Annotated in this window: 116 protein-coding genes and 1 pseudogene (2 of these 117 only partly in view); 61 read left to right on the top strand and 56 right to left on the bottom strand. The window is 61.5% G+C overall.

Annotated features, from left to right (window positions below; all coding sequences use genetic code 11):
- From CH290_RS27705 to CH290_RS27690, 4 genes are all read left to right on the top strand, one after another.
- Positions 1-90, top strand: partial view of an amidohydrolase family protein gene (locus CH290_RS27705; RefSeq protein WP_052082978.1) — the final stretch only. The gene continues 1,026 nt to the left of window position 1, outside the view; 90 of the gene's 1,116 nt are visible here — the last part of the coding sequence; its start codon lies off the left edge, out of view; its stop codon occupies positions 88-90.
- Positions 77-1,459 (top strand): MFS transporter, encoded by a 1,383-nt coding sequence (locus tag CH290_RS27700; RefSeq protein WP_033188136.1) that lies wholly within the window; start codon positions 77-79, stop codon positions 1,457-1,459. The genes CH290_RS27705 and CH290_RS27700 overlap by 14 nt, the downstream gene beginning before the upstream one ends.
- 57 nt (positions 1,460-1,516) lie before the next feature.
- Positions 1,517-2,980, top strand: a complete 1,464-nt coding sequence (locus CH290_RS27695) for a benzaldehyde dehydrogenase (protein ID WP_033188137.1) — start codon at positions 1,517-1,519, stop codon at positions 2,978-2,980.
- 141 nt (positions 2,981-3,121) lie between these two features.
- A complete protein-coding gene (locus CH290_RS27690; protein ID WP_033188138.1) occupies positions 3,122-4,669 on the top strand; it encodes an acyl-CoA synthetase in 1,548 nt (515 codons plus the stop codon).
- 568 nt (positions 4,670-5,237) lie between these two features.
- Here CH290_RS27690 and CH290_RS27685 read toward each other — a convergent pair.
- Together CH290_RS27685 and CH290_RS27680 are read right to left on the bottom strand one after the other, a co-directional pair.
- Positions 5,238-6,413: an acyl-CoA dehydrogenase family protein gene (locus tag CH290_RS27685; protein WP_033188139.1), complete on the bottom strand. Its 1,176-nt coding sequence runs from the start codon at positions 6,411-6,413 to the stop codon at positions 5,238-5,240.
- A 106-nt stretch (positions 6,414-6,519) separates the two neighbouring features.
- Complete coding sequence (locus CH290_RS27680; protein ID WP_052082979.1) at positions 6,520-7,383, bottom strand: PaaX family transcriptional regulator; 864 nt, start codon at positions 7,381-7,383, stop codon at positions 6,520-6,522.
- Between the two features lie 305 nt (positions 7,384-7,688).
- Between CH290_RS27680 and couN the strand changes: the two genes are divergently transcribed.
- The 11 genes from couN to CH290_RS27630 all read left to right on the top strand — a co-directional run bounded on the left by couN (position 7,689) and on the right by CH290_RS27630 (position 18,778).
- The gene (gene couN / locus CH290_RS27675; protein WP_033188140.1) at positions 7,689-8,600 is read left to right on the top strand and encodes a 4-hydroxyphenyl-beta-hydroxyacyl-CoA dehydrogenase; all 912 of its coding nucleotides are present in this window, start codon (positions 7,689-7,691) and stop codon (positions 8,598-8,600) included.
- Positions 8,597-9,487: an amidohydrolase family protein gene (locus CH290_RS27670; RefSeq protein WP_033188141.1), complete on the top strand. Its 891-nt coding sequence runs from the start codon at positions 8,597-8,599 to the stop codon at positions 9,485-9,487. The genes couN and CH290_RS27670 overlap by 4 nt, the downstream gene beginning before the upstream one ends.
- Before the next feature lie 28 nt (positions 9,488-9,515).
- Complete coding sequence (locus CH290_RS27665) at positions 9,516-9,986, top strand: MaoC family dehydratase (RefSeq protein WP_033188142.1); 471 nt, start codon at positions 9,516-9,518, stop codon at positions 9,984-9,986.
- A 167-nt stretch (positions 9,987-10,153) separates the two neighbouring features.
- Complete coding sequence (fdhA, locus tag CH290_RS27660) at positions 10,154-11,374, top strand: formaldehyde dehydrogenase, glutathione-independent (protein WP_033188143.1); 1,221 nt, start codon at positions 10,154-10,156, stop codon at positions 11,372-11,374.
- A gap of 266 nt (positions 11,375-11,640) precedes the next feature.
- Positions 11,641-12,726, top strand: a complete 1,086-nt coding sequence (locus CH290_RS27655) for an S-(hydroxymethyl)mycothiol dehydrogenase (protein ID WP_033188144.1) — start codon at positions 11,641-11,643, stop codon at positions 12,724-12,726.
- The gene (locus tag CH290_RS27650) at positions 12,723-13,376 is read left to right on the top strand and encodes an MBL fold metallo-hydrolase (RefSeq protein ID WP_230620850.1); all 654 of its coding nucleotides are present in this window, start codon (positions 12,723-12,725) and stop codon (positions 13,374-13,376) included. The genes CH290_RS27655 and CH290_RS27650 overlap by 4 nt, the downstream gene beginning before the upstream one ends.
- Positions 13,377-13,424: 48 nt before the next feature.
- Positions 13,425-13,757 (top strand): DUF3263 domain-containing protein, encoded by a 333-nt coding sequence (locus tag CH290_RS31230; protein WP_141216162.1) that lies wholly within the window; start codon positions 13,425-13,427, stop codon positions 13,755-13,757.
- Between the two features lie 397 nt (positions 13,758-14,154).
- A complete protein-coding gene (locus CH290_RS27645) occupies positions 14,155-15,069 on the top strand; it encodes a LysR family transcriptional regulator (protein ID WP_033188145.1) in 915 nt (304 codons plus the stop codon).
- A 75-nt stretch (positions 15,070-15,144) separates the two neighbouring features.
- Positions 15,145-17,448 (top strand): FdhF/YdeP family oxidoreductase, encoded by a 2,304-nt coding sequence (locus CH290_RS27640; protein WP_033188146.1) that lies wholly within the window; start codon positions 15,145-15,147, stop codon positions 17,446-17,448.
- Positions 17,448-18,320, top strand: a complete 873-nt coding sequence (fdhD, locus tag CH290_RS27635; protein ID WP_052082980.1) for a formate dehydrogenase accessory sulfurtransferase FdhD — start codon at positions 17,448-17,450, stop codon at positions 18,318-18,320. The genes CH290_RS27640 and fdhD overlap by 1 nt, the downstream gene beginning before the upstream one ends.
- Positions 18,317-18,778 carry a CBS domain-containing protein gene (locus CH290_RS27630; RefSeq protein WP_033188147.1) on the top strand — a complete coding sequence of 154 codons (462 nt, stop codon included), beginning with the start codon at positions 18,317-18,319 and terminating at the stop codon, positions 18,776-18,778. Before fdhD ends, CH290_RS27630 begins: the two co-directional genes overlap by 4 nt.
- Positions 18,779-19,284: 506 nt before the next feature.
- Here the strand turns inward: CH290_RS27630 and gnd are convergent.
- Positions 19,285-20,184, bottom strand: coding sequence for a phosphogluconate dehydrogenase (NAD(+)-dependent, decarboxylating) (gnd, locus tag CH290_RS27625; RefSeq protein WP_033188148.1), 900 nt, complete (start codon positions 20,182-20,184; stop codon positions 19,285-19,287).
- Positions 20,185-20,390: 206 nt separating this feature from the next.
- Here gnd and zwf point away from each other — a divergent pair, with 206 nt between their 5' ends.
- The gene (gene zwf, locus CH290_RS27620; RefSeq protein WP_230620851.1) at positions 20,391-21,959 is read left to right on the top strand and encodes a glucose-6-phosphate dehydrogenase; all 1,569 of its coding nucleotides are present in this window, start codon (positions 20,391-20,393) and stop codon (positions 21,957-21,959) included.
- A gap of 146 nt (positions 21,960-22,105) precedes the next feature.
- Here the strand turns inward: zwf and hxlA are convergent, their stop codons facing one another.
- Together hxlA and hxlB are read right to left on the bottom strand one after the other, a co-directional pair.
- Positions 22,106-22,735 (bottom strand): 3-hexulose-6-phosphate synthase, encoded by a 630-nt coding sequence (gene hxlA / locus CH290_RS27615; protein WP_033188150.1) that lies wholly within the window; start codon positions 22,733-22,735, stop codon positions 22,106-22,108.
- Positions 22,736-22,787: 52 nt separating this feature from the next.
- Positions 22,788-23,369, bottom strand: a complete 582-nt coding sequence (gene hxlB / locus CH290_RS27610) for a 6-phospho-3-hexuloisomerase (protein ID WP_033188151.1) — start codon at positions 23,367-23,369, stop codon at positions 22,788-22,790.
- Positions 23,370-23,503: 134 nt separating this feature from the next.
- Here hxlB and CH290_RS27605 point away from each other — a divergent pair, with 134 nt between their 5' ends.
- Positions 23,504-24,910, top strand: a complete 1,407-nt coding sequence (locus tag CH290_RS27605) for a helix-turn-helix transcriptional regulator (RefSeq protein WP_230620852.1) — start codon at positions 23,504-23,506, stop codon at positions 24,908-24,910.
- 231 nt (positions 24,911-25,141) lie between these two features.
- On the opposite strand, the gene CH290_RS31000 is transcribed toward CH290_RS27605, so the two are convergent.
- Positions 25,142-25,708 (bottom strand): TetR/AcrR family transcriptional regulator, encoded by a 567-nt coding sequence (locus CH290_RS31000; RefSeq protein WP_033188152.1) that lies wholly within the window; start codon positions 25,706-25,708, stop codon positions 25,142-25,144.
- A 115-nt stretch (positions 25,709-25,823) separates the two neighbouring features.
- On the opposite strand from CH290_RS31000, the gene CH290_RS27595 reads away from it, so the two are divergent.
- A complete protein-coding gene (locus CH290_RS27595; protein WP_033188153.1) occupies positions 25,824-27,014 on the top strand; it encodes an MFS transporter in 1,191 nt (396 codons plus the stop codon).
- 129 nt (positions 27,015-27,143) lie between these two features.
- On the opposite strand, the gene CH290_RS27590 is transcribed toward CH290_RS27595, so the two are convergent.
- The gene (locus tag CH290_RS27590) at positions 27,144-27,602 is read right to left on the bottom strand and encodes a CGNR zinc finger domain-containing protein (RefSeq protein WP_170947500.1); all 459 of its coding nucleotides are present in this window, start codon (positions 27,600-27,602) and stop codon (positions 27,144-27,146) included.
- Between the two features lie 269 nt (positions 27,603-27,871).
- On the opposite strand from CH290_RS27590, the gene CH290_RS30450 reads away from it, so the two are divergent.
- Together CH290_RS30450 and CH290_RS30995 are read left to right on the top strand one after the other, a co-directional pair.
- Positions 27,872-28,045: a hypothetical protein gene (locus CH290_RS30450; RefSeq protein WP_155295506.1), complete on the top strand. Its 174-nt coding sequence runs from the start codon at positions 27,872-27,874 to the stop codon at positions 28,043-28,045.
- A gap of 77 nt (positions 28,046-28,122) precedes the next feature.
- Positions 28,123-28,254, top strand: a complete 132-nt coding sequence (locus tag CH290_RS30995; RefSeq protein WP_254924965.1) for a hypothetical protein — start codon at positions 28,123-28,125, stop codon at positions 28,252-28,254.
- A gap of 376 nt (positions 28,255-28,630) precedes the next feature.
- Here the strand turns inward: CH290_RS30995 and CH290_RS27585 are convergent, their stop codons facing one another.
- Together CH290_RS27585 and CH290_RS27580 are read right to left on the bottom strand one after the other, a co-directional pair.
- Positions 28,631-29,620, bottom strand: coding sequence for a hypothetical protein (locus tag CH290_RS27585; protein WP_230620854.1), 990 nt, complete (start codon positions 29,618-29,620; stop codon positions 28,631-28,633).
- 201 nt (positions 29,621-29,821) lie between these two features.
- Positions 29,822-30,028: a hypothetical protein gene (locus tag CH290_RS27580; protein ID WP_027494117.1), complete on the bottom strand. Its 207-nt coding sequence runs from the start codon at positions 30,026-30,028 to the stop codon at positions 29,822-29,824.
- A gap of 126 nt (positions 30,029-30,154) precedes the next feature.
- Between CH290_RS27580 and CH290_RS27575 the strand changes: the two genes are divergently transcribed.
- The gene (locus CH290_RS27575) at positions 30,155-30,970 is read left to right on the top strand and encodes a DNA/RNA non-specific endonuclease (protein ID WP_230620855.1); all 816 of its coding nucleotides are present in this window, start codon (positions 30,155-30,157) and stop codon (positions 30,968-30,970) included.
- A gap of 56 nt (positions 30,971-31,026) precedes the next feature.
- On the opposite strand, the gene CH290_RS27570 is transcribed toward CH290_RS27575, so the two are convergent.
- The 5 genes from CH290_RS27570 to CH290_RS27550 all read right to left on the bottom strand — a co-directional run bounded on the left by CH290_RS27570 (position 31,027) and on the right by CH290_RS27550 (position 39,561).
- Positions 31,027-31,815, bottom strand: a complete 789-nt coding sequence (locus CH290_RS27570) for a zeta toxin family protein (protein WP_230620856.1) — start codon at positions 31,813-31,815, stop codon at positions 31,027-31,029.
- Between the two features lie 100 nt (positions 31,816-31,915).
- Complete coding sequence (locus CH290_RS27565; protein ID WP_033188156.1) at positions 31,916-32,365, bottom strand: hypothetical protein; 450 nt, start codon at positions 32,363-32,365, stop codon at positions 31,916-31,918.
- A 513-nt stretch (positions 32,366-32,878) separates the two neighbouring features.
- On the bottom strand, positions 32,879-34,303 hold the full coding sequence (locus CH290_RS27560) for a phenylacetate--CoA ligase family protein (RefSeq protein ID WP_033188157.1): 1,425 nt from the start codon (positions 34,301-34,303) through the stop codon (positions 32,879-32,881).
- Between the two features lie 169 nt (positions 34,304-34,472).
- Entirely contained in the window at positions 34,473-38,330 is a 3,858-nt protein-coding gene (locus CH290_RS27555) for an NACHT domain-containing protein (protein WP_033188158.1), read from the bottom strand.
- A gap of 40 nt (positions 38,331-38,370) precedes the next feature.
- Complete coding sequence (locus CH290_RS27550; RefSeq protein ID WP_033188159.1) at positions 38,371-39,561, bottom strand: TetR/AcrR family transcriptional regulator; 1,191 nt, start codon at positions 39,559-39,561, stop codon at positions 38,371-38,373.
- A 667-nt stretch (positions 39,562-40,228) separates the two neighbouring features.
- Here CH290_RS27550 and CH290_RS30855 point away from each other — a divergent pair.
- Positions 40,229-40,462: a LuxR C-terminal-related transcriptional regulator gene (locus CH290_RS30855; protein ID WP_371828564.1), complete on the top strand. Its 234-nt coding sequence runs from the start codon at positions 40,229-40,231 to the stop codon at positions 40,460-40,462.
- 149 nt (positions 40,463-40,611) lie between these two features.
- Here the strand turns inward: CH290_RS30855 and CH290_RS27540 are convergent, their stop codons facing one another.
- Positions 40,612-42,663 (bottom strand): GDSL-type esterase/lipase family protein, encoded by a 2,052-nt coding sequence (locus CH290_RS27540; RefSeq protein ID WP_033188160.1) that lies wholly within the window; start codon positions 42,661-42,663, stop codon positions 40,612-40,614.
- Positions 42,664-43,254: 591 nt separating this feature from the next.
- On the opposite strand from CH290_RS27540, the gene CH290_RS27535 reads away from it, so the two are divergent.
- A complete protein-coding gene (locus CH290_RS27535; RefSeq protein WP_141216161.1) occupies positions 43,255-43,449 on the top strand; it encodes a hypothetical protein in 195 nt (64 codons plus the stop codon).
- 390 nt (positions 43,450-43,839) lie between these two features.
- Here CH290_RS27535 and CH290_RS30445 read toward each other — a convergent pair whose 3' ends face one another.
- The 17 genes and pseudogenes from CH290_RS30445 to CH290_RS31225 all read right to left on the bottom strand — a co-directional run.
- Positions 43,840-44,163 carry a hypothetical protein gene (locus tag CH290_RS30445; protein ID WP_155295507.1) on the bottom strand — a complete coding sequence of 108 codons (324 nt, stop codon included), beginning with the start codon at positions 44,161-44,163 and terminating at the stop codon, positions 43,840-43,842.
- Positions 44,164-44,288: 125 nt separating this feature from the next.
- Positions 44,289-49,760 carry an ATP-binding protein gene (locus CH290_RS27525; protein ID WP_033188163.1) on the bottom strand — a complete coding sequence of 1,824 codons (5,472 nt, stop codon included), beginning with the start codon at positions 49,758-49,760 and terminating at the stop codon, positions 44,289-44,291.
- Positions 49,761-49,866: 106 nt separating this feature from the next.
- Positions 49,867-50,268, bottom strand: coding sequence for a PPOX class F420-dependent oxidoreductase (locus CH290_RS27520; RefSeq protein ID WP_033188164.1), 402 nt, complete (start codon positions 50,266-50,268; stop codon positions 49,867-49,869).
- Entirely contained in the window at positions 50,265-51,269 is a 1,005-nt protein-coding gene (locus CH290_RS27515; RefSeq protein ID WP_052082981.1) for an ACP S-malonyltransferase, read from the bottom strand. The genes CH290_RS27520 and CH290_RS27515 overlap by 4 nt, the downstream gene beginning before the upstream one ends.
- Positions 51,270-51,377: 108 nt before the next feature.
- Positions 51,378-51,869: an ApeP family dehydratase gene (locus CH290_RS27510; RefSeq protein ID WP_033188165.1), complete on the bottom strand. Its 492-nt coding sequence runs from the start codon at positions 51,867-51,869 to the stop codon at positions 51,378-51,380.
- A 1-nt stretch (position 51,870) separates the two neighbouring features.
- Positions 51,871-52,206, bottom strand: a complete 336-nt coding sequence (locus CH290_RS27505; RefSeq protein WP_033188166.1) for an ApeI family dehydratase — start codon at positions 52,204-52,206, stop codon at positions 51,871-51,873.
- Positions 52,203-53,735, bottom strand: coding sequence for an MFS transporter (locus CH290_RS27500; RefSeq protein ID WP_052082982.1), 1,533 nt, complete (start codon positions 53,733-53,735; stop codon positions 52,203-52,205). Before CH290_RS27500 ends, CH290_RS27505 begins: the two co-directional genes overlap by 4 nt.
- Positions 53,732-55,003 (bottom strand): hypothetical protein, encoded by a 1,272-nt coding sequence (locus CH290_RS27495; protein ID WP_033188167.1) that lies wholly within the window; start codon positions 55,001-55,003, stop codon positions 53,732-53,734. Before CH290_RS27495 ends, CH290_RS27500 begins: the two co-directional genes overlap by 4 nt.
- Before the next feature lie 68 nt (positions 55,004-55,071).
- Positions 55,072-55,785, bottom strand: coding sequence for an SDR family oxidoreductase (locus CH290_RS27490; protein ID WP_033188168.1), 714 nt, complete (start codon positions 55,783-55,785; stop codon positions 55,072-55,074).
- Positions 55,782-56,507, bottom strand: a complete 726-nt coding sequence (locus CH290_RS30570; protein ID WP_052082984.1) for an HAD family hydrolase — start codon at positions 56,505-56,507, stop codon at positions 55,782-55,784. The genes CH290_RS27490 and CH290_RS30570 overlap by 4 nt, the downstream gene beginning before the upstream one ends.
- Entirely contained in the window at positions 56,504-57,463 is a 960-nt protein-coding gene (locus CH290_RS27485; protein WP_080748600.1) for an AfsA-related hotdog domain-containing protein, read from the bottom strand. The genes CH290_RS30570 and CH290_RS27485 overlap by 4 nt, the downstream gene beginning before the upstream one ends.
- Entirely contained in the window at positions 57,460-58,953 is a 1,494-nt protein-coding gene (locus CH290_RS27480; protein WP_170947498.1) for an FAD-dependent monooxygenase, read from the bottom strand. The genes CH290_RS27485 and CH290_RS27480 overlap by 4 nt, the downstream gene beginning before the upstream one ends.
- Positions 58,950-60,038 (bottom strand): beta-ketoacyl synthase N-terminal-like domain-containing protein, encoded by a 1,089-nt coding sequence (locus CH290_RS27475; RefSeq protein WP_033188171.1) that lies wholly within the window; start codon positions 60,036-60,038, stop codon positions 58,950-58,952. The genes CH290_RS27480 and CH290_RS27475 overlap by 4 nt, the downstream gene beginning before the upstream one ends.
- Entirely contained in the window at positions 60,035-61,243 is a 1,209-nt protein-coding gene (locus tag CH290_RS27470) for a beta-ketoacyl-[acyl-carrier-protein] synthase family protein (protein WP_033188172.1), read from the bottom strand. Before CH290_RS27470 ends, CH290_RS27475 begins: the two co-directional genes overlap by 4 nt.
- 6 nt (positions 61,244-61,249) lie before the next feature.
- Entirely contained in the window at positions 61,250-61,504 is a 255-nt protein-coding gene (locus tag CH290_RS27465) for an acyl carrier protein (protein ID WP_033188173.1), read from the bottom strand.
- Positions 61,505-61,541: 37 nt separating this feature from the next.
- The gene (locus tag CH290_RS27460; RefSeq protein WP_141216158.1) at positions 61,542-62,132 is read right to left on the bottom strand and encodes a zinc-binding dehydrogenase; all 591 of its coding nucleotides are present in this window, start codon (positions 62,130-62,132) and stop codon (positions 61,542-61,544) included.
- Positions 62,133-62,165: 33 nt separating this feature from the next.
- A pseudogene (locus CH290_RS31225) lies at positions 62,166-62,378 on the bottom strand (alcohol dehydrogenase catalytic domain-containing protein); the annotation flags it as partial.
- Between the two features lie 268 nt (positions 62,379-62,646).
- Between CH290_RS31225 and CH290_RS27455 the strand changes: the two are divergent.
- Both CH290_RS27455 and CH290_RS27450 read left to right on the top strand, forming a co-directional pair.
- On the top strand, positions 62,647-63,258 hold the full coding sequence (locus CH290_RS27455; RefSeq protein ID WP_080748602.1) for a TetR/AcrR family transcriptional regulator: 612 nt from the start codon (positions 62,647-62,649) through the stop codon (positions 63,256-63,258).
- 394 nt (positions 63,259-63,652) lie between these two features.
- On the top strand, positions 63,653-64,564 hold the full coding sequence (locus tag CH290_RS27450; RefSeq protein WP_141216157.1) for a hypothetical protein: 912 nt from the start codon (positions 63,653-63,655) through the stop codon (positions 64,562-64,564).
- Between the two features lie 135 nt (positions 64,565-64,699).
- On the opposite strand, the gene CH290_RS27445 is transcribed toward CH290_RS27450, so the two are convergent.
- A complete protein-coding gene (locus tag CH290_RS27445) occupies positions 64,700-65,986 on the bottom strand; it encodes a sigma-70 RNA polymerase sigma factor region 4 domain-containing protein (RefSeq protein ID WP_249277821.1) in 1,287 nt (428 codons plus the stop codon).
- Positions 65,987-66,142: 156 nt separating this feature from the next.
- Between CH290_RS27445 and CH290_RS30850 the strand changes: the two genes are divergently transcribed.
- From CH290_RS30850 to CH290_RS27430, 3 genes are all read left to right on the top strand, one after another.
- Positions 66,143-67,432 carry a hypothetical protein gene (locus CH290_RS30850; protein ID WP_230620858.1) on the top strand — a complete coding sequence of 430 codons (1,290 nt, stop codon included), beginning with the start codon at positions 66,143-66,145 and terminating at the stop codon, positions 67,430-67,432.
- Positions 67,433-67,820: 388 nt separating this feature from the next.
- Positions 67,821-68,888: a hypothetical protein gene (locus CH290_RS30050; protein WP_141216156.1), complete on the top strand. Its 1,068-nt coding sequence runs from the start codon at positions 67,821-67,823 to the stop codon at positions 68,886-68,888.
- 31 nt (positions 68,889-68,919) lie between these two features.
- Complete coding sequence (locus CH290_RS27430) at positions 68,920-69,405, top strand: GvpU-like protein (RefSeq protein WP_033188178.1); 486 nt, start codon at positions 68,920-68,922, stop codon at positions 69,403-69,405.
- Between the two features lie 73 nt (positions 69,406-69,478).
- Here CH290_RS27430 and CH290_RS27425 read toward each other — a convergent pair whose 3' ends face one another.
- Positions 69,479-70,651, bottom strand: coding sequence for a site-specific integrase (locus tag CH290_RS27425; RefSeq protein ID WP_033188179.1), 1,173 nt, complete (start codon positions 70,649-70,651; stop codon positions 69,479-69,481).
- 2,329 nt (positions 70,652-72,980) lie between these two features.
- Between CH290_RS27425 and CH290_RS27420 the strand changes: the two genes are divergently transcribed.
- Both CH290_RS27420 and CH290_RS27410 read left to right on the top strand, forming a co-directional pair.
- Entirely contained in the window at positions 72,981-73,892 is a 912-nt protein-coding gene (locus CH290_RS27420; RefSeq protein ID WP_033188180.1) for a ParA family protein, read from the top strand.
- A 965-nt stretch (positions 73,893-74,857) separates the two neighbouring features.
- Positions 74,858-75,667, top strand: a complete 810-nt coding sequence (locus tag CH290_RS27410) for a DUF2637 domain-containing protein (protein ID WP_080748604.1) — start codon at positions 74,858-74,860, stop codon at positions 75,665-75,667.
- A gap of 806 nt (positions 75,668-76,473) precedes the next feature.
- Here the strand turns inward: CH290_RS27410 and CH290_RS27400 are convergent.
- Positions 76,474-77,622 carry a hypothetical protein gene (locus CH290_RS27400; protein ID WP_033188182.1) on the bottom strand — a complete coding sequence of 383 codons (1,149 nt, stop codon included), beginning with the start codon at positions 77,620-77,622 and terminating at the stop codon, positions 76,474-76,476.
- Positions 77,623-77,694: 72 nt separating this feature from the next.
- On the opposite strand from CH290_RS27400, the gene CH290_RS27395 reads away from it, so the two are divergent.
- The 8 genes from CH290_RS27395 (at position 77,695) to CH290_RS27365 (ending at position 84,422) form a co-directional block, all read left to right on the top strand.
- The gene (locus tag CH290_RS27395; RefSeq protein WP_033188307.1) at positions 77,695-78,042 is read left to right on the top strand and encodes an antitoxin Xre/MbcA/ParS toxin-binding domain-containing protein; all 348 of its coding nucleotides are present in this window, start codon (positions 77,695-77,697) and stop codon (positions 78,040-78,042) included.
- Positions 78,039-78,605: an RES family NAD+ phosphorylase gene (locus CH290_RS27390; RefSeq protein ID WP_033188183.1), complete on the top strand. Its 567-nt coding sequence runs from the start codon at positions 78,039-78,041 to the stop codon at positions 78,603-78,605. Before CH290_RS27395 ends, CH290_RS27390 begins: the two co-directional genes overlap by 4 nt.
- Positions 78,606-79,135: 530 nt before the next feature.
- Positions 79,136-80,863 carry a pentapeptide repeat-containing protein gene (locus CH290_RS27385; RefSeq protein WP_033188184.1) on the top strand — a complete coding sequence of 576 codons (1,728 nt, stop codon included), beginning with the start codon at positions 79,136-79,138 and terminating at the stop codon, positions 80,861-80,863.
- A gap of 453 nt (positions 80,864-81,316) precedes the next feature.
- Positions 81,317-81,832 (top strand): hypothetical protein, encoded by a 516-nt coding sequence (locus CH290_RS27380; RefSeq protein WP_033188185.1) that lies wholly within the window; start codon positions 81,317-81,319, stop codon positions 81,830-81,832.
- 92 nt (positions 81,833-81,924) lie between these two features.
- Positions 81,925-82,260, top strand: coding sequence for a hypothetical protein (locus CH290_RS27375; protein ID WP_033188186.1), 336 nt, complete (start codon positions 81,925-81,927; stop codon positions 82,258-82,260).
- The gene (locus tag CH290_RS30440; protein WP_155295508.1) at positions 82,257-82,424 is read left to right on the top strand and encodes a hypothetical protein; all 168 of its coding nucleotides are present in this window, start codon (positions 82,257-82,259) and stop codon (positions 82,422-82,424) included. The genes CH290_RS27375 and CH290_RS30440 overlap by 4 nt, the downstream gene beginning before the upstream one ends.
- A 406-nt stretch (positions 82,425-82,830) precedes the next feature.
- A complete protein-coding gene (locus CH290_RS27370; protein ID WP_033188187.1) occupies positions 82,831-83,757 on the top strand; it encodes an ArdC-like ssDNA-binding domain-containing protein in 927 nt (308 codons plus the stop codon).
- A gap of 380 nt (positions 83,758-84,137) precedes the next feature.
- Positions 84,138-84,422: a hypothetical protein gene (locus CH290_RS27365; RefSeq protein ID WP_033188188.1), complete on the top strand. Its 285-nt coding sequence runs from the start codon at positions 84,138-84,140 to the stop codon at positions 84,420-84,422.
- On the opposite strand, the gene CH290_RS31220 is transcribed toward CH290_RS27365, so the two are convergent.
- Positions 84,383-84,493: a YadA-like family protein gene (locus CH290_RS31220; protein WP_368665471.1), complete on the bottom strand. Its 111-nt coding sequence runs from the start codon at positions 84,491-84,493 to the stop codon at positions 84,383-84,385. The two genes, CH290_RS27365 and CH290_RS31220, sit on opposite strands and share 40 nt — an antisense overlap.
- Positions 84,494-84,525: 32 nt before the next feature.
- Between CH290_RS31220 and CH290_RS27360 the strand changes: the two genes are divergently transcribed.
- On the top strand, positions 84,526-86,292 hold the full coding sequence (locus CH290_RS27360; protein WP_094620615.1) for a ParB/RepB/Spo0J family partition protein: 1,767 nt from the start codon (positions 84,526-84,528) through the stop codon (positions 86,290-86,292).
- A gap of 165 nt (positions 86,293-86,457) precedes the next feature.
- Here CH290_RS27360 and CH290_RS27355 read toward each other — a convergent pair whose 3' ends face one another.
- From CH290_RS27355 to CH290_RS27345, 5 genes are all read right to left on the bottom strand, one after another.
- Entirely contained in the window at positions 86,458-86,832 is a 375-nt protein-coding gene (locus CH290_RS27355) for a histone-like nucleoid-structuring protein Lsr2 (RefSeq protein WP_033188189.1), read from the bottom strand.
- 90 nt (positions 86,833-86,922) lie between these two features.
- A complete protein-coding gene (locus CH290_RS31215) occupies positions 86,923-87,183 on the bottom strand; it encodes an ATP dependent DNA ligase (RefSeq protein WP_368665470.1) in 261 nt (86 codons plus the stop codon).
- Positions 87,114-87,392 carry an ATP-dependent DNA ligase gene (locus tag CH290_RS31210; RefSeq protein ID WP_368665469.1) on the bottom strand — a complete coding sequence of 93 codons (279 nt, stop codon included), beginning with the start codon at positions 87,390-87,392 and terminating at the stop codon, positions 87,114-87,116. The genes CH290_RS31215 and CH290_RS31210 overlap by 70 nt, the downstream gene beginning before the upstream one ends.
- 258 nt (positions 87,393-87,650) lie before the next feature.
- Positions 87,651-87,881 (bottom strand): hypothetical protein, encoded by a 231-nt coding sequence (locus tag CH290_RS30045; protein WP_141216187.1) that lies wholly within the window; start codon positions 87,879-87,881, stop codon positions 87,651-87,653.
- Positions 87,871-88,755, bottom strand: a complete 885-nt coding sequence (locus tag CH290_RS27345; RefSeq protein WP_141216186.1) for a hypothetical protein — start codon at positions 88,753-88,755, stop codon at positions 87,871-87,873. Before CH290_RS27345 ends, CH290_RS30045 begins: the two co-directional genes overlap by 11 nt.
- Before the next feature lie 179 nt (positions 88,756-88,934).
- On the opposite strand from CH290_RS27345, the gene CH290_RS27340 reads away from it, so the two are divergent.
- The 4 genes from CH290_RS27340 to CH290_RS27325 are packed head-to-tail and all read left to right on the top strand — an operon-like array spanning position 88,935 to position 91,534.
- Positions 88,935-89,405 (top strand): winged helix-turn-helix domain-containing protein, encoded by a 471-nt coding sequence (locus CH290_RS27340; RefSeq protein ID WP_441347089.1) that lies wholly within the window; start codon positions 88,935-88,937, stop codon positions 89,403-89,405.
- Positions 89,405-90,292: a zeta toxin family protein gene (locus tag CH290_RS27335; RefSeq protein ID WP_033188192.1), complete on the top strand. Its 888-nt coding sequence runs from the start codon at positions 89,405-89,407 to the stop codon at positions 90,290-90,292. The genes CH290_RS27340 and CH290_RS27335 overlap by 1 nt, the downstream gene beginning before the upstream one ends.
- Positions 90,292-90,501, top strand: a complete 210-nt coding sequence (locus CH290_RS27330; RefSeq protein WP_033188193.1) for a hypothetical protein — start codon at positions 90,292-90,294, stop codon at positions 90,499-90,501. The genes CH290_RS27335 and CH290_RS27330 overlap by 1 nt, the downstream gene beginning before the upstream one ends.
- 4 nt (positions 90,502-90,505) lie before the next feature.
- A complete protein-coding gene (locus CH290_RS27325; protein WP_094620614.1) occupies positions 90,506-91,534 on the top strand; it encodes a hypothetical protein in 1,029 nt (342 codons plus the stop codon).
- A 558-nt stretch (positions 91,535-92,092) separates the two neighbouring features.
- Here CH290_RS27325 and CH290_RS27320 read toward each other — a convergent pair.
- A complete protein-coding gene (locus CH290_RS27320; protein WP_033188310.1) occupies positions 92,093-92,653 on the bottom strand; it encodes a GIY-YIG nuclease family protein in 561 nt (186 codons plus the stop codon).
- A gap of 178 nt (positions 92,654-92,831) precedes the next feature.
- Here CH290_RS27320 and CH290_RS27315 point away from each other — a divergent pair, with 178 nt between their 5' ends.
- Together CH290_RS27315 and CH290_RS27310 are read left to right on the top strand one after the other, a co-directional pair.
- The gene (locus tag CH290_RS27315; protein WP_033188194.1) at positions 92,832-93,785 is read left to right on the top strand and encodes a DUF2971 domain-containing protein; all 954 of its coding nucleotides are present in this window, start codon (positions 92,832-92,834) and stop codon (positions 93,783-93,785) included.
- 124 nt (positions 93,786-93,909) lie between these two features.
- The gene (locus CH290_RS27310) at positions 93,910-94,365 is read left to right on the top strand and encodes a hypothetical protein (RefSeq protein WP_141216184.1); all 456 of its coding nucleotides are present in this window, start codon (positions 93,910-93,912) and stop codon (positions 94,363-94,365) included.
- A 62-nt stretch (positions 94,366-94,427) separates the two neighbouring features.
- On the opposite strand, the gene CH290_RS27305 is transcribed toward CH290_RS27310, so the two are convergent.
- Together CH290_RS27305 and CH290_RS27300 are read right to left on the bottom strand one after the other, a co-directional pair.
- Complete coding sequence (locus CH290_RS27305) at positions 94,428-95,174, bottom strand: DUF4839 domain-containing protein (protein WP_052082992.1); 747 nt, start codon at positions 95,172-95,174, stop codon at positions 94,428-94,430.
- 161 nt (positions 95,175-95,335) lie between these two features.
- Positions 95,336-96,391: a hypothetical protein gene (locus tag CH290_RS27300; RefSeq protein WP_033188196.1), complete on the bottom strand. Its 1,056-nt coding sequence runs from the start codon at positions 96,389-96,391 to the stop codon at positions 95,336-95,338.
- A 65-nt stretch (positions 96,392-96,456) separates the two neighbouring features.
- Between CH290_RS27300 and CH290_RS27295 the strand changes: the two genes are divergently transcribed.
- Complete coding sequence (locus CH290_RS27295) at positions 96,457-97,185, top strand: hypothetical protein (protein WP_033188197.1); 729 nt, start codon at positions 96,457-96,459, stop codon at positions 97,183-97,185.
- A 73-nt stretch (positions 97,186-97,258) separates the two neighbouring features.
- Here CH290_RS27295 and CH290_RS27290 read toward each other — a convergent pair whose 3' ends face one another.
- The 4 genes from CH290_RS27290 to CH290_RS27275 all read right to left on the bottom strand — a co-directional run bounded on the left by CH290_RS27290 (position 97,259) and on the right by CH290_RS27275 (position 99,388).
- Entirely contained in the window at positions 97,259-97,981 is a 723-nt protein-coding gene (locus tag CH290_RS27290; protein ID WP_141216183.1) for a hypothetical protein, read from the bottom strand.
- 310 nt (positions 97,982-98,291) lie between these two features.
- The gene (locus tag CH290_RS27285) at positions 98,292-98,600 is read right to left on the bottom strand and encodes a hypothetical protein (protein WP_141216182.1); all 309 of its coding nucleotides are present in this window, start codon (positions 98,598-98,600) and stop codon (positions 98,292-98,294) included.
- Between the two features lie 90 nt (positions 98,601-98,690).
- Complete coding sequence (locus CH290_RS27280; protein WP_033188200.1) at positions 98,691-98,945, bottom strand: hypothetical protein; 255 nt, start codon at positions 98,943-98,945, stop codon at positions 98,691-98,693.
- A 134-nt stretch (positions 98,946-99,079) separates the two neighbouring features.
- On the bottom strand, positions 99,080-99,388 hold the full coding sequence (locus CH290_RS27275) for a hypothetical protein (RefSeq protein ID WP_033188201.1): 309 nt from the start codon (positions 99,386-99,388) through the stop codon (positions 99,080-99,082).
- A 726-nt stretch (positions 99,389-100,114) separates the two neighbouring features.
- On the opposite strand from CH290_RS27275, the gene CH290_RS30845 reads away from it, so the two are divergent.
- Complete coding sequence (locus CH290_RS30845; protein WP_249277820.1) at positions 100,115-100,408, top strand: hypothetical protein; 294 nt, start codon at positions 100,115-100,117, stop codon at positions 100,406-100,408.
- A 180-nt stretch (positions 100,409-100,588) separates the two neighbouring features.
- Positions 100,589-100,984 (top strand): VOC family protein, encoded by a 396-nt coding sequence (locus CH290_RS30565; protein WP_052082993.1) that lies wholly within the window; start codon positions 100,589-100,591, stop codon positions 100,982-100,984.
- Between the two features lie 662 nt (positions 100,985-101,646).
- On the opposite strand, the gene CH290_RS31205 is transcribed toward CH290_RS30565, so the two are convergent.
- Complete coding sequence (locus CH290_RS31205) at positions 101,647-101,847, bottom strand: plasmid mobilization protein (RefSeq protein ID WP_371828565.1); 201 nt, start codon at positions 101,845-101,847, stop codon at positions 101,647-101,649.
- Between the two features lie 114 nt (positions 101,848-101,961).
- Here CH290_RS31205 and CH290_RS27255 point away from each other — a divergent pair, with 114 nt between their 5' ends.
- The 6 genes from CH290_RS27255 to CH290_RS27235 all read left to right on the top strand — a co-directional run bounded on the left by CH290_RS27255 (position 101,962) and on the right by CH290_RS27235 (position 105,692).
- Positions 101,962-102,927 (top strand): hypothetical protein, encoded by a 966-nt coding sequence (locus CH290_RS27255; RefSeq protein ID WP_033188203.1) that lies wholly within the window; start codon positions 101,962-101,964, stop codon positions 102,925-102,927.
- Between the two features lie 94 nt (positions 102,928-103,021).
- Positions 103,022-103,270 carry a hypothetical protein gene (locus tag CH290_RS27250; RefSeq protein WP_141216181.1) on the top strand — a complete coding sequence of 83 codons (249 nt, stop codon included), beginning with the start codon at positions 103,022-103,024 and terminating at the stop codon, positions 103,268-103,270.
- 74 nt (positions 103,271-103,344) lie between these two features.
- A complete protein-coding gene (locus CH290_RS27245) occupies positions 103,345-103,701 on the top strand; it encodes a hypothetical protein (protein ID WP_033188205.1) in 357 nt (118 codons plus the stop codon).
- Between the two features lie 5 nt (positions 103,702-103,706).
- Positions 103,707-103,985, top strand: a complete 279-nt coding sequence (locus CH290_RS27240; protein WP_033188206.1) for a hypothetical protein — start codon at positions 103,707-103,709, stop codon at positions 103,983-103,985.
- A 490-nt stretch (positions 103,986-104,475) separates the two neighbouring features.
- Positions 104,476-104,616, top strand: coding sequence for a hypothetical protein (locus tag CH290_RS30430; protein WP_155295509.1), 141 nt, complete (start codon positions 104,476-104,478; stop codon positions 104,614-104,616).
- 56 nt (positions 104,617-104,672) lie between these two features.
- On the top strand, positions 104,673-105,692 hold the full coding sequence (locus tag CH290_RS27235; protein ID WP_052082994.1) for a DUF4192 domain-containing protein: 1,020 nt from the start codon (positions 104,673-104,675) through the stop codon (positions 105,690-105,692).
- Between the two features lie 173 nt (positions 105,693-105,865).
- Here CH290_RS27235 and CH290_RS30425 read toward each other — a convergent pair whose 3' ends face one another.
- Positions 105,866-106,039: a hypothetical protein gene (locus CH290_RS30425; protein ID WP_155295510.1), complete on the bottom strand. Its 174-nt coding sequence runs from the start codon at positions 106,037-106,039 to the stop codon at positions 105,866-105,868.
- 496 nt (positions 106,040-106,535) lie between these two features.
- On the opposite strand from CH290_RS30425, the gene CH290_RS27230 reads away from it, so the two are divergent.
- The 4 genes from CH290_RS27230 to CH290_RS27220 are packed head-to-tail and all read left to right on the top strand — an operon-like array spanning position 106,536 to position 108,419.
- A complete protein-coding gene (locus CH290_RS27230; protein WP_033188207.1) occupies positions 106,536-106,766 on the top strand; it encodes a glutaredoxin domain-containing protein in 231 nt (76 codons plus the stop codon).
- Between the two features lie 37 nt (positions 106,767-106,803).
- Positions 106,804-106,953 carry a hypothetical protein gene (locus tag CH290_RS30420; protein ID WP_155295511.1) on the top strand — a complete coding sequence of 50 codons (150 nt, stop codon included), beginning with the start codon at positions 106,804-106,806 and terminating at the stop codon, positions 106,951-106,953.
- Between the two features lie 36 nt (positions 106,954-106,989).
- Positions 106,990-107,610 carry a DnaB-like helicase N-terminal domain-containing protein gene (locus tag CH290_RS27225; protein ID WP_052082995.1) on the top strand — a complete coding sequence of 207 codons (621 nt, stop codon included), beginning with the start codon at positions 106,990-106,992 and terminating at the stop codon, positions 107,608-107,610.
- The gene (locus CH290_RS27220; protein WP_141216180.1) at positions 107,607-108,419 is read left to right on the top strand and encodes a hypothetical protein; all 813 of its coding nucleotides are present in this window, start codon (positions 107,607-107,609) and stop codon (positions 108,417-108,419) included. Before CH290_RS27225 ends, CH290_RS27220 begins: the two co-directional genes overlap by 4 nt.
- Positions 108,420-108,806: 387 nt before the next feature.
- Here CH290_RS27220 and CH290_RS27215 read toward each other — a convergent pair whose 3' ends face one another.
- From CH290_RS27215 to CH290_RS27200, 4 genes are read right to left on the bottom strand one after another with little or no spacing between them, the layout of a single operon-like run.
- On the bottom strand, positions 108,807-109,148 hold the full coding sequence (locus CH290_RS27215; protein WP_080748626.1) for a hypothetical protein: 342 nt from the start codon (positions 109,146-109,148) through the stop codon (positions 108,807-108,809).
- Positions 109,145-109,972: a hypothetical protein gene (locus tag CH290_RS27210; RefSeq protein WP_033188210.1), complete on the bottom strand. Its 828-nt coding sequence runs from the start codon at positions 109,970-109,972 to the stop codon at positions 109,145-109,147. The genes CH290_RS27215 and CH290_RS27210 overlap by 4 nt, the downstream gene beginning before the upstream one ends.
- A gap of 58 nt (positions 109,973-110,030) precedes the next feature.
- A complete protein-coding gene (locus CH290_RS27205; RefSeq protein WP_033188211.1) occupies positions 110,031-110,234 on the bottom strand; it encodes a hypothetical protein in 204 nt (67 codons plus the stop codon).
- Between the two features lie 5 nt (positions 110,235-110,239).
- Complete coding sequence (locus tag CH290_RS27200; protein WP_033188212.1) at positions 110,240-110,692, bottom strand: hypothetical protein; 453 nt, start codon at positions 110,690-110,692, stop codon at positions 110,240-110,242.
- A gap of 192 nt (positions 110,693-110,884) precedes the next feature.
- Between CH290_RS27200 and CH290_RS27195 the strand changes: the two genes are divergently transcribed.
- A complete protein-coding gene (locus CH290_RS27195; protein WP_033188315.1) occupies positions 110,885-111,283 on the top strand; it encodes a hypothetical protein in 399 nt (132 codons plus the stop codon).
- The gene (locus CH290_RS27190) at positions 111,283-111,627 is read left to right on the top strand and encodes a helix-turn-helix domain-containing protein (protein ID WP_033188316.1); all 345 of its coding nucleotides are present in this window, start codon (positions 111,283-111,285) and stop codon (positions 111,625-111,627) included. Before CH290_RS27195 ends, CH290_RS27190 begins: the two co-directional genes overlap by 1 nt.
- A gap of 74 nt (positions 111,628-111,701) precedes the next feature.
- Here CH290_RS27190 and CH290_RS27185 read toward each other — a convergent pair whose 3' ends face one another.
- A complete protein-coding gene (locus tag CH290_RS27185; RefSeq protein ID WP_052082996.1) occupies positions 111,702-112,955 on the bottom strand; it encodes a pentapeptide repeat-containing protein in 1,254 nt (417 codons plus the stop codon).
- 652 nt (positions 112,956-113,607) lie between these two features.
- On the bottom strand, positions 113,608-114,891 hold the full coding sequence (locus CH290_RS27175) for a PIN-like domain-containing protein (protein WP_052082997.1): 1,284 nt from the start codon (positions 114,889-114,891) through the stop codon (positions 113,608-113,610).
- 425 nt (positions 114,892-115,316) lie between these two features.
- On the opposite strand from CH290_RS27175, the gene CH290_RS27170 reads away from it, so the two are divergent.
- Positions 115,317-115,343, top strand: partial view of a plasmid mobilization protein gene (locus CH290_RS27170; RefSeq protein WP_033188213.1) — the beginning only. Its footprint extends 354 nt past the window's final position; only the first 27 of its 381 coding nucleotides appear in the window; the start codon lies at positions 115,317-115,319; its stop codon lies beyond the right edge, outside the window.

Raw genomic sequence — 115,343 nt, 5'->3', positions numbered from 1 at the left:
ATCGCCGTGGATGTGTTCGGACTGAACATCCCCGCTGCAGTCAACGCACCATCCGCGTCACACCAAGGAGTCGACCATGTCCATCATTGATGACGTTCAGAAGTCTGCAATGACCCGGTTTCAGATCGTCACGATTGCGACATGCCTCGCGGTGATGGTCGTCGACGGGTTCGATGTGATCGCCATGTCGTTCTCAGCGTATTACGTGGCCGACGACTGGGGCATCTCGTCGAGCACGCTGGGGTACGTGCTCAGTGCGTCCACGGCCGGAATGGCGCTCGGATCTCTCGCGCTCTCACCGTTGGCCGACCGCTTCGGACGACGAACCGTCGCAGTGGGCGGACTCGCTGTGGCCGCCCTCGGCATGCTGTACTCGGGAGTGTCACCCAACATCGAACACCTGGTCGCATCGCGCCTGATAACGGGCATCGGTGTCGGCGGCATCATGGCCGCCACAGGCATCATCATCGCTGAGTACTCGTCGCGCCGCCGACTGGGTCTTACGATGGCGCTCTACGCCGCAGCGAATGGAGTCGGTGGCATACTCGGCGGACTCCTCGCCAAGGAAATCATCCCGGCGTTCGGCTGGCACTCGGTATTCCTGTTCGGCGCAGCAGCAACCACTGTGTTCCTTGTCGTCGCGTACTTCGTCCTTCCTGAATCCCTTGACTACCTCGCTACCCGCAACGATCCGAGATCTGTAAAGCGGCTGAACCATATTGCAGCGAAGATGGGGCGCACTGTGGAGCCCGAGGTCAACAACGCGGGCGCAAGCGCAGAGTCATCGGTAGTGGCTAAAAGTCGTTACTCGCAGTTGTTCTCAGGCGGCACCGGTTTCCATACTGTCTTCCTGACGCTGGGCTTCGGGACTTTGATGGCCGCGTTCTACTTCATGCTGGGATGGACTGCACAGCTTGTTTCTCAAGCCACCGGGTCCGGCGAGGTGGGGATCCAAGTCGCCACGCTCCTGCCGTTGGGTGGACTCGTTGGGAGTATCGCATTCGGCCTACTCACCGGAATAATTCGAAGTCGCCCGCTCGCTGTGGCGGCTCTGAGCTTGGCCTCGATCTCTACTTTCATGATGGCGTATACGATCGCCACCGGTTCAGCCCCAATTGTGACCGCACTTGTTCTTGGCATTCTGCTCCAGGCTGGTATCACCAGTTACTACGGAATAATCCCCCAGGCGTTCCCGGCCCAACTGCGGACCACTGGTTTCGGTTTCGTCTTGGGTATGGGCCGCGTCATCGGGATTGTCGCCCCGATCGGGGCGGGCTACTTGCTGGGCGTTTGGTCTTCGGCCACTGTTTTTGCGCTCTCCGGGGTTCTGGTCGGAGTGTCTGCGATCGTCATGGCGGCATACTTCCTCTTCACGCGCAGTACTTCGCCCGTGGGCGAACCACCCACCGCCCCGACCTCCGGCGCCACGGCTGAAGACGATCGAGTGGTCGGCGCATGACACTCCCGACCTCACCCACCTGCACAAATGAACGAACGAACAGGATGTGACAGCACGATGACCGAATTACTTTCCGAACCGATCTGGGAGTCCTCTGTGTTCGCCGGCTCCTGGATCCCCGGTGGCGGCGGAGACTTGCCCGTGATCGAACCCGCAACCGGCAAGCAACTCACTACGGTCGGCACTGCGACTCCAGAGGACGTCGACTTCGCGGTCAAGAAGGCGAAAGATGCCCAAACACTCTGGGCTGCTCGTCCGTTCACCGATCGCGCCGCAGTTCTTCGTAAAGCGGGACAGCTATTCGAGGCCCATGCCGCAGAGATCGGTGATTGGATCATCCGCGAGAGTGGAGGGATCACCGCCAAGGCCGGGCTCGAAACTCATGTCGCGGCCGAGGAATGCTACAACGCATCCGCGCTTTCCGCTCATCCCCACGGTGAGTTGCTGCGCTCGGAGAAGCCGAGACTGAGTTTTTCTCGGCGCATCCCGGTCGGGGTGGTGGGCGTGATTGCTCCGTTCAACTTTCCGCTAATCCTCTCGATCAGAGCGGTAGCGCCTGCGTTGGCGCTCGGAAACGCCGTCGTTCTCAAGCCTGACCCGCGCACCGCGGTGTGCGGTGGTGTCGTTCTCGCCCGGATCTTCGAGGAGGCCGGTCTGCCGGAGGGGCTGTTGAGTGTCTTACCTGGTGGCGCTGACACCGGAGAAGCCGTGGTGGTGCATCCCGATGTGCGGGTCATCGCTTTCACAGGTTCCACCGCCGCCGGCCGGGCAATCGGAGAGCTCGCCGGGCGGCACCTCAAGCGGGCGCATCTCGAGTTGGGCGGCAACAATGCCCTGATCGTGCTCGGCGATGTCGATGTCGAAAAAGCCTCATCCGTAGGGGCTTTCGGTTCGTTCATGCACCAGGGGCAGATTTGCATGACGTCTGGACGGCATCTAGTGCACGAATCGATCGCCGCGGACTATGTTGCCGCGCTGACCGAGCGCGCGAACAAGCTTCACGTCGGCGATCCGTACACCGATCAGGTCGCCCTTGGCCCACTGATCGATGAGAAGCAGCGAAATCATGTTCACTCGCTTGTCACCAATAGTGTCGCGGCAGGCGCACGGCTTGCAGCCGGGGGAACCTATGACGAACTCTTCTATCGGCCGACTGTGTTGGCTGATGTTCCCATCCATGCAGCTGCTTTCGCCGAGGAGGTCTTCGGGCCGGTGGCACCGGTGACGACCTTCTCGAATCTCGACCAGGCTGTGGCGATCGCGAACGACTGCCAGTACGGGTTGTCGCTCGGAATTCTGTCCAACGATGCTATGCGCGCACTCGAACTTGCCGAACGTATCCCGACGGGACTGGTCCACATCAACGACCAGACGGTCGCAGACGAAGCGGTGGTCCCGTTTGGTGGCACCGGAGCCTCCGGCAATGGCGGCCGTATCGGCGGAATTGCCGCGAATCTGGACGCATTCACTGAAACACAGTGGGTAACAGCGCAGTCCACCCTGGCCGTATACCCGTTCTGAGTATGGCGTCAGGTGGTGACCGGTTCGCGGTCCCATCCCCGAACCGGTCAACCGCCAGCGCCATCGTGCGGTCGGCCGCGCGCGAAAGACATCAAAAGACGCCTCTCTTCGGACGAATCGAGGCACAACAGAGGAGAAACCGTGCTCAACGAAGGTGCTGGCGCATGGGTGCATCGGCGATCCCGGCAAACGCCGAACGCTGTCGCGATCAAGTTCCGCGGTGAATCCAGGACCTATCATGACCTCGACGTGCGGGTCACCCGGCTGGCGAACGCCTTGCGTGAGCTAGGTATCAACAAGGGTGACCGCATAGCCGTGCTGAGCGACAACCATCCGGCATACCTGGAAACCCTGTACGCGGCCGGCCTACTCGGTGCAATCTTTGTGCCACTCAACTCCCGACTCACCGCCGTCGAGATTGCATATGCATTGGCCGACTCCGGTGCGCAGGTTTTCGTTCATTCAGCGGCGCTTACTGTGACGTCATCAGACGCTGCTCACGCCGTGCCAACAGTCGAGCATCGGATCACCGTCGATGGCGCTGCCGATGCCAGCAGCCACCACTACGACACTCTCATCGCAGAGGCAAGTGCCGACTTCTTCGACGTGCAGGTCGATCACAGCGATGCCGCCTTGATCATGTATACATCCGGAACCACCGGGCGTCCGAAGGGTGTTGTTCTTTCCCATGAAAACCTGCTTTTCGCGGTGATGAACGCGATCCTCGACCTGGACCTGCTGTCGGACGAAGTTTCTCTCGTGACTGCGCCCTTGTTCCACACGGGCGCGTTGAACATGATCGCTCTTCCCACGCTGCTTAAAGGTGGCACCGTGGTCATCGACGAGGGATTCGAGCCGGGCCGGACATTGCGAATGATCGAGGAAGAGCGCATTACCTTTTCATTCGGTGTTCCCACCATGCTCGATGCGATGAGCAGCCACCCTGCCTGGATAAGCACCGACCTGTCCTCGTTACGGCGCATGATCGCTGCCGCCGCACCCGTGCCGCCACGTACGCTGCGCACTTACACTGAACGGAATATCAGATTGTGCCAGGGTTACGGCCTCACTGAAACGGGTCCTGGCGCTCTGATTCTCATCCCAAGCGATGTTGAGCGCAAGCTCGGCACCGCTGGAGTTCCACATTTCTTCACCGATGTGCGCGTGGTCGATGAGGTAGGCCGTGGAGTAGAACCCGGGCAGCGTGGCGAGATCCAGATCAGCGGGCCGAATGTGATGACGAGGTACTGGAACAAGCCTGAGGAGACCGAGGCCACCTTCACCGCTGACGGGTGGTTGCGCTCTGGTGATGTTGGCATCCCCGACAGTGACGGGTTCGTCACGATCGTGGACCGGCTCAAGGACATGATCATCTCGGGGGGAGAGAACATTTATCCAGCGGAGATCGAATCCGTGATCTTCGATATTCCTGGTGTGACCGGCGCGGCGGTTTTCGGCGTGTCCGATGCTCGATGGGGCGAAGTAGGTTGTGCTGCAGTAACACTGACCGACGGTGCAGAGCTGACGCATGAGCGACTCGTAGAATCTTTGACTCCGCGGCTAGCGAAATACAAAATTCCGAAGTCGCTCGTGGTCGTGGACGAGATTCCTCGAAATGCGACCGGCAAGATCCGCAAGGACATACTCCGGACCAGGTTCGGCTCGGCGATATCGATGCAAGACGGGTAGCTACGTAGCTCATTCCCGTGCAGACGCCGTTCCAAGACGTCCGTAGGGCTCTGGGAGCGTCGGTTCTCGATGTAGCGATCCGAACGCGTGGCGCGGACATTCCGAGCGCGGTGAGGTTTGAGGTTACGGGTATATCCGGGTCGCTGCTCAGCGGTGTGTCGAGGCCGTGCTCGTCGCTGCCGAACATGTGCTGTGAGCAGAACTCCTAGTACGCTGACGGAATCGTCCTGGACCACGCTCCGGTGTTGAACTGGTGCCACAACCTGCGTATTGCCTGATCTGCAGGCAGTGCTCGATAGCACGTGTATTCGGCACTGCCGCGAGTAGCTGACGTTACTTATTAAGGGGTGCAATGGGTTCGTCGCGCCGACCGATCCGGTGCATCGATGGTGAGCTACGGAGCTTGTGACCAGGAGGAGGCGTCCTGGTTGTCGCAGAGCGCGGACTGTGGGTGGTCGCGCTTGCGGCTGTGTGTTCTCTCCAACATAGTCGGAGATGAGATGGGAACGAGGGGCATTGGCCAACCATCGATCGCCACCCCCTGGGTGACCCGACGAGCTCTCCCCGCCTAATCCAATGCAGGAGCGGTGATATGTCCGCGGACCAGGGCTTTACCGATGATGTCTTTCATGATTTCCGTCGTACCTCCGTACAGCGTGCTGGCGCGGGCGTCCACGAATTCGCGACCGATCCGGTATTCCGTCATGAATCCGCTGCCGCCATGCAGTTGCAGGCTCCGGGTTACGACTCGCTGCTGAAGCTCGGTGATCCACCATTTCGCCATGGCGGCTTCTGTTGGGTCCAAGGTGTCCTCGACATGTTCGGCGATGCAACGGTCGAGGAACACCCTCGCTACCTGAACTTCTGTGGCCAGTTCAGCCAGTGTGAAGCGGATCGTCTGAAACTCAGCGATCGATCGACCGAATGCCTCTCGCCCACGGGTGAACGACAGCGCTTCGTCCAGCGCCACTTCCATACTGGCAGCGGACGTCACAGCGATGCTCAGGCGTTCCCGCACGAGGTTGTGCATCAGATAAGAGAATCCCCGATTTTCCTCGCCCAACAAGTTTTCTGCCGGAACAGCCACGTTCTCGAAGAACAACTCAGCTGTGTCCTGTGCCAAGAGTCCGATCTTGCGGAGCTTGCTGCCACGGGTGAATCCGGGCATCCCCGACTCGACGAGGAATAGGCTGATTCCGTTGCGGCCTTCGCTCGGAGCGGTCTTTGCTGCGACTATCAAGACATCTGCGAGAATGCCGTTACTGATGAATGTTTTCGCACCGTTGAGCCTGTAGCAGTCACCCTCGCGGACTGCTGTGGTGTTGATGCCCGCGAGATCGCTGCCGGATCCGGGCTCGGTCATAGCTATTGCCGAGATCAGGGTTCCTGCGCACAGGCCAGGCAGCCACCTCTGCTTCTGGCTTTCGGAGAGTAGCTGATTGAGATACGGAGCGATGAGATCGTTGAAGCCACATAGATTCATCACCACCGCGCTGGCTCCAACCCGCGTGAGCTCTTCGTTCAGGACGACGTTGAAACGGAAGTCGTCCATTCCGCCACCGCCGTACTTGTCATCGACGTCCATCCCGAGAAGTCCGAGGCCACCCGCCTTGGCAAACAAGTCGCGATCGGTGACACCCGTTGCAGCCCAACGTTCGAGATGCGGAGCTACATGGGTGTGTGCGAAGTCCCGAGCCAGTTCACGTACTGCTGTGTGCTCTTCGGTGAACAGCTGTCGTTTCATTGCTAACTCTTCCTTTTCGTCTGGGTCGATCACGTCGACTGTCCACCCATTCCTGCACGGTAGCGATGAACATGGCCGACCGAGGGAGACTGATGCGGTCGGGCAGCTACTTGCGCCCCGCCCGCGAGCTGATCATGTGTTCGAGTGTCTCGTCAGCGGCTGCAGCGAGGACAGCGACCGCGTTCTCGTGTACTGCCACGGACCGTTCAGCCGGCCAGTCTGTTGGCAGGCAGTGCGCAGGTAGCCCAGGATCCACACGAAGCAGACGAAGCCAATCTGCCCCCAGCGCAGTGAATGACGCGACGGGGTTCTCGATTGCCGAGAGGTCGGTCCAGTTGGCTATGAAGCGACGATGTTCGGATTCGATGAGTTCCAGATCCCAAGCGCTTCGTACGAAATCGTGGGGCGATGTCCCTCCAATAGGACGACCTGCAAAAGCGACGGTGACCACGTTCGCCACCTCGCTCTGACCTAGAACTTCTCTGATGTCCTTCGTTCCGGGCGCTATCCACAGGCCATCGCGGAGCCGACCGAAACCAGCCCATTGCAACCGTGATCGCAGCTGATGGCGAAGGTCGCGCTGAGCTTCCGGAATCGAATAGCTCAGCAGCGTCCACTCGTCATCCACAGGAGTGAACGGGCCAGTCGAGGCGACACGTTCACGACCTTGACGCAACAACGCTTGCCCATCCTCCGTTATCCCGAACGAGGCGATACGCCCCGTTTGCGCACGGTGGAGTAAGCCGGTGCGAACCATTCGATTGAGAGTCGCTCGAGTCACCGCCTCGCTGACCTTGAGGCACACGAAGATATCGATGAACACCCCAGCTGTCAGATACCTGCGGCGATCATCGTCCAGAACGAACGCGCCGAGAAACGCGAGCATCAACTGCTGTGGAGCGATGCGCTCCTCGGTCGAGCTACCTTCGGCTGCCTGCGCCGCCAAGGGAGCCGCGGACAGTCGCTGCATCGCAGCCCCCTTCGTCGCATCACATGCCCTATTTGCTAACTCGCCACGGCAAGACTGTCACACGAAAAAGCAAAGTTCAATATTGACGGCCGTCACGATTGGATGTAGCTTTTGACGTGTTACGCCAGCTGGGCGATCGGTTGTCGGCACGGTCGGCGCCGCCCTCGTCGGACTGTGCACATTCGCGAAGCTGATTCGTGGACATACTCATTCGATGCTGGAACGCAGGCGCCGGGTGAAAATCGAATCCGACTCGTACCCCTCGTACTCATCGACTTAGCCCGATCTCAGAAACGGAGCACTTCATGGACCTTTCCAACAAAGTTGCCGTCGTCACCGGCAGTGGCCAGGGACTTGGCCTCGCCTATGCAGTTGATCTGGCCAGCAAGGGTGCTGCGGTGGTCATCAACGACGTCAACCAGGCCACCGCCGACGATGCGGTTGCAGAAATCATTGATGCTGGCGGCCGTGCGGTTTCCGTCGTAGCACCCGTAGGAAGCACGGAGACAGCCAAAGCGCTCGTTCAAGCAGCAGTGGAAAGCTTCGGGCGTCTCGATATTCTTGTCACCAACGCGGGGATTCTCCGCGATACCGTCCTGTGGAAAATGAGCGACGATGATTTCGACGCAGTCGTCAACGTCCACCTGCGTGGCACGTTCACCTGCGTCCGAGAATCCGCCATCCGCTTCCGTGAACAAGGTGAGGGTGGACGCATCATCTGCATTGGATCCCCTGCAGGCCAACGTGGAAATTTCGGGCAGACCAACTACTCCGCGGCAAAAGCAGGCGTCGTCGGTATGGTTCGCACTTGGGCACTGGAATTGCATCGCGCCGGCGTGACGGTGAACGCAGTCTGCCCGGTCGCTGCAACCGCGATGACCGAGACCATTCCGTTTCTAGCGCCATACATCGAAGCACAGAAGAACGGTGAACCTCTGCCTCCGATCATTCGACGTGAGGTGGGGCTGGGCACTCCGGCAGATGCCGCAGGGATCGTCTCGTTCCTAGCGTCCGATTCCGCTGCCCAGATCACAGGGCAAGCCTTTTCGGTCGGCGGCGATCGCCTCGCATTGTGGTCGCACCCCACCCTTACCACCACTGAGTTCAAAGACGAGGGCTGGTCTGCTGACGACATCGCTTCCGCGTGGGTCTCCACGTTCGCTGACAACGTCGAGACAGTCGGTGAGAAATTCCCAGACGAACTGGTAGCACGGTGAGTCGGTACGAGTACGGGATCGACTTCGGCGCCGTCAGCGCAATCGATTTTCACACCCACGTACAACTCGACGGTTGCGGCCAGCATGCGTTGGACGATGTTCTGCTTGCGGCGACCGAGAAATACTTCAAGTCACCTGAAAACCAGAACCCGACTATCGACGACGTTGCCGCACACTACCGAGCGCGGAATATGGCCGCCGTGGTGTTCACCGTCGACGCCGAATCGGCCACCGGGCACCGGGCGAATTCTGTGGAGGAGATCATCGAAGGTGCCGCGCGGCACAACGATGTGCTCATTCCTTTCGGCTCCGTGGACCCACTGAAAGGGAAAGCTGCCGTCAAACGACTACGCAGGCTTATCGATGACCTTGGCATTCGAGGCGTTAAATTCCACCCCAGCATGCAGGGTTTCGAACCCAATGATCACCGTTATTACCCGTTGTACGAAGTCATCACCGAGGCCTCGATTCCAGCACTGTTCCACACCGGACAGACCGGAATCGGTGCGGGACTACCCGGTGGACACGGAATCAAGCTGCGCTACTCCGACCCGATGCTGCTCGATGACGTTGCCGCCGATTTCCCAGACCTGACCGTAGTGATGGCCCACCCGGCCGTTCCATGGGTGGACGCACAGATCTCCATCGCCACACATAAATCAAATGTATTCATCGACCTGTCTGGATGGTCGCCAAAGTACTTCCCACCCCAGCTTGTTCGTGCCGTGAACACAATGCTGAAAGACAAGGTTCTCTTCGGTTCCGACTTCCCGATCATTCAGGTCGACCGCTGGATGAACGACTTTGACAAGCTGGACATCAAAGCGGACATCGTTCCGAAGATCTTCAAGCTGAACGCCCTTCGGGCACTAGGTATCCGAGCTTGACCCCTCGATCACATCCCAGGAGCACATCATGACGACCACCACGTCCGGTACCACTGTCGCCAAGCCCCATGACCTCCTCGGTCTCGTCGGCCAAACACTCGGCACAAGCGTTTGGCGAGAAATCACACAGTCCGACGTGGACCAGTTCGCGAAAGCCACTGGTGACGAACAGTGGATCCACGTCGACGTCGAGCGCGCCAAATCCGGTCCCTTCGGCGGCACCATCGCACATGGCTATCTAACACTCTCACTCATCGCCCCGCTGTTCGACGACCTTCTCACCGTCGAAAACCTAGGGATGGGTGTCAACTACGGGCTCAACAAAACTCGCTTCCCAGCACCGGTTCCGGTTGGATCGCGAGTTCGTTTGACTGCGGCAGTGAACGCCGCCGATGAGATCAAAGGCGGCGTGCAGATTGTTGTGTCGATCACGATCGAACGCGACGGTGGGGACAAGCCGGTGTGCATCGCCGAGGCAGTCCTGCGCTACTACGACTAGTAGCCACGCACGGTGAGTTTGTTCTCATCCGCCGAACGAACTGTGGATGTGGGCGCTAGCGTCCTGCTGGACGATAGAACTCGACTTGGAGGAGCTGCTACCCAAACGCGTTCATGGGCGTCCACATGGGGCACCCAGATCTCGATTTTGATCGGAGTCAATAGCAAATGTCGGAGAACAGAGCTGTGGTTTACGCGGGAGCAGGCCAGGTCGAAGTCGTTGACATCGGCTACCCGACCTTCACACTGCAGGACGGGCCGGGCGTCAATCCTGCAAGTGTGGGACGAGAATGCCCACACGGCGTGATCCTCAAAGTAGTTACCACCAACATCTGCGGAAGCGATCAGCACATGGTCCGCGGTCGGACCACCGCACCGAAAGGACTCGTACTCGGACACGAGATCACGGGTGAGGTCATCGAAGCAGGACGTGACGTCGAGGTCGTCAAGGTCGGCGATCTGTGCTCGGTTCCGTTCAACATCGCATGCGGACGGTGCCGCAACTGCAAGGAACGCAAGACCGGGATCTGTCTGAACGTCAACCCAGACCGCCCCGGTGCGGCCTACGGATACGTCGACATGGGTGGATGGGTCGGCGGACAGGCGCAGTACGTGATGGTGCCTTATGCGGACTGGAATCTGCTTCGATTCCCCGACCACAGCCAGGCTATGGAGAAAATTCTGGATCTGACAATGTTGTCCGACATCTTTCCCACCGGATTTCACGGGTGCGTGACGGCGAACGTCAGTGTCGGTTCGACCGTCTACATTGCCGGGGCCGGTCCCGTCGGTCTCGCGGCGGCCGCAAGCGCGCAACTCCTGGGTGCCGCTGCGGTCATCGTCGGTGACTTGAACACAGAGAGACTTGCACAAGCTCGAAGTTTCGGTTGCGAGACGATCGACGTCGCCCTCGGAGACCCAAAAGACCAGATCGAACAAATTCTCGGCGTACCCGAAGTCGACTGCGGCGTCGACGCCGTCGGATTCGAAGCCAGAGGGCATGGATCTGAAGCGTCCACCGAAGCTCCCGCCACAGTGTTGAACTCACTGATGGATCTCACCGCGGCAGGCGGGGCGATCGGGATTCCGGGCCTCTATGTCACGGGCGACCCCGGCGCAGTCGATGAGGCATCGAAGGTCGGTGCGCTTTCACTCAGCTTAGGGACAGGCTGGGCGAAGTCTTTGTCATTCGCCACCGGACAGTGCCCGACCATGAAATACCATCGCGGGCTGATGATGGCAATTCTCCATGATCGCGTTCAGATTGCACGAGCGGTGAACGCGCAGCCCATAAGTATCAACGACGCTCCTCGTGGCTACGCGGAATTCGATGCGGGCAAAGCCACCAAGTTCGTTCTGGACCCGCACGATCTGATCCCCGCAAGCTGATCGGGTAAGTGCACCGCACAGTCTAACGTCGCCAGCGCTCCTGCGATCATGGGCTGGGTCGGTCCACATCGACGGTGGTGTCGCCGGTTTGCCGTGCCACGTTCTGCCAGCTGGGCAGGTATCTCGGTCGAACTGATTTGCCTCTGCGCCTGACTCCCAATGCCGGCGCATCGACAAATACCTACGCGTAGTGATCACGGTCGCTTCGACGATCCGCGCAGTTCACACAAGAGTTCACCCCACCATCCAAGGAGAATCCGTCCAACATGGCCGAAACCATCCGCGGGGTTATTGCCCGCAGTAAGAACGCCCTTGTCGAACTTGTCGACATCGTCATCCCCGATCCCGGACCGAACGATGTCGTCGTCAAAGTTCAGGCCTGCGGTGTCTGTCACACAGACCTGACCTATCGCGACGGCGGAATCAACGACGAATTCCCCTTCCTGCTCGGTCACGAATCGGCTGGCATTGTAGAAGCTGTCGGCGACGAAGTCAGCCACGTAGAGGTAGGCGATTTTGTCGTGCTGAATTGGCGCGCCGTATGCGGGGAATGTCGCGCTTGTAAACGCGGTCGTCCGCAGTACTGTTTCGACACTCACAACGCTTCGAAGAAGATGACTCTGACCGACGGCACCGAATTGACCCCGGCCCTGGGTATCGGATCGTTCTCCGACAAAACCTTGGTCCACGAAGGTCAGTGCACCAGAGTCGATTCCACGGCCGACCCTGCCGTTGTCGGGCTTCTCGGCTGCGGCGTGATGGCAGGCCTCGGAGCTGCGATGAACACCGGAAGCGTCGGTCGCGGTGATTCGGTGGCTGTCATCGGATGCGGCGGTGTGGGCGATGCCGCCATCGCCGGCGCCGCGCTGGCCGGTGCCACCACCATCATCGCGGTCGACCGCGACGACACCAAACTTGCCTGGGCGAAGGAACTCGGCGCCACTCACACCGTCAACGCCTCCCACACCGCCCCCATCGACGCTGTCAAGGACCTCACCGGAGGCCATGGAGCCGACGTCGTCATCGACGCCGTCGGCCGCCCCGAAACCTGGAAACAAGCCTTCTACAGCCGCGACCTCGCCGGCACCGTCGTTCTGGTCGGTGTCCCCACCCCCGACATGCGCGTCGAGATGCCCATGATCGATTTCTTCTCCCATGGCGGATCGCTGAAGTCCTCCTGGTACGGCGACTGTCTACCCGAACGAGACTTCCCCACCCTCGTCGACCTCTACACCCAAGGCAAGCTACCGCTCGAGAAGTTCGTCACCGAACGCATCGGCCTCGACGATGTGGAGAAAGCGTTCCACCGGATGCACTCCGGTGAAGTTCTGCGCTCGGTGGTGGTCCTGTGACCGCCGAACTCGTGGCCGAAGCGCACGGGCTGCGGATCGAACGAGTCGTCACCTCGGGGGTGTTCGAACTCGACGGTGGATCGTGGGAGGTGGAGAACAACATCTACCTCGTCGGTGACGACACCGACGTCGTGGTCATCGATGCCGCCCACACCGCAGCCCCGATCATCGATGCGGTCGCCGGACGTCACGTCAACGCCGTCATCTGCACCCACGGGCACAACGACCACGTCACCGTCGCCCCCGAGCTCGGGCACGAGCTGCACGCACCAATCCTGCTGCACCCCGCAGACGACGTCCTGTGGAAGCACACTCACCCCGACACCACCCACTGGACCCTGGACCATGGGCAACGAATCGCAATCGCGGGCACCGACATTGAGGTCATTCACACCGCCGGGCACTCCCCGGGCTCGGTGTGTCTGTATCTGCCCGAGATCGGCGTCCTGTTCTCCGGTGACACCTTGTTCTCCGGCGGTCCCGGCGCAACGGGGCGTTCGTATTCGGATTTTCCCACCATCATCGGTTCCATCCGCGATCGCCTGTTCGCCTTGCCGGAGGACACTATCGTGCACACCGGCCACGGTGAACACACCGCCATCGCCACCGAGTCTCCCCATCTTGCCGAATGGATTGCACGCGGCAACTGACTATTCCGGGGACCATCACACGCACACCAGACGCAAGAGGACAACTTGATGGCCGCATCGATGAGAGTCGCTGAACGCGCAACGTACGCGCTCGTGTCGATGGCGCCCATAGACACGAGCGCAGAGGACGTGCCTTCGGGCCCGCTACGTATGTTGTCGTCAGAGGAACGCCATATGCTCGAACACGCGCGCCGGTGGGCGCCATACGGCGGTGTCCGGTCCAGCGACGTTCTGGTCGACTACGGAATGAGCAAAGACGAGTTCTATACCGCGGTGCGGATCATCTCGAACGAATTCGGTCTCACACCTGACCACACTGCAAGTCGAAGGCTCAGGCCAACCCGCACCAGTCGGGGGCGCACTCGAAGTGCGCCCCCCTGATTCACACTTACACTCACGGCAAGCGGAACGAGTCCCCACCGCCTGAAATCGACGCCGCCCCTAAGGCAGACGATGGCCCGTCTCGATTCCGAGGAACCCTATTCTCGCGTATATTTCTCAGCCCAACCGACTGGCCTGTAGATTCCGGGTAGCTCATTAGCCCAATGACCACGATTGCCGCCCAAAACACGGCGCCGTCTGGGAATCGCCGACAGCGGCTGCATCCCAGTGTGGGATCACAGAGCACGGAACAATACGGCCACCCTTGGAATGCAGGGTTCCTCATAGACGTTTTCACGTTGCTGCGTTCGTAATGTGTACAAGAAATTAACGTTATCTAGTTCGAACTGGCTCATGGCAGGCAGGACCGCGATCGTCTGAGTGAAACTATGGACAGATGCACTTTCGGCAACTTGAGTACCTCGTCGTACTGGCACGCGAAAAACACTTCACCCGTGCTGCCGATGCGTGCGCAGTGTCGCAGCCGGCGCTGTCCGAGGCCATCCGCAAGCTGGAGATCGAACTCGACCTGCCGCTCATCGTACGTGGCCACAAGTTCGAGGGCCTCACTCCTGAAGGCCTGCAGATCGTACGGTGGGCCAGAGAAATCCTCGATGCCCAACAGTCCCTCCACCAGGCTGCAAAGAGCCTACGGTCGGGCGTCACCGGCGTCGTACGGATCGGGGTGATTCCGACAGCCTCGGCCGCGGCCGCCGACATTGCCAGTCCGCTGGCCGTGCGACACCCTCTCGTTTCGGTCCACTTCACGGGCGATCTGTCGGCGTCGGACATCGCAGCGCGACTCGACCGATTCGAACTCGACGGCGGTATCACCTATCTTGACGACCCTATACAGCAAAACTATCGTTGCTTCCCCATCTACCGCGAGCAGTACATGCTGTTGACCGCAGACGATCCGACCTCCCCTAGACGATCCGAAATCTCATGGTCGGAAGCATCCAGGTTCGCAATGTGCACGCTACCGTCGATTATGCGAGGCCGGCGCATCCTCGACGAACACTTCGCATACGAGGGCGTGACACAATCTGCACGCATCGAAACCGACTCCGTAGCAACGCTGTACGCGCACGTCAAAACCGGCCAATGGGCCGCCGTCGTTCCCCAGATGTGGTCCCGAGTGTTCGGCGAACCGCCCGGCCTCAGATACACACCCTTGACCCCGAACCTCCCAGCGCCAGTGGTCGGATTGATCACCCGAGTCGACGGACCGTCGTCGATTCTCGTCGAAGCCCTCGAAGTCACCGCGTCTACCCTCGACCGCACGTCATCGGTGTCTCCTATCGATCGGTAGGAGTCGCATCTTGGACACAGTGGCCGCATCTGGTGCACGCTCGAAGGCAACCACTTCCGAGAGGGTGCACCGCCGATGACTCGTCGAGACACATACGAATACGACGAAGACAGTGTCGTGGTCACCAAGAACAAGCAGTACGCCGCCGGCATCCCCGCAGTCTTGGTCTCACTGCAGCGCGGCGTCGAGCAGATGGGTGCCACGCGCACTGCCATGTCACTGGCAAAGCTCAACCAGCGCACAGGGTTCGACTGTCCCGGATGCGCATGGCCTGAGACCCCCGGACACCGCAAGCACGCAGAGTTCTGCGAAAACGGCGCCAAGGCCGTCGCGGAGGAAGCGACCAAACGCACTGTCGGCCCGGAATTCTTCGCACAGCACTCCGTTCAGGACCTACTTGGACGCACCGAGTACTGGCTCGGTCAGCAGGGCCGCCTCACCCACCCGATGGTGCTACGCCCCGGTGCCACCCATTACGAACCGATCGACTGGGACAGCGCGCACCGACTCATCGCCGCTGAACTGAACGCACTCGCCAGCCCACACGACGCCATTTTCTACACCTCCGGACGCACCTCCAACGAAGCAGCGTTCCTGTACCAATTGATGATCCGCTCGTTCGGTACCAACAACATGCCCGACTGCTCCAACATGTGTCATGAATCCTCCGGCAGCGCCCTGACCTCATCGATCGGTATCGGCAAAGGCTCGGTCTCGGTACCCGACATCGAGAACGCCGACCTCATCCTCATAGCAGGCCAGAACCCCGGCACCAATCACCCCCGCATGCTCTCCACCCTCGAAAAAGCCAAAGCCAACGGCGCCCGCGTGATCGCCATCAATCCACTCCCCGAAGCCGGACTGCTGCGATTCAAGGATCCGCAGAAGTTCAACGGCGTCATCGGTGATGGGACAAAGATCTCCGACGACTTCCTGCAGATCCGCATCGGCGGTGACATGGCACTGTTCCAAGGCCTCGGCAAGCTCCTCGTCGACGCCGAAGACGCGGCACCGGGGACCGTTCTCGACCGAGAGTTCATCGACAACCACACCGCCGGATTCGACCTTTGGCTTGATCACATTCGCCGGGTCGACCTCGATGTAGTACTGGAAGCAACCGGTCTCACCCACGCTCAGCTCCGAGACGCCGCCGACGCGCTGATCCGATCCAACGCGACCATCATCTGCTGGGCGATGGGACTGACCCAACAAACCCACGGCGTCGCCACAATCGAAGAAGCCGTCAATCTACTGCTGATGCGGGGCATGATCGGCAAACCGGGCGCAGGTGTCTGCCCAGTCCGCGGACACTCCAACGTCCAAGGCGACCGCACCATGGGTATCTGGGAGAAGATGCCAGAAGCGTTCCTTGCCGCGCTCGACAGCGAATTCGGCATCACCTCTCCCCGAGAACACGGCCTCGACGCCGTCGACTCGATACGAGTGATGAGCGAGCGCCCCGGATCGGTGTTCGTTGCTATGGGCGGGAACTTCGCCTCTGCGACCCCGGACACCGCAGTGACCGAATCCGCGCTCCGGAATTGCGCACTCACCGTGCAGGTCTCGACCAAACTCAACCGCAGCCATCTCGTCCACGGCCGCAGCGCGCTGATTCTTCCGTCCCTCGGCCGCACCGACAAAGACATTCAATCCACAGGCAAACAGTTCGTCACCGTCGAGGACTCCATGTCCATGGTTCATCGCTCCCGCGGCGGCCTGACACCATCGAGTCGGCACATGCGCTCCGAGGTCGCTATCGTGTGCGGCATCGCTGAATCACTCTTCGGCCCTGAGCACTCGGTGCCATGGACAGCGTTCGCCGGAGACTACGATCTCATCAGGGACTCGATCTCTCGCGTCGTACCAGGGTTCGAAGACTTCAACACCAAGGTTCGCCGGAAAGAAGGCTTCGGGCTCCCTCACCCACCTCGGGACTCACGCACTTTCCACACCCACACCCGCAAAGCGAACTTCGCTGTCAACGATCTCGTGTGGCTCCCGGTGCCGACCGGTCACCTCATGCTGCAGACCATGCGTAGCCACGATCAATACAACACCACCATCTACGGACTTGACGACCGCTACCGCGGCGTCAAGGGCGGCCGGCGAGTTCTGTTCATAAACACCCGCGACATAGACACGTTGGGATTCCGGGACGGGGACCACATCGACCTGATCTCCGAATGGGCGCGACACGACGGTGTCGTCGAGGAACGACGCGCCGACAATTTCCGACTCGTCGCCTACCCCACCCCTGTCGGGAACGTCGCGGCGTATTACCCGGAAACCAACCCCCTCATTCCCCTCGATCACGTCGCCGACAAATCCAACACGCCGGTGAGCAAGGCGATCCTGATCCGGCTGGAGCGTCGACCCTGATGGGGCGAATCACTACCCGCCGTCCCATCGTGCGTATACGCGGACCGCACGCCACTGCGAGGCCGGACACAGTCGCTGTCGAAGAACCCTTCGAGATTCGCGTCAACGGCTCCGCCCTTGCCGTCACGATGCGCACACCTGGCCATGACGTCGAACTCGCGCACGGCTTTCTGCTGACCGAGGGCGTCATCAGGAGCGCCGACGACGTGGTCTCGGCCCGTTACTGCGACGGCCTCGGAGACGACGGCCTCAACACTTACAACGTTCTCGATGTGATCCTGGCCGACGGAGTGCCCCCGCCCAAAGCGAACGTCGAACGTAACTTCTACACGACATCGTCGTGCGGGGTGTGCGGTAAGGCCTCGCTCGACGCCGTGCGGCTGAAGACTTCACACTCACCGGCACGTGACACAACCAGCGTGGACGTGGTTACGCTTGCGACGCTCCCAGATCGACTCCGGGACGCGCAGAAAGCTTTCGACTCCACAGGTGGTCTTCATGCCGCCGCCCTCTTCGACCAGAACGGGCACCTGCTCGTCATCAGAGAAGATGTCGGTCGCCACAACGCAGTCGACAAAGTGGTCGGTTGGTCGCTGGTAGAGAACCAAAATTCGCTGGGCGACAGCATCCTCATGGTCAGTGGGCGCGCATCCTTCGAGCTCGTGCAGAAGGCGGTGATGGCCGGTATTCCCGTCCTTGCTGCTGTGTCAGCTCCGTCCTCCCTGGCAATCGATCTCGCCGAGGAAGCCGGGCTGACACTAATCGGATTTCTTCGCGGACAGAGCATGAACCTCTACACTCACGACCGTAGGGTACGACGAGATCTCGCCTCGACGGCACCCGCTTCCAATCGAGCATTGTGGCCAGAATGAGTGCCGAACTGAACCGAATCGACGCAGACATTGCGAACGCAGTTCAGGTTCGGGATGTGATGATCACCCGCCCGAAAATCGTTGACTCGACGATATCGGTCGGTCGGGCTCAGGAGCTCTTCGCCGACGACCACGTGCACATGCTTCTCGTGGTCGAACAGCGACGCTTGATAGCAACATTGACCCGGACTGACCTGCCAATTGGGTACACACAACACTGCTGCTCAGCCTTAGTGTTCGCGGTCATGAAAGGCCGCTGCATTCGTGAGGACGAGCCTGCACTTGAAATCCTATCGCGGATGTCCTTGCAGAAGATTCGTCGACTGGCGGTTGTCGATGAGCACCTCCATGTGGTGGGTTTGCTATGCCTGAAGCGAAGCGGCAACGGATTCTGTAGCGACGACGATGTCCGGGCACGAGGATCGTCCCTGCATTTGAGACCCAGCACCAGCCGGTAGCCCGGTTTACATGTGCGCCTTCAGTACGACGAGGTCGAATGGCAGAGCTACGGCCAAAGAACGGCTATACACCTCGACCGAGCCATCCGGATGCAGGGAGTCACATTCGATGAAATCCGCTACCTGCGTACGCCACCCAAGCAGATTTACTTTGGAGCTGAACCAGTGCTCGTCGGTTGTTGTCGTTGGCGCAGTTTCATCGGTCTGAAAGTCGCTGCTGTCGCCGGAAGAAGGCCCTCCGCGGCACCGTTCTCCAAGCTATGAACCGTCTCATCGCTGGATGCCGCCGTCCGCAGTGTCGACCTGTCTCGCCGCGCTGCACAGCGACCATCGTCTCGATCTGCGTCTCTCGACCGGGACCCGGGAGATCATCGAAGGTAGCGGTCGAGGGGAGATCGTGGTGACCGCCTCCTGACCTCGGCACACCCACCTGTTCGGAATCATCCGCACCAAGGCAACAGAGAAGGGGGACGCCCCAGAAGGGTTGTCCCCCTCCTCCGATCGGCCTACCTCGACGCTGGTAGGGCGAGTTGGACAGTGTGCCCACCGAATTGCTGACGGAGGGCGGCGACAGCCTTCATTGCCGGTGAATCGTCCTGCCGGGAGCTAAAGCGCGCGAACAACGCCGCTGAAATCACCGGTACCGGTACTGCGTGAGCGATCGCCTCCTCGACCGTCCACCTCCCCTCACCGGAGTCCTCGGTGTAACCCGAGACTTCAGCCAGATCGGGACTCGCAGCAAGAGCTGAGACCAACAAGTCCAGAAGCCACGATCGAACCACCGTTCCACAAGTCCACGCCTTCATTACCGCAGCAGGATCGGCGATCGAGTGCTCCGCCGCGAGGAGCTCGAAGCCTTCCGCGTAGGCGTGCATCAAGCCGTACTCGATCCCGTTGTGCACCATCTTCGCGTAGTGACCGGACCCGACCGGACCGGCGTGCACGAACGAATTCTCGCGAACCCCTGGTGGCCGCAACGAATCGAAGATGGGCATCAGTCGCTCGACGTACACAGACTCACCCCCCACCATCAACGCATATCCCTCGTGTTGACCACGGATCCCGCCCGATACCCCACAGTCGAGATACCCGATGCCGCGCTCAGCCAGCAGGGAGGCGTGTGTTCGATCATCGGTGAACCGCGAATTGCCGCCGTCGACGACGAGGTCGCCAGGACCCAGAAGCGCTACGAGTTCGACGATTACGGCATGAGTAGCGCGGCCTGCCGGCACCATGACCCACACCGCTTTCGGGCCGGCCCCGAGCATGTCCACAGCCTCTGCCAAGGTCCCGGCATCACTGGAATCGCCGGAGTTGTCGAAGCCGACCACCTCGTGGCCGCCCACACGAAGGCGCTCGCGCATGCCGGAACCCATTTTTCCCAAACCCACTATCGCCATACGCATATCAGGGCAAACTCCATTTCCATCGCACTGATGTCCCCGTCGATGTTTCACTGTGCCCGCAGCGACTGTCACCCCACCTTTGTGACAGCGGCATCCCTCAACTCGGCGGAGTGCTTTCGGACCGCTCCGCCGAGAGACTGGGTCCAGACGAGGGATTCCGTCGGGCGATCGACCTCCGCCGCATCTGTTTCATCGGGAGAGCTGCATTGAGTACTGATTATGCGATCGAGAGTGCGCCGACACTGCCGGGTGTTTCGAACTGGAACACCTTCGCCGCGCCGAATTCGCACCGATCGACCGCACCGGTAGACCCGTCGACCCTGGTGATCTTCGGCATCACCGGAGATCTGTCCCGACGTAAACTTCTACCCGCCATCTACGACCTCGCCCATCGAGGGATGTTGCCTGACGGATTCACACTGGTCGGGTTTGCCCGCCACGACAACGACGACCTCGCATCCGTCACCGACGTCCTGCGCCGTGCGGTCGTCGACGGTGCTCGACGTGGTTTCGACGAGGACGTATGGGGCTGGGTCACCGAACGATTGCACCTGATCGACGGGTCTTTCGACAGCACCGACGACTTTCGCCTACTCAAGTCCACACTCGACACGATCACCGAGCACGCAAGCGGCGATCACTGCAGCTTCTACATGTCCATCGCACCGGCATATTTCGAGATCGTGTGCCGCCAGCTACACGCGGTCGGACTACACCGATCTCCCCGAGGATGGAGGAGGCTGGTGGTGGAAAAGCCGTTCGGTCGAGATCTGACCACCTCCACTGCGCTTGAGCGGACCATCGCGGCGACGTTCGACACCGGTTCGGTCTATCGCGTCGACCACTACCTCGGCAAAGAGACGGTCCAGAACATTCTGGCGCTACGTTTCGCGAACGGCATGTTCGAGCCGCTGTGGAACAACCGCCACATCGACCACGTCCAGATCACCATGGCCGAGGACATCGGCGTCGCCGGGCGAGGCGGTTACTACGACGGAGTCGGCGCCGCGAGAGATGTCATCCAGAACCATCTACTGCAACTGCTCGCCCTCATCGCCATGGAGGAGCCTCTAAACCTCACCGCCGATTCCATCGCAGCCGAGAAAGCGAAGGCTCTCGGTGCAGCGACAGCTCTCGGTCCATTCGAGAAGACCACGGCACGAGGCCAATACACCCGCGGACTCGACATGAACGGAGATCAAGCGATCGCCCTCATCGACGAAGACGGCTTCGATCCGCGCTCGACGACTGAAACCTACGCTGCCATCACAGTCGGCATCGCCAATCGGCGCTGGGCCGGCGTCCCCTTCTACCTCAGAGCGGGAAAGCGACTGCCCAAACGCTTCACGGAAATAGCGGTGACGTTCGCGGCCCCGACCCACCGACTACACGGGTTCGCACCGGGCGACCCCGCCGGGAATGTATTGGTGTTCAGGGTGCAACCCAACGATGGCATCACGTTGCAGCTCAATGCGAAACAGCCGGGCGACGGTATGGCACTGGCATCGGTAGATCTGGATTTGACCTACCCTCGCAGCTACGACGAGGCCAACCGAGACGCCTACGAGCGACTCATTCTCGATGTCCTACGCGGCGATGCCACCCTGTTCCCGACACGGCGGGAGATCGAATTGTCCTGGGCGATAGTCGATCCAGTGATCGACTCCTGGTCTACCAGCGAGCGACCGGAATCGTACCCGGCCGGATCGCCAGGGCCTGCCGCAGCCGAGAAGATGCTGTCCGGATCTGGGCGGAGCTGGCGCCCGGTCAGCTGACCGAGCTTTCGCATCTGCACCCGTGCATCCCGGCATATGGATGGCATCTCGTCAGGCTCCGACCGGCCATCGGTGGCCGTGGTGAATACACAATGATGGCCCCGTATCCGTGAGTGGATGCGGGGCCATCATGAGGCGTGGATACGTTAGTTGGTCAAAGCGTCCTTGAGTGCCTTTGCTGCCGCGGCGGGATCCTTGGCGCTGTAGATCGCACCGCCCGCGACCGCTACATCGGCGCCGGCATCACGCACTGCCGCGATGGTGTCGATCTTCACTCCGCCCGCGATGGAGAACGCCACTCCTGCGATCTTGCCGTCGTCGAGCAGGGTCTGGATCGAGTAGCCCGGCTGGGCCTGTTCGTCGAGACCGGCGTGGAGCTCGACGAACGCCACGCCGAGCTTGGAGAGTTCGCGTGCGCGTTCGACACGGTCAGCGACACCGATCAGGTCCGCGACAACCTTCTTGCCGTGCTTTTGTCCTGCCTCGACGGCACCCTTGACCGTTGCGTCCCCCGCCGAGCCGAGGACAGTGACGATGTCAGCACCGGCAGAGAACGCGATATCGGCTTCGAGGAAGCCTGCGTCGGCGGTCTTGAGGTCGGCGAAGACCTCTTTGTCTGGATGCGCCGCTTTGATCGCGCTGATCGCACGCAGACCCTCACTCTTGATCAACGGCGTTCCGAGTTCGATGATGTCGACGTACGGGGCCACCTTGTGGGTGAGGGCGAGAGCATCTGCTGTAGTGAGAAGATCGACGGCAACCTGAAGCTTGGTCATATGTATTCCTCTGTCGAAGGGTGAACTGAAAGATGGATGTCCGAGTAAGGCTTCAACCGATGTTCGCGTGACGCGACCACAGGTTCTCCGCGCTCTGCGCACGACTGCTCCACAACGACTGGAACAATGAGTCGAAGGCGAGCAGGACCGATTGTTCGAACAGGCTGCCGGCGTACTGCTCGGTGATGGAGTTGCCGTGGTCCTGCTTGTCCGCAGCCGGCACCACAAGGACACGATCAGCGCGCTCGGCCAATGGCGAACCAGGTGCCGTGGTGACCGCGACGACCGATGCACCGACCTTGCTCGCAGTGTCCGCGGCCGCGACCACGGTGCCAGTCGTGCCCGAACCGGAGACCCCGATCACCACATCGCCGACGCCAACAGCAGGTGCGGTGACTTCGCCGGCGACATGCACCTGCAGCCCCAGGTGCATCAAGCGCATCGCTGCCATCTGCGCTGCCAGACCGCTCCGTCCGTTGCCGATGACAAAGACGGCACGCGCGTCGGAGATCAACCGTGCCGCCGCGTCCCACTCGGCTGCATCCAAATCGTCCAACAATCGAGTGTTCTCTGCGATCACGATCGTGCGGGCAGAGGCGAAACCTCGATTGATTTCAGTGCTGGTCGGTGGCATCGGCGTTCCCTTTCTCGAATGAATCCGAGATCAAGACTCCCGCCATCCCGTCGCAAAAGAACTCCGTACAACGGTTAGTTCGAACTATCCGAACGACTACTCCAACTGGCCGGGGTTGCCATTACGCTGCGGGGGTGACCCGTTCCGAACAACTGCACTCCTACACGACCGGCGCAACACTGGAGGCGCTTCGGAACGTGGTGTCCGGACCTCTGGTGGACATCGCGCGTCGTTTCTCCAGCTGGACGGCCAGTCGATACCCGCACACCGCGCTGATCATCTTCACCCGAGAATGCACCGGCCGGCCACGGAAAGTCAGCGGCGACTCCGCCATCGTCGACCACGTGAGTATCAAGGAACTCGACGATCTCAAGGATCACCAATTTCGTGGAGGCGACCGAACGTTGGACGGCGTAGTCACACTGGCCGGATCTGCTCGTCGTGTCGCTGCCCTACTCGACGACGCGACAGACACGTTGCTGGTCATCGTGCCCAAACCAACCGCGACGACGTTCGACACAGCTTCCGACGTCGCGGCCGCGTTCGGCATCGTCGCTACCTCGATCCGGCACCAGGTAGTCCAAGCAAGTCCGGCGTATCTCGCCGAATCCTTGGCCGCATCGAGTGAACGTGCCCGCGCGATCTCGGAGATGGTCGACGTTCACGTCGACACTCTGACCTCGGTACTGTCGACCTTGCGATCAAAAGACCTCGACGACCGACGAGCTAGGGAGACCGCCAGCAACACCGCTTCCGTCGCGCTCGTCCAGCTGCGCTCGATCGAAGAGGCAAACCGCGAGCTCGCTCAGGAAGCCGTCACTACCGCCTTCGCGCGCTTGAGGGGCGAACTCGCACCGCTGCTGGGCCAGTCGTCGATTACTGTGGAATATGTCGATCCGCCTGCCGACGGCAGACCGGTACCCGGCGAAGTCGCGCGGGCAGCACGGGCCGTCGTACGAACCGTCGCACTCGCTTATGCCGCCGATTCCGATGTGAAGCGCATTCGCATCGCATGGGATTGCGACGGAACCAATCTGCTTCTGGAAGTGCGCAACGACGGCCGTCGCGAACTCGGGACTGACGCACTCGCACAACAACTCTCTGGCCGTGTCCACACGCTACGAGGATTCATTACGTTCGAATCCACAGCTGGCTGGGGATCACGGGTCAGCATCACCATCCCCCTCGACCCGCCCGCAGCGCGACCCGACGAACAACTCCTCGCCGGCCTCAACCCTCGCGAGAGAGAAGTTCTCGGCTACCTCGCAATCGGAAAACGCAACAAAGACATCGCATCGAACCTCGGCATCGGCGAAAGCACAGTCAAGTTTCACGTCGCAAGCATCCTCAAAAAGCTCGACGTCACCACCCGCGGAGAAGCTGGTGCATTGGGTATGGAAGCCGGAATGCGAGCTGGGGCCGACACGGTCGTCCCGACTCCCTCGAACAGCACCATCGTGGTCCCTCGGGGTACGACGATGGACCCTGCTCGACCGTGCTCCATCCACGGAACCGGCCGCCATTCGAGCGGTGCGCCTTGAGTCCGCAGTGGCGTCAAAAGGTGAGTACGCGCTGCATCCGCCCAATCGAAAAAAGAATGGTGTCAAGCAATATCGTCGGAAGCAACCACGTAGACGTCGCCACGAGCGATCCTGCCAGAGTCGATTTACCCGAGCCGCCACGCCCGTCGATCGCAACTACAATCGGACCTCGGCGACCCATGGGTGGCGACTCGAACAATAGGTCCAGAAGCCGTCGACCGCTTATCAGCGTCACTTCGTGCACACCCCGACATCGTGAGCGGCGGCGATTGCCGCTACCGCGGCCCGAACAATGTCCCACTGAGCGGGTTCGGCTCGAAAATGCTGATGTATTCCCCAGCCTTCGATGAGTGCGTCCAGCGCCTCCAGGGCGTGCTCACAAAAGTGTGGAGCCAGAACGTCGTGCGTTGTCTGCAGCCATCGAACGCAGATCTCGGCTGCGGCTGAATTGTGGTTCGCGTACGTATACAGCTCGATCATGGCCCGCAGTTGCTCGTCGGACGGACCATGGGTACCGCAGATCATGTCGGTGACGGCGTCCACCGCCCCGTCTCTGCTGTTCACGGTCTCCAGCGCTAGCCGGTGCGTCGTGGATATTTCGTCGTACAACCTTGCGAATGTCTCCTCGATCAGCTGAGTCAACCCGTCGAAGTAGTAGGTCAGAGAACCGAGGGGAACACCTGCTTCCACGGCGATCGCTCGGTGAGTGGTCGCGTGGACACCACGAGCGATGATCACCCGCAGCGCGGCGCTCGTGATCAGATCACGCCGTTCAACGCCACGCTTCTGCTCGACCATGCTCGACCTCACCTTCGGACAGGTTTCGTACATTGCAATAGCAGTGTACATTTGTACACATTCTTAAAGATGTACAGATGTACAAATTTATGCTCTGCTTACCGGAGGTCCTTCTATGTCGATTGCCAGGCGCAAGACAGCTCTGTGCATCTTGTTCTTCATTCCGGGCGTGACCATTTCGACCTGGGTGACCAGAACTCCTGCAATTCGTGACAGCCTCTCCGCTAGCACCGGCCAGATGGGCCTGGTGCTGTTCGGCCTAGCACTCGGAGCGATGCTCGGAATCTTGTCCTCCGGATCGCTGGTGTCTCGGTTCGGAACCAAACCGATCATCGCTGTCGGGATGGCGGGCATCGTTGCGAGCATGTTCGTCATCGGCCTCGGGTCTGCTCTGTCGATCGCGCCGATCGTCATGGGCGGACTCGGCGTATTCGGAATAGGAATGGGCGCGGCCGAAGTCGCCATGAATATCGAGGGCGCCGACGTCGAAGCTCGGACCGGCAAGCCCTTTCTGATGGCGATGCACGGGTTCTTCAGCCTGGGCACTGTATTCGGCGCTACAGCAGGCATCGTGTTCACGTGGATCGACTTTTCCGTCGTACTGCACTTGGCCGTCGTCGGCCTTGCAGCGCTTCTCGCGTTGGTCACCAATATCGGCGTACTGCCTGCAGGCACTGGAATTTCGCGAGTACCGAAGAACGAGCCCCTGTTCGTCGAAGCCGGACCTCTGTGGAAAGACACCAAGCTCGTTGCAATTGGTTTCGTAGTGTTGGCTCTCGCCCTGGCAGAGGGCACCGCCAACGATTGGCTCCCTTTGATCATGGTGGACGAACACGGGTTCGATCAGTCAATGGGATCGATGGTGTATGCGGCGTTTGCGCTGTCCATGACCATCGGCCGATTCTGCGGCGGCAGGATTGTCGAACTCTTCGGTCGAAGCGAAGTGCTCACCGCCAGCGCGGCTTTCGCTGCGCTGGGCCTGCTGCTCGTGTCAGTGGTGAACAATCAGGTGGCTGCCGGTGCCGCTGTGGTGTTGTGGGGCCTCGGCGCTTCGCTCGGATTTCCACTGGCGATATCGCTCGCCGGCGACTCCGGCCCGAACCCGGCAGCTAGGGTGTCATTCGTATCGACATTAGGGTACATTGCATTCCTCGTCGGTCCTCCTTCTCTCGGGTTCCTCGGCGAGATGTTTAGCCTGCGAGGCGCCCTCCTCGCGCCCATCGTCGTTGTGATCGCCGCAGCGGTGCTGATTCCAGCGACGCAGAAACGCCGCACGTCCAAGAAGACGACGGTCACTTCGCGCTGAGCGTGAGCCGTTGGATTCGCATGCAACCGGCGACTGGGATGCGACAGGAGTCGAGACGAAAGCGCACTTACGACAGTAGGTCAGACTTATTCTGTGAGGCTATCTCTGAAAGAGTAGCAAGGCTGGCGTTCACAGAAGGCGGCGACGAGCGCGTGAAGCTTTGAGGTTCGCGGCATTGCCGCATGTTCTTGTGTCGTGCCATTTTCGGCTAGAGTTGCGCGATTCGTCGAAAAATGCAACGCGGCATTCCGGGGCGGCACACGTTTTCAAACGTATCAGCATACCCGTTTGTGCTGCCAGTAGTAGCTCTAACGTGATCAACGAGGCCAGGCCGCGTGCGCCACCGGCGGTAGGGTGATAGTGGAGTACACCGTCCTTCGCCAACCCCACGCTGACCGACTCCCCCGCACCGTCAAAGGTGTCTGTGCGTCCATCCAGCCAGGAGTTGCACTGCGCCCGGACTTTGCGAAGTTGCATTAAGTCGCCCCCTTCTATACGAATCTGGGGGTCTACCTGGCCGGTCTGCTGCGACCAGAGCTTCAGGGCTGCCTTCGACCAGTCGTTCGCGACTGCAGTTGTTTCCAACATGTCCCTAAACCGCAATCCAACACTTTTGGTGTTCAACAGTTCTTGTGGCAGGCACAGGCCCCGTGGCGCTGGGCGCAGATTCCAACGCGAGCTACTAGTAAATGTAGGATGACGCATCAAGTTGACCTACTGATTGTCGTGCCAGTAGCGGCGATCGGGTCGGCGAAGTTGGAGTAGATGACTGGCGGGCGGCCAGTGGCGCCTAGACTAGGCCGACGTCGTCGGTTTGTATCGCCGACCGCGATCACTGTGAGAGTGGTGGTCAGGCGTTGACCGCTATCACCGTTGTGGTGGTCGGTGTTGATCACGAGTTCAATCGCGGTGGCTCAGGCAATGAGGGTTTGACCTTCGATGTCGATGGTGCAACTAAAGTAGATGACATCATTGATATTCCTGCACTATTCATCGACCTTGCACCCTGCGTCGACGCGGCGGTCGAGTGAATCGAGATTGGGGTCATTCTCGGATCTAATCACCCATCACTATATAAGCTTCGAAACGGTCTGCCGCGGTGTGCGCTGTGCTGGCCGAATCGGCCGCCGACGGCAGACTGGTGCCCGGTGATATCGCACAGGCAGCGTCGGCCGTCGTACGAACCTTTGCACTCGCCTACGCCGCCGATCCCGACGTGAAGCGCATTCGTATCACGTGAGATTGCGACGGAATGAATCGGCTTCTGGAAATGCACAGCGATGGCCACCGAGAACTCGGCGCCGACTCACTTGCACAACAACTTTAGGTTGTGCCCCGAGGCTACGGGGATTCATTGTGTTCGAGTCCACCGCAGGCTGGGATCACGGGTCAGCATCACCATCTCCCTCAGCCCTCCCCCCGGCGCGACCCGGCCGAACAAGCCCGCGCCGGCCTCACCCCCCCGCGAGAGAGAAGTTCTCGGATACCTCGCAATCGGGTACGGGGAGGGGTGTCATACGAGGACGCGGTCATCGGCAAACTATAAACCGGTCCTATGTCAGGTAGATCCGTCAGGACCCCTTGACGCTCCTCCCATCGCCGGGTCGCAGCGCGAATCAAGAGGGAGTGGCCTCGTCGCCGAGCAGATCGAGAGTGCGCTGCAACAGTGCCTCGATCCGGTCCTCGACGTCGTCGACCATGTCCGGGACATCGGCCAGGGCGGTGTGCGCGCGTCGACGTGCGTCGACACCAGCGCGGTAGTACCCGGAATCGAGTTCAGCTGGTGTGGGCTCGGGGCGAACGATGTCGATCTGTTCGGCGTCGGCGCGTGGTCTGGTGATGCGTCGCCGCGGGGTGTGCAGCGGTGAGAGCCCGGTGCGGTGCGCGGCGATCACCGATCCGATCTCGGCAGCGGTCATCGCGGCGGCCGGCAAGGGTAGGTGACCCCACCGGTCGATCGGGACCGCGACCGGACCGCCGCGGTGCGGCAGACCGGTCATGTCGGGAAACGTGTTGCGCTGCAGACGCTCTGCGAGCAACGCGGTCGAGGGATACCGGTCGGAAAACTGCAGGACGGTGTTCCACCGTTCCCACACCTCGACCGGCCGAAAGCCGGTCACCTCGTGGGGGTCGATGCGGATGCGGTGGTGTCCGCCGATCCAGATGCTGCCTCCGTCGACGCTGATGTCGTCTCGGTCGAGTTCTGCAATAGCGTTGTAGGACAGGCCCGCCCCGGCCAGGAGAAGGAGTACGGCGTCGCGGCGCCCGAACAATGCTGCCGTCGACCCTTCGGTCGGCAATGCGGCCGCGATCGCATGAAACGCCGCGGCCCGTCGGGTGGTTTTGTCGGTGCGTGCAGAGTCCAATGCGAGCCGTAGCGAGGTGACCCGTCCTGGGGCGGGGTGGCCAGCGTCGAGGTGAGCGCGGTTGATCGCGGAGACCCGGCGTAGCTGGACTGTGTCGCCGGCGGGGTTCTCGTCGAGGAACTGCGCCAGCGTGATCGGCGTAGCGGGTAGCGGCGAGGTGTCGGCGGCGGCGCACCAGTCGGCGAACAGCGCCCACTGGTAGCGGTAGCTCTTCACCGCGCTGCCCTGTCTCGATGTCACGTGTGCGACGGTACCGGCCTGAACCGACAGATCAGGGTCAGCGGCGCCGGCGCTTCACCAGGATCTTCACGGCCCTATCCGGGTACGTCACCTGCCCTCCACGGTGAAACCTGGTGGCCAGATGACAGTAACCGTGCTGATCGATGACAAGAGCCACAGGACCCATGCGGTCCTGTGGCTCGTCGACGTTGTGAGGAGGAACTACTCTGCGAGCTTGGCGATCGACTGCGCCCACAGGAAGTATTTGTTGCGTCCGAGGTCGCCTATGGTCGTGATGTTGAACGCGGCCTTGAGGTGCTCGGCGTCACCGGGGCTCACGCCCTGTAGGGCTTCGACGGGTGCGTCGACGAGTTCGGTGAGCGGCTTGTCTTCGTATGCCTTGTCGAGCTTGTCAGCGATTCCAGCCATGGATATGCCTCCTTGATCTCGTGTGCAGGCGCTCGGTTTCGGGCGCCGCCATCCGAGGGTACGGAACCAAGCCCGAGAACAGGGTGTGTTCACGTGCCCGTCACGATCGACCGGTTCACTGAGTCGGTGACCTCCCCTACCGGCTACGACGCCACGTTCCTCTCCACGACCGAACTCGGTGCGCCCACGCGCACCGGTCTTGTCGTGCTGCCGTACACGCATTTCACGGTGGCGATCGATCCCGATCGGCGTCTCGCCGCGAGTACCGCGGTGAACATCGACGGCACACTGTTACGCGAGGTCGAACGCGGCGACGACTGGCAACTCGATCCACGCCTCCCCGCCACCCAGCAGGCCGGCCCCGAGCTGTACGCCAGCAACGATCTCGACCGCGGACATTTGGTGCGCCGCCGCGACCCCGTATGGGGCACCGTCGCGGTCGCCGAGCAGGCAAACGCCGACACGTTCCACTACACCGTGTGCGCGCCGCAGACCGCGACCTTGAACCAGTCGAAAACATTGTGGCTCGGCCTGGAGGACTACGTCCTCGACCACGCCCGGCAGTACGGGCAGCGGCTGTCGGTGTTCTCCGGATGCATCTTCGCCGCCGACGATCCGGTGTACCGGGGCGTGGCCATCCCGCGCCGGTTCTTCAAAATCGCTGCCTGGGAACAAGACTCTGTGCTCGCTGCGACGGGATACATTCTCGATCAAACACCGTCGCTGGGTCCGATTCTCGAACGCCCCGCCCGAGCTGATACCACTACTCCCCCACTCGGCCCGTATCGAACCTTCCAGGTCCCGATCGAAGACATTGCAGGCGCGACCGAGCTGTCGATGAACCAGCTCATCGCCGCGGATCGGTACGCGCTTGCGCCCGCTGCACGGCTCGAACTTGGGCGGTGGACAGAACTGACGTCCCACACGGACATCGTTATCTAGCAGGCAGATCCGTCAACCCTGCGACGCCGGCGGTAGAGCTGGTCGCACCACAGACCTCAGAAAGGTCCCGGTCCGGGAGCGGCGCGATTGTCCGCGCCGTGGGAGTACACCACGATCCCGTTCTCCTTCACCCACGTCTCGTCACCGCCGCCGAGGTGCTCGACGAGCAATTCGACCGTCGGGATCTCGGCAGCGAGTGTATGGTCGAACGCCGCCCGGGCGTTGCGGGCGCAGATCGTCACCTCGGTGCCGCCTGAGTAGAGCGCGTCGATGACGAACCCTGGGGTGAAGCGGCCACCGAACGAATCGCCGCCATTGATGGCATCGAGACGGCCGCGCCACCATCTGGTCAACGCCCTCGCTCGGGTGATCTCGGCGGGAGCCTCGACATCGAGGATCGTGAACTTCTCGTAGTCCGCAGATGCAAGATCGCTCAGCAGCCGCGGACCCAGGCCAGGCCAACTGAACGTACCCTCCAGAACAATGTTTTCCCCACGCGCCAAGCAGATCTCGGTGATCGCATCGAGAAGCATCGTCGACTCGGAATGCACCAGGGTTGCGAGCTCGCGCGGCATGACCGAATGCCCGTCCGGCAGCGTCCGGCCCAACAGGTCGTCGTAGACACCGCAGGCGACCGCGTCGCGCAGTAGATAGTCCTTGATGACGTCAGCATCGAGTACCCGCCACCCTTGTCCGGCGAGACGCCGGCGGTTGATACTCGACGATTTGCCCACCCCCGGAGGTCCGGCGGTCGCCAGGGCGAGGAATTGCCGACCGACGGCGACGTCAGTGTGATCGGCGAGGAAGGCGTCGACAATCTGATCACGGGTTCGGCGGCGTGGCACCGGATCAAAGGCGTGAAGCGAAGCTCTTGGCCCGTTCTTGTCAAGTATGCCGCCGGGGCGGCACCAGGATTCGAGCTCGGACGCGGCCGCGGTGGCAGGGTCAGAGTGCATTCGCCTGCGCACGCCGGTCGGCCGTAGCCGCGAGAAGCACCCGGTAATCCACGTCGTCGAGGAGATCCCCAGCGCGTTCGATCTGATCCCACGAACCCCGCACGTAGCTCTCCCCCGCCGGGTCGTCGGCGGCGTCGTGCCCGAACGTGTACGGCCACGCGAGGAGTTCGGCGATCATCGCGTCGTGAGCCACGATCTTCGCGGCGTGCTCGAGTAGCACTTCGCGGGGGCTTCGTTCGCGTGCTGCGGGATTCAATCGCAGCTTCTTGACGATGCGGCTCACCTCCGGCTGGGTGATCGCGAGGTTCTTCGCGATCACCCGCTGCGGAATACCGTTGTCGACGGCGAGGGCGACAGCGCGCAGGAGTTTGAGCTGCAGAAGTTCACGCTCGGCGGGTATCGCGCGCAAATCACGTTCCATGCCATGGGCCAGCGACATATCGAACCTCCTCAGCTGCAGTTATACCAAATTGTATCACCACCGTGGGGGCTGGTCCGTGTCGTGCATCTGAGCGTCGCAATCACACGTTGTGCGCACAGAACCGGCTCTGCTGTGCATCGTTCAGTCATTCGAACGATATACACGCGGATGGTCCGATTCATTCGATCAACCGACATTATCCGCTGTGGGGGGCCGTCGGGTACGGCATTCCTACGTCTAGATTTCTTGCGGCGTTCTGTGTGCGAGGTGGGGCTTCGTCGTCCAGTCCTCCGGGATTCTCGCTCGCGCATTTCTTCGGCAGCGTGGATCGTATCGGCCACATGTTCGAACCTTTGGTGCGCTCAATCATTCGTTCAACCGACAGACCGCAGCGCGACTGTCATTCGAACAGTCGACATGAATCGAACGTATCGTCGAGAAATCGAGACAACGATCGAACATGCGGTCGAAACGCTGGATGCGTACACCTCCCTCGGGTCGGGTCGGTGTACGCATCCGGACATGGTCGCGCTATTGAAGCGATTTCTGCTTCCCGCCGGTGACGAAGCCCTCGGACCGGAACGGCTCGAGCCGGACGACGGGTTCGGCTGCCTGACCCTTCTGATCGTGTACGACGCGGTACTCCGCGCTCAGCTGTCGCAGGCTGGCGATGGACAGCTGCTTCACGTGCTCGGCGGTCTCGGTGTCGGGCTGTTGCTGGGGACGAAGCTCGACGTCGAGGGTGAGGATCTGACGTTGCTCATCATCCACCACGCAGCGGGCGATGAAACGCCCGGTCAACCGGGTTGCGAGCGAGATGTGCTCGACAGCAGGCCGGAAGTAGTCGGGGTAGATGTTGACGGCACTGTAGATCGCGGCGATGTCGGTACGCCCGTGCACGAGAAGATACGACCCCTTCGGGTCTATCCCCTCCGCCAAGGCAGCGTATCCGGCATCTCGCAACCGGTCACGAATATCGCTGCCGGAAAGGGTTTGTCCGCGGTCGTTGACTCGATAGCGGACCAGCGGCAGCACTCCCCCGACGGTGAAGAGGAGGTAACCGTCGGAATCGACTTCGATGTAGGTGTAGTTCGGTTCGTATTGCACGAATGCGGGTTGCTGGACGAGTTCCCCATCGCTGTACGCGCTGCCGAACATCACGGTGTTCAGAACCCGGTCGTGGGCGGCTTCTGTGCGGACCGCGATGGTGGCCGCTGTTTCGTAACCTACGAACCCGACGTCGGTCGCCCCGTACACCACACGCACTCGATCGCCGTCGGGGTCGTCGAGCATGGAGTGGACGAGCGAGCGCCACGCTTCGCTGACCGGTTCGCCGCCGACGATCACCACGGCGTTGTGTCGCCGCAGGAGGTCGCCGTAGGTGTCGAGAAGGTCCCGGGCGATCGGTGGATAGGCGAAGACGACGACCTGCTCGTAGCCGTCGCCGGCCGCGGAGATCACGTCCGCGACCGCTTGCGGGTCCATGCCTGGTGTCGCGATGGAGATGCGGTGACCTCGGCGTCGGAGTTCGAGCAACATCGCGTACATGAACGCACCCCCGACGTATGGCCCGAGGGGGAACGTCACGATCGCGAGCGTTGCGCGGTGTTCGGTGTCGGCGCACTCTCTCAGAACACGTCCGAACATCGCCGATCCGTGATCGGTACTGCGTTGACCTCGTGACCAGAATGTCGGCGTACCGGAGGAGCCGGCGCTGGCCGCGATGGTTTCGACGTCCTCCGGGCGGCCGGACTGCAGATCGGACAAGATGTTGATCCGGCGATAGCTGTCCTTGGAGGTGGGTGGCAGCTGCGACAGGTCGGTCATGGAGGAGATCGAGTCGAGGTCGATGCCGTGTTCGCGAAGCAGACGTCGGTACGCGTTCACCTCGATGGCGATGGAGTGCACGATGTTCAGTGCGCTCTCTAGTGGGTCGTGTGGATCGGCTGTGTTCATGCCGGGACCACCTTTCGATCATGACCCGCCGCCGCAGTGCCGAACGGTGAACGGGCCCGTGGATGAAGACCCTTCGATCCGACCGTGATCCGATGATGTTCGAGTGTTCGAGAAATCGAGAACATCGATAGTGCGAGGTCAACGGTGTGCTCGCACAGCGGTGTTCATGTCAGTCGCGGGCGTGCTGGGCATCGTCGTGTTCTTGCTGTGCTGCGGCGAACGCCTTCTGCTTGGCCGTGAGTTCGAACTGCATTCCGATCGTCGTGCCGTAGCTGTCGATCGCGGCGCACAGTTCCGGCCGGATCGGCTCCCAGTTGTCCCGCGCCTTGAGCCGGTAGAAGCTCGATCGGGAAATTGCGAACAGTGTTCGCGCGATGTGATCGTCGTTCTTGGTGCCGGTGTGGCGGCGGATCAGGTGATATGCCGAATCGGCGGCGTGTTCGAATTGTCGTAGGCGGCGCGTCATAGTCTCCCGGGCGCGGATCCGTCGTCGATCGTTCTCGCTGACGTCGCCCGATCCGCTGGGCTCGTCAGCATGGACAGGATCCGATGGTGTCGGTGTCGGTGGGGGTGGGGGTGTGGCGTGGTGGGTTGTGAGTATCTCGGGGAAGGTGCCGGTGCCGATGACACGCGGGGTGAGATCGAGGTGGTGTCCGAATTCTCGTGCGCGGTCTGCGAACAACGCGGAATCGAGTAACCCGTGGATCAACTGCGTGGATGTTTGCGGTGGTGCGGTGCGTACGAGATGCGCCAGTTGTTGGTAGTGGCGGGTGTCGGCCCGGCGGAGTATCGCGGTGACTGCGCTTTTGAGTTTGTTGGAGGCCTTGGTCCGGAGGTTCTTGTCCAGCGGCGCAAGCGTGGTGCAGGTGACGCCGAGGTGCTCGAGTGCACTGTCGATCTGCCCGGTCTCGGCTTCGGTGCGGAGGAATCGGGCGAGGTGGCGCACGCCGGCGACATCGGTGGCGTGGGTGCCGTCCAGTCGGGGCGCGAAGGTCAGGGCGTGCACTCTTGCCCACTGGTCAGGGGTGGGAACCGGTTGATGAGCAAGGGTTTCCAGGAGGGCGTTTCGTGCTGCTTCGACGATCACGGGTGGGACTCGGGTGTGTGGGTGAGCGGCGATCACCGGTTCGGGGGCACTGCTGATGGCGACGAACCGGCTCAGCAATGCGATCGCGGGCTCGGTCGCCCCGGCTGTGCGTGCGCTGATGCCGATGGTGGTGAGAAGGTTCGCTTTGCCTTGCGGGCTGCTCGCCTGATCGAACCATGCGGTGAGTTCGTCGAGGGTGGGGGCGATGATGTCGTGGCGCATGAGCAGTCGGAGCATGTCGGCGCCTGCTTGTTGGCTGTTGTCCTTGCCGGTGATCAAGTGCGCGGTCCAGTTCCGCAGCGCAGCGGCGTGTGCCCGCAGCGACGTGTGAATGTCCTGCTGTAGCAGAAGGTCTTTGACCGTCCCGGGTCGGCCGACATGACGCGCGATCGCCAGCGCTGCGGGAACGAGTCGCTCGGGTTGTTCGTGGACTCGATCCAGCACACGGTCGAGGAAGATGTTCGCGGCCTGACGATCGAGTGTGATGGTGACGTCGATGCGCGAGAGGCGCTCTGCGGCAGCGATTGCGGTGGGTTCGCCGCAGACGATTGCTGCCGGGGCGAGCGCGACCAGATGGTTGCCAGTGGTGAACAACCGGTCGTCGCGGCCGTAGGTACGGATAGATGGGGACATGATGTCGTGGACGACGCCGACGGGAATAGCGGGATCCATCAGTGTCTGTCGCGCGATGGCCGCCCACAGTCCGGCGCCGGGGGTGAAGTTCTGATGTTCGGTGGGTAGGTGGCCATCGAGTAGAGCGGAGAGGATCGTGATCAACGAGGCCCGCGCTGGTGATGGCATGACGAGGACTTCGGACAGGCATCCGCGGGTGAGTTGTCTCGGCGCCGCGGCTCCGGTCACGGCGAACAACCTGACGAAGGTCGCATCGACTGTGCGCTGGTGGTGTGGTTCGTATAGGCGAGCGAGCACGACACCGACTGCGATCAGGCGTGCACCGATGATCGGATCACGATCTCCGCCCCCGCATTCGAGTCTGCTGCACAGATCGTCGACCCACGTGAGCCAGGTTCGTTCCCAGTCCGGCGCGAGATGGTCTCGGTGCGCGTCGGCGGCGATGACAGCGGCAAGGGCGCGGCGGACGACTTCGGCGTCACTATCGCCTGATCGTGCCTGCACGAGACCTATCAGATTCTCGAGATCACCGAGAAAAGCGTTGCCCTGCAGTGCGCTCCAGGATTCGGCAACCATGTTGAGGTAGCGGGCGATCGTCTGCTTGCCCTGCCGGATCGATTCCTTCTTCGCCTGTTTCTCCGGGTCGGTGAGACCGTCGATCACGGTGAGCACCGCATCACGAACGAGATCAGGGTCGGCAGGGGCAAGGCTGTGGAGCAGGGAACGGGGTTCACTGCTCGAACGCAGGTACGACTGCTCGGTGCCGGCGAGGACGCCGTACATTCCGGTGCGCCGTACCAGGGAGGCGATGTCGTCCGGTCCGCGTCCGACGAGGTAGGCGGCAGTGGTGGTGACGGCTGGGCGCAGCTCGGGCCGGTCGAGCCACAACCGATGTAGATGTTCGGCGACCGAGGCGATGTGGCTGTGGACGCGAGGCAGCGTCCGCAGAAACCGGCGAAGTTGGTCGTCGGTGACGGACGCGACCACGTCGACGGTGAGTGCGAGAACATCAGGGTGGTGCGCCCAGACGGTCATGGCGATCGAAATCAGATGCGGATGACCGGTATCGATGAGATCCAAGCAGCCCGTCTGTACCGCAGTGTGCGCGAGCGCATCCGCACCCAGCAGAGTCAACGTTTGTTCGACCACAGCACCGAGAAACAGATCGTCCGGCGCCGCGGTCAAGCGTGTGATCAGCCGGGGCAGTTCGCTGTCGGCGCCGCGTGCAGCGAGCCCCTTCGCCGCGGCGAATTCGAAAAACGTCTGGTGGAGAAAGCGGACACGATCATCGGTGATGATTAGCACGCCGCGTCGGGTCAGCGTCCGGATGTGGCCGCGCAGTGCCACATCGTCGAGTGTGTGGCCACCGGCCACCGCGGCCTGGGCAGCGCGGCGAACGAGTACCTCGATCGGTGGTTCGGGAGTGCCCAGAGCGAGCATGGCGATGGCCAGGGCGCCGGCAGTAATGGACAGATCGCCGGCGGAGTCAGCGGTCTCGTCCGGTCCTGAACGGTGATCGGCGACGATCCGCCGCGACCAGAACAGCTCGTAGAGACCGGTGACGTCGAGCTCGAGATGGGGGAACTGCGGCGAAGTCAAGGAGAACAGCAGCCGCAGCAGTAGCGGGCTGGTGCAGACGTCGTCCACGAGGAGACCGCGGGCGCGGGCGGACTGGATCGCCGTGACCGGGTGAGCAGGTACTACCGCTGCGTCGGTGCAGAATTCAGCGATCAGGGCCTCGATCGCGACGGGGAGTTCGGAGTCCGGGGAGTAGGGGCCGAGGGTGACCTTGTGACCTGAGTTCGTGGGAAGACTCGCTCCCTCCGTAGGTCTGGTCGTCACCACGACCGGAGTACCCAGTCGGGCGAGCGTTGTGATCAGATCGATGACCGCCACGCGAGCGGAGGCGCTGTGCAGCAGGAGATCTGCGGTGTCGAGGAGCACGACGGCGCCGGGCCGATCGGTGACCGCTGCCGTGATGTCTTGAGCCGAGGTGATCTGTGTGCCGTCGGTCGAGCGTTGCAGCCATGTCGCCGATACCAGCAGAGGGCGCCGTCCGCGGCGGCGCAGAGCGCGGTGCAGCGACCACATCAGTGTCGACTTCCCGTGCCCGGCCTCACCGACAACGATCTGCGGCTCGGACCCTTCGCGTAGTACGCGGCCGAGCAGTGAGGCTTCGATATCGCGGCGCACGTACCAGTCCTCGGCGCCGCCATCGATCCCTCGGATGTCTATGTCGTCGAGGAGGTGCCCGGACAGTCTCTCCAGACGATCCCACTGCAGCGAACCGGACCCAGCGATGGTCATATCGCTACGCTCTCCCCCGCGCTGCGGCGCAGCCGCGCTGTCACCGCGTTCGCGCCTCGACGCCGGGCATCAATACTCGCAGCACGCCATCGACGACGTCGACTGCTGCTTCGTTGGGGCGGGTCAGGCACCGGAAGAGCACGTTGTTGGTCAGCATGATGGCGACTTCGATCGTCGGTGCTTCGTCGAGGAATTCTCCGGTTCGGCGTCCCTGTTCGAGGATCGGAACGACCGCGGACGGCAAGTACAAGTTCTCGAGGACAGTGGTGATCGTGCTCGGTTGCTGGAACTGCTCGAAGCTCAATGCCAGGAGCATTCCCGAGCTCATCGCCCGGTTTCCGATGACGAACTCTCCCAACGCGATCAACGTCCGTCGCAGTGCAACCGTCGGTTCGACACCGAGGCGTTCGTCTGCGCGGCGCAAACGGTGAACCCGATCGAACTCCGGCTTCAGCGCGGCGACGATGATGTCGATCTTGCTGGGGAACAGTCGCCGCAGATCATCGACACGTATACGTGCCGATGCTGCGATGTCGGCCAGGGTGACCAGAAAATAGCCGTTGTCCGCGAACAGCGTCTCGGTCGCCGCGATGACATCCGCCTCGATATCCGGGCGCAGGGGGTCCAGAGCGTCGATATCATCGTGCGAATCGGGCGGCGGGGTAGTGCGGTCGGAATGTATGGGATCGATCGCCCACCGCAGAATCGAGGCAGTGGCCGCGGCGACGTCGCGGGACGGCACCGAACCGGGGGTAAGCATCTCCCGGAGCGCGAGTCCGTCCAGGAGCGCCGCCAGCACAGTGGACAGCGTGGTGAGGGTCAGCGGTTGGCGGACCGACCCGCCCTGAGACTGGATCGCGCGCCCGACCACAGCGCGGAAGTCGGCGTCGAGCCGCTCGAACTCCGGGGTGACCGCTTTGCGGGCACCGTCGTGATCTACGGCCAACAGAACAGCGATGAGTCGGCGCCGCATCAACCCGGACGTCAGATCGTCGAACAGCGCGGACACCGGGGAGAGCGACTCACGCGAACCCTGCGTCGTACCCTGCGCAATGTCGATTCCGGTGTAATTCACGGTGAGGTTGTCCAGTAGGTCCGCTACGAACGCCTCTTTGCCTCCGGAACCGCCCGATCGGGAATTGCCGCGGTAGGTGTTGTGGAACGTTTGGTGAGAGAGCCCGGCATCGTCGACGACCGCCGATATCGACAACGATCGAGCGAGATCGGTCATGTCGACCTCCCCCAACAACCTCGAACCTGCCTGGAGGAACTGCTCACGCGGGGTCGGCCTGGGATTCAACTATCAACCGCCTCTACGGATCTGATGCACCGGAACAGACGACGAACTATAGCAATCAGTCCGTAAAATCCGCATCGTGTAGTTGTTACTACACCTGACTGTAGGATCACCCCGAACTTCGGCTGCGTCCTCCAACGTGTTTGTGTTGCAGTGGATTCGGAGTTCTGATCAGATTGCAGCAAGTTTCAACCACCCCCGACACCGCCCGCTGCATCCCAGCAGTCGAGTGCGAGGGAGGTAGGTCGTAGAAGGTCTGCCCGCATACATCGGAGCGACCGTACGGTCAATGCTCACGGACGCCAAACGGGGCGGCGGCCCGCACACCCGCCCCCGTGCACGCCAGTGGTACATCGATACAACAGCCCGAACGAGCCGATCGACTACACCGCTGAGGGCGCGTGCGGCCCCTCGAAGGAGACACCTGATGGTGCTGACCAGTCACCGAGCCCACACCTCACCACCGCTCACTGAGTCCGGAAGCCTGCGTGCTTCACGGTCTCCACTAGGACCCAGGCCTTCTTCGCCGCGTCCGAATGCGGTACCGCCACTCACCCCGCGGCCAGCCCTCGCCTCTACGATTTCGCCACCAGCCCTACCGGTGTACGCCAAGCCGGGCTTGACCGAGCGTGAGATCGCCGTCCTGAAGGTGTGGCTGGATTGCGACTCGAAACTCGATGTCGCGAAGCGTCTTCACATCGCCTTGGGGACGGTCAACACCCACCTGTCGAGGATCCGGGACAAGTACACCCGGGTCGGCCGACCAGCACCGACGAAAGCGGGACTTGTCGCACGAGCCCTACAGGACGGAATCGTCACCCTCGACGATCTTTGAGCGTAAAACCCCAGACTGGTTAACTGCCGTCTGCGCGCGGATCTCGCCTCGGTGTTGGGGGTCCTGCGCGGCTCGGAGAGTCGGGTCTGCGCAATCACATCCTGACCGCATCGAGTTCGAGTTCGGACCCGCCATCGGACGGAGGGAAGTCAGTGCCCCGGTTGCGGTCCGCCACGATCCAGCTGAACAGCACGGACACGCTTGCTTGATCTGTATCCGGTAACGAGTGCGAGCGACAAAGCCCAAGCCGCGACGAGGGCAGCGACGAGCAGGAATAGCGACTCGCGCAGTAAAGACAAGGACTGCCCCAGTGCCCACGTCGCCGGTTCGACATCGCAATCCGTGATCGCTGTGTTCGGCTTGCCGCAATAATCGGGAGGCAATGCAGTCTTCATCACTTCGGCCAAAGGTCGGGGTTCACCCGTAGGGGCGGTCGACGGCTCTGGCGGCACCGGGTCGGGGTTGTCGGCTATCCATTTTGCGAAAACAGAAGCCATCCGTTCGTGTCCAATCAAATTGGGATGCAAGCTGTTGTGGAACCAATTCGAAGGATTGGTGCGTTGTTCGATTCGCCCTTCCTTGGTATTCACGGCGAGGATATTCACTCCCGCCAGATTTGCGTCATCAACATCGCAGATTCGAACGTTGCTGGCAGATAACGCGTCTTCCATCTCTCGCATGTAGAGCAGACCGTTTCTTGAGGCCGCGCGTTCGACCACAAGATTCAGTTCCGTGAGGAACCCATCTATAAAATTGCGCTCCGATGCGGTGAACGACGAATAAGAACACTCTCGCGTGACATTTAACGGTCTCGGGTATGGAACAGCAACGACCGGAATTTTGGTTCCGGTGACCTCGCGAAGAGACCTATACGCATCATCCAATTGCTCGCCGACATGGTCGAGCTGATCAAGCCAATTCTGTCCGCGCGTAGCGCAATCTCCAGGCGCAATGCACTCGATACCAATCTTGGAGAATCCCGCATCGTTACCGCCAATGCTGACAATGACAAGCGGAACGTCCGCGCCGCCATCGATCAAGTCCTTCAACAGCTCCGACTGGGGCACTGACACAGACGGTAGCTGGCCATCTGTACTGATGTGCCTACCCAGCGCGCCAGAGCACGCGAAGAAGGCCACCTTCGACGCGAGATCCCGTCCGGAATCGGTGTCTAGAATCGTACGAGCATAGGCCGTCTCCGCTTGTCGACACTCGTTCACACGGTACGTATTGGAACCGGCGTAGAAATTTCGAGCGCCTTCGCCCGACATATACGAATCACCAAGTGCAGCATAGACGCTAACGGATGACAGTGCGTCTACTTCGTCCGTCCACTGGACAACTGAGTCGTCGACAGGAACTTCCGAAGGCTGAAGGGACCACGCAATCGCGACCACGAGAACGACCAACGCAACGTCAAACTGACTGTTGGACGTAATCGCGAGCAACAGCAGCACGAACGCCAGTCCGATCACCAGCAACAACTTCGGGCTGGCATCGTATCGGTCATGCAAAACCCATCCGCACGCCACCATGGCAGCCGAACTGACCGCCACCACTATCAGAACTCCACCCAGCGTGAGCCTCGCGGACTCAAGAAGTACCTCGGAAACCAGCGTCACAACGGCCGGCAAAATTAGTACTGCACCCAGCGGGAATAAAAAATTGATTCCGTCGCGTTGATCCCATAACATAATCGTACCGAGTATCACAGCAATGCAGATTCCCATGAAAATCACTAAAGGAATGCGGAATTCTACGAGCCGGGGGTGTTCCCTGAGTTGTGACAGTGAAATTCCGAGAAGAATGAAGCCAACGCAAACCAGGCCGACCACGAAACCGTTCGAAGTCGCGCTCACCACACCGTTGACGCCATCCGGTGCAGGATTGCTCGCGCCCCTTGACTGCACTACCCACCCAGCGGCGAAGAAAGCGACCACTGAAGATGCACCCGCGCCCGTGAAGATTACTCGAAAGCTTAAAATGTTGGCCACACGGGCGCGACGCGTAGACACCTTGAGCAACTGAGCACCGGCGAAGAGGAGGGCTGCTGCAGCTAGAATTTGCCAGTTACTACCGCTCTGGTGCGAACGCCAGAAGAGTACAAGGGCAGAAAGGAGGCAGACGAGCGCCGAGATGAGCAGTGCTAACAGTTTTCCTTTGCGGCTGGCGCCGATCGGGTTGGCATATGATTCCTGCATCGTCGAGACCTTCCGCTACTGGTCAGCTTGATGCGTTATTCTGCACGCCGATCCACCAAAAGTTTCAAGAATTCGCCGTTCTGTGCTAGGACGATCGCGCACGAGGCGTTCCACCGTGCGCGGTCACGCGAGTATCAGGGTCCATACGTCTCCGTTCGAAGAGTGTCCGCAGCAAGACAGTCCACAGCAGGGACCGATACTGAGCCAAGCACTTAGTGGAGGCGTGGATCTCCACGATCCAAGTGCCCTGCTACCAGCGCCACTCCCCCCCTGCAAGCCATCGAGGGACGGTGCCCGCGTTCTCCCAATGTTTAGCTCGGCACTACCAATCAGTAGTTTGCTCAACGGGAGTCAGTGACAAGTGGACTGCCCTGGCGGTGAAAGGTCCCTGTAAGGGAGGCCATCGAGTGATCAGAGTGATCAGAGCATGGTATCTAAGGTGTCCAGGTCAGGCGTGCGACAGCGCCTCTGTTAGGTCATTCCCGTCGCCCTCGACGGACCGATCCTCGCCGCCGCGGCATTCGGCTCGTCGTCGCTAGACTGACTGTGTCGGCGATCCCGTCCATTGCAGGCAACGTTTACTGCGCAGTCTTGACTGCGCCGTCCTACGCCACAGTTGCACGAGCGGCATTGGCGCCTGCAATGGTTCTGACGATGAGCGAGATCGCCGCCGCCGTCCTGCGTGCACCACGCCGCCACCGTGCAGCACGTCTGGTCGAGGCTGTCGGAACTCCAGGCACCAGCGCTGCACCAACTTGGGCCGACGACGCGGGCGAGGCCGAATAATTGACAGCGGAACAGCGGAACAGCGGAACCAAGCCCTGCCAGAGCAGCCGAAGACCTCGACAATGGACTGCTCAAGCCCGCCGTGTGGATTATTGTCAACCTGTACCTGGCGCACCCCGACTGGTCGCTGAGCTATATCGCACGCCACCTCGAGTAATGGCCGAAAACAACGGATATGGAGTAAAACCTGGTCAGGGCAGGTAAACCGTCTCGGGCTGCAGCGTGAGCTGTTTGGTGCTTGGCTGTCGACATCCTGTCAGCGGGGCGGTTGAGGTCGGATTTCGTGGCGACGCGTGTGTTAGTGGACGATGAGTTGGCGCGTCTGCGGGAGTTCCCGGAGATCACTCGCGAAGAGTTGTTTCGGTTCTTCACGCTGACACAGGCTGAGCTTCAGTCGCGACGCAACTGGCAAAGCTTGCTGCCGACGTGGATGCGCCGACGACAGAGCTTACAAACGCCGAGGTAATAGCTCTGCCGACTGCGCTGCAGGTAGGAAACATCGCCAAACGTGGCGATGCCGAAGAACTCGGGTGGCGGGCGATCGCAGTCCGCGTCGATGCCAACGACAGGAATCGCTATCTGGTTGTGAAGGGACGCGAGACGGAGTGGGCAGGTACCGAACAGATCGAGTTCTTGCAAGGGTTTGCCCGGCCTGGCATCGATGTCATCGCAAGACCTGGAAACCCTCCGACCGGTCACGAGTTCGATCGACACTGCGTAACACACGCTGGCCCCTGACGAGTTGAGTCAAGTCCAACACCGACGTGTACCGCACCGTCAGCGCAATGTCGACTAATTTCAGCCCACTGAATCTGCTTGAGTGGGTGGTGGAACAGAGTTTATGCGACGACCTCCAACGGCGCTGTGGCGCGCGCGATTCCTCGTTCGACGGCTGCGATGATCTGCGGCCGTAGCTCGGCGGCGGGGACGATGTGGTCGACCGACCCAACCTGCTGAGCTCGTTGGATGTTGTGGATGGCCTCGAATTCTTGCGCAACCTCACCGAGCTTGGCGTTGCGGACATCTGCTCTGGCCGTTGCCAATTCGACGCGCAGGTGGGCGCGGTCCGCATCGGTGTCTGCCGCGGTGAGCTTGGCTTCGAGTTCCTTCACAGCCGGATCTGCTGCGGTACGGGCATTGACGTCGCGGGTGAACACGACCGCAGCTGCCGGTGCACCGCCGAGGACGGAGGCGAAGGAACCTTGCACGGCGAGTACTTCCATGTTGTCGTTGAGTGCTCCGGAGAACACCACGAATGCGCCGCCGTGGTAGCGGGATACGACGCAGAACACGATCGGGCCGTCGAAGTTGACGATCGCGCGACCGATTTCTGCACCGTACTCGAGCTGGATGTTCCGCAGTGACTCGGGCGAGCCGTCGAAGCCGGACAGGTTGGCGAGCACCACGATCGGACGCGAGCCGCTGGCAGCATTGATCGCTCGAGCGGTCTTCTTCGACGAACTCGGGAACAACGTGCCCGACGTCCACTGATCCGGTCCGTCCGCTGGGAACCAGCCCTTACGCGGGATGGCGCGTGATTCGATGCCGATGACGCTGACCGGGATTCCTGCGAGGTGAGCGTCGAAGACGACCGAGGTGTCGGCGTCGGCCATGTCGGCCCACCGCTCGAGGACCGAATGGTCCTGGTCGACGACGGCACGCATCACGGTGCGAATGTCGAACGGTTTCTTGCGATCTGGGTTCGTCACGCTGGAGAAGATGTCGCCGACGGTGGTGAAGTCGCTCGACGGGTGTACGTGCGGGTAGCTCTGCACGTCACGGGTGATCGGGTCGGCGGTGAGCGCACGACGCGGGAAGCGCTCACCGGGAGCGGCGTAGGCGTGCTCGTAGTGCGCGAACAGAACGTCGACGGCACCGCGCAGGTTCGGTGCCCAATACTGCGCCTGTCCGTTCGGTCCCATGACGCGGTCGTAGCCACCGATGCCGAAGTTGTCCTCGGCAGAGACGCCACCGGAGTAGTCCAGGGACTGCTTGCCGGTGAGCACCATTGCGCTGTCCGGTGTCATGACGAGGATGCCCTTGGTATGGGCGAGCATCGTGGCTTCGGCGTTCCAGTACGGCTGCGCGCCGACGTTGATGCCTGCGACGACGATGTTGATCTCACCGCCGCCCTGGGTGAAGGTGATGATGCGGCGCAACCCGCGAGATACCCAGTCCATGTTCTCGGTGCCCGTGGACATCGAGATGGTGGCACCCGAGGACAGTGCGAACCATTCCACCGGTGCGCCCAATTGCTCGGCGAGATCGATGGCCGCGACGATGCGCGAGCATTCGGCTTCGGCGACGGTGCCGAGCGCCTTGGTCGGGTCACCGAACAGCGCGACGCGGGTGATGCCCTCGGGATAACGCTCGCTTGGGGTGGTGACGAGACCGGTGATGATGCCGGCCTTGTTGTGTCCGTAGGGCCGGTCGACCGGCGAGAGGACACCCGATGCGTCGAAGTCGTATTCGGTGAACGAGCCATTGGATCCGGTGAGCAGTGGAATCAGCTCGTAGGGGTAGACCGTTCCGCGTGCTTGCGAGCGTTGGACCTTCTGGGTGTACTCGTCGAGCGGGCGCATCGGTTCGGTCGGCTTCGCGGTGACCTTCGCAACGACGCCTGCGCCCGAGCGATAGGAGAACCGGACGGCAACGTCGCGAGGAGCCGAGCCTGGTCCGTTCTTCAGGCGGGCGATCAACGTGATCTCTTCGAGGCCCGCACCGATCGTGGACGGTGCGATGTGGCGCGCGATTGTCGCGAGTCGGTCCTCCGGCACGTCGAGTACCGGCCACACGTACAGCGTGACTCGGTTGGCGTCGAGCCGCTTCTTTCCGCGTCCAGCTTGGGTGCGCCGGATACCGTCGAGGCAGGCAGCGACGGTCCGCTCGATCTCGGGAACGGCGACGACCTCGCCGTTCTCGTCGAGTTGGGTTGTGACGCCGCGGATCTCGGCGAGGGCCATCAAACGCTCGTCCGACGGGTTGTTCTTCGCCTTCAACTGGAACAGGTACGTGCCTGCGGTTGCAGGCAAGCGCTTGCCGTCGAAGTTCTTCAGGCGCCACAGGTCGAGGCGCTGTCCCGTCAACGGATGCATGTCCCGGATCGTCAGGTCCTCGGCAAGATTCCCTTCCGGATCCGGTCTCAGCGTGATCTGACTTGGCGAACCAGTGCCGAACACTGTGACGGTGATACGGCGCCATAATCCCGAATGTGCCTGTTGCGCAACGAGTTGCCGAATTTCCGCACTGAGATCGCCTCCGTTCGACGGCGCGTCGGGCCAAAAAAGGTAGACATCGACCACTTTGGTTCCCGGCTGTGCCGCTGCGATGCTGTCGACCGTAGACAGAGTCGAATGTAACGTGAATCGGTCGGTTCGCACGGCGATGACGTGTACTTGGGTTCCATTGAGCAGGAACGCTCCGGTGACGAACCGGCGGTTGTCGCAGTCTGAGGCCTTCACGTTTCCGAAGTGATGGATTCCGTAGTACTGGCGAGTAATAGCTTCCAGCAGGGCATCGGGATCAGCGTCGTCGAGAAGGTCGATGAGCGGTTCCTCCACATCCACGACCGACTGCATGCGGGCGGCGTAGTCGGGTGCATCGGGGTTCTCGGCGAGATACTGCAGGCTGCCTCGGACACCGTCGTAGACCTGATCGCGTGCACGGCGAATCTGGGGAGCATCGAACAGATGGAACCGGAGGTTGCGTGCGACGTCGCCGATCACCGGGTACCGCGCCTGTGTGGCGACGATCAGACGCTCGAGCACCTCACCGATATCCGATGAAGGCTGCGCAGAGGAGTCGGTGAGCCAATGATCTAGAAGCGACGCGATGACCGGTACCTGATTCTCGATGCGCTGTAACGCGAGGAAGACGCGGTAGACCGCCTCTTCGAGTTCGGGCGTACGTCCCTCGGTGGCATCGGCGTCGTAGTGACGAAGAGCACGAGAGAGCTTGGTGCGGAACGATTCCGGAAGACCCTGAATGTCGGCGTCGAGCGAGTGCAGGAACGAGTGGAAGTGCTCGCGGGGCGAATGGACCCGTTCGTCGTTGTTTTCCTCGTCCATCGTCGGACGGTTACGGGACAGCTCGCAGATGTCTGCGAAGGTGTTGAGCAACGCCAATTCTGCGTCGATCACCGCGTGATCGTCGCGAGGGACTGCGCTGCGCAGTTCGTCGTATCCGGAGAGCAGTGCCCGTGCTCTCGTGGCGTTGACATCGAAACCTGTTATCAACGCGGACAATTCGGTCAGCCGCGACAGTGCTTGGCAGCTGGGGGATTCGCCGACGGTGGTGGTGACGGTCCGGAATTCGACGCGTGCGGTCTGCGAGGATGCCTTCTGCTCGCCGGCCTGATCGACACGAAGCAGTGCGGCACCGGAATCGACCTGACCGTTGACCGAGGCCAGCACTTCGCGCACGGTACCCGCGTACGGGGAGCGAACCGCGGTTTCCATTTTCATGGACTCGAGTACGACGAGGGTCTGGCCGGCTTCGACCTCGTCGCCGACGGCGACGGGGACGGCGACGACGACGGCAGGCGCCGGGGCGCGGACGAGTCCGGCTTCGTCCTGGCTGATCTGGTGGCTGATTCCGTCGACCTCGACGAGGAAGTGTGCTGCGCCTGCGACGGTGACGACGGAGAAACGTCGATCCCCGAGGACCAGACGGCTCTCGTACTGCCCGAGCCGCTCGACGTCGACCTGCAGATCACCGCTGTCTCCGTCGACCTGGTAACGGTGCGGTCCGATCTGACCGACACCGAGTTTATATGCCTGACCCTGGTAGCTCAGCTCGACGGTGCGTCCGACAGTGTGGCTCGCGCGGGGCCGACCACCACGAGCGGACGACAGGAACGCCGCACGCTCGCGGGCTTCCTCGGCGTCGTAGGCGTCGATCGCTGCGGCGATGATCGCGACGTCGGCGTAGACGGTCGGTCCAGTAGCAGTGCCGGCGTCGATGCGGTCGAGCCAACCGGTGTCGGCGGAGGCCGAGATGACTTCCTCTTTGTCGAGGAGGCTGAGCAGGAACGATTTGGTGGTGGTGCCGCCGTCGATGACGACGGTCGTCTCGCGCAGCGCGTTGCGCAAGCGGGCGAATGCCTCGCTGCGGTCCCGGCCCCACGCGATGACCTTGGCGACCATCGAGTCGTAGTCCGGCGGAATGACGTCGCCCTGAGCGATGCCGGTGTCGACGCGTATGCCGGTTCCGAGGGGGAACTTGAGCAGTTCGACGCTGCCCGGTGCCGGTGCGAAGCCGTTGTCGGCGTCCTCGGCGTTGAGGCGTGCTTCGACGGCGTGGCCGAACTCGGTGGGGTACTCGCCCTCCAGTCGGTCACCGTGTGCGACGAGGATCTGCAGTTTGACCAGGTCGATGCCGGTGGTGAACTCGGTGATGGGGTGCTCGACCTGCAGACGGGTGTTGACTTCGAGGAACGTGAAGATCTTCTGCTCGGGCTGGTACAGGTATTCGACGGTCCCGGCACCCGCGTATTCGGCGGCCCGTACGAGTTCGGCGGACACCCCGCGTAAGTGATCGGCCTGTTCCTTGGTCAGCAGCGGAGAGCTGGATTCTTCGATGACCTTCTGATTACGACGCTGGATCGAGCAGTCACGTACACCAGGAGCCCAGACGTTGCCGTGGTTGTCGGCGATGACCTGGACCTCGACGTGGCGTGCGTCGGTGACGAGCCGTTCGATGAACACGACCGGGTCGCCGAAGGAACGTTCGGCTTCGCCTTGGGTGCGTTCGAGTGCAATTTCGAGTTCGTCCTCGTGGAAGACCTTGCGGATACCGCGTCCGCCACCGCCGCTACGAGCCTTGATGATCAGCGGGTATCCGATGGCCTGGGCATGCCTGCGCGCGTCCGCGCGAGTTTCGACCGGTCCACCGGACCACGGTGCGACTGGAACACCGACCTTCTCGGCGAGGAGTTTGGCTTCGACCTTGTCGCCGAGCAGACGCATCGCGCTCGCGGACGGACCGATGAACGTGATGTTCAGGCGCGCGACGATGTCGGCGAATGCGGGATCCTCGGCAACGAATCCCCAACCGACCCACACTGCATCCGCCCCGGACTCGACCAGTGCAGCTTCGAGCACGCTGTAGTCGAGATAGGCCGAGCCGGACTCGGGCTTGCGCAGCGTGACGGCGTCGTCGGCCTGACGGACGAACATCGCCCGTCGTTCGGCCTCGGTGTGAAGGGCGACCGTCCGGATGCCGTAGTCGTGCTCGGCGTTGAGTTCCTTCACGGCCCTGATCAGGCGTACGGCCGCTTCGCCTCTGTTGACTACTGCAATCCGCTTGAACAACGTGTCTCCTCGATGGCGTGGGTCTGTCGGCCCTACGGTTGCTGCGTGTTGGCTAGATGCCCGGCAAGGTGCTAGATGCTCAGCAAGGTGAGTTGGCGGCCGTCGATCACTGACTGCTGACACTGTCGATCCGGCCGACGAGCTTGACCCTGTCGGCGACATCGGGTGGGAGTTTTCCTCCGAGTGTTCGTCCGTACCGTTCTGCGAGGATCGTGAAGAAGTGCCCGTCGTGGTCGGATTCGATGGTGGTGACGCTCCCTCGTACTTCGAGATAGCGATAGGGGCGGACCGGGTCGGTTACACAGAGTGAGAAGCGCGGATCTGCAGTCAGGTTTCTGAACTTCACTCGCGTTGTCGTAGTGGTGAATGCGAGGGACCCTGGCGACTGGTACAGGAACCACATCGGATTGACCTGCACTCCTCCATCGTGGCGCAGGGTGCCGAGACTTCCGAACAATGGTGCCAGAAGAAGATCACGGTGCGAGTCGGGAACACCACCGCCACTCATCGGGTCTCACCCCGGAAAACCTCGTCGAATTGCTCGTCCAGGCTCAGGACTAACCTGTCGTTCGACCGGTCGTGCTGACGAGTCCATAATTTTCCGTAGGACGTTCCGGGCGCGAGCTCGATCACCGGGATGTCGGGGTAACTGGTGGATGCAGTGGACATGCAGAGGTCCCAGCGCACGGGCGACACGATCTGTGTACTCAGACGGTCCTTCAGATCGGCTCCGTTTCTGACTACGGCTCCATCCCGGTTGGAGAGAAGAGTTGGTCTCTCGGGTTGTGCATCGGTAACAGCGACCGGCACGAGATCCTCGGTGAATCGCGTTCGAGCATTGTCCATGAACGGTGAATGAAACGCACCGGCCACATCGAGGTAGATCGCTCTGACTCCTGTGCCCAGACGAAGTTCGAACGCTTCGAGGGCTCCGAGTTCACCGGCTACGACTATTTGGCCCGAGCCGTTGATGTTCGCAATCGAAATGTCCGATGAAGCCGACGCGATGGCCAGCATCTCTTCCGGGCGTGCGGGGTTCCTCCGCGAGGGCATCAACGCAAGCATTCCTGTGGATCGAGCTGTGCAGCAGTTCGACATGTACCGCCCGCGAGCGCTGGCCAGCCGTATGGCGGTGTCGAACGAATAGAACCCCGCGATAGCAGCAGCGGCGAGCTCGCCGACGGAATGCCCGAGTACACAAGAAGCTGCTCGGTCGAACCAGGTTCGTTGGGACAGCGCCTCGAACGCAAGTAGTGACGCAGCCGTCACCAGTGGTTGGACCACGGCGGTGTCCTGCAATGCTTCACGGTCTCTGGACAATGCTCTCAGATCCAAGCCGACTGCACGACTCCACCGATCGCACATCTCGTTGGCTCGTGTCGTTGCGAGCCACCGATCGAGCAGACCGGGGTATTGCGATCCCTGTCCGGGGCACAAGAAGATAGCGCCTCGAGCTACTGGTGATTCGCTGCGTGTGTGGTCCTCGTCCTCACGGAATGTTGTTGTCATGCTCAATCTCCTGCTGAATGACGTTGTCCTTCATGAGATATTCCTGGGTGATGCACGATGCGGCCAGTACTTGTGCGTCGGCGCGTCGAGATTGCGGGCTGGTGACGGTTACGATCGAGGCTCTGTGTCGTGCGGGCTCCGCACTGCGAGCAGTGACTCGACTGTCGCTACTGAGATGTCTTCACCAGCGGTGACAATCTCTCCGCTGAACGTGGCGTTGGATCCTGAGTCCGAGTCGATGGCGACACGATGGAGCAATGTGACGTCCGCGTTTGCCGTGGTGTGGAAGGTGACACCTCTGGCCGCGCCGAGGATCAGTCCACGTCTGTCCGGGTTGTCGTCGGCTCCGACAAGCGACCACACTATGCCGCAGGCTTGAGCGAACGCTTCGAGTACGAATAGCGGCGGTACGACGCCGTCGACGTTCTCTTCGTCGGCGTCCATCGGCGCAAGTCGTTGTCGCAAGACTGACACGGTCAGCGATGTGAACTCGGATGCGATGACGCCGCTGCCTGTCCGGCTACAGGTTTCGACGATGCGGTCGACCAGAAGAGCGTCTCTGCGGTGAGGGAGTAGCGCCTCGATTTGTGCGTCGTTCACGTCATTCATCGAACAGCTCCCATTCCGCGTCCACACTCCCCGATCTGTGGCCGTCGACCGAGATGTCGACCTTGTAGCGGGCTGTTGTCGAGGTGTTCGCGACGGCTGTTGCAACGGCGGCGATCTCACACGGAGGAATCGCGGGCAGTGTGAAGCGCATGCGATGTACAGCGATCAGGCGGCCGAGCTCGTGGCCGGGCCGGCCGCCGGCGGCGCGGCGGCACAGCGCCAGCATGGTCACCCCTGGAACGATCGGTGAACCCGGAAAATGCCCGTCACAGATCGCGTGGTCGCGGGTTATCACTGCCGTTGCTCGCAGATCGTGGTCGCTGGTCACTGGTCGACCTTCGCGGCAGCGCTGTCGTTTCTCATGAGGCCGTAGACCACGACGATGGTGGCAAGTCCGAGTATGCAGGACATGACCGCGAGACCATGTAGCGCGTGATCGTGTGCTGCTCCGATGATGCCAGGTGCCGGGGCGCTGCTACCGAAATCTGCGTTTCCTGAGGCGATTCGATCTGCCACGGTTGCCGCCGATTGTGCTTCGACGTCGTTGCGGAGGAGGAACGATCTCGAGAACGAGGCGACCGCTGCAACGACGATGACCGACGCTATGGACTCTGCGGCGAGGCGCACGGTATTGAACATTCCGGCCGCCATACCCACCGACGGTTCGGGGACGGTACTGACGGCGGCGCCGTCCATCACGCCCATCAACACACCGACCCCGGCGCCGGTCACGATCATCGATGCCAGGAGACGCACGAGTGAGGTGTCGGCGTGTACAAACATCAGTGTCAGTACAGCCCCGAAGACCATCAGCCCGAGTCCGAGTGCCAGCACATGACGCATCTGCACTCCCCAACGGACCAGTGCACCGGCGATGTTGGGCATCACGAACGCTGGCACCGTCAAGCCCAGCATCGTCAGTCCGATGAGTCCGGACTCGAGCCCATGTGTCACAGCCAGATACGCAGGTAGTGCGAGTAGCAGTCCGATGAACCCGAGCGCGAACTCCAGATTCACGAGGTTGACCGTGAGGAACTGACGATCAGCAAACAATCGGAGGTCGAACAATGGGTCCGAGGTGCGGAGTTCGACAACGACGAAAACGGTGAACAATATCGCTGAGAGGACGAACAGAGTCACTACTTGTAGTGCATCCCACCCTGTGACAGGACCACGGATGATGGCGACGGTGAACACGACGAGGGCACCGGAAAACAGAACGGCTCCCGGGACATCGAATCGACTGGTCGTGGTGTGACCTTCGAACTTCGGAAGCAGCCGGGCACCCAACAGAGCAACACCGACCAGCAGAGCTTGGACGGCGAACACCCCCCGCCATCCGACAGCTTCGCTGACCAGGCCGCTGACTGAGGGCCCGAGCGCCAGCCCCAGTCCGATCACCATCCCGATGGTCGCGAACGCCGACGCTCGTTGCTTACCGTCGAAATAACGAGCGACGATGGCTGTGCCCGAGGTCACGATCGCGCCTGCTCCTGCGCCGGCGAGACCCCGAAGCACATCCAGCACAACGATGTTGGTGGCGAGCGTCGAGATGACGAGCGAGATGAAATAGAGGCCCGCGCCGCCGACGAACACTTTTCGGGGACCCACTCTGTCGGCGAGAACGCCGGCGGTCAGCATCAAACTTGCTGCGGCAACGTTGTACGCGTTGACCACCCACTGAACTGACTCCAAGTCGGCTCCGAGATCCGACGAGATTCCCGGCAGTAGTACCGGTGTTCCGCTCACTCCGAGTGGCACGATGAGCACGGCAATGCCCACAATGGTCAGAATCAGCCCTCCGGAACGGCTGGCCGTCGTCTGGGTGCCCGAGTTGTTCGTGTCCGGTCGAGTCATCGGTGAGCTCCGTCCGGGACGGCAATGGCGCGAGCGAAATCGGCGAGTCCGCGCGCCAAGGTGTTCGAGGGCAGGTCGGCCCAGAGCAAGTCATGGTGGGTCAAATGGTCATCGGATTCGATTGTGAGTACCTCGACCTGTGAGAAGTCGGCGAGCCATTGTGCCGATCGTGTACTACTTCCGTTCGTGAAAGCGGACGCGAAACTGTAGATCGGAACGTCGATGTCGGCGCCGTGAATGTTGCGCAGACCGAACTGCTCGCTGAGTGGGGTCGGTCGGAAGGAGTCGGCGACGATGAAGTCGAGCAGGGTGCGGTTGGAGGTGTACCACTGGAACGCTCCGCCAGCGATCGCATGAGAGTGAGCGACCGAACCCAGGCGGGTCGGCGCGTTGCCGGCACTGGTTGCGTTAGTAGTCACCGCATGCCCACCCCCGGCTCCAGAAACTGCGGTCAACGCACGAAAGACATCGAAGTTCGTTGCCGAACTGTCGGACGAAAAGCCGTATCGTGCAGGAATTTCGGTGAGCAACGGTGAGGTTCCGTCGGGACGCTCCAGCAACAGTCGCGCCGAGATGTGGTAGAAGATCGCTGCAGTTTCCGGGGGGCCATCGAAGCCCAGCACTGCGGACGTCGAGGACTCGTCCTCGAATGCGCCTCCATTGTTGATGCCCGCGAGCCACCCCTGTGCGGTCGGCTCGTCGATGTCGAAGTTCATTCCGGCGCCGGAGAAAGCATCGTGGATTCCGCCGTCGATGAGGACGAGGCCATCTACCAGGCGGTATCCGGGTGTGCCGTCGAAGTCCCAGCTTGCGAAATGCGCTGCGGCAGCGGCACCGACGGAATGTCCTCCCAAGAGGACCTTGCTCTTGCCTGCGGTGCGTGCCTCTGTGACGACGGTTCGTATGTCTTCGAGCAGCGCGTCGAGTCCGCGTGTCGCGGCCGTGGCCACAGCGTCAGCGGAGGGGCGCTCGTAACTACGATCGCGGATGTAGTACTCGACTGCAGCGTCGAGGTCACCGGTTGCATAGCTTGTGTCGGCCAATTCGGCCTCGCGCCGGTTCACGGACCATACCTCGATGTTGGAATCGAGAGCGGCCACGTTGCGTGCGAGAACATTGAAGCCGTTGGCGGTGCCCTCCTTGCCTCCGACGAGTATGAGGATGGTGTCGGCGTCGGGGTGGCCAGTTTTGAGGACGGAGGGACCCGACGGGTATCCGTTCTCCGATGTCGGTTGAATGTAGATCTCGCGCCAGTCGTAGTTCAGCATGATGTCTCCTTCGATAGTCGATGAATCGCTCGCTTAACTTAGGTGTAGGAACTGTGAGCTTGCCTTTGTTAGAGGCCCATGCCGATTCCCCCGCCGATAGGGATGCTCGCCCCGGTGATGAACCCTGCTTCCTCGCTCAGGAGATAGCGGATCAAGCCCGCCACTTCGTCAGGCCTGCCGACTCGCTTGAGCGGGGTCTGAGCGACAACGCTGTCGATCCGCGATTCACTCACGTCGGAGAGCATTTCCGTCCGAATCAAGCCCGGCAGAACGGCATTCGATGTAATACCGCGTCGACCCAGCTCCCAGGCCAAGGATCGTGCCATCCCGATCATTCCGCTTTTCGATGCCGCGTAGCCGATCTGACCAGGTGAACCCCACGCCGCCATGACCGATGACATGAACAGGATGCGCCCAGTGCGTTGTGTGAGCATGTCTGCAATGCACTGCTGAGTGACGCGGTACGAGCCGAGCAGGTTCGTGTCGATCGCTTTGTGTGCGCCTTCGTTGTCACCGGCAGCGAGAAGTGATGCATCGGTGACTCCTGCATTGTTGACCAGACCGTAGATCGGCCCCAGTCTCTCGCGCACGGTCTCGACCGCCTCACTGATCGACTGGTCGGATGTGACGTCGCACTGTACCCACAGGGCATCGCCGATCGTTGCCTCCGGTTTTGTGCGGCTGTAACCCAGCGCCACTTGATAGTCGTCGTTTAACCGTTGTCCGATTGCTCGGCCGATACCGCCTGAACCGCCCGTCACCAGAACCACTTGTCGTGTCACGGCGTTCCCCTTTCTTCTCTGGCCTCGACACGAACGTTTGGGGTTGACGTGTTGAGGAGTTGTCGGCAGAACTGGCCGGCGGTGAGGCTGTCTCCGGTGAAAAGGAAGGAATTCCATCCTGCGTCGCGGGCACCTGTGACGTTGCCGTTCAAATCGTCGACGAGGATCGAACCTTCTCGCGGCACCCCCGAGATGACTGAGAGATGATCGAACATTTCGCGGTCGGGTTTTCGAAAGCCTAGATCGCAGGAGAGCGCGATGTGGTCGAAGTCGGCACCGTCTATGTGTCCGAAGAATTCGCTCCGCCATTCGATCGGCAGGTTGGACACCACGCCGACAAACGCCCCTGCTGTCCGTAGTGCGCGAAGCTCGGCGATCCATTCGGCGTTCGTGCGACGGTCGCTCCACCACTGCTGCCTGAAGTCGCCCAAGTCGTCAGATATTTGGAATTGGATACGCAGTTCTGACGATATAGCCGACAACCAGTCTTGTTCGTTCAGCAGTCCAGAATCGAGGACTGCCATTGCATCAGGCGCACCGAAGGCGGCAGCGACGGATACGAGGGCGGAGCGAAGTTGGCCAAGGGTGAACTGCTTGTCATTGCAGTAGTGCTGAAGGGTCGATGTCAGCGGCGGAGTCAGGACGCCGCGGAAATCGGTCCATATTGCGATGTGGTGGCCGTAGTTCGGCGGTTCCTTCGGGTTCTGCTCGGTCGGGGTCATGACTGCACTTCCTGAGTTGTTCGGTGAGGAATCGTTGTGACCGAAGCGATCACACGCCCCTGTTGGATGAACTCGACCGAATCCGGCTTGGTTGTCTCGCCGTGTCGGTGTTCGATCAGCAGTGGGCTGTCCAGCTCCGCAAACGACTCGAATACAGCCTCGAAGTTCTGGAGCGGCGAGGTAGAGTGGCCTGCCGCGTGGATGAGTTGGCGTGCAGCTTCGAGTAGAACCATTCCGGGGATGTGGTCGTAGTCGTGGTCGAAGAGACTCGGGTTGGTGAAGTCGGGGTCGAGTACTGCTGTGGTCGTGTTGGCTGCGAGGTGTAGGTCACCGAGTACGACGTTGGTGTGCTGTTCGCGGCCGACTTCAGCTGGCTGTACGGTCCGGGCAGTTTGGCGCGCAGGCTGCCGACCGGTTCGGGGCGCGGGCGTGCCCTGTCGTTGATAAGTGCGCATATCGTGATACTTGGCTCGCGCGGCGCCTTGGACAGTGACCGTCGTAGTTGCGATGTGGTGGCCGTTCTGCGATGCCGTCTGGGAATATTCGATGTGGCGGGGGGCGCCTGCGCGGGTGAGTTTGACGTTGTGCAGATGCGTATCGATTCGGGGAGCGGTGTGGGGACCGAGTGCGGCGGTCGGGTCGTCGATCGGTACCTCGATCTTCATGGACATGTCCAGGAAGAACATCGATGTGTCGAGCGAGAGCCCGCCGAACTCGTGGGCTCCACTCATCGCTGCTTGTCTCATGACCTCGGCCAGGAACAGGGGGTCGCGAATGGGATCGTCACACCCGTCGTAGTAGTAGCTGTTGTCAGGACGCGGTAGCAAAACATAGTTGTAGTGGTGTGCGTCGTTGCCGCGTTCCGGGTGGGTGACGAACACCTCCGATTCGTCGGACCGATGCACGAGTGCGCGCGGGGCTCGATTCGAAGAGTGTTGCGCCGTTGAATTGCTCACCTCAGTTCAGTCCTCTCCGCCGGTGTTTCGTTCCGTCGGTGTCTCGTTACTTCGGTAACGATGCCGTCGGGACGAACTTGCACTCGAACTGGTTTCGTGATCCGCAAGGACCCGAACATCGACGCGGTCGCGGGATACGAACGCTCGTCTGTGCGATCGTTCGGATCGACGGCAGCAGACGTGACGAGAACTTTCTTCGGGTCGAATGTGATCGTGGTTGCGGCGTGTGCATCGAGCAGGTCGTGGAGGGTCGTCGGGCTCGACTTATCGAGTGCGATGCTGGGAAGGCGGCCACCGGTCTTGAGTCGTCCGATGTGGCGTGGTGTCCGAGAGGGGTATCTGGTGTTTAGCATCGCCTGCCTGGGGGCGACGAACCTGTCGAGTACCCCTGTCGCAGTTGCTGCTCGTAGCGTGAGGTCTCTCAGTCGAGCCTGTCGCCCTCGAACGGACCACAGGCGGGTCTGGAGATCAGTGTCGTGCAGGACTGCCTCGATGACGGATCCGCGTTCGGTCTCCCATTCTTTCAGATCGGCATACCCGCCTTGCGTGATGACTGCCAATCTCCACATCAGCGATGCTGCGTCTTCGAAGCCGGTGTTGAGTCCTTGGCCCCCGGCTGGGCTGTGCACATGGGCGGCGTCACCGACGATGAAGGAGCTCGATCGCATGAGGTTCGGTGCAGATTTGCGGTGGATCTGGAACAGGCCGGCGGTGTGTCCGCTTCGAAAGGTGATCGGAACCGGTAGACGGTCTGCAACAGTCTGCTCGACTTGGGCGGGGGTGATCTCTTCGAGTTCTGCTGGTGCGTTGGCGAAGATCCTCCACTGATCGTTGGGCATGGGTACGGCGACTACCACCCCTTGTTTGCCCATGAAGTAGTGCGCGTGTGTGCGGTCCAGCGGAAGCTCGCATGGTCCATCGGACAGCATGAAACGAGCCCCATAGGTTTCGCCCTCGAAGGCGATGGCGAGCTTCTCGCGCACCGTGCTCCGGTGGCCGTCTGCTCCGATGAGCCAACGGAAGCACGCGGTCTCCTCCCCTGACTGCCCCCTGATGGTGACGTCGACTCCGTCAGTCCGGTCCGAGAGTGCGAGCAGTTCACTGCCGTACTCGATGCGGCCTCCGCGCGCGAGGTAGGTCTCGGCGAGAATACGTTCGGTCTCGTGTTGTGGAATTGCAAGCGCGTAGCTGTATTTGCTGTCTGCGATCTTCCCGAAACTTACTGTGGCGATCCTTTTTCCGGCTGAGCTGTAGTTTTGTCCGTGCAATGGTTGTCCTGCTGCCACGATGTCGTCGGCAATCCCCAGACGATCGAGGACTTCCAACGCACGTGGCCACAGAACGACAGCTTTCGGATGCCGGTGTCGAACGGTACTGCGCTCGATGAGTCTTGTTGGCAGTCCTAGTCGTTGCGCCGAGAGTGCTGCGGTAAGGCCCACTGGGCCGGCGCCGACGATCAAGGATGAGGTGAGTTCATCACGGTCGCTCACCTTGTGCGCTCCACTACTGCCGCCGCGATCACGCCACTCGGATCGATGGCGGTGATCAGACCGATACCGCCGCCATCGGACGTCGACAGAACGCTCAGTACCTGCAATGCGCCCAATGCGCTTCCAGTTTCACCGAGTGCTGCGCGTACGTCGAGGACGCGCTGAGCTTCGATGCCGGCCTCGTCGCAGCCACGTTGTTCGGCGTCGGTCAGATGTGTGTGACGATTACCGGGAGCCCAGATCGTGACGTCGCTAGCTGAAATCCTGGCCGCCCGCAACGCGCGTTCGACGATGGTGGTCAATCTGTCGCTTGGGGAATCGGACGCTATGTCGAAGAAGCCGGTTTCACAAGACAGGACAGCGCCGAGGGGCGGTCTGCCGGACTCCCGCACGGAATCGGAACTTTCGATGACGAACATTGCGCTCGCTTCGCTGATCGGGACCGCGTCGTGTATTTCCTGCTTCTTGCGGATTCCCCAGCGAATTTGGTCGGAGAGTTCTTCGATCCCGCCGACGATCATTTGCTTGGCGTGGCCGTTGGTGATCGCGCGTTTCGCGTATCGCATGGCGACGAATGCGCTTACGATTCCTGCGGACGTGGTGCTGTTGGGGCCTTTGAGGTTGTTTCTGATTGCGACCTGACTCGCAGCACAGTTCATTGTGCAGTTCGGAAACCGCTTCGGATTCACCCCAGCTGAGCCAACTCCGGTCAAGACATCGATGTCGAGTTCGATGCTCGCCGGGACGCTGCCGGCTATCGTTCCGAGTGCAATGCCGATGTGTTCGGGGCTAGACGAGTACGCCGACAGATCGAGCATGGTCGCCGCGGCGAGGCTGATGGCAGTAGTGCGATCGAGGTGGCGGGTGCCCTTTCCGGGTATGTAGTCCTTGATGTCGAAGTCCGGGATCGGGACGCTAGCACCGACGCTGCCGTCGTGGTCGGTGGTGAGGCCCTGATAAGAATTACGACTGTCCCCGGAGAGCACTGTCTGATGTTCGAGTGTCAGGCCCAAAGGCACCATCCCGGCGCCCGATGAGGCGAGGACTGCGGTGTCGGTGATGAACGTGGTCGGCTTTCCGTTCATGCGTGGTCTCCGAACATGGTGATGGCGTTGTTGCCGCCGAAGGCGAACCCGTGATTCTGCGCGATGGAGACTTTGGCTGGCCGTGAATGGTTGGCAACGAAATCGAGATTGCCGAGCGCTGGATCCGGGACATGGAGGTTGATCGTGGGCGGTAAGAACTGGTGTGCGATCGCGAGACAGCATGCGATTGCTCCGAATCCGCTGGCCGCTCCCATGGTGTGTCCGAGCATCGATTTCAGCGAACTGATCGGTGGGTGCTCGGCGTCGCCGAATACCGCACGGGTAGCGGTGGTCTCGGTGAGGTCGTTTGTTGGTGTTCCCGTGCCATGGGCGCAGATGTAGTCGACGTCCCCTGGGTTCGTGTCCGACCGGGAATGCGCGGTTCTGATGCAGTCGGCGATGCGTTCGGCGTTGGGATGGACAATATGGTCGGCGTCGCAGTTCATGGCGTAACCGAGGAATTCGGCGTAGATGTGAGCGCCGCGAGAGATGGCGTGGTTGCGTTCTTCGAGCACGATCATCGCCCCACCCTCGGCGGTGACGATGCCACTTCTGTGTGCGTCGAATGGACGAGGAAGATCCTGCGCGACGGCGCCGAGGCTATCGAATCCGGCATGGGTGAATCGGTTGACCGAATCCGCACCGCCCGCCAGCATGACGTCAGCGTCTCCTGAAGCAATGAGTTCTGCGGCGTATCCGATCGCGTAATTTGCTGCAGCGCAGGCGGTCGGAATGGTGGCCGTCTCTCCTTTGACGCCGATTTCGCTCGCAACCGCTGCTGCGATATTGCCTGCCGGTACGCGCCTTACCATCTCGGGATCGATTGAGGCGGGGTCTTTGAGCCACTGCATGGCAAGCGCGTCCATGGTGGGCGCTTCTCCGTTGGTGGTTCCAACGATCGCACCGGTCGACATGGTATCCATCGAGTCGGCGTCGAGGCCCGCATCCTCGTATGCCCATCGCGCAGCGCTGGCGGCGAATTGAGCTGTTCTGCCCCAATCCTTGTGTCGCGACGCCGTCAGATGGTCGGCGGGATCGAAGTCGTGAACCTCGCCGCCCAGTACGCGATCGAATCCCGTGGTGTCGAATGATTCGATCTGAGTTATTCCGTTGGTGCCGGCCGTGATTCCCTTCAGAAACGCCGCCGCTCCGATTCCGATGCTGCTGACTGGACCCAGCCCTGTGATGACCACTCGTCGCTGCATGCCGACTCAGATCGCCGAGGTGGCCTGGACCGAGTGAACTCGATCCCAGATCCGTCGGAGTGTGGTCAGGTCGCTGGCTTGATCGCGTGGGATTGCCACACCAATCTCCTTGTTGAGTCTGGCCAGAACCTGAATCAGCCCGAGAGAGTCTGCCTCGTATTGTTCTTTGAGATCTGCATCGGCGTCGATGCTGTCGATGGTTTCCTCTAGTTCGAGCTCGTCAATCACGATGGTGGTGACTGCGTCGTTGGTATTCTCCATGATGTGTTCCTCCCCTATGGTTTTCACTGGTCCATCGCTATAGAACGAGTGCCGTGCGGGCCCGACGGTCGACGACGATGTCGATCCCCGGAGCAGTAGGAAATTCGATGAACTCTGTGCTTGGCGTAGTCATTGAACCGTTGTCGACCTGCACGGCAAGCCATTCCAGGTCATCGACTAGATCAGCATTGCCGTCCTGTCGCTGCAGCAGGTGAATCGTTTCGATACGCCTGCCTTCGCGACCGGAGTCCCCTTCGAAAGATCCGACCGGGAAGACTTCCGGACATCGCGCGGTATGGCCCACTGCTACGAGAATCCCGTACGCGTCCAGAGCTGCAAACGCGCTCACCATGGTTCCGCCCCCTTCCGTGTCGATCACTGCCGATACGCGGCCGGCCAGATCCTCCATTCGGCCGATCGTCAGGAACGCGCCCAATTCTCGGTGCTGCGGGTGCCGGTCTTCATTGCGGTCGAGGGCGATGACCTGCGCCCCAGCCCGTCGCAGGATTTGGATTGCGTAACTGCCCACCCGCGATGCGGCTCCAGTGACCAGGACTGTCTGCCCCACGACGGAACCCAGCCGACGAACCGCGCGCATCGCAGTACCGCCCGCGACGCCGATGCTCACGTACGATCTCGTATCTGTACCGTCGGGCAGGCGAGCGCACAGCTGTTCGTTCAGCAACCGCGTTTGCGCCCAGGCACCCGAATTACCGAGTGTGACAACATTATCCCCAATCTTCAGTCGCGTGCACCCAGCTGTGTCAACTACCGTGCCAACTGCCTCCCAGCCGAGGACCGCGCCCGGCTCGGCTATGGGAAGCAGGTCGTTCACCTCTCCGTAGTTGAAGTTCGCAGCTGATACGTGGACCACCACGTCGCCGGCCGCCGTCGCTGTCGGGCGTGGAGCGAGCGCCGACCTGACTGTCCCGTCACCAGTTGCGGCGAGGACAAGGTGTGTCGGTAATCCAGCGATCGTCTCGATTTGCAAGCCTCGTCCTTTCTCTGTGCGGTAGTTCCTTGCCGCTGCTGCAGCCGTCGGATAGCCCGTGCTGCACTTCGTTGAAAGAGAAACTCAGTAGTTTTTGAGACCCGGTTGTAACTGACACTCGGTACCACTTGGATCAGAGTACGATGAAGGCGTGAAAGACGCAATCGATGTGACTGGCCCCACAGCTCCTGGGCTTCGTGAATTGAAGAAGGCCGAGGTCAGAGGGCTACTTACCCGTGTGGCGCAAACCCACGGCCGTCAAAAGGGGTACGACTCTACGACCGTCACCGAGATTTGCCGCGACGCCCGGGTATCCCGCAGCACCTTTTTCCGATATTTTCCGGACAAGGCAGCAGTATTCCTCGCTCCAGAGGTCGATTTGTTCGACAGGTTCCTCGCCTACCTCGGAACGCGACGCGCGTCCTTCAAACTGCTGGATCGAACGCTCGACCAAACTCTGCAGTCGCTCGATGACGAGTGGGCGCAAGCCTTGGCATGGTCATGTGACTTCGCAGCTGCGAGCAGCGAGCTATCCAAAGGCAGCTTCGACCACTGTGTCGATGTCGAGGTGCTTGTCACCAATCGACTCGTCCAGAGCGGCGAGCCAAATTCCCTCGAGACCCGGCTGAAGGTGGGAACGTTTCTCGCCAGTTGGCGTATAGCCCAATCGCGGTGGGCCGACTTCGACGAGCGTTCATTGAGTGCGCTGCGAGCCGAACGAGCCCTCGCCAGTGAACTAATCCCTAGCGTGGTCGATTTGTAGACGACTTCGCCCGACGAGGGCAGCAACTCGCCGACTAGGGCACCCTAGTCGGCGGCCTGCAGGCGGGAAGCGTATCGCTAGGCCTAGGTAGTGCCCTTCGACACCGGGTAACGGGCCGAACCGACAGTTACCGCACCGTCAAGATGTCTTGACGCAAGGCCCGCCATAGGACGGCTTCTATGTCGGGCCACGTAGCGGTCTAGGGTGCCGACGCCGACTCCCTCCTTTGGGCGCGCTTGGTATCCGAGCTTGAAGCGCGAGCAATCTCGATCTGCGGCTACGTTGTACCCTGCACAGCGTCGGCCATCGAGTGGCAGTCTGCATACCGCATGGCGGAGGGTACGCAGGTGACAACCAAAATACTTTGAGCGCCGTTGGTCAGTACCGTGTGATCGTGACGTTCATAATCGCGCAAATCACCGACGAAGACGGCGAGCTCTCACTGATCGCTGACACAAAGTTGACGGTCGAACACGACGATCGGGCAACTCGGCAGATCTACACTCGGCCGTGCCAGAAGGTCGTAATTCTGGATGACGACGTAGTCGCGGGATTTGCCGGAGATACGCCCGAGACATCGCTGCGCCATCTTGCTGGCCTGCGTGGCATGCCGATCGACAAGATCGTTGAGAATTTGGTCGAGTACACAGCTCGCCTTAGCGAGATCCGCGGTGTCTCGAAATCGTTCGTTATCGCCAATCGAGCCCCGGATCCACAACTATGGACGGTATCCAACGGCGCTGCCGAGAATCGCACCGGGGTTGGGACCGCTTGGGTAGGTGACCGGGATGCGCACCGGGCATACACGAAGAACTCTATGGAGTGGCCGTCGAACATGGGCAAGAAGGACCGGTTTGTGTCGTCGGTAATGTCTGTAATCGCATTGGACGACATCCCCAGCGTCGGCGGATATATGGTCCGCGTCACCGGCAGTAGTTCACACCCCTTTCGCTTCGTTGGCGATGTCGGATCGACTGGTCCATGGTTTACAGAGGCTCTCGTCGCTCGGCACGATGGAACGACCTCGGTGCAGTTCGTGGTGCCGCAAGAAGGCGACGCCACCGAACACACGCGCATCGTCATTCCCGGCCAGGGCCCCACGTTCAGCGCTTTGGCTCACTACATCCCAGAGTGCGATACTGCGTTGCTCAATCTTCATGACCACCCGGATTACGACCCGATTACGTTGCGCGTTGGGTCCGTGCATGAACTGTTTGCCGTTGCGAAGGCCGAACATGGGCAGCATCTGCAGATGCCGTCGAGCAACTTCACGCGCCGGCTACTCGGACTCCAACCGTTGCAATAGACTCTTCAGTGCACAGTGCCTCATGCGAGCGGACGCTATCGCACTGCGATTTAGTCGTGGAGCAGATCGAGACTGCGCTGCAGCAATTGCTCGATGCGGTCGTCACAACGTGGTAGCGATTCCAACAAACGGCCCTCAGTCGGTGAAATATACCTCGGCGATTTTCCGTATTTTGTTCAGACGCTTCGATATTGCACTGTGGTTGGAATATCCGAGTACCGATGCGATGTCCTGCTGTCGGGTCCAACCGCTGTTCAGGAGGAATACGATCTGCCGTTCCTTCGGGTCGAGCAGAGCCATGAAGTCGCTCGTAACCAATCGACCATAGACGTCGGTGTCCGGGCCTTGGATGGGGATCGTGTCGGTCATTTCGACGAACCGGACCTTCACTTTGACTCGCTTGTTGCGCAGTTTGCGTTCAAAATCTTCTCGCGCGAATGACCATCGATCTGAGAAGTCGTCTTCGACCCGGTTCGACTTCACAGCGTCCAGAATTCCACGAAGGCGACCCGCGGAGTCTGCTTCCTCCACGGCCATCTGCAGGATGTCTGCTGCGTCTTCCTCGCCGCGCCATAGGTCCCCTCCCATACGAGGGTTGCAGACGGTCGCTTCCAGAATAGATCCGTCCTGCAGGACCGCTGGCTGCGGTTCGACACCCTTGTCGACTTCTGGGAAGTCGCCGAGGAGTTGTTCGATTGTGGAAGTAACTGCTGGCAGCCAAAAGTCGAGATTGTGGGCGAGCAGTCGCAGTGGCTCGTTCCGCGAGAAGGCACTGAGCCCGGATCCGGAGTTCAGGAGTGGCCACACCTGCCACGCCCAAGCCTTGGAGAGTTGATCGGCGAATCCCGCAGGCAGGTGACGGTCTGCATTCGCCCAGTCGGCGAGGAACGGCCACTGACCCGCCCTGACAAGTGGTAGCCCGAATCGTTCCAGGGTTGTTTTAGGGAGCAGATGTATCAGCGGGGCGTACTCGAAGTAACGTGAGCTTGTCCGTGGGACGACGATGATGTTCCGGTCCCCAAGGTCAGCGAGCTGCCCGAGCTTGCCTGGTAGCTCGTTCTCCGAGTCGAAGTGGCGGCGGCGAAATTGGGCGGATTCCCACGCCATGTTCCACCTACCGACTGCCCCCGCCATCTCCAACGATCGATGATTCATTCGGATCGCGACATAGTCCGCAGGATCGGGAGTGTGTGGGCGTATTACGGCGTCGAACATAAACCCTGCCGACATGTTGGTCATTCGAGGATACTGATCCGCGGTTGCGTCCTCGGGGGAAACGAAGAGCCCCTCGCGCTGCCACTGTCTGATTTCGGACGCCGTTGGCTCCGGCTCGTCAGCTGTAGTTTGGTCCACCGTGTTGGCTTTCGTCTGTGTCATACCTTCTCCACGACAGAACGGTTTGGATTTGTTCCGTGCGGGCAAGATTTTTTTCGACGGTACAAGAAACGAGCCCTTGTTACAGCCACCGCTTAGACACGTTGCCGTCGCCGGTAGAGAGAGCCCAGGCACCGTGCGTCCGAACGCTCTGAAAGGCCTGACCGTTGCTGTCGATAACGGTCGGTATGCGAAGCTGGTGGCATGCTATCCGAAGCAGAGCTGGTGCTTGGTCTGTCACGCCATCTCAACTCGTACGCGACCACCTCGGCGAAAGTTGAGCTCGAAGAACTAGAGATTGCGGGCAAGACCCTCGACTTGGCTTTCCGTTTGAGGTCCTCCGGGACTAGCAGCGCCAAACGTGTTCGAGCGATCGCAACCGAGGCAAGCATCGGCACTACGACTCGAAAAGCAATAGTCGCAGCACTCGAAACACTGGGATGGCTCGATGTGCAGAGAGATGGATCAGGTGCTCCGATAGCTGTTTCGGAACTGATTCCGGCCCCTTCTGTAGTGATAGGGGCCGCTCGACAGATCATGGCCATCATGAATGTGACGGCTGTTCAGTATGCAGCCATTGCGATCCTTAGGGCCACCACAATTCGTCCGATTACCGCAGGCGAGGCCGTCGCAGTCGGTTCCTCCGAGGAGGCCGGGTCGGGTTGCCTCGCTGGTGAAGAAGCGGCCGAAGAAGCTATACGCCACCTTATTGCTCTAAGCCTTGTTGCCCGAGTGAAGGCAGACGACGGTTCCGACGTGCTGTTCAACCCAAATGTCTGGACAGATGGCGCGGCGCTGGTCCAAACAGCGATTCGGGCGGCCGACGCTCGAATCGCCACCGAAATGTCTGGTCTCATCGAAGAGGTCGGTGCGTCTCCGGGGATGCCAGACGCAGCTGTCAAGTCCACCGAGAAGAAGTGGGTTGACTTCGCTGTCTCCCAGGGACTCGTCCAGCGGTCCGTCGTGCAAACGGGTTCGGGTGACGAACGCGGTTTTCTGTTCACACCGCATCTGAACCGCGACCCGTTCGGTGGAACGGCCGGCGACGCGTCGGGCCAGGTTCGGCAATTGGTTGGCTCCATGATCTACGCAGCGACGTACGCGACATATAAGCTTCGGAACCCAGCCTCATTCGTCAGAAGCTTGATTGATCGAGGTGAGGCCGGGAACACGACAAATATCGGGACCGATTACCCCATGCTCGAGACCGCGGGGATCGTCCGAGTAGTTGACGGGACACGTCCCGGCTACTTCGGATTGGAACTGCTTCAATCCGAAGTTGCTGAGGATGCTCTGCAAATTCTGGACGGTCGCGACCAGTCGGGAGTGAATCCCGATGCGGCAGCGGCAGTTCGAGCGCAGCGTTCGTACGTGCATGTCGAGCAAGAGCGTGCGCGTTTGGCCGTGGTGGCACCGACCGACGACGTTGATACAGCAAAGCTTGTTGCAGCTCTCCGGCAGGAAGCTGCTCGGCACGGACGCGGGGGCCGTTGAAATGGCCGAGCCAAAGAAGTTGAATCTGCCAACAGGTGTCCCGCCAGCCGTCGCTGCGGAAAGTCTTAAGGGTTTGCCAACGCGAGCGATGCCGAGCAAGCCTGATCTGAACGACGCTGATGCGAGTCAGCCGACGGCGAGCACGGGTACCCGGGAGCAAACCGAAGCACGTGCGGCGTCAGATCGACGAACGTCGGGCGACCCGCCTCGTAGAGCGTTACGGAACCAAGACACGGGTACTGGCAGACGGCCAGCAAGCAAGAATGTAGTCGCGGACCCAGGGGCAGATCTTGAGCGGCGGGTGGCTCGCCTGGAGTTTGCCGAAGGCGCATTGAGTAGGTTGCGGGTCCCAGTTCGGTCGGAGAGCCCAGAACCGGGCCGGGACATCTTGACTGACATCGATGTTCTGGCAATCGACGTCGACTCGAGGCTTCGAGTGCAGCGCAGCTCTCTCGAATGCAAGAGCGGGAAGGGGCAATCCGGTGAACCTGACCGCTTGCTTTGGCTCGCGGGCTTCAAGCAGTTTCTATCTCTGGATAGATGCACCCTGGTGCGACCGACGATCAGCCGCAGAGGTCGAGCAGTTGCCGAAAAGCTGGACGTGCAAACGCTAGACGAGACAACTCTCACAACACGCGAGGCCGGGCACGCATGGTTGCCTGACACCTTTGCGCACATCGGAGGTGAGGTATGCGCTGGGGCGGAGCTTCGAACCGAGAGACAACTGAAAGGGCTCGGAAGCATTGATTCGGACACCGTGAACTTTCTGCGATCTGATGCTCTCTTGGCACCTCCTCACGAAGTGTTAAGCGCTTTACGCGAATTTGGTCTGCAAGTGGAAGATCAGGGCGTTCTCCCAGATCCTTCGGCGAGCGTTTTGGCTGGCCATTGTGTTATGGCGGTGTCGCTGGCCGCGTTGTCTCACGCGGGTGACCTCGACATCGTTCCAAGGTCAGTACTCCGGAGTCGGCTTCACACCAATCTGACCGTTGGCGCCGCGGACGAGGCGCATGTCGCGGCGATTATCCGACAGATGGAGGCTCTGGCGAGTCATGTTGTGGGCAATACCCACGATCGCTATGTCGCTGTGGGTGCATCACGGCTCCCAAACTTGGACGTCAGCCTGCGCGAGCTTGTTATGGAGCCACCTGCATTCGTTGAGGGGTATCTCGACTTTGTCGACCGTTTGCGAGCTGATCCGGTGGTGGCGAGAGATCTGTTGCAAACGATAGAACTTGCTTGCTTCGAGGGGTTGCTGGGCGGCGATGCTTGGAAGCAACCAGCTTTCGATCACCTATTCACTCCAAGTCATCGAACAATGGTTTTGGCTGCCTCAAGGGTCGTACATCAGGTATGCGGTCAGCTAGTTTCGCACCCGCTTGGCAAATTAAGTTCGCTCGACTTTTCGCGAAATGCGCCCGCACTTCCGAATCGGCATGAACGCCCGCTGACGTGAATGCGATTTTATGAACGATGGAGAGAGGGCAATGATGAACGAGCAGCAACCGCTAAATTTCAGCGATGATGCGTTGGCGGCTCCCCAGGTTGAGGAAGTGAATTCGAACCCGGATTGGGCGCTTGTCTCGTTGGTACGCGTCGTAGACAGGGTCCAAGGCTTCGAGATGGGGGTCACCCTGCACGTCTCGGGCACGGTGGTTTCGGGACTGTTGATATCTGGTGCGACCTATTTCAGCCTGCTCGCGAAGAAGGTCGCTCAAGGCGCAGCCGCAGCTGAAGACAAACGCGCTCGCAAAGCGCTCGCGGATCTGTTCATTGATATAGGCGGGACCTACTCGGACGTCGCCGATGCGGGTGAACCATCTATTTCGTATCTACACCTACGTGGCGCAAGCGTGTTTGCGCCGGGCGCAAGCTATGCCCTTCCTGAAACCCTCTGGCGAGGAAGGCTATCGCAGGTGAGCGGATGGTCGCTCGGCAGTTACAACACGCCCGGACCAATTGACGGCACCTGATCTAAGGTTGGCGGCTACCGCTTAGTCATGCCGACTAAGTTTGACGCACTGTTGGCCCAGCGGCGGTGTACCGTTAGAGGCCAATTTTGTTGACGGCGTTGCCAATAAGGGGTGCATGTTCGCGGCGGTACACCTCGACCGAGTCGAGGCTGACGTGTCCGGTCTGCCGGGCGATGGCGGAGCCGTCGGCCCCGTTGCGAGCGCTTTGCGTGACGAAGCCGGCGCGCAGTGAGTGTCCGCCTAGCTTGGTGAGGGCCGTGGGGTCGTAGCCTGCGTGTTCTGCGCGTCGGCGGATGGTCTGGTGGATCGCTGCTCCGGACAGTGCCGTGGAGCCAAGGTTGCCGTTCTTTGCAATCGCTCTCAGCAGCGGTGACCGGGCGGCGGTACGGGGCACTCCCCCGCGACACACGTGCCTGTCGAACGGGTCAGGCTTACGGAGCAGCCGGATGACCGACGGGCGGCCACCGGCGTCGAATGCCGCGACGACCTGCGCCCAGCGGACGTAGGCGCAGGGTGGGCATGTCTCGTGGGACTCGGTGTACGGCAGGGCTTTCACCGCGCCCCTGCCTTCTTGGTCGGTCTTCGACTTCCGCAGTCGCACGTGCAGGCCGTCGTGCCGGTTCACGGTGACATCCCCACATGTGAGCTCCGAGAGTTCGGTGCGGCGGAATGCGCCAGCGAACCCGAGCAGCAGAATCGCCGAATCACGGCGTTCGAGCACTTCGTCCGCCCAGCCCCTGCTTTGCTCCCGCGCTGTCTGAACGAGGATTTTGATGTCGTCGACCAACAGCGGGTCTCGAGGGGTGCGGGGCCGGTCCCCTGCCACGGCGTACTCGCGGCGAATGCCGGACAGAGTCGCGGTGACGAGTTCATGCGTTGTCGGGGACAGATGTCCGGTGGTGCGATGCTGATGGTTGATCGCCGCAATCCAGGTGCCGAACGTGGCGACGGCGTAGGCCCGCTCCCCCGTTTCGGTGCGGGTGTCGGCGGCGTCGACGAGGTACGCGGCGACGGTGACCGGGTGCGCCGGCAATGCGCCATGCCCCTCGCGGTTACACCACCCGGCGAAGCGTCGCCATCCGGCGGCGTAGGTGCGCCGAGTTCCCTCCGACCGCGAAGATTCCACCGCCTTCGCGATCCGCTTCGCCACGGCGGGTGGGATCTCGGGCTCAACGGCCACGGACGCGAGTCCCGCAGTGCCCACTGATGTGCTCACCGCAGGTGTTCGGCCTGTTCGGAAGTCCATGGTGGCAGCCTAACGCAGGTCACCGACACGTCTGCGGAGAAAAACTGTCCTGAACTGCTGTTTCGGCGTAGATGGTGCGGAAAACGAAATTTACGTGGTTGTGAGCGAAAAAAATAAGGGTGACTGGTCTCGTATTTGAAGAAATAGCCAGATTGAGCGATTGCTGTCGAGATTCCCAGCTTGAACGTCAGTCTCTTCAGCTGGTGTTTCCATTCGTGTCGGTGGCTTTTCTATCGACAGTCAGGAAGACGAGGTTTCGAGCTGACGGCCCGACTGTGGCGCCATGTGCCGAGCGGTGTACCTGCTGTTCGGGCCAAGCTGAACTTGTTCGGGAAAGCGAGACTGCGTGGGTGCAGGCAGGGACTGACCTGCGATCCTGATCTTGGTCGCACGGCCTCGGCGCACTCCGCTGGAATATTGCCTGGCTGGTGGCATCATTGTTCGTCTGAGACGCCGACATTCGACGGGTGGACAATGCTGGTACCCGATTGGCCTAATTGCGCGCCACCAAGAACCTGGAGTGGGGTTGCGAGCGTTACCCGTCGGGGATCTTCGGCCGGTCGGTGCAGCAGATCCACTGCACCAGCGCCGTGTGGCCTCGTACCATTAAAAGTTAAGCACATACGAGAGCCCATGGGTACGGCCATACGGAAGGCTGGAGCTGCTGCCCGCCACAAGTCTGCGTGTACGCGGCTCACGATTGAGTTCCTTGACCCGCGTTTGGCCGGGTGCCCCCTTAGCTTCATGCGATCGAGTGATCCGTGCGTGTGTTCTCGGATTCCCTCGGTAGACGATCATTTCCTGGCGTCGGAAGGCTAGCTTGTCCCGCCGTTTACGGTTTTGATTGGAGCAATCTGCTCGCCGTTCTGGTGCTGTGAATTCGCACGGCGATCGGACAGTCGCAGTCGTTGCAAGCGACCGTGTCCGAGATTTCACTGTCACAGTGACGAAAGCCATGCGTATCTAGCGCCCCAATCATCGGCGACTGGTTTGCCCGTGATGCGCGACTCGGAAATCCAGCAATGTATACGTCGGCGTGGCCTGGCTTTGCACTGACCAAAATAAGACCATATGTACGGCCTTACGGAAGGCTAGAGGTGCTGTCCGTCGTACGGCGTTGCGTGCGGCTCATGATTAGATTGCCCGTTGCTTGTTTAGTTGGCGCTCCCCTAGCCTCATGCGGTCGAGCGCGGTCCGCGCGTGTGTTCTGGAGACCGTACAAGCGATCACCCTCAGCGGGCGGCCAGCAGCGGGTCGCGTCGATTGGCGTCGGCAGGTCGTTGGATTAAGGACGCCGACGTTTACCCTCGTTGGAAACCTGGGAAGGGCATTCAGGTAATGCTTGGCGGGTCGGGCCACCGGCTGAACCGGGTCTCGGTGTGTTGTGATTCGATCATAGTTTTCTGTCACCCGCTGGTGAGTCGGCGAGCGTGGAAAGGGTGGACGTTGGCCGGAAGGTTTCGGGAGATGGTCGACTGAGTGGCTCCTCGTTTACTGCCAAACCTAGTCGTGCCTCGCGTGATCGGTACTGGCCTGAGGATCGGTCGAAGGACTGAGCGGGGTTCCGCGTTGCGCGAAAGCCTTGGATCTTGCCTGATGCTTTTGAGATTGCTCGGGCTGTCTCTGCAACGCTACGTCTGCGTGCAGGTACGGTTGTTATGCGGTAGGTTTCGACTGACGATGGAGCGGTCACCAGCGTCTGGATTCTTGAGAATACGGTTCTGACCTGCAAGTATAGATATGGCGGCTTGACAGAGCATATGTAAGCCCATACGACGGACCATACGCATGGGCTTACGTAGGAGCGTTCGTGGGGCCGTGTAACTGAACTGTCAAATGCCCGTTAGACAAGACATGCGGACGGGCGTTTGGCGGTCCGCTTATCAAGCCTTGTGTTTGTACGTAGGGAAGGGCGTAAAGGAGGCCTGGTGACTGTGCAGTGAACAGTTCTTTAGGCAGGCCGTGTTTAGCGCTAGAGCACGGGCCATGCACACAGCTGAAGCGCAGTCCTGTTTAACGGCCTGTATTTGGGTCATACACTCAGCCATTACAATGGCAACATGTAAGGCCGTCCCGCATGGCGTAACTCCGTCCCTGAATACGGCTATACGCAGAGCTGTTTAAATAGTTGCTTCTAAAGACGCAGTCAAAGCTATGTATACCGCTTGGTGTAAACCCTGGACTCTGGCTGTTCGCAAGGCTCTTGCACACGCTGCTCCTGCAGCTACAACAAAAGCTGTTCATCAAGTCGTTTAAACAGTTGGATCAGTGCGCGTGTCACAGGCTGCTTTTGAGGCGGGCGTCCGGTACCTTCATGCGGGTGACGACAATGGGAACTTCACGGACAGTGCTGGTCGCCAATCAGAAAGGCGGCGTCGGCAAGAGCTCCATCGTGTCGGCTGTGGCTGGAATGGTCGCCTCTGCAGGACGACGAGTGCTCGTGGTCGATGCCGATCAGCAGGCGAACGTCACTTCGTCTGATCTCGGCGTCGAAGGCGACAATGGGCGTGGCCTCAGTATGGCGCTGCAGTTTGCGCAGCCACTGACGCCCATGCGAGAGGTTCGCCCAAATTTAGACGTGATCCCTGGTGGTCCGGCACTCGCAGTGGTCGCTTCGGTTGCTGCTACGGCCCAACAAACTGGAATCAATCTGCGGGGCAATCTCACTCAGACGCTAAACGATTTGACCGCGGCCGAGAATTACGACTTGGTGCTGATCGACTCCGGCCCTGGCGACGCACCCCTTCTTGAAGCTTTGCTCGGTACGGCTCGGTACCTTCTCGTTCCCACCAAAGACGACGATGCCAGCCTGTCGGGCGTCGAGCTGCTCGCGATGCGTTACTTGCGCTCTCGGAAAGAGGGATCTCAGATCCAACTGCTGGGTGTCGTGCTTTTCGACACCAATCCTCGTGCGACAGCTCGAAATCGTGAAGTGTTCGACCAAGTGCACGACCTTCTTGAAGGCAGCGGTGCGGACCCCTTCGAGACGTTCATTCGATCCGACCGCGCTGCTGCTGTTGACCTGCGAACCCGGCATCTCACCCCGTTGGAACTGGTCGAAGTAGCGGAATCAGACCAAAAGAATCGCCTACAGCGCCTGCGTCAGAAAGGTAAGGCAGCTGATCGGTTGTGGTCGAGAGATCCTTCAGGGCTAGCGTCGGACTATCAGGCCCTGACGCGAGAGATCCTCAGCCGAGTAGCGAACGCAGAACGTGGTCGTGTTGCGGGCGGCGTCGCATGAGTACCAGGAAGCGCCGTGCCGCATTCGATCCGAACGCACTCAACGATCTAGATGACCTGCTTCCGCCACTCAATCTGGTCCGCGATGCGGCAGCTGCCGGTGGAAGTCCGGCGGAGTCTACTGCGAATGCCGAGCAGCCAACGGCGGCTAGTCAGGCCGTCGCAATAACCCCTGACCACAACGAAGCTGCAGCAACGGAATCCGCTGATGTTGTCTTCGACGAATCCCGCACGTCTGACCAGCGCGATGCAGACTTGCCTCAGGCGTCGGCTGCCGCGACGGAGGACGAGTCCGCACAACTCGAAGGAACGGTCCCGACCGTATCCGCGCCGACCGGGACTGACGACAAGCAAAGTTCAGCTCGCCGCGCAGACGCGCGGCGAAAGACTGCCAGACGTGACGCGCCGACGAGCGCAAGTCGCATTGCCCCACCTGAGGTGGCGCTGCCGGAGGAAATCTACGGTGCCCTTCGTTCGCTCACTCTCAATGAGCGGAGCGCAGATCCGACAACAGCACGCTCTTACGGGCAGGTCGTACTCGACGCCGTGGAGCAGCATGCAGACGAATTGAAGGCCCATTGGGCGAACGATGTAGTCACCTCGGGCTCAGGACTCTTCAGGAGGGCGGAGGCCGGAAGACCCACACGCCGACGTCACAATGCGCCCCGGGCTCGCGTTCCGCTCGCGGGTGTCATCAACACCGACGCAGCGGTTCTAGATCAGCTGGTTAGCGACTGGGGTGCTGGTAGTAGAAGTGCTCTTGTCGAGCAGGCCTTACGTCTATACCTCCGCGTCAGCTGAGTACGTCGGAACTTAACCGGAAGACACGCCCCTCGTCGAGGTCGCACAAATGGTTTCGATGAGGAAGTCAGCAATTGGTCCCGTCCTGCATCATTCACTCGGGATCCGGGCGATCGATGCGGTCATGTGTGTTCGCCAGCAGGCGACCACAGAACGGAGTCTCGAATGAACACGCCTAGCAATAAGAGATTGGTCGACCCTCCACCTGCGCAAACTGTTCATCCGCAGGTTCTCCTAGCCGCGTTGATAACCGGCATTGCGCTGACAGTGGGCATCGCCGTGTCGTCGTTCTGGCTGTCTTTCGCAGCGCTCAGAGACTTGGCAGTCATGGCAGGTACCGATTCAGGGCGTGCGTGGGTCCTGCCTGTTGTTCTCGACGGCGCAATCGTCGCCACCACGGTGATTGCGCTCGCGCTGTCTCACCACACGGACACCAGAACTGTGCGTGGACGAAAGTTTGTACTGGCTGTGCTCACTGTTGCAGCGGGTGCTTCCATTCTCGGAAATGGCTATCACGCAACTTTGACCTCAAGCGCAGTGCCCGCCGTCGTTGCTGCCGGAATTGCAACTGTTGCACCGGTATTCCTGCTCGGAATGACAGAAGTACTCGCGGTCATCCTGCGTGCACCACGAAAATACGAGGCGATAGAAGTGCAAGCGGCCATTGAACAGCCGCAACTAAGTCCGGACGCGTCCGACACCGCACGGACTGCATCTGCTGCAGCACGAGAAAGTGGTGGACTCGCGCCCGCTGTATGGGCGACCGTGCTTGTCTACCTCGAACATCCAGATTGGTCCTACAGTAATGTCGCCGCGGAACTCGGTGTAGACACCTCGATAGTCTCTGTCCACCTCGCCGAGTGGTTCGACCTACAAATGACGACAGCCCAACACTGCGGCATCGAACGAATGAACGCGGCGATCGACCAAACGCACGTGCTCGAAGAACGTCGGCGTCTATCGGTGCCCGCGTAGGCCCACACGCTCGATGACTTCTATCGCGCGCACCCAAGTTGACGGCTGCGGTGGCTACCACCGCAGCCTCGGCCGGGTCGGCGCAGACTGGGCCGAAACCCGCACACGCATCGACGAAGCAGCGTCCCAGATACGACCGTTGATGAGACAAGTTGCCGGTGAGACAGTGCAGACGGCACTGATGGCTCTCGTCGGTCTCTGCTGGCGGATAGATTGCCGGAAGCAGTCGTCCACTTCTGAAGTCGTGCAGTCGTGTCTTTCTGAACCGACGTTTGGGTGAGTGCTGTCAGAGGTCCGTCTCGATCGTGATCAGAGCGGATGCGTGCAACTCTCCCGACAGCTCAAACACGGAGTGCGATACCGAAGACACGCGTCCACCGGCAACCGTAGCCTCCACAATGAACGTACCGACATGGTTCGACAGCTCGCTCAAGAGCTCGTCGACGCTCGCACAAGGTCCCACGGCCAGCGTGTAGATGTCGTAATTAGTTGCGGACTGCATACCTCAGTCTCTCCGATCGGATGCTGACGTTCACAACCGAATTAGTGTTCTGTGTGAAACGCCCACGAGGTTAAGGGTGCTTGCCGAGCTGCCCACAGTGTGAGCGAAGGTCCAGCTGCTTATGCCTTAGAAACGAACGTTGACGTGACAGCGAACGGTGAGACACCGACCTTCGATCTGGTCCAGGACACCATAGGTAAGCAACGAGACCGTGACCGGGCGGCAGGCGGTGCACGAAATCAGCAGACAAGCGTAGATCCGTACCCGAGGATGCGGAAACGGCTGAAGCTGGCGCGCATGACTGTCAGGCGTTGGCGGCTGCTTCGAATTCGATGTCGTCGATCAGGCTGTGCAAGGTACGTACTTTCAGTGGTGTATCGCCTTCGAGGTGGTGTTCGTTGATCGAGGAGCGTAGCTCCAGGGCTCGCCGCAGGCGGTCGGTCTCAAGGGTGGGGCGCCAGCGAGCGGGTTTGCTCGTCAGTGCCGACATCTCGGCAGTGCGCGAGTGCAGGTAGTGGGTACGCGGATCTTCCATCGGGCCTGCGATGCTGGCACCGCAGCTACCGATTCGGCAGGTGATCTTGCTTCGAATGTCAGTGTTGGACAACAATTTCTTTCCGCGGTCGCGGCTGACGGTCAACGCCAGTCCCGGAAGATAGATGCCGGAGGAAGGTCCGCCGCCGGACTTGTCGTCCGTGCGCGGTTTCGGCGGGGTCGCCAGCCGCCGTATTGCCCCGGCATGATCGACTTTTTCGCCTATGCCGATACCGACCGAGTAGGCGTCTGCGTGCCCCAATGCCACTGCAGCTTGGCCGATATTTCCGGACTGTCCGAGCAGGACGGTGTGGCCGGCATCTCGAAAGCGGTCAAGGATGGCGAAGACCGTTTTGATCTTTTTAATGCCTTCGTTGTCGCCGCCGAGGGGGCTGAATCGCAGCTCGACATCACGCACGCCGGCCCTGTAATACTCACGTGCCAACTCCTCCGCTGCAGCCACGGTATAGGAGGTGGGGAGTGAAACGACCGCACGGACCTCCAAATCGCCCATCACGCTGGACATTTCGGCAAGGCTCACGTTGAGGTTCGCGATACGCTGGTCGGCGACATGGAAATGCGGAGCGATCAACCGTGTCACTGCACCCGGCTGTATCTCGAGAACTCGTTGAACCAGTTCGCGGCGCGCGTCTTGTACCCGCGCGAGGGTGTCGATGTCGTATGGACTGCCCGCGTAACACGGAAACTTCTCGAGCCCGAAGCCAGCGCTGGCCAACTTGTCGGTGGCGGGGTCGAGCAAAACCTGGACGCCTGCATCCTTGGCGACTTCAGCGGCTGCGTTCTGACGCACAATGTCTTTGGCATGCAGCACGATCGCCTGCACACCATCAGGTTCGCGGGAGAGGAAGTCCTCGACCACGAGGTGGTCCCCGTGACTCAGCTTAAACTCGATCGCCATGACGGCTCCTACCGATGTCGACGCTTTTGTGACAGAATACATGACAGAGCAACTGACAGAAGGAACGACATGATGGTGCCATCGCAGGGAGCTCTTGCGGTCAAAGTCACCGGTCTCATCGACGGGCTAGGCCTGACCCAGGACGAAATAGGTGAAATCGTCGACGCTTCGGCGCGATCAGTGGCCAGATGGTCCAGCGGCGGAGCGGTTCCGCAGCGATTGAACAAGCAAAGACTGATCGAGCTGTCGTACGTGGCCGAAGCGGTCACTGAAGTTTTGCCGCGCGATCACGCCAATCTGTGGATGTTCACCCCGAATCGGTTGCTCGACCATGATCGTCCTGCCGACCGGATTCACGATGGCCGATACAAGGATGTGCTCGATTTGATCGAGGCCCTCGCAGACGGTGTGGTGATGTGAGCCTCGAACTCGATGACGTCGTCGTCGAGCGGATCGACGCTCTGGGAACGTCGGTATTCGATGGCAAGGCGTACAGATACACCACTGTGCGTAGAGATCCGCTCTCCGGTGCAGGGGCGCGGCTGTATGGGGGGCGGTGGAACCCTCGCGGGGTTTTTCCGGCGATCTATCTCGCCATCCCGGAGGCGGCGTGCATGGGCGAGGTGCAGCGCGCGGCAGCAGCCAACCAGCTCGACCCGCACGAGATGTTGCAGGTCCCGTATCTGCTTCACACGCTCGAAGTTCGCGACCTTGCCGTACTTGATCTGCGCACGCCGGAGGCTCTCGGTTTCGTCGGGCTCGACCCGGCCGACATCGCCGACGACGACTGGACTGCGTGCCAAGCTGTCGGGCACGCCGCCTGGTTTTTGAAAGTCCCTGCGGTGATCGCTCCGTCGGCTACCGGTCAGGGTCACGTGCTGACGCTGTTCGAGACCCGGCTTCCTCCCGGTGCCGTGCATGTCACCGAGTCGCGCTCACTGACGCCGTCGCTGTACGACGAGCTGTCCGACATCAGCGCGTGACGTTTGTCTTACAGGCGACCGTTTCTGGGGGGGGGGGGGCACCGATCCGTGAGACAGGGGAGCTGGGGTGTGGGTAGACGACTCCATTCTGGAAGCGGTCCGTCTCGCCTTGGCCGTCGGGAGGAACTCTTTTGCTCTTCGGTGGTCCTCCGCCCCAGGCGGGTGTGTGGCGAGAAAGGCACCTCACGGGGTTTCCAACACCCACTGAGGTGCCTTTCTCCTTTTCGAGGACTACCTGACGCGGGCTCGTTGCAATGATCGACACAAGTGTCACCGCGGCCCCGCGCGACGTGGCCTGGCCTCCGTTACGCCCTCGCAACCGCCTCCGTAAGGCGGTGCCCGGCTCAGCCCAGCGGAGAGGGCAGTTCAGCGGGTCCTTCCGCAAACAGCTCCATAGGTGTCTGTACCCGACCCAGTTGCCTGCCACCCGCGCCACGGCCTCAGCAGCGCACCTTGCCTCGGATCAACCTACGGGTCTGAACGGAGACGCGTCCGCGCCAACCACACCGAAAACCGCTACCGTCACCACCGTGAGCAGCCAGGACTCGGACCCCACCCAGCCCGCCAACACTCCGGCCTCGAGACACCGAGACGAGCTAAAACAGTCCGAGGAGCTCGGCGAGCAAGAAGATCTCGGAGGGCTAGAGCTGCCAGTCGAACAATCCATCACCGAATGGCTCGCACACAACAAAATTTCAATCTCGATAACCCTGGCGATTGCCCTCATCACCGGATTCGTCGCTGGCCTTCTCGGCCCCACCGCATGGCACTGGTACCTCGACCAAACAATCACCCCCGGACACGGAACCATCATCGGCGGAATATTCGTCGTCACCGCCGCCGCCATCGCCTACACCGGAACCCACCTCACCCGCACCAGCAACGAACGCATCGCCAACCAACGAAACGAACTCGACACCACCAACACACAACGCGCACACGAGCTCACCGACACACAAGAACTACGACGCCGATTCGTCACCACCACAGCCCAATTCGCCGACCCATCACCAGAAGTCAGACTCGCAGGCGTCTACGCCCTCGAAGCACTCACCGACGACTGGATCGACCGAAACCGACAAACAGACGCCCAAACCTGCATCAACTACCTCTGTGGCTACCTCACCCGCCCCTACACACCACCCACCGAAGACCCCACCCTCCGCACCCACACCACACGAACCCACCACACCAAATACAACTACACCGACAACACCCACGAACACCCCAGAGACGACCTCAACGTCCGACAAGCCATCACCCGCACCATCGCCAACCACCTCCAACCCAACCACCACCACAACTGGAGCAACTACAACTACGACCTCACCGACGCCCACTTCCACAACGCAGACTTCACAAGATCCCACTTCAAAGGAACCATCGACTTCACGAAAGCCAACTTCCAGGGCGAGCAAACGTCGTTCTACCAAGCGGAATTTCACACTGAGCGGACGTTGTTCGACCAGGCGAAGTTCCACAGTGAGCAAACGTTGTTCAACCAGGCGGAGTTCCACGGCGAGCAAACCTCGTTCATCGAAGCGAAGTTCCACAGTGAGCAGACGTTGTTCAACCAGGCGGAATTCCACAGTGAGGAGACGTTGTTCGACAATGCGGAGTTCCACAGTAAGGGGACGACGTCGTTCAACAATACGGAGTTCCACGGCGAGCTAACCTCGTTTGTCGGTGCGGAGTTCTACAGTGAGTGGACGATGTTCGACAATGCGGAGTTCCACAGTGAGCAGACGTTGTTCGACAATGCGGAGTTCCACAGTGAGCAGACGTTGTTCGTCGGTGCGGAGTTCGGCGATGCGCCGTTCCACAATCAGAGGACGTGGTTCCTCGGTGCGACGTTCTATGGCGAGCGGACGACGTTCGACGGTGCGACGTTCTATGGCGAGCGGACGACGTTCGACGGTGCGACGTTCTATGGTGAGCGGACGTCGTTCGGACGTGCGGAATTCTATGGTGAGCGGACGTTGTTCGACGAGGCGAAGTTCTACAGTGTGCGGACGGCGTTCCTTGGTGCGGAGTTCCACAGTGAGCGGACGTGGTTCGTCGGTGCGGAGTTCCACAGTGAGCGGACGTTGTTCAACCAAGCGAAGTTCCATGGCGGGCTGACGCAGTTCGATGGCCCGCGGGTGTGGAACAACGTCTACTTCGACTGGGATTCCGAAATCCCCTACGCCGTAATAGCAACCAAACCGGGTAACGTCACTCCCTACGTCTGGCCACCGACTGTAGAGCAAAATAAATAAGGCTACCTCGACACCGAGCGTGTCCGGTCCCCGTCGCTCCCGCACAATCACCGAGAGCACTCCGCGGCGCCGAGGTGCTCACGTCGACGACAAATCCGCGGTAATGCTTCCGCCTGTCGGCGGCCGGCCACCCTGCGGGCGTCCACCGAACCGAACGCCCGCTCCGCGACGCACCGAACCCATTGAAGAGCAGTTGTTATCGGCCGGTGTTCTGGCTCCCGGCGATCCTGCATCACCCGTACCCGCCTTACCCACCCCGCACTACGCGTTCGCTCCGGCCCTTCGGGCTCCGAAAACTTTTCACAGCGCCTCCGGCTGAAAACTTTCGTCTGACGAGGCAGGACAGCGTGCCCGTGCGCTCCGGGCTCTCCTCACGCCAGAACACCTTCCGGCGAAAACAACGTGGCAGAGACCGGACTTACCGGGTCGGCCAGTAGGGGAGAGGAACCCACCATGAGCGCATTCACCGTCTCGAGCGAACACATCGCCGTACTCGTCCACGCCGGACTGTGGTCACCGCTACGCCCGCTCACCTGGAACGTTCCCACCCCGGATGGAGAGCTGCCCATCGACGGCAACGCGTACAACGGCATCATCCCAGGTTGGCGACCATTCAGTCGGGCACGTCAGCTCACCGCCGCCAGCGCCGACGCGGTCGGGCAGATGCTCCTCGATCAGAACATCGCCAGCGTCAACGACACCTACAACGACGACGACCTCGCGCTCTACACCCACCAGCGGCCCCGCAGCATCCACCGCCAACCCGTCGAAATCTTGAAGGCGATCAGCTGCTACCGCTACCAAGCCGACGCCACCGACAACTGGTCCACCAGCGAAGCGTTCCACTTCTGCACGGTCCTCGAAACGGCCACCATCGAAAAGCTGCCCGGATGGGAGAATGCTGCATGGGCGATCGGCCACGACACCCCGATCCTCACCGAACAGCAAGCCGACACCGGCCGACCCTGACACAGCGGCCGGGGGAGCCTCACCAGCGCGAAAACTCCTCCGCTTGCCCGGCTTGTCGCCCGCCCACCACCGAAAGGACTGCACACACCGTCATGCCCGCCCAAGCATGGATCACCCTCATCGTCGGCATCCTCGCCGTCGCCGGAGTCATGGCCACCGTCAACCAACGCACCCACGCAGACAACAGGGCTCAGAGTTGGCAACGCATCACCTGGTGCTTGGAGCGCACCGTCAGCGACAACGACGAAGAATCCGAACTCGGCTGGGAAGTGTTCGGCACCGTCGCATCCACGCCGTTCATCGCCAAGACCGACCGCCGCACACTGTGGACCATCGCCGACCACATCGCCAACAAGTCCCGCACCCTGGCGGAAACCGACGACACCAGCGACAATGAAACCGAGACAGGAACGGAGGATCCGCGATGACCACCACCGAAAACCGCCCCGCCCGCCGCGGACGGTCCATGCAAGTGCGTTCCGCAGCAGCTCGCGCGTCGATCAAGCTCCGCGAATACGACAACGAACCCGTCCCACAGTGGCTCCGTGACGTCGCCGCAGGCAAGGACACCCCCGCGCCCCGCACCGACTGACTCACCAGCTCACCAGGCCCGTCCCACAGCAAGGGGCGGGCCTTCCTCGTGTACCGCCCTCACCTGTGTTGTCGCGCCCGGCCACCTTCGGTGTCCACCGAATCGAGCTCCGCTGCGCTCCGCACCGGTAAAAGAGTGTTTTTCTTGTCGTGCATCTGGCTCCTGGCGAGTGTGCGTCACCCGTGACCGCCGCATCAACCCCTGACTCCGCATTCGCTCCGGCCGCCGGCGCCGAACACTTTTCACCTACCCGTGCTCGCTGCGCTCCCAGGTGAAAACTGCTGCGGCTCAAGGGTTGCTTCGTCGTCCCCGTCCGCCGCTCCCTCTCCCTACGCCATATGACGGCGACAAGAAATTGTCAGAGCGAGAAGGGCCGGGGACCGGCCGGAGCACGGGAGGAACCATCATGGGAGCACGAACCACCACCAGCGCAGCAGACAAAGCCGAGGCGCGGCGCCAGCTCGCCGAAACTCTGCACGCTACGATCACCGAGAAAGTCGACGCACTCACCGACTCCGACGCCTGGCGCGCCTACCTCGATGCCGCAATGTCGTTCCACGAATACAGCTTTCGTAACATTCTGCTGATACTGGCTCAAAAGCCCGAAGCGACCCGCGTCGCGGGCTTCCGGTCCTGGCAAGGACGCGGGCGGCAGGTCCGCAAAGGCGAGAAAGCTATCCGGATCTACGGCTACAGCTCCCGCACCATCACCGAAACCGACCCCGGCACCGGCGACGAGAACAGCCGCAAGATCCCGACGTTTCCGATCCTGTCGGTATTCGACATCTCCCAGACCGACCCGATCGAGGGACACCCGCAGCCCGAAGAGATCGCACAGTTGCTCACCGGCGCCGACCCGGCGAACATCTACGACCGCACCGCCGCCGTCATGACCGCACGCGGCTGGACCGTCACCAGAGAGCCGATCGCCGGATCCGCCAACGGCTACACCACCACCGACGGCAGCCGCCGAATCGTCGTCGACGAGACCCTGGAACCCGCCGCGGCCGCGACAACGATGCTGCACGAATCCGGGCACGCCCACATTCACGCCCCACAGATCACCGACCCCAAAGCCCGGAAAGACCTGCACCGCGGCCGGATGGAAGTCGAAGCCGAAGCCGTCGCCTACGTCCTCGCAGGGCTGCAGGGACTCGATACCAGCGCCTACTCCGTCGGCTACATCGCCGGATGGGCAGACGGCGACACCGCCGCGATCACCGACACCGCGCAGACCGTCCTCAAGTGCGTCCACGAGCTCGCAGACGCCCTCGACGCCCACGACGCACAGCACGAAGCCGACACGACCAACGAGAGCGGCAGCGCCGCGTAGAGGGACCGGCCCGGTTCGCCGGCCCCGCGAGGTGGTGGCAGGGGCGGACCGGGCCACCTTCGGTGTCCACCCAATGGAGCTCCGCTGCGCTCCGCACTCACAAGAGCGAAAAGCATCGTTTTTTCGGCGGGTGCTGGCGCCGGCGAGTCTGCATCACCCACGTTCGCCGCCGCAACCACACTACCTCCGCTGCGCTCCGGCCCCTGCGGGGTCCGAGAACTTTTCGATCCCGTGCTCGCTGCGCTCGCTCGAAAACTTCTCGGCTCGGTGGTCTGCACCGTCGCCCGCGTGCGCTGCTGCCTCTTCTCACGCCAGCAACCGGCGAAAAAACGTGGCAGGGCACAAGGGCCAGGTCACCAGCAGAGAAGGGACGTCACGACATGCACGAGGTCACCACCCACCACAGCGGAACACCGGTCGAGACGGCTGTCATGGCCGCGATCGCCACCGTCCCCACCCACGTGCGCACCCACGCACTCGGCCAGGTCACCGCCTACACCGCACAAGCCGACCGCGCCGCCGTCGACCCGAACTCCAGCACCGAGGCAGTGCACCGGGAGCAGGCCGCGAAATGGGCGTGCATCGCACGCGAGAACGGTGCCAGCGAGGCCCAGATCACCACCGCCTACCAGGAAGGACAACACCCGAGCGCGACCGCAGCCTGACCACCGCTCGTCGCAACACCTGCAGAAACAAGAAAACACCGGACAGCTTCTACCTGCCCGGTGTCTCCGATCCAAGAATCTACCAGGAAAGAGACACCACATCATGACCGCTCAGAACACCGTAACCGCTCCCGCCGCCACCGAAGCCCCCGCCGTCGACACCACGGTGGCGGCGGGGGCGGGCGAGGAGTTCGCCCGCCTGCACCCGGCCACCCTCGAAGTCGGCCCGAACGTCCGCGACGAGGTCGACACCGAGACGCCCGAGTTCCGCGCCCTGGTCGACAGCATCACCGAACACGGAGTCCTACAAGCGATCTCCGCGATCCGCGACGGTGATCGTGTTGTCGTCATCGATGGACAGCAGCGCACCCTCGCCGCGATCGAAGCCAAGGCCGAGACGGTGCCCGTGGTGATCCGGAGCGTCACCGGAAACGCCAAAGCACGCGAAATCGCCCGACTGTCGCAGCAGGTCGTCGCCAACGACCGCCGGATCGACCTCACACAAGGCCAACGTGCCAAGGCCGTGACGGGCATGCTCGAACTCGGAGTCTCGGCAACCAAGATCAGCAAAGCGGTACAGATGCCCCGCGATCAGGTGAAAACCGCTGCCGCAGCAGGACGGTCGCAGACCGCCCTCGACGCCCTCGACGGCGGCCAGCTCGACCTCGAGCAAGCGGCAGTGCTCGCCACCTTCGACGCCGAAGGCGACCACGACGCAGTCTGCGAACTGCTCGAGACGCACCGCTACCACTTCGCGCACACCGCCAAGCGGCTGCTCGCGGACCGCGCCGAACGCAAAGAACGCGCCGCCGCCGCGCAGCCCTACGCCGAACGAGGCTTCACCATCGCCGACACCGAACCGTACTTCGCCGATGGCCAGTTCCGCGCCGACGACCTGGTGATCCCCGCCGAAGGCAAGAACAGCGAGCAGCGAGCAATCACCGCCGAGGTGATCGAGGCGCACCCTGCCGCGTGGTCGGTGTGGCTGAGCAAGGGCGAGCAGTTCACCCTCACCGCGACCGGGGAGGTCATCAGCGAGGAGAGCATCGATTGGGGCACCGAAGACGACCCCGAATCGACAGCGGCGACCGGCTACCACCACTGCAAGGACATCACGACCGAACAGGTGTGGGAGGCGGAGTACTTCACCACCGACCCCGCCGCAGCCGGTGCGGCACCCGGTCCGGTCCTCGCTGCAGCGCTGGCCGACGCCGATGCCGACGCTGTCGCGGTCGATCCGGACGACGCCGCCGCTGTCGCCCGAGCGCGCGAGCAGAAGCGTCTCGCCTCAGAAGCCGCCCACAAGGAGGCGCAGCGGGCAGCGCTTCGCCGCACCAAGGAGCTGAACAAGGCATCGGTGATCGCGACCGAAGTCCGCATCGAATGGCTGACGAAGTTCCTGACCCGCAAGACTTTGCCCAAGGGCGCGGGAAAGTGGATCACCGACACACTCGTCGACGAGCCCGGACTGCTCACCCAGAACAAGGCACCGCAGTTCCTCGCGCAGCTACTCGGCGTGAATGTTACTGCGGTGACCGGCCCGACCGCCGGATACCCCGGAACCGAGGACCGCGCCGCCAGGGAAGCGATCGCCCCGGTGATCGACAAAGCATCCGAACCACGCGCCCAAGTCATCGCGCTTGCGCAGGTGCTGGCCGCATACGAAGCACGGATGAGCGGGACCGGCAAGGACTGGTGGAAGCGCTCCGGTTTCGGAAACCAGGACAACTACCTGGGCTTCCTCGACCAGCACGGACACACGCTCACCCCCGTCGAGAACGTCGCCACCGGCGAGCTGACACCCGAAGCCGGGTACGACGCCCTCACCGCACCCAGCAGTGAGACCAACGCCGAAACCGCAGGACAGTAGCTGCCCGACAACGCAAGGGGCGAGGGAGACCGTCACCGGTTTCCCTCGCCCCCTTGCGTCGTTCCCGGCGTCGGTCGAGGGGGGCCTGCGGCGCCCCCTCGAGCACCCCCCGCCGAGCGCGCACCGACCGGCCTACCACCACAAGGCTGGCGTCTCACCTCACAGCTAGTGGGCTGCTTCGAACGCGTCGACGATCTCCGCTGGGATCCGGCCGCGATCGCTGATCTCGTAGCCCTGATCGGCTGCCCACTGCCGGATCGCCCGGGTCTGCTCCGGATCACGCTTGGTCGGTGCGGTCTCGGGCGTCGACGGTGTCGCTTTCGGCGAGGTGGCTGCTGCTTTGCGTTTGCGGCCTCCGACACGAGTTGCATGCTCGATGTAGTAGTTGAGTTTGCGGTGAAACTCGGTGGCGTTCTTCGCTTTCAAGTCGATGACGTAGTCGACACCGGCGACCGAGAACTCGATCGCCTCCCCGGAATCGTCGTCGATGACCGATCCGTCGATGTCGTCGACCAATTGCACATACGTTTGTCGCGCCACGGCTGAAATCGCTGCCCTTCGTTAATACGGAATCGAATGAAAAATCTTTCTACAGTGTAGCCAGCAACAACGCACACCACGTGCATCGATTCATATCCGAACCTGCGTATTGTCCATTCGGCTCTGATGCCTTTGAACGACGAATGCCGTAAACGCCCAGACGTCGATTGTTCGCGATACTTCCACTATCGCCACCGTCACCGGATCGACCCACGTTGCACCAGCCGTCTCGCTACGCGGGAGTGTTCCGGGAAACGGGCCGTTCGGCCGAGCGACCGCATTCAAGGTCTCGGGCAGTTCGCGCCGTACCTGATCGGCGAAAACCGTTCCAACACTGCCGATATAGACCAGATCGCAGCCCTCGTCGCTGCTCCGAGCAGCAGCGCCGCCAACGGTCCACCGGCGCGGCCACCGGACCCTACATACACGCAGATGATCCCGTCCCCACTATGTCTTATCGGCGTTTTCAACCACGATTTCGAACGAACACCGGGACGGTATATCGAATCGGCACGTTTGGCGACAATGCCCTCGATACCGTGCTCAGCCGCTATCGCCATCAACGTCGCCCCGTCGACACCCGGCATGTCCGGCGGCACCTGCACCCGCGTCCCGTCCGCCGTGTTCAATGCTACGAGCTCGCAGTCGACGAGCAGTGACCGGCGTTGTGGGCTGGGCTGCAACATCGCGGTCGCCGATACCTGGACCAGGTCTGTTCGCTAACGATGAACCGTCCGTTCCCGCTCGCTGGGGCCGTCGCAGAAGGCCTGGTCCAGCGCACGCATGGCCGCAATCCAAGGTGGTGGCCGGTGTCATCCCTAATCGAGTTCAGGACTTGATGACCCATCGTCTCCGTGTTCTTGTGTGGCCTTCGCGCATTCGCGTAGGAATTCGAGCATGGCGAAGAACGCCAGCGGGCCGACGTCACGCCCGAAGACTGCGGCTATCGCCAAGCTCAAGATGACCAGGACGATCACAGACGTCAACGGATGGGAGTACCAACGGAACGCGTCGGTCCAACGGTTTTCGCGGCGGCGGTCAGAAGACATCGGATGGCTCCCATTCGGGCGAGAAGATCTCGGCAGGTACATATTCGGGTGTGATCGGATCGTCAGGATCGGCCCCCGGATCCTCGTCTAATAAGTCGTTCTGAATCTTGCGGTGGTCGAAGAGATCCTCGTAGAAGGCCATGTGTTCGGCGATCAACGTCCCCTCGGGTGCATCGAGTAGACCGTCGGCGACGAGCGGGACGACGACGTTCTTTCGGAACTTGAACATGTGGGTTCTTGCAGTGGACGGGCTGATTCCGATGGCTATAGCCGCCGATGCGGTTGTCTGGCCGCTCATCAACGCTCCGAGCAGGTTTCTCACCCTCGGATTGGCGTGTTGCACCAGCAGTTGAGCTGCGCTTCGCGCGTACGGGATGTTGGACAGGTCCAAGGTCAAGGCGTCGAGGTCGTCTGTGTAGGCCAATTTCTCGAGCCGGCGGGTGATCCGACGTGGTTTCGTCCAGGCGTTCACGACACGCAGCTTGTGCATCAGGCATGCATTGACGAAATACGTCAGTAGCGATGCCCGACCCGGGGTCCACACCTTCTCGTCCACCGCCGCATGCAGGAACGTCGGCAGCCCGGCTACCGCCAGCTCAATGCACAGAGAGTCGCGCTCGTCGTAGTCGACTCGTAACCATTCGAGATCCTCCGGCTCGATCGTCATCGAGATGGGAAGAGGACCAGCACTGACGATGCGGCCGTCTGCGACGAGCGTGTGCAGTGTGCCGACGCCTGGATCCCACAACTCCTTCACAAGCGCTGCTGTCGCACGCGTGAGCTTGTTGTCAGAGGTCCGCGACCCCGAGGCCCGTGCGTCGACGAGCAAAGCTTCCAGCCTCAAATCCAGGCCTTCATCGTGTTTTTTGGACATGGCTTCCTCGGGTGTGCGTGTGCGCGTAATTCGCACTCGTTGAGATCTACCTCCGCGACTGCGAAGCGGTCGTAAAGGCATAGGCAGTAAGGCTTAAGAACGTTTACGAATGTGGTGTAGATCACAGCAGGTTAGATCAGATCGGACTATATTGATGCAATATGAATCAAGGAGGTGTGGTGATGACGGTGGACAGCCAGCTCATCGATCAGCTCACCCGTATCGGCGCGTGCGATCGACTGGCCGAGCGTGAACGGCTCAGAGGCATCGTCGATGCAAAACTGCAAGGTTTAACCCACCGGCAGATCAGCAGATACCTCGGCGGGAATTTGTCGCAGGCCTCGGTCACACGTTTGCTCCAACGGGTCGGAAACGACTTCGCAGCCGTGAAGCGGGTCACGCCAGCCGAGATCATCGATCAGCATGCTGCCGGTCAGATCACCGGTCACGAGATGATGCGGCGGCTCTTTACATTCGACTACAGCGTCGGGACCCATCCAACTGTCAACGGGCACGAGACCGATGCTTACGTTCCGGGCGACTTCGACGACGTCGAACAAGCCTTCTACCGCGGTCTCCTCACTCCGCAGCAGTTCCAGGTACTCGCAGATCGGCAGGTCGAGGTTTCGGCCAAGCAGAGTAACCCGTAGTGCAACAACCAGATCAACTCTGCTCGGACGTCCACGCGCAATTGTCGGAGGTGTGCCGCACAGGTGTTCTGCACGCTGATTCCAGTAGACACACCGACCAGCTCTATCGACTCAACGACATCGCGCGGCAGATCTTCCAACACAACCTGGTGACCAAGTACCTCAATGGTCACGACGGTCCGAGTGAAGAAGGCACCGCGATCATCACTGCCGGTGTCCCCGGCGCAGGCAAGACCACGATGGTCAACACCGTCATGACCGAAGTAGAAGGCGAGGACCTGCTCAGTTACCGACGCCTCGATGCTGACGATCTCAAAGTCGAGTTGATCAAAAAGGCTGTGGCAGACGGAATCTACGACGACATCCTCGCGCAAATGCTCGACGACGGCAGCGGCGTCGCACCGATGGAACTCGCCCCGCTCGTGCACCACGAATCGAACAAGTTGCTGCTCAAGAGGGCCCTCGCCGAGTGTCTGGAACGGCAGGAAAACATCATCATCGAGGGCACTCTGACCTGGGATCAACAGCCAGGAATTCTGTACGACCAGCTTGCGAAGGCAGGATACAACCGCATCCTGGTGCTCGGCATCGAGGTCGAACGCGACGTCGCGCACAGCCAAGCGCTTTCACGATGGTGGAACGACAGGCAGGCGTGGCGCAACGGTGAGCACGCACTGGGCGGCCGATTCACGCCCCCCTATTCGATCGACGACGGCTACGACGGCGGGGCGCAGTCGAAGTGCACCCGACACGCTCTGAGCATCCTCGACCGAGCACACAGCGGCAAGATCGACACCGTCGAGGTAAAGATCTTCTCCCCAGCAGAATCGGGTGGGTACGACCTCGTCGACGAGGGCAGTGTCCGGCGTGCGAAAGGAACAGATTGATGAGCATCGACGTAGGAGACCGATTCCACCTCGCGCCAGGCGCTTCCAGCGTCGTCGTCGTCGTCGTGCGAGAAGTTCAGGAAGAGACCGGTTTTGTGATGGTCGAAAACGAGATCGCCGGGACCGGTGTATATCCGTACCTCATCAAGCCTGATCGCCTCGCGCCTGCCACCACGCCCCCGGCTGTCGGCGGCACAGATCAGGGGTGAATGAGTGAGCGATGATGCCTTGGCTGCATGGCTACCGGCGGGGTTGGAGCCGGTCGCACTGCGCTTGGCGAGGGCGGACGAGGCCGCCTACAAGGTAGGTCGATTGGCGTTGGCGTGGTCGCGCGAGGCGTTCGAGATGAGCGAGATCGAACGCCGAGCGGGGTGGCTCGACTTGGTGGTCACCGGCATCAGACCGATACCGCCGTTGCTGGTGATGCTGTTCAGCGAAGCTATCCACCACCTACGGGCCGCGATCGAGAACACGCTGTTCCACCTCGCGGAAGTCGAACGTGGGCAGCCGCTCCCAGCCAAGCATGCCAAGCACGTGAAGATTCCGGTTCTCGAAACGCGAACCGCCTTCGATAGCTGGCAGCGCCGGGTAGTCGATGATGGGGTAATCGAGTTTGACCCGCAGGCAAAGCTGGGCAGACGAATAGAAGCCCTGCAACCATTCGCGGATACGACAGCATCGGTGCCGACGATGCCGGCGCAACTCGCGGCACTGATGGGCGCACCTGTCTCGGCGGTGCACCCGATGGTGTTGTTGCAGAAGTACTCGAACATCGACAAACACCGATCGATCCGAATGGCCGCTGCCCGCACGACCGTCATCCGCGAAGACGAGAGCTTCGCCGACGCCGACCGCTCCATGCGCCCGGTATCGGTCGGCGACGTTCTGGCCACGATCCGACGCGGCAGCGGGGGCGCGATAGTGGAACTGCACCCTGCCGTCCACGTCGAACGGCCGCAGACAGGAGTGTGGGTCTCTCCCGGCACAGAACTGTCACGGTTGTGGCTGCACGTCTCGCAGGTCGTCGTCCCCACACTCGTGACCGGGTTCGCGCTGCCACGAGGCTTGCCGCCCCAGATCGATCTGGGCGACACTGGAACGGCATGGGCTGAGCGGATCGCACAGGGTGGGTGGTCGACCGCCAAGGAGCGGATGGATGCAGTGTCGTTGGCTGCTCTCGACGAAGCCAACGCGGCCCCGGTGCGACATCCTCGAACTGGGGTGCCGTCCGCCGATAGCTAGTCGCTCGATACGTTCGACGTGTATGGGGTTCGGGCTGAACACGGCGAACAAAGCGGACTATGGATTCCGCGGCGCGTAGCGCACGTTGTGCCGTATACGGAGCAAGCAGGATCGACGTACATGTCACGGCAACCGGCCATGAGATCGTCGGCGCGGATGCGGTGAGCAGATGGAACAGGGCGTTGGGGATCATGAGATCTCCTATTCAGTTGTGTTGGTGCAGGGCTGATAGTCGGTTCGAATTCTTCTCTCCGAGCAGTGATTCCTCAGCTGCCTCCGAGAATTCGGCGAGGCTGGGAGCAAAGCATCCCCACTGGACGCGACCTCTCACCTGCTTCTGTGTGCGCGAGAGGAGCTTTCGCGCTTGGGTACCATTGTCTCAGGCCGATTTGGACTCCGCCAGAGCTTGATGTGAGCACCTGAGGGGATCTCTCTCCACGGCCTGGTGGTCGTCGACGCCGGTGAGCGCGACACGGCGCTGGGGTGTCAGCTTCTTGACTGGGCAGATCGTCGCGTATCCGCATTGCCTGGGGACATGTCGTTTGCCAACGTCACAGGCTAGGTTTGCGTGTCCTCACGTGTCGTGCTGGCGTTGTAAGAAGCCTGCGCGGCCTCGATCGCGGCACGAGCAGGTCCAGCGGCGTGGGCGATGTTGAGCGTTGGCGCCCACTGGGCGATAACGTCGGCTTCGACCGTGTCCGGTGTGGGATGTTGGCACCAGGTCAGTTGTAGATGGGTGTGCATCCATTCGGTCAGGCGTTTTTCGTCCTCGGCGATGAGCACGACGCGGTCGGTGCGGCGGGTCCGGTAGTGCTCGGTATCGAGCAGCAGTCCGGCGAGGGTGCGGCGGAGGGTGGATTGTCCGCTGCGGCGGAGGTGATTGTTGACTATCCGTCGGCGTAGGTTGGTGGCGAGACCGACGTAGAGGAGCCGTACCGCTGTGTTGGCTGGGTGTGTTGGGCCGGGGAGCTGAGGAAACACCTTCGGGGTTGCCCACCACGCGTACAAGCCTGATGCAGTCGGGAGCGTGGACAGGTCGTCGAGCGTGCGAGTAGGAGCACCGAGCGCGCTGATAGTGCCGGCTACATCGAGTGAGGGTGCTGGCAGTGGAGGGTGCATGGCGGTCAGTGTGCCCGACAGCTCGGCGAGCATCGGTTAGATGAATGGTGGAGCCTTGCATGCAGGGCGGTTGCTGAGTGTGGGACCGGCCTGCAGGTCGGATCACGCATCTGCACAATTGATGCGTTGTTTGATCATGGGGCACTGAGGCCCAGATTGTCTGCGGTAGCGTGTTTCGGTGGGCAAAACGCTGTACCAGTACACCGATACCGTCGCTCTTGCCGGGATTGTCGAGAGTTGCGCTATCCGCGCAACCGACTTCCGCTACCTCAACGATTCGCTCGAACTGTCCTACGTCTGGGATGCATTGGTGTCACGGCTCAACGCTCTCTCAAAGGAACCGGACGACGGTCATCGGTACGCGTACAACACGATGCTCGACGCAATACGCCGACTGCGCGCTGAGAACCTCAGAACCTACGACCAGTCGGTCTTCGTCGCGTGCTTCACCGAACTGAAAGACGCTGTCAGCCAGTGGAGCCGGTACGGAGCGAACGGCCATGGTGTGGCGCTCGGCTTCGATGCGGACAAGATTGGAGGGTTGCGCAGCGGATACCATCACCACCATCCAGACGGGAAGCTCTCGCCTGTCCTCGACCAGAATCAGATGCCACTCATTTGGCCATGCCCCCTGCAGCCGGTCGAATACGGAGACTCGGCACGCGACGCCCTCGTGACGCGTCTCGTCGAGATGGTGTGCTCAATTGGGACAACAAATGATTCCGCTACCGATGCTTTCAACTACATCCATCAGCTGGGCGGAATCCTGCCGCATGTATCGCTGGTCAAGCACGAAGCTTTCAAAGACGAGTGCGAACATCGCATCACCGCGTCGGAGCATTTCGGCGATATGACGCCGCTGCACCGCGATGCGATCGGCAACCTCGGAGCGGAATTCCGACCGTTTACGAACGTGCCCGCGACGACACTCGATGTGAAGTTTCGTCCCTCCGGCGCCACGCTGTTCACTCCCTACATCGAGCTGACGTTGCCGCGTGATGCGTTGGTGACAGTGGTGCTCGGACCATCGGTGACTGACCCTCTGGCGCCGGTTACCGTCCGCCGACTGCTGCAGCGGCATGGCTACCCGGACACTGATGTCGAGCAATCGGAACTTCCCTACCAAAGCTGACCACTGCGCCACAGAGCTCGAGCCTTAGACCCATAGTCAGGAACGGCCCCGTCCACAATGGACGGGGCCGTTTGATTTCGTACGACCCCTTTGGTGACCCAGAGGAGTCTGGTAGACAGCGAGCATGAAACGGACATTGCTCGCGGTTACCGGTTGCGCGGTTGTCGCTCTGTCAGGGTGTTCCTCCGAACCTGCCGGACCGGAACTATTCACGTCGAAGATGACGGTGGTCGGCCTATCGAACAGCGCGACCAGCGATTCGTGCACATTCGTGGAGGGCACCGTCGAGTCCGGTTACACGGCCCTGGTTGTGCGTGGCGCGGATGCACGGATCTTGGCGAAGCAAGATCTGCGGCTCGACTCAGCCCGCGATGTCGGCACGTTGGGTGGGCCGGTGTGTACGTTCCGCGCAGATGTCGAAGTGCCGGTCGGCGAGGCCGCGTACGAGGTCGACGTCGAAGGTCTCGACGCGTCGAAGTTCGAGGCAAAACTGTTCACGGAGCAGGAACTCCGGGGCGAGGCCGCGATTCAGTTGCACGATGCGATCGGGTTCGGTCTAGCGCAGCTCCAGGGTGGGTAGCACGTCGAATAAACCGCATCAACTTCGTCGCAACACTCATTTGACGGCGATAGTGCAGCGGGCTAGCGGACGGCAGTGGCAACCGGCTCGAGCAGGAATAGGCACTGGTTCTCTACGTAGCGGTCGACCTCCGCCGTGACGCCCAGGTTCGTCCCGACGCCGATCGTGTCGGGTACCGATCCGACGAAGTGCAGATCGGAATCGGTGTTCTCATCGCGGAACTGAAAACTCGGACCGGGCTGCGAGAACGTTTCGCTGAAATCGCCGGCGTTGATGAGGATGTCGTATCTGGTCTTCGCGCCGTCGTGGGGTCCCATCGCGACGATGCTGCCCGGGAACGAGATCGTTTGACCACGATGAGTCGCAGCGAACGCTGCGATGTCAGGTGAGCAGGTGTCAGTCAATGTGAGCAGAGTCGCTAGCTCCGGACTGTTCTCGGGCGTGAGGACGACGTCTTCATGCTCTGGTGGTGATGTTGGTGCGCTGGCTGTCGCGTCGAGGGATGGTTGCTCGCTCGGCGCAGGACTGGCATTGTCTGTTGGGGCAGTGTTGTTTTCGCTAACCACTCCGATGGCGATGATCGTCGCGAGCGCAAGCGTCAACACGCCGCCACCGACAATCCAAAGCAGCCGGCGAGACCTGGGCGCGGGGCGTCGGAGCGTGATTTCCGTCTGAATCTTTCCGGGCGTCTGAGAGATAGCCTCCCAGCCTTCGTCTTCCCACTTCTTGATGGTTCGTGACTCCATGCCGCGGACCGCGCGGACGGTCTTGGTTTCGTACGTGATCTCGGTGTCCGCTGTCTTGTCCACAAAGCTCCCAGATTCATGCCGGAACGTCTCCGGACTCGCAGGGAGCTTACCGACCGACAACGCCAGTGCTCTGTGGGGTGCGCACCTGTGGATACTGCCCGCATTGCACCATTAACCCCGAGGGATTGGTTGTAGCGCAGGGCGCTTTCTAAGACCGTGCCTTAGTCGCTTGTGCTGAGGTATCGAGGTCGAACAGGGCGAGTTGGTTGGGCCTCTAACCAGGTAGGACGGCGTACAGGCTCTGCGGCCGCAAGTGCCATCACCTTGTCACTGAAGGTGATTGTCGGTGAATGCAATCGATACAGATGGTGCGCCGTCGACGCGGTGATACGAGGTAGCATCATGGCCCGCACGGCATCGCGGAAGAGGTCCCGGTGCAGTGTGCTCACGTCAGGGAGGTACTCCTCGTCGAGTACGTCGTACAGAGCATCCTGTGCGGCCCAGAGTCGACTGTCTCTGTCTGCGAAGCGCCGTCCGGCGGCAGTTCTCCCTAGGACGACATCGAGCTGTGGCGGTGGGGTACGTCGGTCGAAGGCCGTCAACGTCGCCTCCGCTGCAGCGCATTCGGCGTCGTGACGTGCTACTGCAGCTTCGGCGCGCGTTTCGGTGTTCGCGAGGAGTTCTGTGTGGGGGAGAGCTACGGTCTGCACGGCGGTGATGACGATCGGGTCGAGGGCCAGCGAGACAGACCCGCGATGTTCCTTTCTGTTGACGTAGCGATAACCGTGATGGTCACCTTCTGTTGCGACTTGCAGATCGACTATGCCGGTGAGCATTTGACCGCGGTCTTCCCCGAGGCGGGGATTTATCGACACGTTATTCGGTAGCACGACTCGATGGAGATGGAACGGACAGTGCGCTTCGTCCATCGCGGACATCCGGTAGAACATGCTGTCAACGGCGGCTTCGTAGGTTCCGAGGTGGATGGCGCGGTCGCGTGCGGCCGCTTCTGGCGGCGGCCACTCGCTGTGTGTGCTCGTGTGGAACCACGCCACGTCAGTGATCCAGTCCACGGATTGCGACGTCTGCTCGGGGTCGATGGCGTCGGTTTCCCACGTTCCGGGCTCGACAAAGAGCGCGCAGCCCGCACATAGGCGGTCGTCTCCGTACAGCTCTGTGAGTGGAACGAGGCATCTGTGTCCGCACAGTGGGCAACGGACCCACGCTGCGTCACCGCCGAAGTCGGCAGTCTGATCACGAGCTGACCTACCTGTCATATCCGCAGTCTCGCAGGTGTGCCGGCGGTGCTCGACGTCGTGGACGGTGCGGCAATCTGATTCTCATGTGTGCGACCCACGGTCGTGAGGTCGATGCACCGGACACGGGCGAGGCGAACTTTTCGGTGGAGCTGCTACGCAGCATGAAAGTGACCCATGAAGCGAAGGTGACCGAGGCAATCACCGCTGCGATCGAACAAGACCAGTCAGGTATCCCGACCGCTTCCGGAGTGATAGACACAGGGCTTCGCAAGGCCTCGGCCGCGACAACAGCCAAGGGTCTGGTGGAGTCACTCGGGCTCGACGATGACGAGGCCATTGTGCCGAAGTTCGTCGACTCGTTGAACGCCATTCGGGAGGATCTGCAGCGCCTGTCGCAGCTCGCACTCGATACGCTCTCGCAGCTGCTTCAACTGTGGCTGCAGGAGTGCCGTGACGATGCAAGCGGCTGGCGCGATTTCGGCGATCCATCGGACAGGATCGGCCCGTTTCTGCCGTTGAACAACGTGAAGAACCGCATCGTGAAGGACGAATTGTTCAAGGGCGGTCAGGACGAGTTGAAGGAGCGGGATCTCGTCTCGGTGGAAGTCGACTACGTTGCGCAAACCGCCGAATACGCCATCCGCAACAAGTGGCGGTTGGAGGCAGGCAGGTATGAATACAACTTCTGGATCTCCGCGGCCTACTTCTTGTACCAGGGCTATCGGCTGGAAGTCCACGACTGGATCAAGGGCCTTGAGTTCGACATCTTCGACAGACGCGCGCCAGAGGCTGCACGCGTGCAGTGGCGATAGCGCGCGCTGCATGGTGGTGGCGATAGTGGTGGATCGGCAGGGCAGGACTGGCTCCGACCATCGGTCGGGGCCTTCAAGTCGTCGGCGGTTCAGGAGGTGGTGTCCGTCGCTCGTAGGAGACGAGTCGTGGAGACCTCGATGACTTGTAGTCGATTTCGACTTCGAAGGTGTCGCCTGAGGCCGAGTGGAGGCACACTGTTGCGCGAGAGCCATTTATGTTGACTCTGTCTCGAGTGAGGGGCCCTGGACGGTCTGGACCTAGGCGTCCGTTGATCAAGAATTTCGCGTCTCGTGTTGCTGACTCGTCGTTGGGTGGGGTGCGGCGGCGATCGAGGCGTTCTGTGATGGCAGCCAGCACCTTCTCGGTGATCCAACTGCTGGCGCGATTGGCGGCGGTGGCTCCTGCGGCGGCTGCGGTCGAGCCAAGGCTGATCAGCGCGGTGTCGGTGGCGTCGAGGTGGATGAACCAGTCGAGCGCGCATTCTGCGCCGCCCATGTCGGTGTGCCACGCAGTTTCACGAATCTGCACCGACACTGCAAGCTCGGGAGCGAGGGATCGCTCGATCTCCTCGACGGCCTGTTCGGCCTGGGAGTGAAGATCGTTGTATTCCGACATACGGTTTAAGCTGCTGCGCTCGGATGGCTGGTTATCGAGTTGGTAATGGATGATTGTTCGCACGGTGACGTCCTCGAACCCATCCGCTCGCAGGACTATCCAGTGGACGTCATAGTTCGCCTCCGTAAGAAATGACGCTGGTAACTCAATGTCGTCGCGATCGTCGAGTAGCCACTTCATCGAAGTGACCCTAGCGAGCTGGAGTCGATCTGGCCTGCTGTCGTGTGTATGAAGCCTGACGGACCCCTACCCACCAAACACCGACGCCAAGCAGATCCCCGACAAGACCCACGCACAGGGACATGCCATAACCCCAGCACACCGGCCTCTCGCAGGCGAGGATGGCTTGGCGCGTTCGCCGGGGTTGAAGTTGGTTTTCCCGACCCTCCCGGACGCGACAAGAAGGGCCCCACTCGATCCTGTGGGGCCCTTCTTTCGTGGGTGCGCGACGTCGTGAAGATTTCGTAGCGGGCGGGTACCCTCTACGCGCCTACGACGACCAGAAGTCGCTAATCACGTCGAGAAACTTTTGCATGGCTTCGCTTCCGAGTTTCCGAAGTGCACCGAAGGCTAACTGTTTCGGAATATCCGTCGGAATGGTCGACAGCTCCCGAACGACTTTTCCGACTTCCTCTTGCTGCTTTAGGCGTGCACGGTGAAGTAGGTCGAGCGCGTCGGGATCCGGCGTCACGGACGGCGGCGCCGGTAAAGCGGTGGAGCGATCTGGCGGTGCTGTGGCGTCCTCCTCTCTGCCAGCGTCGTTGGGAGTTGGGGGCATCATGGGCACGTAATCAGGCACCGCACTAGCTCCTTTACTTTTCTGAACCCGGGTCATCAGCGCAACGGGCGTTGCGCCGCCTCGGCGCCCCAGGAGCCGCCTTGAGGAGGTTTACTGTCCGGTCAGTTCCAGCTCGGCGTCGAATGCGTCGAGGCCTATGACCGTGAAGTAACGGAGTGCTGCAGCGGGGGTCGTGATGTCGATCCCATTACGTTTGCAGTACTCGATGAATGCCTGAAACCTTGCCTCTTCCGAGGGGGTGAACTTGGTTGACGCGTTCTGCGTAAGACGTTCACCACGGGATTTGTAGGCTCTGAGCCCCCCTTCGGTTTCAGGCGGGTCTGTCCTTTTGGTCACGAGTTTCATCTCATGTATCTCCTTTACCGGTTGCGCATCTGTGTGCGCCTTTCTGCTGGGGCCGAGTTGCCCCGCACCAAAAAGTATACCGTTTCGACAACTTTTGTGCTTTCTGCTTGCTCTGCGCGTGGTGCGGGCTGGGGTTATGGCATGTCCCGGTCCTCGTCGGTGTCGTCGAGTTGTTCAGCCGGTCCGTCACTCTCGCCGTCGTGGTCGTGGTCGTCGTCGTTCTGGTCGTCGTGATCGTCGTCGTTGTGTTGGTCGGTTTCCTCGTCGGTGGCGGGCTGTTCGGTGTGTGCACTTCTGGTGGTGGTTGCTGCGGCTGTGGTGGCGATGGCGAGGAGTTCGAGGGTGTGTGTGAGTGGGTGGAGGTTGAGGGCGGTTGTGGTGGTGGAGGCGGCTTGTAGGAGCAGTGAGAGGTGGTGGAGCTGGGTGGTGGTGGGTCGTTTCATGGTGGGTCTCAGTTCTGGAGCCGTTCGGCTTCCTCACTTTTGGTGTTGGGAACTGAGCTGTTTCACAGGTTGGGTTTGGCGATTGGGCTGTGACCTGGGGTTATGGCACGTCCTCGTGTTGTGTGGTGGGTGTGCTCGATGTGTGTGTTGGTGGCGCGGTTTCACAGGTTGGGTTTGGTGGGGATGTCGGCGAGCTGCTCGGCACCCGGATCTCGGTGCTCGGCGGGTTTGGGGCTGGGTCGTCGCCGACGGCGGATTTCTTGGCGCCGCGGCAACTTGTCCCTCTTGCCGCCGATCCGGTGGGTATCTGCCAGGTCGTTTCCGCTCTGGTCGTACAACTCACCGATGCGCAGTCCTTGGACCTTGCTCCTGGCCGGTTCGATGAGAACCAGATTCGCTCGACGAGTGAGCTGCTGCGGCGGTTATTTGCGTTGGACCCAGCGCCAGTGACTATCGGAAGGGGACCCGCGGAACGTATTGTCGGAACCTGCCGGCACTTTGCTGTCCTCAGTTGTGCGTTGCTGCGGTATCGGGGTATTTCTGCTCGGGTCCGTTGGCGGCTTTGCTACGTACTTTCAACCTGGGAAGGGAGTGGGTCACTGGATCACCGAGTACTGGGATGCCCTCAGTGCGCGGTGGGTTCGTATCGACTCGGAGATCCTCGGACAGAATCTGCTTGCGCGCGCATGATGTTGAGCCCGGTGACTTTCTCAGCGGCGGCGAAGCGTGGATCGCATATCGGCGGGGAGAGATCGACGCGACCCAGTTCGGGTGTTCGGGACGCAGAACTGGGGTGCCGCCGAGATCCGTGGAAACGCTGTGAAGGATCTTGCTGCTTTGAACAAGGTCGAGATGCTGCCGTGGGACGAGTGGGGTCGTATGACCGACGCGTATGAGGGGAAGACCGGCGCGGAGTACGACCTGCTGCTCGACGAGCTCGCTGGGTGTGCACGGCCGGCGATCTCACCGCCATCGGCGACATGTACCGCCGGGAATCGTTGCAGGTACCGCAAGACCTGATCTGTTGACTCCGCCTATCCGGGGCGGACGATCTCACACGGCGGGTTGCAGATGACTCCCCATCCGAGGTCAGTTCGTCGCGGTGAACGTGCAGGAATTCATCGGCGTCCGCGGGGTGGCGACCAGTAATGACGGCGCAGGGTACTCCACTGAAACGAACTGTGTGACTATAGTTTCTGCATGTCGAACGGGTCGCTGGTTGCGTGGCTCTTGGATTCTGATCCTGCACTGCGGTGGCAAGTCGAGCGTGATGTTGTCGGCGATCCGGCCGTCGTTTGGGAAGCGACGCGCGCCCGGATCGGCAGGGAGGGATTCGGCGCTCGGCTCCTCGCGCTGCAGCATCCCATCGGACGCGGAATCAGCTTCCAAATCGCTGTCGCCGACTGCACACGAATTGCAGCCTCGCTCGACGCCGCTGGTGTCTCGTTGTTCATGAGTCCCAAGATCAAGTGGTATCGGGTCGCTGGCGACGAGGAGGTCGGCGTGAAGCAGTTCGTCGCCGATTCCGACGGCTACCTACTGCGATTTCAATCCTCGTTGGGTTACCACCCGGTGGATTCGCTGCGAACGTGGTGACGAACCAACCATCGCAATGCGGTTGCTGGGTATCGACCGAGGGCTGGTAGAACGAACGACACTACATCCTGAACGGTCCCGCTCCAGCAACAGTGGTGGACAGGCGAGAGATCGGAGGGTCTTAGCGTCGACATCAAGGTCCGAGGAACGTTGTTGGCGTGGGCACGTCTCGCCAACGGAGCCTGGCTCGCGTGCGTGAACTTCTCCGTGCCAACAGGAAATAGCAAGGGCCACTTGGACTTACAACGGCAATGGGTCCCCAGCAACGCCATAACCCCCATGCGCTGACCACCACTGGCGACGCAAGACAATTGAACGCAACGCTCAGCCGCACACAGGAGAGATACGTATATCGGTGACCGCGTCCACATCGCGCCCCGGCGCATCCAGCGTCGTCATCATCCGCGAGATCCAGGACGACGGCCTGGTCGTGGTCGAACGCGAAACCCTCGGAACCGGCGTCTACCCCCACCCCACCAAACCCGACCACTTCATCCCCGCCACCACCCCACCGCTGGCACTGACCGCAGACGACAAACCCGGCCCGGCCCGACAACAACCAGTCGCCGGCAGCGACGACAGCTACCTCGACGAAACTCAACAACACCTGACCCGCCACACAGGGGCCGGCGCGGGCACGTTCTACGGCCTGCGCCGAGACCTCACGAATCCGGCGACGACTGACCCCGGCGCAGCGACCGCCGCGCCGCAGCCACACCCCGAGCACGCAGAAACGCACTCAACGACACACCCGCAGCATCCGCCGCCCGGGTGACCTCGACATGCTCCGACTCCGTGAACCGCACCGACACCACGAAATCCAGCGTCGGCCCCTCCGACTTCGGCCTACCGCGCTGCGCCATCCACCGATATTAGCAACTACGCAAAATAGTTGCGGACACCCATTTAAGCGAATACAGTAAAAGGAGGTGAGCGGATAACAACCGCTGCAGCGCAGACTCATTCGGGGGAAATGCATGAACAACGAATCATCACTGCCCGACGGCGCATCACACGTCATCGACTTCGTGAAATGGCTGCTGTACATCGTCGTGATCCTGGGAATGCTCGGGGCCATCACCGGCGGCGGCCAACTGCTCCGAGCTCGGTACAACAGATTCCCGGAAAGCCAAACGAAAGGCGCCGCAGTACTACTGAGCAGCATCACACTCTCCCTGTCGGCCGGAGTCGTGGCAATGGTGGTGCTCCCCGCATACGACAGCAACAACGACGAGGCCGCCGCGGCCACACCACCCAGCGAGATCCCCACAACCGACATCGCCCCAGCGGCAGCCCCGGCCAGCACATCGCCCACCGAACCGACCGACTGGACACCCCTGATCTGGATCGGCGGCGTGCTCGGCGCGCTCGTGATCGCGGCGCTGGCTGTGCACCTGGTCGTACGCACCCGGCACCGTATCCTCGACCGCCGCGCAGCAGCCCAGACGCTGGCTGCCGACTTCGAGGCAGCGAAAATCGTCTACGCCCAGGTCGCGAGCGCCTACGCCGAATACCTCGCCGACCCCTACGCCATCTTCACCCGGCCCCAGCTCGACAACTTGGGCGAACCACGCACCGCCACCTTCATCACCGCATTCAACAACGCAGGCGCACTCAACACCGACACCTGCCCCGCCAGCGCTGAACGTGTCCAGGCCTTCGGCGCCGCCGCCCAAACAGCACTCACCGCGTGGAACACCGCAGACCAGTACGCCCGCGCCGTCGGGATGGGCGAGCAGACCGAAGAAAGCAAGCGCACCGTGCGCCGCATCCGCAGCGCACTCGAGCTCGCCCTCGACAACACCGCCGCCGCAGGCGAACGAGAAGCCGCTATGACGACCGTGCGGCGCCTCTCCGACGGCCTGCTCACCGTCCCCGACCGTGTCTACGCCCACGCCAAGACCGCCATAGAAAGCGTCACACGCAAACAACTCACCAGCTGAGACCAGACATCAGGTGGGTCCGACCAGTAGCAGTATGTCGGACCCACCTGGCAGCATCACCACCACGCTCACGACACCACATCGGGGGGAACTGATGACGAAGACAACAAACAACACCAGAATCAAAACATTCGCCTACATACTTGCAGGCCTCGTCGCCTTCGCAAGCTTTCTAGCGCTGGTCATCTGGATCATCATCCCCACCCAACGGGACGGCGACATCGCGCCACAACCACCGTTCGACACCGCATACTGGATCGTCGTCGCCGGAGCCGCTGCGCTCACGGTCCTGGTCATCCTCCCCGTCTCCACCGTCCTCGTATCCAAACTCATCCGTCGCTGAATCCACCGCACCGGCGACAATGCCAGTCGCGCTCGAGAGCCAGGTACCGACACAAGAACAGAGGAGCCACACAGATGGGCCGTTTTCTCGACATCGCCAGCGACATCGCCAAAGTGTTCGCCGCGATCAACATCCTCGCCGCAACCTACTACCACTACCGCTACACCGTCGGACCATCCTCGTCGAAGAACTTCATGAACGCGCAGCTCCACTGGATCCTCAGCGGGTTCTTCGTCATCGCAGCAGTAGTCACCGACAGGTCACTGTCGAGCACTGCAACCATCGTGATCGCCGTCGGAGCGCTTGTCGCTCCCGTCGTGCCGGTGATCTACCTACGCCGGACCCGCGCACAACGAGCACCGACATTTCTCGACGAAATCGCGATGGACGACATCATCGACCGCGCCCACAGCGACCGAAACCAGGACTGAACAGCATGATCATCCTCGCAGGCGGCATCATCCTTCTCGCCGTAACAGCACTGACTCTGCGCATCGACGACCACACCGCACACAAACACCGAACCGGGATCGACCTCGCGATCCTCACCGCACTGATCCTGCTCACCATCGGAATCTGGACCACCCTCACCGACACCCACAACATCGTCCACTGGATCCTCAAAATCCTCGTCACCATCACCACCGTCTGGACCTGCGCAGTCATCGGCATCCGCACCGCCCGACGACACGACGACCAGCACACCACCCACTAGAGACAACAAACCAGCGCTACCGCGACACCGAACCGGGTCACGCTCCGTCGCTCCCGCACAATCACTTTCCGCAGCCGTACCCCACACCGCGCCGCCGTCGAGCACATTGCTCCGGCGGCGCTTCGCGTCCCACCACCAGCACCCTTCCAGTTCACAGGCAAGCCCTGGCGGGCACATGCGCCCCTCCGGGCCGCCCCGAATCGAACTCCGCTGCGCTCCGCTCCCAAAGCATGAAAAAGAATCAATTTCTTTTGACGTTGGTGGCTTGTGGCGAGCATCCATCACCCGTGACCTCCGCATCAACCGCCGGCGTCCGCTGCGCTCCCGGCCCAAGGGCTCCGAAAACTTTTCACAACGCCTCCGGCTGAAAACTTTCCGGCCCGACCGTTGACACTCCGGCCCCGTGCGCTGGTTTCTCTCCCCAGCCACCACGGCAAAAAGAAATTGGCAGGGCGAAGGTCCGGCCGCCAGTTCACCAGGGAGGGTCACCATGCGAGCACAACACCCCAGCACCGCAGACGAAATCGACATCCTCGTCCACCGCCAAGGCAAGCCGAAGATCCGCCGCACCGTCAAACGCGCCAGCGCCCGACGCGACCGCCGCACCGCACGCCGCGAACTCCGCACCTAAACACCCACACCACCAGCCCCACAACCCAATCCAGAACACACCGAAAGGCTCACCCCATGACACAACACCGCATCTGCATCGCCACCGCCGCCGACACCCTCGCCGCCATCCCCGCACTACTGGGCTTCACACCCGAAAATTCCGTCGTCGTCATCGCCCTCGCGAAAGAAGCGAACGGCGCGCACGTCATCGCCGTGGCCATGCGCATCGACGCATTCGCAGCCGAAACCGCAGCCCACAAACTCGCCGCCGCAGCAGCACACCACGACGTCGACGGCGCACCCGTCACCGCCGTCATCCTCGCCGCCATCGCCGACCCCGCCCATGCAGGTGCCGCATTGATCGGACTCGAAGCGATCCGCGAAGCAATGGCTGGATCCGCCATCGACACCCTCAGCGCCCTGCACGCCTACAGCCTCACCGCCGGATCGATCTACACCGACTTGGGCAACAACACCGACGGAATCGTCCCCGACCCCGCCATCAGCGAAGCAGCGACAGCGATGGCAGTCGAGGAAGGTCTATCGAGCACCGGCCGCCGTGAAGACATCGCAGCCAGGTTCGAGCAAGGCGACGAGATCCCCGAATCGCTCGGACTGGCCGCCGCGACGACGATGGGAGAAGACTTCCTACCCGTCACGTTCGACGAGTTCGCCGCCGTGATCCACGCCCGCGAGATCCCCAGCGCCAACCTCACCGCCCGCGTCGGTCTCGCACTTGCCACCGGCTACACCGAAGTCCGAGATGCATTCCTCGCCATGGCCACCCACGGCGCACGCGACGCAGGAGAGACATTCACCCGAATCGCCGCCAGGCTCACCGGAACAGCCCGCGCGCACGCCCTCACCATCGCCGGAATGTTCCACTACAGCACCGGCGACGGAGCAGCCGCCGCCATCGCACTCGAAGCCGTCAACCGCGAAGCCACCGCATCCACCGGTGTGCCGAGCCTGGCACGACTACTCCGTGCCGCAGTCGACGGCGGCGCGCCGCCGAAGCTCATCGGCGACGTGATCGCCGTGATCACCCCGCAGTACGTCGCCGACCACATCGGGCGAGTGCAGAGCTTCACCTAGAGCAACACCGGGCGCGGCCCCTCACCCGAGGTGGCCGCGCCCGGCAGCACGGCTCACGGCGCGGGGTCGGTGCTTCGGGCATCGAGCCCTCACACCGACAAACGCGACACCAACCGTGGCCGACCCGGAACAGGGCGGCCACCGGTACCGGCGTCAACGCAGAGAAAAGACGCTCAAAGACAGGTCCGGTGCGGTGGCCACGAGAACTCGACAGTGCCGGCCGACTCCGGGCGCGTCTCGTCCACCGGCAGACCAGCGACGATCGCATCCATCGCCAGATCAGACGGCGGCGGTGACGCATTCACCGCAACCTTCGACACTGCGTGTTCGACCTTCGAGCGCTTCATACCCGGCACACTACCGACCGGCCTGTGGCCGGCACCGACAGCCGAACTCCGCTCCGCTCGTATCCCACGACAAAAGAAAGCGTTCTTTTCGGCATCTGGCTTCGAACGAGAATGCGGCCACCCGTGCGCCACCGGTCAACCCCTGGCGTCGCGGTGCTCCGGCCCAAGGCTCCGAACACTTTTCACCACCCGCACTCGCGGCGCTCGCGGTGAAAACTGCCCGGCCCACGCGTTGACCGGCGTACACCCGTGCACCGCTGTCTCTCCCCTGCGCCAGATGACGGCGAAAAGAACGTGGCACGACCAACACGGGCGGGTGATCGACGATCTGTTTCGCGCGGCGTCCAACGATATGCAATGTGGTTACGATCGAATGCCGAAAATGGTTCGACAGCAGTCATATTGAACTATTTAACGTAGTCGAATAAGTCTGGAAATAAGGCGCGTATATCCGGTAGAATCAAACCAATCGAGCACATCCGAAACGGAGGCAATCATGCCGATCACCGTCTACACCAAACCCGCGTGCAGCCAATGCGACGCCACCAAGAGCAGGCTCGACAAGCGCGGCCTCGAGTACCAGGTCGTCGACATCACCGAAGACGACACCGCCCGCCACTACGTCACCTGCGAACTGGGCTACCTGCAAGCACCCGTCGTGGTCGTCGACAGCGGCACCCACTGGAGCGGGTTCCGGATCGAGCGGATCGACCGACTCGCAGCCTGACCACCCCGCACACACCACCGAAGGAGAAGTACCCATCATGCGACTCGTACCCACCTACACCCCCGACCCCGACTACATCGACCGCCAACTCGACGCCGAAATCGCTGCCCTCACCATCGACACGCAGCCCTGGACCGACAGGCACCGCGTCGACGTACGCAGTCCGCAGCCCGGTCCGACACCCTGATCTTTTCCGCTCACCGACAACGGAAAGCACTCCGCCATGAACGCACTACGCGCAGTCCCGGACGACAGTGACGGATCCGCAGACAACGCAGGCACAGACTCCGCGTCGGTAGTGGAGGTCCTCACCTCCCTCGCCGACGAGCTCGCCTACGATCCCGCCACCGACCCCGAGGCGCTGCTGCTGTGCGCTCTGATGTGGAGCAATCACACCGGGGGACTTCCAACCGAAGACCGGCGAATCGCCGCAGTCCTGACAGACCGCGATTTCGAGATCACCGCGTACGGACGACTGTTCACCGTGCTCGCAAGTCTCATCACCGCCGGCGAGCACTACGACCCGGCAAGTGTCACCATGGCCCTCGTCCGCTCCGGGGCAGACGGAGAAAAAGATGCAAGTTTGAGGCGACGCCTCAACGAAGTCATCACCGCCAGAGCTGATGGGTACAAAGCCACCCACTACGCCGACATGGTCCTCTCCCAGTCCTACCGGCGCAGCTTCCACGCCGTCGGCGCCGCCATCGCCGAAGCCGCAACCCAACTACCCGAAGAAGACCTGTTCGAGCACATGGTCGAGCACGGCCGCCGCCAACGCGCCGCCTACGAACGACTCAACCAGTTCCGCAGCGGGCAGACCGACACCGGCGGGGACCCGGCATGACAAGCTCGACAACGATGACCGACGAACACGCCACCGCCACCGACACCGACACCGACGACTTGCTCCCGGCGCAGGTCCGCGACACGATCACCGCCGTCCACGGAGCCGCAGGCGACCTCACCCCCGCCGACACCGGGCCGGACGCTCTGACCGTGCAAGTCTGCTCCGCATCCGAGCTGGCCTACGACCCCGCCACGTGGACCACCGTCGGAACCTACCTCGCCGCCGACGCCGCCGTGCTCGCCGACCGTCTCGTCGACGCACTCGGAGACAGTGCCAACCTGCACACCGACACCGGCGTCCTCGTCGTCACCCACACTTACACCGAGACAGCGGAGGACACGGCCATGAACACCCTCGACATCACAGTCGAACCGCCGCTACTGACACTGCACGCAGACCTTGTCCACGATCTCGACGACAACATGAAAGACCCCGCAGGGAACGACGCTCTTCTGCTGCTGCAGCAACACTGGCTCCTGCAAGCCGCGCTCGACAGCGGTGTCATCACCTACGACCGGCAGAAGTGGGGCGATCTCATGCTCGCCGCCACGTTCGAAGAACCCAACCAGCACGAGATCGTCTTCCGGATCACCTACGACATCGCCGGTGCCCCGAACGTCGTCGACGGCGCGGCCACCGACTACCCGGCCGACTTCAACGAGCTCGACGACGACGCCCAAAACCAGGTTCCGTCGACACTCGTCCCGAACCCGCCCACCGCGGCCGGGTGGCTGAGCTTCATCGTCGACGGCCTCAACGACCTACACCGCGGCACCGCCATGCTCGTCCGCGGCTGGCCACAGTAAGACCGCCGCAGCACCACCACATACGTCCAGGGGGGGACACCATGATCATCACGCCGACAGTGCGTTTCGCAATGAACCTGACCATGATCGCTCTCGCGATCACCATGACCGCTCTCTCATCCGCACTGGTTTTCGGTGCATTCGACACCGACGCAACCTAAGTCGGCGCCGCGGTGATCGTGGCGGCACTGCTCGGATTCAATCTTGCTCTCCTGGCCGTCTCGTTCACCGAACGGAATACCAGTCGGCAACAGCATCGAGACACAGCCTGCGCCTCGTCCGTCTGACGCCCACCTCCGCTCATTGGAGCACCACAGCACAATGCCCCGCTCACCGATTCGGTGAGCGAGGCATCGACGCGAGCGAGGTCGATCGACTGCGGTGTGATCACTCGTCGGCGCAGTGATACGTCCGCAGCAGCTGCGCAAGAGCGAGCGCACCGGTGGCGTCGCCGAGCGAGGGCGCGAACGTTTCGACCAGTTCGAGATCCCCGGAATCGTGGACCGCATCGAGCAGCTCCAACGATGCCCGCTCCGCGAAACCCGGTCCGGACAACCGGTTGATCGTTGTCAGCAGTTCGACGAAGCGCGGCGCAGTCTCGAGCTGCAATGTGTGCCGCATCAGCTCGAACGCCGTCACCGCTTCCGGCGACCCGAGTTGGGCGAGTACCGCCACCTCCGCCAGGTCGGACTCGGACAGAGCGCCGCCGTGACCGCGGCCGCCGGTCACGACCACGACCCCTCTGCCGCTTCGGTTTCCCCAGTGCGGCGCACATTGTGCGCGTGCAGACGCTGATGCTCGGCAACCAAGTCGAGGACCTCATCGGCGGCGGCGTCCGAATCGAGTGCGGCGAGGTTCGCGCGTATCCGGGTGATCTTCCCGTACCGCTGCACTGCGGCAGTGTCGGTGTCGGAGAGTGCGACGCTGTGCGCGACGAGCACGATCGACCGCGCGTCGATCTCGGTGACCGCGCCCTCCATCCGGCCCGTCGCGGCCGCGGTGAGTTGGTCGACGAGTTCGCCGGCTACCTGCCGCGCCACCGGCGCGGGATAGTCGCCGAGGACCGTGGTCGAGTCAGGCAGCGGATCCGGGCGCACCGACCGGACCTGAACCTCGAGCACATCGACCCGCTCATGCCCGTCGGGGAGCGGCGCCCGCGTAGAGAGCACCGCCGCGGCGGCCGCGCGGACGTAGTCCGGTGGTGAGAGTTCGGCGCCGCGGACACCAGCGGCATAGTTCGGGATGGCCGCCAACGCGCACGCGATCTCACCGGTGGACCCGACCACGAGGACATCGGTCTCGGTGTAGCCCTCGCCCTCCCGGTTGATGGTGACCGCGAGCTCGTCGGCCTCGCGCAGTGCGGTCACTGCCTCGGCTTGCGTGATCGCGAACCGGGCCGCGGTGGAATGTGTGTAGAAGTGGCCGCGGGTGTGCACGAACCCCGGGCCGCCGTGCTGATCGAGAGTGGCGATCTCGACAGAGAGCAGGGTGGTAGACCCGGGCGACGTCGGACGTGGTCGGTGGACGGAAGTGGAATGTTCGGACGTGTTCATGTGGGAAGGCCTTTCGGGTCGAGGATTCGGCACGGCACGTACGCGGTGTGGCCGGCGGTCAGAACGCGGCATCGAGAGGCAGCAGTCGGATAGCGGTGACGGCGAGCGCACCGACGCCGCCGATCACGGACAAGGTTTTCGAGGCTCGGTCCATCGGACCGAAACAGTTGTGCGGCGCCAAGGCGAGGCGGATACCGGCCGCGCCGAACGCGAGTACCGCGACGAACACCAGCAGCCATGCACTTATGTTGACGGTGCCCATCAGAGTCAGCTCGCGTTCGCGTAGTTCTCGCTCGACACGCTCTGCACTGATCCTGTGCGATCGGTATCAGGTGACTGCGCGTTGTCCGGCGTCGCCTCTGTCGTGGTGTCGTTGCCGGTGGTGGTTACCGCCGGCCGCACGCGTGGGGTGCGCGAGCTGCCGGACTTGGTCGCCGCAGGGGTGCCGGCGGTTTTCTTGGTGGCCATTGCGTGCGGGACTTTGAGACCGGACGCGCGAAGCTCGGCGGCCGACCATCCACCGTCGAGTGCGGCTTTGATTGCGGCAAGTTCTTTCGCGGCTGCTGCGCGTTCGATGGCGTTCGCTTCGGCGACCTTCGTTGCGGCCGCGGTGCGTTCGTTCTGCGCGGCAACGATCGCGTCGATGAGACCGAGCCGGTCATCGAGGGCGGCTTGCGCGGCGGCGCGGACGGTGGACGGGTCGAGCGGTGAGAGTGACATGTGCGGGCCTTTCGGAGACGGCGTGGAGCGCACACACAGTCGATGTGTGGCGCTGCTTCTGACGCGGTCTCGGGCGGCCCGCACGGCTGCCCGATATCCGAAGGCAACGCTATCGAATGCAACCGACATATGCACGCCTACGACCGTCTCTATGCCTTGTGCGGTATATGTCGTGGGAGGTATATTCTGGTGGTGGATGTTGATGCACCGGAGGAGTTCTTCGACTGGCTCGATCGCGTCGAGGCCAAGGCCGACGCGGGCGATGCCGCGTCGGTGCGGGTGCTCGCTCGGGTGACCGATGCGTTGGTGCAACTGCGCGAGCTCGGCGGTCCACCGGCCGAGGATCGGCCGGACCTCAAGCGGGTGCGGCAGTCGAAGAAATTTCCGGTATGGCGCACCGCGCATCCGTTCGATGCACAGATCGCGCTGCGGTTGATCTGCTGGTTCCCACCCGGCAGCAACTCGGTGGTGGTGGCGTTGTTCGCGGCCGACAAGGCGCGGATGGGTGATGTGTTCTACGACGGTGTCGGCGCACGAGCTGATGTCGCGATCGAGCGGTGGCAACGAGAGACCGCAGAAGGAGAGCAGTGATGAACGAGAAGACGTTCCGGCGCGCAAACGACCGCATCGAACAACTCCGCACCAAGCCCGCTATCGCGGAGACGGTGGCCGAGTTCGCAGCCGAACGAGAAGCGATGAACCGCGTGTACGCGGAAGGCCTCGCCGACATCCGTAAGGCCGGCAACCTCACACAAGTGGAAATGGCCGCGTTGCTCGGAACGAATCAGGGTGCGGTGTCGCGGATCGAGAGCCGTGACGACCTGTTGCTGTCGACGCTGCGGCAGTACCTCGCCGCGACCGGCGCTGTGCACCCGAAGATCGTCGTCGAAAAAGACGGCGTCGAAATCGCATTGGACCTTGATGCTTTCGCTTAGCGCGGGCGGGTATGTGTCGTCCCTATGCACCTACTTAACAACCTACTCACCAGTGCCTGCATGGTGTAATCGACCTACTCTAAGGAGTTGACCCCGTAGGCGTGGGACAAGGGGAGCGGTCTCTTGTGCTTCGATTCCACACTCGCCGGTGGAGTGAACTGCTCCGGCCACATCGTGTGTTCGTTGTGCTCGATTTCAGTCAGAATCGCGTGTTCGAGGGTGGTGAATCGCAGATCTGTTCCGTTGAGCCGCGCACCAGTGAAATCAGCGAATCCGATTTCGGCGTATCTGAGGTTTGCGCCGGTGAGGTCGGCGTTGGAGAAGTCTGCGGAGGTGTTGCCGGCTGTAAGCGATGGGGAGGAAATGCGTGCGCCTTCCAAGGTCGTACCTGTCAGTACGGCATTGCTGAACGTGGTCTCGGCGAGCATTGTCAAAGTGAGGTCTGCGCCCCGTAGGTCTGCATCAACGAACTTTGCTCCATTCAGTCGAGTGGCCTCGGCGAAGCCTGCGAACTGAAGTTTTGCACCAGTGAAGTCTGCGCCAAACAGTGTGGCCTGGACTATCCGCTTCGAGCGCACAGGTCCGCGTGGCGGTGGCGTAGTGCGCCGCGACTGCATGGACTGCTCAATCTCTTCGCCGAACAAATCACGAGGCTCACGACCGGCTGTGAAAGTTACGCGGTTGAGCGTCGCCCGCGTTAGGTTAGTCCCCGAAATATCGGCCCGTAGAAGAGAAGCACCTGTGAGGGTGACCTCGGTCAGATCGAGGTCAGTGAGATCCAGTCGACTGAGATGCCACCCGCCCCCCGCAGTCAGTCTCGTACGGTCTTTGATCGTAGAAAGAATTGCTTCACGGACGTTGGCCTCGTTGTCATCTGAAGTGTGAGCGTTTGCGCGGAGGTATGCGCAGAGCAGATCGATGCAGACTTGCCGTTGTCCTTCGGCCTTCTGCGCGAACCAGTCATCAGCGAGCGATGCGAGCGCGTAAACACCGGCCAACCTGATCGCTGGGGACTCATTATTGCCAAGTTGTTCCGCCGCCGTGGTGTAGCGATCATGCAGCGCGCTCGTACGTTCGTTGGCGAGCGTCCCTTCGGTAGAGTCCTGCTTTCGATAAGCAATGAGAGCTGCACCACCTAACCCACCAACGCCGAGCAACGTCGCGGAGGTCCTAGCAGCGTTGAACAGTTGCTCGCCCGTCGCGGCGGCCAGAAACTCGACTGGATGGAACTCGGACGCCGTCTGCAGCCAGAGAAGGTAGTAGAAGACGCCTGTCACTGCCAGCATCCATCCTGCCGTCCCCCAGATGACAAGCGTGCTCAGTTTCATGACGGTAATCCTTTCTGGTACGTCTCACAGACTCATCGACGGGGTAGGGCCAGCCGAGTCTGCCGGGTCGATGTAGTGCGTGATAGCTCAGCGGTCTGTGGGCTTGCGGTTGGGTGATGTGTTCTACGACGGTGTCGGCGCACGAGCTGATGTCGCGATCGAGCGGTGGCAACGAGAGACCGCAGAAGGAGAGCAGTGATGAGCGAGCGGACGTTCCGGGGCGCAAACGACCGAATCGAATAACTACGCACCAAGCCCGCTATCGCGGAGACGGTGGCCGAGTTCGCGGCCGAACGAGAAGAGATGAACCGCGTATACGCGAAGTAATCAGGGTACGGTGTCGCGGATCGAGAGCCGCGAAGACCTGTTGCTATCGACGCTGCGGCAGTCCCTCGCCGCGACCGGCGCTGTGCACCCGAAGATCGTCGTCGAAAAGCACGGTGTGGAATCGCACTTGATCTCGATGCTTTCGCGAAAGTAGCGGCGGGCGCTTCTGCGCATCGTGGCTGACGTACTTTAGACGGATGCCGCCCATACGTGGAGTCGACTGCAGACGAAACGGTATGCAAGGGCGGCCTTAAGGTGCAGCGCGATGCCTGAGTTCTGGTGCAGGCAGCGCGCAGAGGTTTAGGTACACGCTTCGTGTGAGACGTCAGTCCAAATTCAAATTCGGAGACGCGCCTTCTGCCGATGGGTCACGTACGGCGTCATAGTTCTCCCAGTCTCTAGTGGCTTTCATTTCGTTCGCTAAATCCTCGTAGATACGGGTACCGGAAACGATTTCTTCACGCAGACTGATGAGGGCATTCACGGAGCTGTCGTCCAGCGACGGGTTAGTACTCAGGCGGTTGATGGCGGCAAGAAGTTCCACGCGATTCGGACTTCTTCTTGGGGATGAGACATCCATGATTCTTTGGGCTCGAGCCAGGGATTGGGCAGTCTCAGGGACAGTCCACGCTGGATGGGAAGGCACCGAGTCATCGCCGTTCCAAACAAATATGTTGCGACTGGTAGTTGCTTCTTCGACTTGTTCTACCGTATCTCGACTCAGCGCGAGACCAAGATGTGTGTCGACTAGATGCAAGAAGCTGTTCAGCGGTGTCTGGTGGTAGGGGTGCGCTGTCACCGCGGCCATCTCTACCCGTAGCTCAACGCGAGGCCCGAGGATTCGCTTCTGCTTATCTTGGGCGTACCAGTCAGGTTTCTTGTCTTCCGTGACGAATAAGATTGGACCGGGCTCCGCTCCGGCTCGGTCTAATAATTCTCGCCAGATCAGGTAGTCCCCGCTGGGATCCTCTTTGGCGTTCTTACCGGTTGCGTCCTCGTACCCAGGGGGAATTCTCGACTCGTAACGCTTTGTTGCCTCCTTCTGTCGTTCAAGAAGCTCCTGTGGTGTGGGTTGTGTTCCAACTTGTCCGTCGTCGGCGAACAGTTGCTCAAAGGCATCTCTGACCGGATCGGATCCGGACAGTTGCTTGTCGGCTATGACGTGGGTTTGCTGGATGCTTTCGACCTTTGTTGTGAGCTTCTCAAGTGCTCCGTTCGAGATCTTTACAGCTCTTCTCACGGCTTCGTTGAGTTCGTCTCGGACCTGACTGTCGCGAATCTCGTTGTCGGATTCCTTGACCGCTAGATCCGACAATGTACTCAGCGCTTTCTCAATTCGGGCCCGGACGCTTCTGTACCCAATATTTTGATCATTGGCGACCGAGACGCGACGGCGCTGGTACTCCAATCCCACCTGGTAGGGGATGAAAAGGCGTGGGCGGATGCGGTCATGGCGGAGAAGATCGAGAAGATCTTGGCGGGCTTCAGCGCTGATTCTGTACAGGCCCAGCAGTACGTTGGTGTCGAGCGCAATTGTGCCGTTGCTGATGATGTCAGCGATGGTCTGCTCGTCAGGGGAGTACCACTCGCTGAACGTCGATCGGAACATCGCACCTCTTCCTCGTCGGGTGTACAGACAACCACATGACTGTGCTCTCACCGAGCTCGGAAACGGTTGTCCCCAACTGTGGCTTGGCCTATGCCCTTCGCTGGACGTCCGAGGGTTCTAAGGCCGCTCCGCTCGATCCCAGGCACCCACAATCGGCGTCCGAATCCACAACCGGGGACAACCGCCGGCCGCCCACCGTGGGTGCGCGAAATCGAAACTCTGGGCGCCCGTCCTGAGCGTCTTTTCTGGCGACCCACTTCGCAGGCTTCGCGAGCCACCAGCGTGCCCCCGGCGGAGCAAGCTATAACTTGAGTGCCCTAAATCTGGCGATTTCGGCGGGCACCTGCCACACTGGTTCGTGTGGGTCCCCAGGTGTGGGGTCGCTGCGCTGGGCCACGATGGTGCGGAAACGTGAGGAGCGGGTGATGGGGGAGACCAAAGCAGGGTGGCTG

The sequence above is a fragment of the Rhodococcus sp. 06-156-4 genome (genome assembly GCF_002259345.1).
Taxonomy (GTDB): domain Bacteria; phylum Actinomycetota; class Actinomycetes; order Mycobacteriales; family Mycobacteriaceae; genus Rhodococcoides; species Rhodococcoides fascians_E.
Note: the sequence above shows the minus strand (reverse complement) of the source record. Positions and strands in the feature narration are given on the sequence as shown.

Coding starts and splice junctions, on each gene's coding strand:
- CH290_RS27565 (WP_033188156.1), bottom strand. CDS start 32,365: ATGTCGCTGGCCCATGGCATGGAACGTGATTTGCGCGCGATACCCGCC.
- CH290_RS27655 (WP_033188144.1), top strand. CDS start 11,641: ATGGCCGAAACCATCCGCGGGGTTATTGCCCGCAGTAAGAACGCCCTT.
- CH290_RS27255 (WP_033188203.1), top strand. CDS start 101,962: ATGAACAACGAATCATCACTGCCCGACGGCGCATCACACGTCATCGAC.
- CH290_RS27245 (WP_033188205.1), top strand. CDS start 103,345: ATGGGCCGTTTTCTCGACATCGCCAGCGACATCGCCAAAGTGTTCGCC.
- CH290_RS30570 (WP_052082984.1), bottom strand. CDS start 56,507: ATGACCCCGACCGAGCAGAACCCGAAGGAACCGCCGAACTACGGCCAC.
- CH290_RS27425 (WP_033188179.1), bottom strand. CDS start 70,651: ATGGACTTCCGAACAGGCCGAACACCTGCGGTGAGCACATCAGTGGGC.
- CH290_RS27190 (WP_033188316.1), top strand. CDS start 111,283: ATGAACGAGAAGACGTTCCGGCGCGCAAACGACCGCATCGAACAACTC.
- CH290_RS27520 (WP_033188164.1), bottom strand. CDS start 50,268: ATGAGTGGCGGTGGTGTTCCCGACTCGCACCGTGATCTTCTTCTGGCA.
- CH290_RS27550 (WP_033188159.1), bottom strand. CDS start 39,561: ATGACCGATCTCGCTCGATCGTTGTCGATATCGGCGGTCGTCGACGAT.
- CH290_RS27515 (WP_052082981.1), bottom strand. CDS start 51,269: ATGACAACAACATTCCGTGAGGACGAGGACCACACACGCAGCGAATCA.
- CH290_RS27645 (WP_033188145.1), top strand. CDS start 14,155: ATGCACTTTCGGCAACTTGAGTACCTCGTCGTACTGGCACGCGAAAAA.
- CH290_RS27595 (WP_033188153.1), top strand. CDS start 25,824: ATGTCGATTGCCAGGCGCAAGACAGCTCTGTGCATCTTGTTCTTCATT.
- CH290_RS27185 (WP_052082996.1), bottom strand. CDS start 112,955: ATGAAACTGAGCACGCTTGTCATCTGGGGGACGGCAGGATGGATGCTG.
- couN (WP_033188140.1), top strand. CDS start 7,689: ATGGACCTTTCCAACAAAGTTGCCGTCGTCACCGGCAGTGGCCAGGGA.
- CH290_RS27380 (WP_033188185.1), top strand. CDS start 81,317: ATGAGCGCATTCACCGTCTCGAGCGAACACATCGCCGTACTCGTCCAC.
- CH290_RS31205 (WP_371828565.1), bottom strand. CDS start 101,847: ATGGCGCAGCGCGGTAGGCCGAAGTCGGAGGGGCCGACGCTGGATTTC.
- CH290_RS27310 (WP_141216184.1), top strand. CDS start 93,910: ATGAAACGGACATTGCTCGCGGTTACCGGTTGCGCGGTTGTCGCTCTG.
- CH290_RS27210 (WP_033188210.1), bottom strand. CDS start 109,972: ATGAACACGTCCGAACATTCCACTTCCGTCCACCGACCACGTCCGACG.
- CH290_RS27580 (WP_027494117.1), bottom strand. CDS start 30,028: ATGGCTGGAATCGCTGACAAGCTCGACAAGGCATACGAAGACAAGCCG.
- CH290_RS27175 (WP_052082997.1), bottom strand. CDS start 114,891: ATGTTCCGATCGACGTTCAGCGAGTGGTACTCCCCTGACGAGCAGACC.
- CH290_RS30565 (WP_052082993.1), top strand. CDS start 100,589: ATGTCGAACGGGTCGCTGGTTGCGTGGCTCTTGGATTCTGATCCTGCA.
- CH290_RS30850 (WP_230620858.1), top strand. CDS start 66,143: ATGCTATCCGAAGCAGAGCTGGTGCTTGGTCTGTCACGCCATCTCAAC.
- CH290_RS27630 (WP_033188147.1), top strand. CDS start 18,317: ATGAGTGCCGAACTGAACCGAATCGACGCAGACATTGCGAACGCAGTT.
- CH290_RS27240 (WP_033188206.1), top strand. CDS start 103,707: ATGATCATCCTCGCAGGCGGCATCATCCTTCTCGCCGTAACAGCACTG.
- CH290_RS27475 (WP_033188171.1), bottom strand. CDS start 60,038: ATGAACGGAAAGCCGACCACGTTCATCACCGACACCGCAGTCCTCGCC.
- CH290_RS27320 (WP_033188310.1), bottom strand. CDS start 92,653: ATGCACCCTCCACTGCCAGCACCCTCACTCGATGTAGCCGGCACTATC.
- CH290_RS27360 (WP_094620615.1), top strand. CDS start 84,526: ATGACCGCTCAGAACACCGTAACCGCTCCCGCCGCCACCGAAGCCCCC.
- CH290_RS27540 (WP_033188160.1), bottom strand. CDS start 42,663: ATGCAGGAATCATATGCCAACCCGATCGGCGCCAGCCGCAAAGGAAAA.
- CH290_RS27295 (WP_033188197.1), top strand. CDS start 96,457: ATGTGTGCGACCCACGGTCGTGAGGTCGATGCACCGGACACGGGCGAG.
- CH290_RS27345 (WP_141216186.1), bottom strand. CDS start 88,755: ATGTCCAAAAAACACGATGAAGGCCTGGATTTGAGGCTGGAAGCTTTG.
- CH290_RS27560 (WP_033188157.1), bottom strand. CDS start 34,303: ATGAACACAGCCGATCCACACGACCCACTAGAGAGCGCACTGAACATC.
- CH290_RS27680 (WP_052082979.1), bottom strand. CDS start 7,383: ATGCAGCGACTGTCCGCGGCTCCCTTGGCGGCGCAGGCAGCCGAAGGT.
- CH290_RS27290 (WP_141216183.1), bottom strand. CDS start 97,981: ATGAAGTGGCTACTCGACGATCGCGACGACATTGAGTTACCAGCGTCA.
- CH290_RS27205 (WP_033188211.1), bottom strand. CDS start 110,234: ATGGGCACCGTCAACATAAGTGCATGGCTGCTGGTGTTCGTCGCGGTA.
- CH290_RS27200 (WP_033188212.1), bottom strand. CDS start 110,692: ATGTCACTCTCACCGCTCGACCCGTCCACCGTCCGCGCCGCCGCGCAA.
- CH290_RS30420 (WP_155295511.1), top strand. CDS start 106,804: ATGCGACTCGTACCCACCTACACCCCCGACCCCGACTACATCGACCGC.
- CH290_RS30440 (WP_155295508.1), top strand. CDS start 82,257: ATGACCACCACCGAAAACCGCCCCGCCCGCCGCGGACGGTCCATGCAA.
- CH290_RS27410 (WP_080748604.1), top strand. CDS start 74,858: ATGAACACGCCTAGCAATAAGAGATTGGTCGACCCTCCACCTGCGCAA.
- CH290_RS30045 (WP_141216187.1), bottom strand. CDS start 87,881: ATGTCTTCTGACCGCCGCCGCGAAAACCGTTGGACCGACGCGTTCCGT.
- CH290_RS31000 (WP_033188152.1), bottom strand. CDS start 25,708: ATGGTCGAGCAGAAGCGTGGCGTTGAACGGCGTGATCTGATCACGAGC.
- CH290_RS27330 (WP_033188193.1), top strand. CDS start 90,292: ATGAGCATCGACGTAGGAGACCGATTCCACCTCGCGCCAGGCGCTTCC.
- gnd (WP_033188148.1), bottom strand. CDS start 20,184: ATGCGTATGGCGATAGTGGGTTTGGGAAAAATGGGTTCCGGCATGCGC.
- CH290_RS30430 (WP_155295509.1), top strand. CDS start 104,476: ATGCGAGCACAACACCCCAGCACCGCAGACGAAATCGACATCCTCGTC.
- CH290_RS27465 (WP_033188173.1), bottom strand. CDS start 61,504: ATGGAGAATACCAACGACGCAGTCACCACCATCGTGATTGACGAGCTC.
- CH290_RS27235 (WP_052082994.1), top strand. CDS start 104,673: ATGACACAACACCGCATCTGCATCGCCACCGCCGCCGACACCCTCGCC.
- CH290_RS27700 (WP_033188136.1), top strand. CDS start 77: ATGTCCATCATTGATGACGTTCAGAAGTCTGCAATGACCCGGTTTCAG.
- CH290_RS27300 (WP_033188196.1), bottom strand. CDS start 96,391: ATGACAGGTAGGTCAGCTCGTGATCAGACTGCCGACTTCGGCGGTGAC.
- CH290_RS27555 (WP_033188158.1), bottom strand. CDS start 38,330: ATGACCATCGCTGGGTCCGGTTCGCTGCAGTGGGATCGTCTGGAGAGA.
- CH290_RS27275 (WP_033188201.1), bottom strand. CDS start 99,388: ATGAAACGACCCACCACCACCCAGCTCCACCACCTCTCACTGCTCCTA.
- CH290_RS27430 (WP_033188178.1), top strand. CDS start 68,920: ATGATGAACGAGCAGCAACCGCTAAATTTCAGCGATGATGCGTTGGCG.
- CH290_RS27695 (WP_033188137.1), top strand. CDS start 1,517: ATGACCGAATTACTTTCCGAACCGATCTGGGAGTCCTCTGTGTTCGCC.
- fdhD (WP_052082980.1), top strand. CDS start 17,448: ATGGGGCGAATCACTACCCGCCGTCCCATCGTGCGTATACGCGGACCG.
- hxlB (WP_033188151.1), bottom strand. CDS start 23,369: ATGCCACCGACCAGCACTGAAATCAATCGAGGTTTCGCCTCTGCCCGC.
- CH290_RS27230 (WP_033188207.1), top strand. CDS start 106,536: ATGCCGATCACCGTCTACACCAAACCCGCGTGCAGCCAATGCGACGCC.
- CH290_RS27470 (WP_033188172.1), bottom strand. CDS start 61,243: ATGCAGCGACGAGTGGTCATCACAGGGCTGGGTCCAGTCAGCAGCATC.
- CH290_RS27495 (WP_033188167.1), bottom strand. CDS start 55,003: ATGCTGAACTACGACTGGCGCGAGATCTACATTCAACCGACATCGGAG.
- CH290_RS31230 (WP_141216162.1), top strand. CDS start 13,425: ATGGCCGCATCGATGAGAGTCGCTGAACGCGCAACGTACGCGCTCGTG.
- CH290_RS31210 (WP_368665469.1), bottom strand. CDS start 87,392: ATGGCGATAGCGGCTGAGCACGGTATCGAGGGCATTGTCGCCAAACGT.
- CH290_RS27400 (WP_033188182.1), bottom strand. CDS start 77,622: ATGGCGATCGAGTTTAAGCTGAGTCACGGGGACCACCTCGTGGTCGAG.
- CH290_RS27590 (WP_170947500.1), bottom strand. CDS start 27,602: ATGTTGGAAACAACTGCAGTCGCGAACGACTGGTCGAAGGCAGCCCTG.
- CH290_RS27420 (WP_033188180.1), top strand. CDS start 72,981: ATGGGAACTTCACGGACAGTGCTGGTCGCCAATCAGAAAGGCGGCGTC.
- CH290_RS27280 (WP_033188200.1), bottom strand. CDS start 98,945: ATGAAACTCGTGACCAAAAGGACAGACCCGCCTGAAACCGAAGGGGGG.
- CH290_RS27685 (WP_033188139.1), bottom strand. CDS start 6,413: ATGAAACGACAGCTGTTCACCGAAGAGCACACAGCAGTACGTGAACTG.
- CH290_RS27640 (WP_033188146.1), top strand. CDS start 15,145: ATGACTCGTCGAGACACATACGAATACGACGAAGACAGTGTCGTGGTC.
- CH290_RS27665 (WP_033188142.1), top strand. CDS start 9,516: ATGACGACCACCACGTCCGGTACCACTGTCGCCAAGCCCCATGACCTC.
- hxlA (WP_033188150.1), bottom strand. CDS start 22,735: ATGACCAAGCTTCAGGTTGCCGTCGATCTTCTCACTACAGCAGATGCT.
- CH290_RS27500 (WP_052082982.1), bottom strand. CDS start 53,735: ATGACTCGACCGGACACGAACAACTCGGGCACCCAGACGACGGCCAGC.
- CH290_RS27395 (WP_033188307.1), top strand. CDS start 77,695: ATGGTGCCATCGCAGGGAGCTCTTGCGGTCAAAGTCACCGGTCTCATC.
- CH290_RS27375 (WP_033188186.1), top strand. CDS start 81,925: ATGCCCGCCCAAGCATGGATCACCCTCATCGTCGGCATCCTCGCCGTC.
- CH290_RS27365 (WP_033188188.1), top strand. CDS start 84,138: ATGCACGAGGTCACCACCCACCACAGCGGAACACCGGTCGAGACGGCT.
- CH290_RS30425 (WP_155295510.1), bottom strand. CDS start 106,039: ATGAAGCGCTCGAAGGTCGAACACGCAGTGTCGAAGGTTGCGGTGAAT.
- CH290_RS27225 (WP_052082995.1), top strand. CDS start 106,990: ATGAACGCACTACGCGCAGTCCCGGACGACAGTGACGGATCCGCAGAC.
- CH290_RS27370 (WP_033188187.1), top strand. CDS start 82,831: ATGGGAGCACGAACCACCACCAGCGCAGCAGACAAAGCCGAGGCGCGG.
- fdhA (WP_033188143.1), top strand. CDS start 10,154: ATGTCGGAGAACAGAGCTGTGGTTTACGCGGGAGCAGGCCAGGTCGAA.
- CH290_RS27250 (WP_141216181.1), top strand. CDS start 103,022: ATGACGAAGACAACAAACAACACCAGAATCAAAACATTCGCCTACATA.
- CH290_RS27220 (WP_141216180.1), top strand. CDS start 107,607: ATGACAAGCTCGACAACGATGACCGACGAACACGCCACCGCCACCGAC.